The 112,741-nt window shown below is 57.8% G+C and carries 107 protein-coding genes, 3 tRNA genes and 1 rRNA gene (1 of these 111 cut by a window edge); 73 read left to right on the top strand and 38 right to left on the bottom strand.

Annotated features, from left to right (window positions below; translation table 11 throughout):
* The first annotated feature begins 6 nt into the window (after positions 1-6).
* The 3 genes from rrf to F3J39_RS00015 all read left to right on the top strand — a co-directional run bounded on the left by rrf (position 7) and on the right by F3J39_RS00015 (position 1,282).
* Positions 7-122: ribosomal RNA gene (rrf, locus tag F3J39_RS00005) — 5S ribosomal RNA — on the top strand.
* 101 nt (positions 123-223) lie between these two features.
* Positions 224-300, top strand: a tRNA-Asp gene (locus tag F3J39_RS00010).
* A 181-nt stretch (positions 301-481) separates the two neighbouring features.
* Positions 482-1,282, top strand: a complete 801-nt coding sequence (locus F3J39_RS00015; RefSeq protein WP_071668473.1) for an endonuclease/exonuclease/phosphatase family protein — start codon at positions 482-484, stop codon at positions 1,280-1,282.
* A gap of 102 nt (positions 1,283-1,384) precedes the next feature.
* On the opposite strand, the gene mltD is transcribed toward F3J39_RS00015, so the two are convergent.
* A complete protein-coding gene (gene mltD / locus F3J39_RS00020) occupies positions 1,385-2,764 on the bottom strand; it encodes a murein transglycosylase D (RefSeq protein WP_039382798.1) in 1,380 nt (459 codons plus the stop codon).
* 71 nt (positions 2,765-2,835) lie between these two features.
* Complete coding sequence (gloB, locus tag F3J39_RS00025) at positions 2,836-3,591, bottom strand: hydroxyacylglutathione hydrolase (RefSeq protein WP_071668474.1); 756 nt, start codon at positions 3,589-3,591, stop codon at positions 2,836-2,838.
* Positions 3,592-3,630: 39 nt separating this feature from the next.
* Here gloB and F3J39_RS00030 point away from each other — a divergent pair, with 39 nt between their 5' ends.
* Positions 3,631-4,365: a class I SAM-dependent methyltransferase gene (locus F3J39_RS00030; protein ID WP_094112074.1), complete on the top strand. Its 735-nt coding sequence runs from the start codon at positions 3,631-3,633 to the stop codon at positions 4,363-4,365.
* Here F3J39_RS00030 and rnhA read toward each other — a convergent pair.
* Complete coding sequence (gene rnhA / locus F3J39_RS00035) at positions 4,350-4,817, bottom strand: ribonuclease HI (protein ID WP_094112073.1); 468 nt, start codon at positions 4,815-4,817, stop codon at positions 4,350-4,352. The genes F3J39_RS00030 and rnhA overlap by 16 nt on opposite strands.
* Positions 4,818-4,870: 53 nt before the next feature.
* Between rnhA and dnaQ the strand changes: the two genes are divergently transcribed.
* Both dnaQ and F3J39_RS00045 read left to right on the top strand, forming a co-directional pair.
* Entirely contained in the window at positions 4,871-5,602 is a 732-nt protein-coding gene (gene dnaQ / locus F3J39_RS00040) for a DNA polymerase III subunit epsilon (protein WP_065650060.1), read from the top strand.
* A 133-nt stretch (positions 5,603-5,735) separates the two neighbouring features.
* Positions 5,736-5,812 (top strand) — tRNA-Asp (locus tag F3J39_RS00045).
* Positions 5,813-5,875: 63 nt separating this feature from the next.
* On the opposite strand, the gene F3J39_RS00050 is transcribed toward F3J39_RS00045, so the two are convergent.
* Complete coding sequence (locus F3J39_RS00050) at positions 5,876-7,369, bottom strand: NCS1 family nucleobase:cation symporter-1 (protein WP_039382812.1); 1,494 nt, start codon at positions 7,367-7,369, stop codon at positions 5,876-5,878.
* 146 nt (positions 7,370-7,515) lie between these two features.
* On the opposite strand from F3J39_RS00050, the gene F3J39_RS00055 reads away from it, so the two are divergent.
* From F3J39_RS00055 to puuE, 3 genes are read left to right on the top strand one after another with little or no spacing between them, the layout of a single operon-like run.
* On the top strand, positions 7,516-8,238 hold the full coding sequence (locus F3J39_RS00055; protein ID WP_166713730.1) for a GntR family transcriptional regulator: 723 nt from the start codon (positions 7,516-7,518) through the stop codon (positions 8,236-8,238).
* The gene (gene hpxA, locus F3J39_RS00060; protein ID WP_039382816.1) at positions 8,235-8,966 is read left to right on the top strand and encodes an allantoin racemase; all 732 of its coding nucleotides are present in this window, start codon (positions 8,235-8,237) and stop codon (positions 8,964-8,966) included. Before F3J39_RS00055 ends, hpxA begins: the two co-directional genes overlap by 4 nt.
* 35 nt (positions 8,967-9,001) lie before the next feature.
* Positions 9,002-9,955, top strand: a complete 954-nt coding sequence (puuE, locus tag F3J39_RS00065; protein ID WP_071668478.1) for an allantoinase PuuE — start codon at positions 9,002-9,004, stop codon at positions 9,953-9,955.
* A gap of 35 nt (positions 9,956-9,990) precedes the next feature.
* Here the strand turns inward: puuE and hpxZ are convergent, their stop codons facing one another.
* Genes hpxZ through F3J39_RS00085 form a run of 4 tightly spaced genes read right to left on the bottom strand, consistent with a single transcriptional unit; the run spans position 9,991 to position 13,558 of the window.
* Positions 9,991-10,377 (bottom strand): oxalurate catabolism protein HpxZ, encoded by a 387-nt coding sequence (gene hpxZ, locus F3J39_RS00070; protein ID WP_039382822.1) that lies wholly within the window; start codon positions 10,375-10,377, stop codon positions 9,991-9,993.
* Positions 10,378-10,379: 2 nt separating this feature from the next.
* Positions 10,380-11,777 carry an AtzE family amidohydrolase gene (locus F3J39_RS00075; protein ID WP_039382825.1) on the bottom strand — a complete coding sequence of 466 codons (1,398 nt, stop codon included), beginning with the start codon at positions 11,775-11,777 and terminating at the stop codon, positions 10,380-10,382.
* The gene (gene hpxX / locus F3J39_RS00080) at positions 11,768-11,959 is read right to left on the bottom strand and encodes an oxalurate catabolism protein HpxX (protein WP_039382827.1); all 192 of its coding nucleotides are present in this window, start codon (positions 11,957-11,959) and stop codon (positions 11,768-11,770) included. Before hpxX ends, F3J39_RS00075 begins: the two co-directional genes overlap by 10 nt.
* A 12-nt stretch (positions 11,960-11,971) precedes the next feature.
* Positions 11,972-13,558: a gamma-glutamyltransferase family protein gene (locus tag F3J39_RS00085; RefSeq protein ID WP_039385720.1), complete on the bottom strand. Its 1,587-nt coding sequence runs from the start codon at positions 13,556-13,558 to the stop codon at positions 11,972-11,974.
* Between the two features lie 169 nt (positions 13,559-13,727).
* Between F3J39_RS00085 and hpxU the strand changes: the two genes are divergently transcribed.
* From hpxU to katG, 10 genes are all read left to right on the top strand, one after another.
* The gene (gene hpxU, locus F3J39_RS00090) at positions 13,728-14,567 is read left to right on the top strand and encodes a MurR/RpiR family transcriptional regulator HpxU (protein WP_039382830.1); all 840 of its coding nucleotides are present in this window, start codon (positions 13,728-13,730) and stop codon (positions 14,565-14,567) included.
* 193 nt (positions 14,568-14,760) lie between these two features.
* Positions 14,761-15,546: a transporter substrate-binding domain-containing protein gene (locus tag F3J39_RS00095; RefSeq protein WP_039382831.1), complete on the top strand. Its 786-nt coding sequence runs from the start codon at positions 14,761-14,763 to the stop codon at positions 15,544-15,546.
* 3 nt (positions 15,547-15,549) lie between these two features.
* Positions 15,550-16,215 carry an amino acid ABC transporter permease gene (locus F3J39_RS00100; protein WP_039382832.1) on the top strand — a complete coding sequence of 222 codons (666 nt, stop codon included), beginning with the start codon at positions 15,550-15,552 and terminating at the stop codon, positions 16,213-16,215.
* Complete coding sequence (locus F3J39_RS00105) at positions 16,212-16,868, top strand: amino acid ABC transporter permease (RefSeq protein ID WP_039382833.1); 657 nt, start codon at positions 16,212-16,214, stop codon at positions 16,866-16,868. Before F3J39_RS00100 ends, F3J39_RS00105 begins: the two co-directional genes overlap by 4 nt.
* Positions 16,849-17,580, top strand: coding sequence for an amino acid ABC transporter ATP-binding protein (locus tag F3J39_RS00110; RefSeq protein ID WP_039382834.1), 732 nt, complete (start codon positions 16,849-16,851; stop codon positions 17,578-17,580). The genes F3J39_RS00105 and F3J39_RS00110 overlap by 20 nt, the downstream gene beginning before the upstream one ends.
* Before the next feature lie 23 nt (positions 17,581-17,603).
* Positions 17,604-18,839: an alanine--glyoxylate aminotransferase family protein gene (locus tag F3J39_RS00115; RefSeq protein WP_145339302.1), complete on the top strand. Its 1,236-nt coding sequence runs from the start codon at positions 17,604-17,606 to the stop codon at positions 18,837-18,839.
* Positions 18,836-20,086, top strand: coding sequence for an allantoate amidohydrolase (gene hpxK, locus F3J39_RS00120; protein ID WP_166713731.1), 1,251 nt, complete (start codon positions 18,836-18,838; stop codon positions 20,084-20,086). The genes F3J39_RS00115 and hpxK overlap by 4 nt, the downstream gene beginning before the upstream one ends.
* A 10-nt stretch (positions 20,087-20,096) precedes the next feature.
* The gene (gene uraD / locus F3J39_RS00125) at positions 20,097-20,591 is read left to right on the top strand and encodes a 2-oxo-4-hydroxy-4-carboxy-5-ureidoimidazoline decarboxylase (protein WP_104084598.1); all 495 of its coding nucleotides are present in this window, start codon (positions 20,097-20,099) and stop codon (positions 20,589-20,591) included.
* Positions 20,588-20,923: a hydroxyisourate hydrolase gene (gene uraH / locus F3J39_RS00130; protein WP_071668481.1), complete on the top strand. Its 336-nt coding sequence runs from the start codon at positions 20,588-20,590 to the stop codon at positions 20,921-20,923. Before uraD ends, uraH begins: the two co-directional genes overlap by 4 nt.
* A 145-nt stretch (positions 20,924-21,068) precedes the next feature.
* The gene (katG, locus tag F3J39_RS00135) at positions 21,069-23,270 is read left to right on the top strand and encodes a catalase/peroxidase HPI (RefSeq protein WP_166713732.1); all 2,202 of its coding nucleotides are present in this window, start codon (positions 21,069-21,071) and stop codon (positions 23,268-23,270) included.
* Positions 23,271-23,372: 102 nt separating this feature from the next.
* Here the strand turns inward: katG and F3J39_RS00140 are convergent, their stop codons facing one another.
* Both F3J39_RS00140 and F3J39_RS00145 read right to left on the bottom strand, forming a co-directional pair.
* Entirely contained in the window at positions 23,373-24,443 is a 1,071-nt protein-coding gene (locus tag F3J39_RS00140) for an ATP-binding protein (protein WP_071668483.1), read from the bottom strand.
* Entirely contained in the window at positions 24,440-25,144 is a 705-nt protein-coding gene (locus tag F3J39_RS00145; RefSeq protein WP_039382845.1) for a response regulator, read from the bottom strand. Before F3J39_RS00145 ends, F3J39_RS00140 begins: the two co-directional genes overlap by 4 nt.
* Positions 25,145-25,436: 292 nt before the next feature.
* Between F3J39_RS00145 and F3J39_RS00150 the strand changes: the two genes are divergently transcribed.
* The 4 genes from F3J39_RS00150 to F3J39_RS00165 all read left to right on the top strand — a co-directional run bounded on the left by F3J39_RS00150 (position 25,437) and on the right by F3J39_RS00165 (position 31,026).
* Complete coding sequence (locus F3J39_RS00150; RefSeq protein WP_052246468.1) at positions 25,437-25,865, top strand: hypothetical protein; 429 nt, start codon at positions 25,437-25,439, stop codon at positions 25,863-25,865.
* Between the two features lie 162 nt (positions 25,866-26,027).
* Positions 26,028-29,120: a multidrug efflux RND transporter permease subunit gene (locus F3J39_RS00155; RefSeq protein WP_166713733.1), complete on the top strand. Its 3,093-nt coding sequence runs from the start codon at positions 26,028-26,030 to the stop codon at positions 29,118-29,120.
* A gap of 65 nt (positions 29,121-29,185) precedes the next feature.
* Positions 29,186-29,755, top strand: a complete 570-nt coding sequence (locus F3J39_RS00160) for a GNAT family protein (RefSeq protein WP_094111380.1) — start codon at positions 29,186-29,188, stop codon at positions 29,753-29,755.
* Between the two features lie 161 nt (positions 29,756-29,916).
* Positions 29,917-31,026 (top strand): SDR family oxidoreductase, encoded by a 1,110-nt coding sequence (locus tag F3J39_RS00165; protein WP_166713734.1) that lies wholly within the window; start codon positions 29,917-29,919, stop codon positions 31,024-31,026.
* Positions 31,027-31,111: 85 nt separating this feature from the next.
* Here the strand turns inward: F3J39_RS00165 and F3J39_RS00170 are convergent, their stop codons facing one another.
* From F3J39_RS00170 to F3J39_RS00180, 3 genes are all read right to left on the bottom strand, one after another.
* Positions 31,112-32,242: a polysaccharide export protein gene (locus tag F3J39_RS00170; RefSeq protein WP_052246469.1), complete on the bottom strand. Its 1,131-nt coding sequence runs from the start codon at positions 32,240-32,242 to the stop codon at positions 31,112-31,114.
* 276 nt (positions 32,243-32,518) lie between these two features.
* Positions 32,519-33,289 carry an amidohydrolase gene (locus F3J39_RS00175; RefSeq protein ID WP_139239664.1) on the bottom strand — a complete coding sequence of 257 codons (771 nt, stop codon included), beginning with the start codon at positions 33,287-33,289 and terminating at the stop codon, positions 32,519-32,521.
* Entirely contained in the window at positions 33,277-34,437 is a 1,161-nt protein-coding gene (locus F3J39_RS00180) for a pyridoxal phosphate-dependent aminotransferase (RefSeq protein WP_039382853.1), read from the bottom strand. The genes F3J39_RS00175 and F3J39_RS00180 overlap by 13 nt, the downstream gene beginning before the upstream one ends.
* 127 nt (positions 34,438-34,564) lie before the next feature.
* On the opposite strand from F3J39_RS00180, the gene F3J39_RS00185 reads away from it, so the two are divergent.
* Positions 34,565-35,260 (top strand): hypothetical protein, encoded by a 696-nt coding sequence (locus F3J39_RS00185; RefSeq protein ID WP_166713735.1) that lies wholly within the window; start codon positions 34,565-34,567, stop codon positions 35,258-35,260.
* A gap of 60 nt (positions 35,261-35,320) precedes the next feature.
* On the opposite strand, the gene fadE is transcribed toward F3J39_RS00185, so the two are convergent.
* Entirely contained in the window at positions 35,321-37,765 is a 2,445-nt protein-coding gene (fadE, locus tag F3J39_RS00190; protein WP_108570221.1) for an acyl-CoA dehydrogenase FadE, read from the bottom strand.
* Between the two features lie 242 nt (positions 37,766-38,007).
* On the opposite strand from fadE, the gene lpcA reads away from it, so the two are divergent.
* The gene (gene lpcA, locus F3J39_RS00195; RefSeq protein ID WP_065650032.1) at positions 38,008-38,586 is read left to right on the top strand and encodes a D-sedoheptulose 7-phosphate isomerase; all 579 of its coding nucleotides are present in this window, start codon (positions 38,008-38,010) and stop codon (positions 38,584-38,586) included.
* A gap of 48 nt (positions 38,587-38,634) precedes the next feature.
* Complete coding sequence (locus tag F3J39_RS00200; protein ID WP_039382863.1) at positions 38,635-39,402, top strand: class II glutamine amidotransferase; 768 nt, start codon at positions 38,635-38,637, stop codon at positions 39,400-39,402.
* On the opposite strand, the gene dpaA is transcribed toward F3J39_RS00200, so the two are convergent.
* The gene (gene dpaA / locus F3J39_RS00205) at positions 39,373-40,116 is read right to left on the bottom strand and encodes a peptidoglycan meso-diaminopimelic acid protein amidase (protein ID WP_039382866.1); all 744 of its coding nucleotides are present in this window, start codon (positions 40,114-40,116) and stop codon (positions 39,373-39,375) included. The genes F3J39_RS00200 and dpaA overlap by 30 nt on opposite strands.
* Before the next feature lie 244 nt (positions 40,117-40,360).
* On the opposite strand from dpaA, the gene dinB reads away from it, so the two are divergent.
* Positions 40,361-41,416, top strand: coding sequence for a DNA polymerase IV (gene dinB, locus F3J39_RS00210; RefSeq protein ID WP_071668489.1), 1,056 nt, complete (start codon positions 40,361-40,363; stop codon positions 41,414-41,416).
* A 41-nt stretch (positions 41,417-41,457) separates the two neighbouring features.
* Here the strand turns inward: dinB and pepD are convergent, their stop codons facing one another.
* Positions 41,458-42,918, bottom strand: coding sequence for a beta-Ala-His dipeptidase (pepD, locus tag F3J39_RS00215; RefSeq protein ID WP_039382873.1), 1,461 nt, complete (start codon positions 42,916-42,918; stop codon positions 41,458-41,460).
* A 253-nt stretch (positions 42,919-43,171) separates the two neighbouring features.
* Between pepD and gpt the strand changes: the two genes are divergently transcribed.
* The 3 genes from gpt to crl all read left to right on the top strand — a co-directional run bounded on the left by gpt (position 43,172) and on the right by crl (position 45,510).
* Entirely contained in the window at positions 43,172-43,630 is a 459-nt protein-coding gene (gene gpt, locus F3J39_RS00220) for a xanthine phosphoribosyltransferase (protein WP_007887137.1), read from the top strand.
* Positions 43,631-43,751: 121 nt separating this feature from the next.
* Positions 43,752-44,999, top strand: a complete 1,248-nt coding sequence (frsA, locus tag F3J39_RS00225; RefSeq protein WP_039382875.1) for an esterase FrsA — start codon at positions 43,752-43,754, stop codon at positions 44,997-44,999.
* Positions 45,000-45,108: 109 nt separating this feature from the next.
* Positions 45,109-45,510: a sigma factor-binding protein Crl gene (gene crl, locus F3J39_RS00230; RefSeq protein ID WP_166713736.1), complete on the top strand. Its 402-nt coding sequence runs from the start codon at positions 45,109-45,111 to the stop codon at positions 45,508-45,510.
* A 67-nt stretch (positions 45,511-45,577) separates the two neighbouring features.
* Here crl and ompC read toward each other — a convergent pair whose 3' ends face one another.
* Positions 45,578-46,672, bottom strand: a complete 1,095-nt coding sequence (gene ompC / locus F3J39_RS00235; protein ID WP_166713737.1) for a porin OmpC — start codon at positions 46,670-46,672, stop codon at positions 45,578-45,580.
* Positions 46,673-46,916: 244 nt separating this feature from the next.
* On the opposite strand from ompC, the gene proB reads away from it, so the two are divergent.
* From proB to F3J39_RS00290, 11 genes are all read left to right on the top strand, one after another.
* On the top strand, positions 46,917-48,020 hold the full coding sequence (gene proB, locus F3J39_RS00240) for a glutamate 5-kinase (RefSeq protein ID WP_039382881.1): 1,104 nt from the start codon (positions 46,917-46,919) through the stop codon (positions 48,018-48,020).
* 10 nt (positions 48,021-48,030) lie between these two features.
* On the top strand, positions 48,031-49,284 hold the full coding sequence (proA, locus tag F3J39_RS00245; RefSeq protein ID WP_233499594.1) for a glutamate-5-semialdehyde dehydrogenase: 1,254 nt from the start codon (positions 48,031-48,033) through the stop codon (positions 49,282-49,284).
* A 352-nt stretch (positions 49,285-49,636) separates the two neighbouring features.
* Entirely contained in the window at positions 49,637-50,368 is a 732-nt protein-coding gene (locus tag F3J39_RS00250; RefSeq protein ID WP_039382885.1) for an XRE family transcriptional regulator, read from the top strand.
* 413 nt (positions 50,369-50,781) lie between these two features.
* A complete protein-coding gene (locus F3J39_RS00255; RefSeq protein ID WP_071668492.1) occupies positions 50,782-51,060 on the top strand; it encodes a hypothetical protein in 279 nt (92 codons plus the stop codon).
* Between the two features lie 176 nt (positions 51,061-51,236).
* Positions 51,237-51,704 carry a glycoside hydrolase family protein gene (locus tag F3J39_RS00260; protein ID WP_039382888.1) on the top strand — a complete coding sequence of 156 codons (468 nt, stop codon included), beginning with the start codon at positions 51,237-51,239 and terminating at the stop codon, positions 51,702-51,704.
* A 2-nt stretch (positions 51,705-51,706) separates the two neighbouring features.
* Entirely contained in the window at positions 51,707-52,051 is a 345-nt protein-coding gene (locus tag F3J39_RS00265; protein WP_175540454.1) for a hypothetical protein, read from the top strand.
* On the top strand, positions 52,048-52,341 hold the full coding sequence (locus F3J39_RS00270; protein WP_039382893.1) for a hypothetical protein: 294 nt from the start codon (positions 52,048-52,050) through the stop codon (positions 52,339-52,341). The genes F3J39_RS00265 and F3J39_RS00270 overlap by 4 nt, the downstream gene beginning before the upstream one ends.
* Positions 52,304-52,492, top strand: coding sequence for a hypothetical protein (locus F3J39_RS00275; protein ID WP_128083791.1), 189 nt, complete (start codon positions 52,304-52,306; stop codon positions 52,490-52,492). The genes F3J39_RS00270 and F3J39_RS00275 overlap by 38 nt, the downstream gene beginning before the upstream one ends.
* Positions 52,493-52,546: 54 nt before the next feature.
* A complete protein-coding gene (locus F3J39_RS00280; RefSeq protein ID WP_145339285.1) occupies positions 52,547-54,292 on the top strand; it encodes an amylovoran biosynthesis protein AmsF in 1,746 nt (581 codons plus the stop codon).
* A 153-nt stretch (positions 54,293-54,445) separates the two neighbouring features.
* A tRNA-Thr gene (locus tag F3J39_RS00285) sits at positions 54,446-54,521 on the top strand.
* A 135-nt stretch (positions 54,522-54,656) separates the two neighbouring features.
* A complete protein-coding gene (locus F3J39_RS00290) occupies positions 54,657-54,866 on the top strand; it encodes a hypothetical protein (protein ID WP_039382899.1) in 210 nt (69 codons plus the stop codon).
* A gap of 16 nt (positions 54,867-54,882) precedes the next feature.
* Here the strand turns inward: F3J39_RS00290 and F3J39_RS00295 are convergent, their stop codons facing one another.
* Positions 54,883-56,781 carry a flagellin gene (locus tag F3J39_RS00295; RefSeq protein WP_166713738.1) on the bottom strand — a complete coding sequence of 633 codons (1,899 nt, stop codon included), beginning with the start codon at positions 56,779-56,781 and terminating at the stop codon, positions 54,883-54,885.
* A gap of 899 nt (positions 56,782-57,680) precedes the next feature.
* Between F3J39_RS00295 and F3J39_RS00300 the strand changes: the two genes are divergently transcribed.
* From F3J39_RS00300 to F3J39_RS00315, 4 genes are all read left to right on the top strand, one after another.
* Positions 57,681-58,661 carry a glycosyltransferase family 2 protein gene (locus F3J39_RS00300; RefSeq protein ID WP_039382903.1) on the top strand — a complete coding sequence of 327 codons (981 nt, stop codon included), beginning with the start codon at positions 57,681-57,683 and terminating at the stop codon, positions 58,659-58,661.
* Between the two features lie 11 nt (positions 58,662-58,672).
* Positions 58,673-59,980 carry a flippase gene (locus tag F3J39_RS00305; protein WP_071668493.1) on the top strand — a complete coding sequence of 436 codons (1,308 nt, stop codon included), beginning with the start codon at positions 58,673-58,675 and terminating at the stop codon, positions 59,978-59,980.
* Complete coding sequence (locus tag F3J39_RS00310) at positions 59,977-60,972, top strand: glycosyltransferase family A protein (protein WP_071668494.1); 996 nt, start codon at positions 59,977-59,979, stop codon at positions 60,970-60,972. Before F3J39_RS00305 ends, F3J39_RS00310 begins: the two co-directional genes overlap by 4 nt.
* A 351-nt stretch (positions 60,973-61,323) precedes the next feature.
* Positions 61,324-62,610, top strand: coding sequence for an HAAAP family serine/threonine permease (locus F3J39_RS00315; RefSeq protein WP_104084608.1), 1,287 nt, complete (start codon positions 61,324-61,326; stop codon positions 62,608-62,610).
* 41 nt (positions 62,611-62,651) lie between these two features.
* Here F3J39_RS00315 and F3J39_RS00320 read toward each other — a convergent pair whose 3' ends face one another.
* From F3J39_RS00320 to dbpA, 3 genes are all read right to left on the bottom strand, one after another.
* On the bottom strand, positions 62,652-64,208 hold the full coding sequence (locus tag F3J39_RS00320; RefSeq protein ID WP_104084609.1) for a methyl-accepting chemotaxis protein: 1,557 nt from the start codon (positions 64,206-64,208) through the stop codon (positions 62,652-62,654).
* 310 nt (positions 64,209-64,518) lie between these two features.
* Entirely contained in the window at positions 64,519-65,481 is a 963-nt protein-coding gene (locus F3J39_RS00325; protein ID WP_039382912.1) for a chemotaxis protein, read from the bottom strand.
* Between the two features lie 141 nt (positions 65,482-65,622).
* Complete coding sequence (gene dbpA, locus F3J39_RS00330; protein ID WP_039382913.1) at positions 65,623-67,002, bottom strand: ATP-dependent RNA helicase DbpA; 1,380 nt, start codon at positions 67,000-67,002, stop codon at positions 65,623-65,625.
* 370 nt (positions 67,003-67,372) lie between these two features.
* On the opposite strand from dbpA, the gene F3J39_RS00335 reads away from it, so the two are divergent.
* Positions 67,373-67,570 (top strand): hypothetical protein, encoded by a 198-nt coding sequence (locus F3J39_RS00335; RefSeq protein WP_039382914.1) that lies wholly within the window; start codon positions 67,373-67,375, stop codon positions 67,568-67,570.
* Positions 67,571-68,231: 661 nt separating this feature from the next.
* Here F3J39_RS00335 and F3J39_RS00340 read toward each other — a convergent pair.
* Both F3J39_RS00340 and F3J39_RS00345 read right to left on the bottom strand, forming a co-directional pair.
* Positions 68,232-69,602 carry an amidohydrolase gene (locus tag F3J39_RS00340; protein ID WP_166713739.1) on the bottom strand — a complete coding sequence of 457 codons (1,371 nt, stop codon included), beginning with the start codon at positions 69,600-69,602 and terminating at the stop codon, positions 68,232-68,234.
* 89 nt (positions 69,603-69,691) lie between these two features.
* A complete protein-coding gene (locus tag F3J39_RS00345) occupies positions 69,692-70,552 on the bottom strand; it encodes a LysR family transcriptional regulator (RefSeq protein ID WP_071668600.1) in 861 nt (286 codons plus the stop codon).
* Between the two features lie 87 nt (positions 70,553-70,639).
* On the opposite strand from F3J39_RS00345, the gene F3J39_RS00350 reads away from it, so the two are divergent.
* From F3J39_RS00350 to F3J39_RS00370, 5 genes are all read left to right on the top strand, one after another.
* Positions 70,640-71,812, top strand: a complete 1,173-nt coding sequence (locus tag F3J39_RS00350; RefSeq protein WP_166713740.1) for a cyanate transporter — start codon at positions 70,640-70,642, stop codon at positions 71,810-71,812.
* Positions 71,813-72,029: 217 nt separating this feature from the next.
* The gene (lldP, locus tag F3J39_RS00355; RefSeq protein ID WP_166713741.1) at positions 72,030-73,679 is read left to right on the top strand and encodes an L-lactate permease; all 1,650 of its coding nucleotides are present in this window, start codon (positions 72,030-72,032) and stop codon (positions 73,677-73,679) included.
* The gene (gene lldR, locus F3J39_RS00360; RefSeq protein ID WP_233207401.1) at positions 73,676-74,440 is read left to right on the top strand and encodes a transcriptional regulator LldR; all 765 of its coding nucleotides are present in this window, start codon (positions 73,676-73,678) and stop codon (positions 74,438-74,440) included. Before lldP ends, lldR begins: the two co-directional genes overlap by 4 nt.
* Complete coding sequence (lldD, locus tag F3J39_RS00365) at positions 74,440-75,630, top strand: FMN-dependent L-lactate dehydrogenase LldD (RefSeq protein ID WP_071668602.1); 1,191 nt, start codon at positions 74,440-74,442, stop codon at positions 75,628-75,630. The genes lldR and lldD overlap by 1 nt, the downstream gene beginning before the upstream one ends.
* A gap of 60 nt (positions 75,631-75,690) precedes the next feature.
* Complete coding sequence (locus F3J39_RS00370; protein ID WP_094112128.1) at positions 75,691-76,119, top strand: OsmC family protein; 429 nt, start codon at positions 75,691-75,693, stop codon at positions 76,117-76,119.
* Positions 76,120-76,183: 64 nt separating this feature from the next.
* Here F3J39_RS00370 and F3J39_RS00375 read toward each other — a convergent pair whose 3' ends face one another.
* Both F3J39_RS00375 and F3J39_RS00380 read right to left on the bottom strand, forming a co-directional pair.
* The gene (locus tag F3J39_RS00375; protein WP_039382924.1) at positions 76,184-76,423 is read right to left on the bottom strand and encodes a hypothetical protein; all 240 of its coding nucleotides are present in this window, start codon (positions 76,421-76,423) and stop codon (positions 76,184-76,186) included.
* 111 nt (positions 76,424-76,534) lie between these two features.
* Positions 76,535-76,705, bottom strand: a complete 171-nt coding sequence (locus F3J39_RS00380; RefSeq protein ID WP_166713742.1) for a hypothetical protein — start codon at positions 76,703-76,705, stop codon at positions 76,535-76,537.
* Between the two features lie 213 nt (positions 76,706-76,918).
* Here F3J39_RS00380 and F3J39_RS00385 point away from each other — a divergent pair, with 213 nt between their 5' ends.
* From F3J39_RS00385 to F3J39_RS00405, 5 genes are all read left to right on the top strand, one after another.
* Positions 76,919-77,101, top strand: coding sequence for a hypothetical protein (locus F3J39_RS00385; RefSeq protein ID WP_039382925.1), 183 nt, complete (start codon positions 76,919-76,921; stop codon positions 77,099-77,101).
* A gap of 246 nt (positions 77,102-77,347) precedes the next feature.
* Complete coding sequence (locus F3J39_RS00390; RefSeq protein WP_104084615.1) at positions 77,348-77,656, top strand: PTS sugar transporter subunit IIB; 309 nt, start codon at positions 77,348-77,350, stop codon at positions 77,654-77,656.
* 88 nt (positions 77,657-77,744) lie between these two features.
* Entirely contained in the window at positions 77,745-79,061 is a 1,317-nt protein-coding gene (locus F3J39_RS00395) for a PTS sugar transporter subunit IIC (protein WP_104084616.1), read from the top strand.
* Positions 79,061-79,378: a PTS lactose/cellobiose transporter subunit IIA gene (locus F3J39_RS00400; RefSeq protein WP_039382928.1), complete on the top strand. Its 318-nt coding sequence runs from the start codon at positions 79,061-79,063 to the stop codon at positions 79,376-79,378. The genes F3J39_RS00395 and F3J39_RS00400 overlap by 1 nt, the downstream gene beginning before the upstream one ends.
* A 9-nt stretch (positions 79,379-79,387) precedes the next feature.
* On the top strand, positions 79,388-80,827 hold the full coding sequence (locus F3J39_RS00405; RefSeq protein ID WP_145339279.1) for a glycoside hydrolase family 1 protein: 1,440 nt from the start codon (positions 79,388-79,390) through the stop codon (positions 80,825-80,827).
* On the opposite strand, the gene F3J39_RS00410 is transcribed toward F3J39_RS00405, so the two are convergent.
* Together F3J39_RS00410 and F3J39_RS00415 are read right to left on the bottom strand one after the other, a co-directional pair.
* On the bottom strand, positions 80,821-81,843 hold the full coding sequence (locus F3J39_RS00410) for a LacI family DNA-binding transcriptional regulator (RefSeq protein WP_039382930.1): 1,023 nt from the start codon (positions 81,841-81,843) through the stop codon (positions 80,821-80,823). The genes F3J39_RS00405 and F3J39_RS00410 overlap by 7 nt on opposite strands.
* Before the next feature lie 91 nt (positions 81,844-81,934).
* Positions 81,935-82,582, bottom strand: a complete 648-nt coding sequence (locus F3J39_RS00415) for a type II CAAX endopeptidase family protein (RefSeq protein ID WP_039382931.1) — start codon at positions 82,580-82,582, stop codon at positions 81,935-81,937.
* A 433-nt stretch (positions 82,583-83,015) separates the two neighbouring features.
* On the opposite strand from F3J39_RS00415, the gene F3J39_RS00420 reads away from it, so the two are divergent.
* Both F3J39_RS00420 and F3J39_RS00425 read left to right on the top strand, forming a co-directional pair.
* Complete coding sequence (locus tag F3J39_RS00420) at positions 83,016-83,315, top strand: I78 family peptidase inhibitor (RefSeq protein WP_104084619.1); 300 nt, start codon at positions 83,016-83,018, stop codon at positions 83,313-83,315.
* Between the two features lie 169 nt (positions 83,316-83,484).
* On the top strand, positions 83,485-83,799 hold the full coding sequence (locus F3J39_RS00425) for a hypothetical protein (RefSeq protein ID WP_039385730.1): 315 nt from the start codon (positions 83,485-83,487) through the stop codon (positions 83,797-83,799).
* A gap of 8 nt (positions 83,800-83,807) precedes the next feature.
* Here the strand turns inward: F3J39_RS00425 and F3J39_RS00430 are convergent, their stop codons facing one another.
* A complete protein-coding gene (locus F3J39_RS00430) occupies positions 83,808-84,059 on the bottom strand; it encodes a biofilm development regulator YmgB/AriR family protein (protein ID WP_039382934.1) in 252 nt (83 codons plus the stop codon).
* Between the two features lie 152 nt (positions 84,060-84,211).
* Positions 84,212-87,304, bottom strand: a complete 3,093-nt coding sequence (locus F3J39_RS00435; RefSeq protein WP_166713743.1) for a beta-galactosidase — start codon at positions 87,302-87,304, stop codon at positions 84,212-84,214.
* A gap of 254 nt (positions 87,305-87,558) precedes the next feature.
* Between F3J39_RS00435 and iraP the strand changes: the two genes are divergently transcribed.
* The 3 genes from iraP to F3J39_RS00450 all read left to right on the top strand — a co-directional run bounded on the left by iraP (position 87,559) and on the right by F3J39_RS00450 (position 89,862).
* On the top strand, positions 87,559-87,813 hold the full coding sequence (gene iraP, locus F3J39_RS00440; RefSeq protein WP_094112120.1) for an anti-adapter protein IraP: 255 nt from the start codon (positions 87,559-87,561) through the stop codon (positions 87,811-87,813).
* A 79-nt stretch (positions 87,814-87,892) separates the two neighbouring features.
* Positions 87,893-88,201 (top strand): PsiF family protein, encoded by a 309-nt coding sequence (locus F3J39_RS00445; RefSeq protein ID WP_039382937.1) that lies wholly within the window; start codon positions 87,893-87,895, stop codon positions 88,199-88,201.
* A gap of 134 nt (positions 88,202-88,335) precedes the next feature.
* Complete coding sequence (locus F3J39_RS00450; protein ID WP_166713744.1) at positions 88,336-89,862, top strand: FAD-dependent oxidoreductase; 1,527 nt, start codon at positions 88,336-88,338, stop codon at positions 89,860-89,862.
* A 68-nt stretch (positions 89,863-89,930) separates the two neighbouring features.
* Here the strand turns inward: F3J39_RS00450 and proC are convergent, their stop codons facing one another.
* Positions 89,931-90,743, bottom strand: coding sequence for a pyrroline-5-carboxylate reductase (gene proC, locus F3J39_RS00455; protein WP_166713745.1), 813 nt, complete (start codon positions 90,741-90,743; stop codon positions 89,931-89,933).
* Between the two features lie 142 nt (positions 90,744-90,885).
* Here proC and F3J39_RS00460 point away from each other — a divergent pair, with 142 nt between their 5' ends.
* Positions 90,886-91,329, top strand: a complete 444-nt coding sequence (locus tag F3J39_RS00460; RefSeq protein ID WP_166713746.1) for a YaiI/YqxD family protein — start codon at positions 90,886-90,888, stop codon at positions 91,327-91,329.
* On the opposite strand, the gene F3J39_RS00465 is transcribed toward F3J39_RS00460, so the two are convergent.
* Positions 91,330-91,992 carry a DUF2076 domain-containing protein gene (locus F3J39_RS00465; RefSeq protein ID WP_039382941.1) on the bottom strand — a complete coding sequence of 221 codons (663 nt, stop codon included), beginning with the start codon at positions 91,990-91,992 and terminating at the stop codon, positions 91,330-91,332. It lies immediately after the preceding gene.
* A gap of 283 nt (positions 91,993-92,275) precedes the next feature.
* Between F3J39_RS00465 and aroL the strand changes: the two genes are divergently transcribed.
* From aroL to ppnP, 3 genes are all read left to right on the top strand, one after another.
* The gene (gene aroL, locus F3J39_RS00470; RefSeq protein ID WP_039382942.1) at positions 92,276-92,800 is read left to right on the top strand and encodes a shikimate kinase AroL; all 525 of its coding nucleotides are present in this window, start codon (positions 92,276-92,278) and stop codon (positions 92,798-92,800) included.
* 111 nt (positions 92,801-92,911) lie between these two features.
* Positions 92,912-93,103, top strand: coding sequence for a YaiA family protein (locus F3J39_RS00475; protein ID WP_039382943.1), 192 nt, complete (start codon positions 92,912-92,914; stop codon positions 93,101-93,103).
* 143 nt (positions 93,104-93,246) lie between these two features.
* The gene (ppnP, locus tag F3J39_RS00480) at positions 93,247-93,531 is read left to right on the top strand and encodes a pyrimidine/purine nucleoside phosphorylase (RefSeq protein WP_039382944.1); all 285 of its coding nucleotides are present in this window, start codon (positions 93,247-93,249) and stop codon (positions 93,529-93,531) included.
* Positions 93,532-93,587: 56 nt separating this feature from the next.
* Here the strand turns inward: ppnP and rdgC are convergent, their stop codons facing one another.
* Positions 93,588-94,499 (bottom strand): recombination-associated protein RdgC, encoded by a 912-nt coding sequence (rdgC, locus tag F3J39_RS00485; RefSeq protein ID WP_150017707.1) that lies wholly within the window; start codon positions 94,497-94,499, stop codon positions 93,588-93,590.
* A gap of 147 nt (positions 94,500-94,646) precedes the next feature.
* Between rdgC and mak the strand changes: the two genes are divergently transcribed.
* A complete protein-coding gene (gene mak, locus F3J39_RS00490; RefSeq protein WP_166713747.1) occupies positions 94,647-95,570 on the top strand; it encodes a fructokinase in 924 nt (307 codons plus the stop codon).
* Here the strand turns inward: mak and F3J39_RS00495 are convergent.
* The 3 genes from F3J39_RS00495 to sbcD all read right to left on the bottom strand — a co-directional run bounded on the left by F3J39_RS00495 (position 95,565) and on the right by sbcD (position 100,949).
* Positions 95,565-95,954: a cell envelope integrity TolA C-terminal domain-containing protein gene (locus tag F3J39_RS00495; RefSeq protein WP_082032647.1), complete on the bottom strand. Its 390-nt coding sequence runs from the start codon at positions 95,952-95,954 to the stop codon at positions 95,565-95,567. The genes mak and F3J39_RS00495 overlap by 6 nt on opposite strands.
* Before the next feature lie 103 nt (positions 95,955-96,057).
* Positions 96,058-99,735 (bottom strand): AAA family ATPase, encoded by a 3,678-nt coding sequence (locus F3J39_RS00500; protein WP_166713748.1) that lies wholly within the window; start codon positions 99,733-99,735, stop codon positions 96,058-96,060.
* On the bottom strand, positions 99,732-100,949 hold the full coding sequence (gene sbcD, locus F3J39_RS00505) for an exonuclease subunit SbcD (protein ID WP_071668614.1): 1,218 nt from the start codon (positions 100,947-100,949) through the stop codon (positions 99,732-99,734). Before sbcD ends, F3J39_RS00500 begins: the two co-directional genes overlap by 4 nt.
* Before the next feature lie 192 nt (positions 100,950-101,141).
* On the opposite strand from sbcD, the gene phoB reads away from it, so the two are divergent.
* The 6 genes from phoB to proY all read left to right on the top strand — a co-directional run bounded on the left by phoB (position 101,142) and on the right by proY (position 108,568).
* Positions 101,142-101,831, top strand: a complete 690-nt coding sequence (phoB, locus tag F3J39_RS00510; RefSeq protein WP_039382949.1) for a phosphate response regulator transcription factor PhoB — start codon at positions 101,142-101,144, stop codon at positions 101,829-101,831.
* 15 nt (positions 101,832-101,846) lie between these two features.
* Positions 101,847-103,157, top strand: a complete 1,311-nt coding sequence (phoR, locus tag F3J39_RS00515) for a phosphate regulon sensor histidine kinase PhoR (protein ID WP_071668615.1) — start codon at positions 101,847-101,849, stop codon at positions 103,155-103,157.
* A 68-nt stretch (positions 103,158-103,225) separates the two neighbouring features.
* On the top strand, positions 103,226-104,146 hold the full coding sequence (locus tag F3J39_RS00520; protein ID WP_166713963.1) for a PstS family phosphate ABC transporter substrate-binding protein: 921 nt from the start codon (positions 103,226-103,228) through the stop codon (positions 104,144-104,146).
* Between the two features lie 169 nt (positions 104,147-104,315).
* Positions 104,316-105,422: a cobalamin-independent methionine synthase II family protein gene (locus F3J39_RS00525; protein ID WP_166713749.1), complete on the top strand. Its 1,107-nt coding sequence runs from the start codon at positions 104,316-104,318 to the stop codon at positions 105,420-105,422.
* A gap of 401 nt (positions 105,423-105,823) precedes the next feature.
* The gene (gene brnQ / locus F3J39_RS00530; protein ID WP_166713750.1) at positions 105,824-107,143 is read left to right on the top strand and encodes a branched-chain amino acid transport system II carrier protein; all 1,320 of its coding nucleotides are present in this window, start codon (positions 105,824-105,826) and stop codon (positions 107,141-107,143) included.
* 69 nt (positions 107,144-107,212) lie between these two features.
* Positions 107,213-108,568: a proline-specific permease ProY gene (gene proY, locus F3J39_RS00535; RefSeq protein ID WP_039382953.1), complete on the top strand. Its 1,356-nt coding sequence runs from the start codon at positions 107,213-107,215 to the stop codon at positions 108,566-108,568.
* 284 nt (positions 108,569-108,852) lie between these two features.
* On the opposite strand, the gene F3J39_RS00540 is transcribed toward proY, so the two are convergent.
* The 3 genes from F3J39_RS00540 to F3J39_RS00550 all read right to left on the bottom strand — a co-directional run bounded on the left by F3J39_RS00540 (position 108,853) and on the right by F3J39_RS00550 (position 111,635).
* Positions 108,853-110,079, bottom strand: coding sequence for a histidine-type phosphatase (locus F3J39_RS00540; RefSeq protein ID WP_211049238.1), 1,227 nt, complete (start codon positions 110,077-110,079; stop codon positions 108,853-108,855).
* A 5-nt stretch (positions 110,080-110,084) separates the two neighbouring features.
* A complete protein-coding gene (locus tag F3J39_RS00545) occupies positions 110,085-110,891 on the bottom strand; it encodes an inositol monophosphatase (protein WP_166713752.1) in 807 nt (268 codons plus the stop codon).
* 162 nt (positions 110,892-111,053) lie between these two features.
* Positions 111,054-111,635 (bottom strand): ACP phosphodiesterase, encoded by a 582-nt coding sequence (locus F3J39_RS00550; protein WP_039382956.1) that lies wholly within the window; start codon positions 111,633-111,635, stop codon positions 111,054-111,056.
* A gap of 102 nt (positions 111,636-111,737) precedes the next feature.
* On the opposite strand from F3J39_RS00550, the gene queA reads away from it, so the two are divergent.
* Positions 111,738-112,741, top strand: partial view of a tRNA preQ1(34) S-adenosylmethionine ribosyltransferase-isomerase QueA gene (gene queA / locus F3J39_RS00555; RefSeq protein WP_094111493.1) — the 5' portion only. The gene runs 76 nt beyond the window's last position; 1,004 of the gene's 1,080 nt are visible here — the first part of the coding sequence; it begins with the start codon at positions 111,738-111,740; its stop codon lies off the right edge, out of view.

Consider the following 112,741-nt stretch of genomic DNA (forward strand, 5'->3'; position numbering starts at 1 on the left):
AATTTGCCTGGCGGCCACAGCGCGGCGGTCCCACCTGACCCCATGCCGAACTCAGAAGTGAAACGCCGTAGCGCCGATGGTAGTGTGGGGCCTCCCCATGCGAGAGTAGGGAACTGCCAGGCATCCAATTAAGACCAGACTTTCTGGTCGTGACCTCCCGGTGACGCGGAGAGGGCGAAACACCTGGCTTCAGGCGCGGTCCTGAGGGCAGTAAAGAATCGGTGGAGCGGTAGTTCAGTTGGTTAGAATACCTGCCTGTCACGCAGGGGGTCGCGGGTTCGAGCCCCGTCCGTTCCGCCACTATATTGAGAAGCCCTGACTGTTAAAGTCAGGGCTTTTTCATATTCTCTTTTTCCCTCCGGCATTGTGAAGCTTTGTCGTGAGGTGAATTCCGACATTCGATACCACGAATTGAAACCCCGCGCTAAAATCCCTATAACAGTCAGTGTGAACTTTTTGTTGTTATCAGCCAGGCGGTAAAGTGCGAAAGAAAACCTATGCAATGCGCTATATAGCAGGCCAGCCAGCGGAGCGAATTTTTCCGCCGGGTGCGATGCTGCATCTGGGTCAGGGTCTGCCGCCAGGGGAGCCGCTGCCGGCCGATCCCACCCTGCGGGTGCTGGTATGGAACATCTTCAAGCAGCAGCGCGCTGACTGGATGTCGGTGTTGCAGGGATTCGGTCGTGATGCCCATCTGGTCCTCCTGCAGGAGGCGCAAACCACGCCTGAACTGATCCAGTTTGCTACCAGCAATTATCTCGCAGCCGATCAGGTGCCCGCTTTTGTGCTGCCTCAGCACCCGTCAGGGGTGATGACGCTCGCATCGGCGCATCCGGTCTACTGCTGCCCGTTGCGCGAGCGCGAGCCGCTGCTAAGGCTGGCAAAATCCGCGCTGGTCACTGCATACCCTCTGCCAACCGGCGATATGCTGATGGTAGTGAATATCCATGCGGTTAATTTCAGTCTGGGTGTGGACGTATACAGTAAGCAGCTGGGGCCTATAGGAGAGCAGATCCGGCATCACCGTGGCCCGGTGATAATGGCAGGGGACTTTAATGCATGGAGTCGTCAGCGGATGAACGCGCTCTATCGCTTTGCCCGCGCCATGTCTCTGCGGGAAGTGGCGTTTACAGACGATCACCGGCGTAAAGCGTTTGGCCGGCCGCTCGACTTTGTCTTTTACCGGGATATGAAAGTGAGTGAAGCAGCGGTGCTGGTCACCCGTGCCTCCGATCATAATCCGCTGCTGGTAGAGTTTAACCCCGTCACTGTTGCGCGCTAAACGCACCCGCCTGTAACGACGAGACGCTCTGGCCGGCACTGCTATAGATGATGCTATGCCGATAAAGAAAAAAGGCTGACAAATGTCAGCCTTTTCAGTGCATCAGGTATCTGGCGTTGCGCTATTCTTAACAAACAGAGTGAGCTTATCACCCGGCTGTATATCCTTCGCGTCGCTGTTCCAGCGCATTACGTCCTGCGTGTTAACGCCGTGACGTTTTGCAATACTGGCAAAAGAATCACCCTTACGAACGCGGTAGGTGATGCTGTTGCCGTTATCTGCCAACTGCGATGCTGCTGTCGTACCGCTAACCGTCAGGGTCTGGCCGATACGCACTGCCGCACTGCGCAGATTGTTCTGCTGTTTTAGCGAGCTCATGCTGACACCCAGCTTACTGGCGATACCGGATAGCGTGTCGCCTTTACGTACTTTGTAGCTGTTACCGGCTGCGCTGGCTTTAGCCAGTTCAACAGGCTGCACGGAGGCAATATCTCCGGAGGCCAGAGAGTTGCGCAGCTGTGCCACGTTGGACTTAGGCACCATAATATAGTGCGGACCGTTTGGCGCAGTCGTGCCGTTTTTGTACCCGGCGTTAAATGTCTTCAGTTTACTGAGCGACATACCCGCCATTTCTGCAGCCTGAGTTAACTGCATCTGCTGTCCCACTTCCACACGCGCCAGCGCGCGGCTTTCATTAGGGGCTGGCAGTTTAATGCCGTAACGCTTGTTGTTCTTGAGCAGTTCGCTTAAAGCCAGCATTTTCGGGACATAGATGGTTGTTTCGCGCGGCAGTGATAAATGCCAGAAGTCAGTCGGCTTACCCCGTGCCTTATTCTGCTTCATCGCTTTCAACACGCGTCCTTCGCCGCTGTTATAGGCTGCCACCGTCAGTAGCCAGTCGCCATCAAACATGCGATTCAAACGCTGCATCATATCCAGTGCTACTTTGGTTGAGGCCACCACATCACGGCGTCCGTCATACCAGCGGTTCTGTTTCAGACCATAATTTTTGCCCGTTTGCGCAACAATCTGCCAGATGCCTGCGGCATTGGCGGAAGAGGTTGCGTGAGGGTCAAAAGCGCTCTCCACTATGGGTAGCAGTACCAGTTCCATCGGCATTTTACGTTTCTGTATCTGCTCGACAATCCAGTACATGTACGGCTCTGCCCGTAATGTTACATCGTGGAGATAGCTCTTATTTTTTAAAAACTTTGTTTTCTGTTCGCGGATCCGGGCATTTTCCGGGATCCCCATCTTCAACTCGTCACTAATGAGATTCCAGAGATCGGTGTCTTCTGCGAGGCTGGTTCCATCATCTTGCCAGCGCGGCGACAACAAGCGATTTCCGTACTTTCCATTTTCACCTTGACCAGCTGAAGACAGGCTCTGTGCATGCTGAGCGGGGATATTGGCGTCATTCCGTGATGCCTGACATCCGACCAGCAAGACTGAGGCGAGTAATAATATCGCTTTAGCCTTCATGTGTGTGTCAGTAGTTCGCTTAAAAGACGAGCAACTATACGTGACGTACCGGCACAACACAACCCAAAAAATTAAAATTGGTCTTTCTTATTACGCAATTCAGCAAAAGTCTGCCATAACGGGGCGGATTCCACATTAATTGCTAAAGCTTTTTGTAAATCAGCATCTTGTGTGCGTAAAAATAAATTTATCTCACGTTCCAGCGCCAGTTTTGTCGGTAAAGTAGTGCGATTTTCTGCCCGTAAATCCTTAATTTCCTGATATCTGGCCAGAATTTTCGGATCATGGGGTAAAATTGCAGCAGCAAACTTCATGTTAGATAAAGTATATTCATGTGCGCAGCAGATAAGCGTATCGGCGGGAAGTTGATTAAGTTTTTGAAAGGAATGGAACATTTGTTCTGCTGAACCTTCAAAAAGTCGTCCGCAGCCGCCTGAGAACATCGTATCGCCGCAGAAAAGATAAGGTGCGCTGTAATATGAGATATGTCCTAAAGTGTGGCCCGGCGTGGCGATGACCTGAAAAGGCAGGCCGAGCAGCGTAACGGTTTCACCTTCATGAACAATATGCTGCGCGCCTTTAGCCGCCGTTTCCTGAGGGCCATATACCTCAAGCTGAGGATAACGCTGCAGCAGTTCAGCAACCCCGCCGGTATGGTCCTGATGATGATGTGTCAGCAGAACAGCCACCGGCGTCCAGCGATTGGCTTCAATTTTTTCAATCAGCGGCCGGGCTTCACCGGGGTCAACAATCAGGCAGCTGCCGGCGTCATCGGTCAGCGTCCAGATGTAGTTATCCGTTAATGCGGGAATACTGGTAAGATTCATAAACACCTCTCTGGTTGTCTTAAAGGAAGATGGTAGAGCATGAAGCCAGCGAAAACACGCCAGATCCTGACCGCGCCGCGCACCTGGAATGATATGCCCTGGGGAGAGTACTTTCGCGATGCGTTAACCCAGCAGCTACAGCCCTGGCTGGCGAGGCTTTATGGCTTCCATATGCTAAAAATTGGCAGCCTGAGCGCAGAAATCAATACCAGCCAGTGTGCCATATCTCATCAGGTCAATGTTGGCAGTGAGGGCGACGCACTGCAGGTGCTCGCCAGCGTTGCTCAGCTGCCGTTTGAGTCTAAATCAATCGATGCCTGCCTGCTGGCGCACACGCTGGCATGGGAGCAGGATCCGCACCGCGTGTTACGCGAAGTGGACAGGGTGCTGATTGATGATGGCTGGCTGATTATCAGCGGCTTCAATCCTTTCAGCCTGCTGGGGATTAGCAAAGCGATTCCGGGTCTGAGCCGGCGAGCGCCCTGGAACAGCAGAATGTTCAGCCAGGTGCGTCTGCTGGACTGGCTGAGCCTGCTGAATTATGAAGTGGTGTACCGCACGCGTTTTCAGGTGGTGCCGTGGCATCGACAGGGGGGCAGGATGATCAGTGCGCATCTGCCCGCTCTGGGGTGTCTGAACATCGTGGTGGCCCGCAAGCGCACGTTCCCGCTTACGCCAGCTAAAATGAAAACGGCGCGCAGCAGTGCGCAGCTGCGTCCGGTAGTAAACGCTACGCGTCAGTTTCGCGAAACGCAGGATCAGGATGCAACCTGATAGCCAATGTCTTCCAGTGCCGGATTACCGGCAGCGCTGCGCGCCAGTTCATCGCAGCGCTCATTCTCCGGATGGCCGGCATGCCCCTTCACCCACTCCCATTTAATGGTATGGGTGCTGAGCGCCGTATCCAGACGCTGCCACAGGTCAGTATTCTTAACCGCTTTTTTATCAGCGGTTTTCCAGCCACGCTTTTTCCAGTTGTGGATCCAGCTGGTAATGCCCTGGCGGACATACTGGCTGTCTGTGCTGATGACCACGTCGCACGGCTGCGTCAGCGCCTCTAAGGCGACAATGGCCGCCATCAGCTCCATACGGTTGTTGGTGGTCAGGCGATAGCCCGCGCTGAATAACTTTTCATGCTCGCGATAGCGTACAATAGCCCCATAGCCGCCCGGTCCCGGATTACCAAGGCAGGAACCGTCGGTGAAAATTTCTACCTGTTTGCGCATCTCTGGTAGACTTCCCTCTGAAAAAACGCCAAGTCTGACACAAAACGAGCCCTATGATCACTGCAAATAACCGCCAGATTGTCCTCGATACTGAAACCACCGGCATGAACATGATCGGGGTTCATTATGAGGGGCATCGCATCATTGAGATCGGTGCGGTTGAAGTCATCAACCGTCGCCTGACCGGCAACAACTTCCATATGTATCTCAGGCCCGACCGGCTGGTGGACCCGGAAGCGTTTGGTGTTCACGGCATCGCCGATGAGTTTCTGGCCGACAAGCCCACCTTTGCGCAGATAGCCGATGAGTTTCTCGACTATATTCGCGGAGCTGAGCTGGTGATCCATAACGCCTCGTTTGATATCGGCTTTATGGACTATGAGTTTGGCATGCTGCAGCGTGATATCGGCAAAACTGAAAGCTTTTGCAAAATCACCGACAGCCTGGCGATGGCGCGTAAAATGTTTCCGGGCAAGCGTAATAGCCTGGATGCGTTGTGCAACCGTTATGAAATCGACAACAGCAAACGTACGCTGCATGGCGCACTGCTGGATGCCGAAATTCTGGCGGAAGTCTTCCTGACCATGACCGGCGGTCAGACGTCGCTGGCATTTTCCATGGAGGGCGACCAGCGTAATCAGGCTGAAGGGGAGCATATTCAGCGTATCAGCCGCCCCGGTTCAGGCCTGCGCGTGATTAATGCCAGTGATGAAGAAGTCATGGCGCACGAAAGCCGCCTCGATCTGGTCACAAAAAAAGGTGGCAGCTGTCTGTGGCGCGTCTGATGCACTGATTTTGCTGCTAAAAACAGCGGCGAGCTGAAAAAAGCGGCAAACGTGTCATTTTGATATAAAAAGCGTTGACGGGGGAGGGGGCTGCCATTAATATGCGCCTCGTTCCCGACGGGGAACAAAGCGCGGAGCGGTAGTTCAGTTGGTTAGAATACCTGCCTGTCACGCAGGGGGTCGCGGGTTCGAGCCCCGTCCGTTCCGCCAATCTATTTAAAAAAGCCGATTCAGAAATGAATCGGCTTTTTGCTGTCTGCTATTCAGCCAGCACTATACACCCTCTTTTTGCAGCGTCGCTTCCGGACGATACGAGACCGGTACGACCCGTTCTGCCCGCGCCAGCCAGCGATAGCAGCCTGCCCCCAGCGCCACACCGATAAACCAGCTGAAGTTAGCTACCGCATGCAGCGCCGGAATAAAACTTATCGTCAGGCAGATCCCGACCGCCGGCAGCAGCGCCGCGATCGCTTTGGGATTAAAGCCGTTGCGGTACCAGTAACGTCCCTGCGGCGTGGCGTTAAACAGGTCATCAACGCTTACGCTGCCGCCTTTAATCAGATAAAAATCCGCAATCAGGATACCGAACAGCGGGCCCACAAACGAGCCCAGCACATCCAGCGTATAGTGGATCAGTTCAGGTGACTGAAACAGATTCCACGGCGTCAGCAGCACGGAACCCACCGCGGCGATCATGCCACCGGTGCGGAAACTGATCTTCTGCGGGGAGCAGTTAGAGAAATCGAAGGCGGGTGACACAAAATTCGCCACGATATTGATACCAATGGTGGCGGTGATCATGGTCAGCAGGCCGATAGCGACGGCCAGGTCGTTGCCTACCATACTTACCGTCTCAATCGGATCGGTGATCATTCTGCCAAACAGCGACTGGGTGCCGGAGACAATCACTACCGTAACCACGGAGAACAGCAGGAAGTTAAACGGTAATCCCCAGCGGTTGCCGCGGCGAACTTCACTCATGTTTTTGCCGTAACGCGAAAAGTCGCCGAAATTAAGCAGAGGACCGGAAAAGTAGGAGACGACCAGGGCGGTTGCAGTGATCATCTGCCAGGTCTGTTCGCCGGCACTCAGTGATTTGCTGGCCAGCGTAAAAGAGATACCCGCCAGACCAGTTTTGTATACAATCCAGCCCGCCAGCGCGACCATCACGACATAGACTGCCGGACCCGCCACGTCGATAAAGCGCTTAATGGCGTTCATGCCGTGCCAGAACACCATCGCCTGCAGCAGCCACATGATGCCAAAGCAGCACCAGCCGAGCAGCGACAGCCCCAGCCAGCTGCTTTGCGTCATGCTATTAAGCGCCGGGAAGAACTTCAGCAGAACCAGCATCAGGGCATTCGCCGCCAGATAGGTCTGAATACCGTACCAGGCAAACGCGATCAGTCCGCGGATCACGGCCGGAATATTGGCGCCGAATACGCCAAATGCCTGGCGGCAGATCACCGCATAGGGCACGCCCGCCATCTGGCTGGGTTTTGCCACCAGATTCGCACAGAGCTGCACAATACCGATCCCGGCCAGCAGACACAGCAATACCTGCCAGCTTGCCAGCCCCAGCGTAAAAAAGCTGGCGGCAACCACATACCCGCCCATGCTATGCACATCGGACATCCAGAAAGAAAAGATGTTGTACCACGTCCAGTTCTGCTGGCGCGTCGGAGCCAGATCCTCATTACACAGGCGTGGACTATAGGCCGCGCGGGCATCAGCCTGCGCTGGCGTCACTTCAGTATGAATTGGCATGAAACCTGCTCCTCTCACCATGATGGGGAAAATATTCACCGTTTAAAGAGCTATTGCAGGATCCAGGCCAGAAGTGATTTGTTGTATACAAAAAATGAAAGGAGTGTATACGATATCTGGCAGTCAGCTATTTTCCGGAGCAGGTAATGAATTATGAATCCGCAGTGAAGCCGCGCGCTGTGACGTTTGAAAAAGATGAAGCGATCTTTCAGGCATTGCTTAGTGCCATCGTTGAGCATCAGCTTCCGCCGGGCAGCAAGCTGCCTGAAGAGGCGCTGGCAGAGGTGTTTGGCGTCAGCCGTACCGGCATTCGTAAAGTGCTGCAGCGCCTCGCGGCGGTGCAGATGATCACGCTGTCGCCCGGACGTGGTGCACAGGTCAGCACGCCCGATGTGGCGGAATCACGCGATATCTTTGCCACGCGCAGCATGCTGGAGTGCGCCAACCTGCCCGCTGTACTGACGCATCTGCAGTCGCCACACCTCGCGGCGCTGGAGGCGATTATCACGCAGGAGCAGCAGGCGCATCAGCAGAATGACGGCGCGGCTGCCATTCGTCTTTCAGCCGCGTTTCATATCCAGCTGCAGGCGATATCCGGCAATCAGGTGCTGACCGATATCATCACGCGCCTGACCCAGCGCTCATCGCTGGTGATTGCCGCCTGGGGCACGCCCTGGCAGCACGGCTGCCGCTGCGATCATCACGACAGGCTGGTCGATCTGCTGCGCCAGCGGGCGCTGCCTGCGCTGACTGAGGCGCTGACGCACCACTTCGACCACATTCTCTCCAGCCTGCACTTTGAGCGCAGCGGTGAAACGCTGCCCGATTTCAGCCGGTTATTTGCCGGTCATAAAGGAGCCCTATCATGAGCCTGATACAGGTGATCAACCCCAATACCAGCCTGGCAATGACTGAAACTATTGGTGCGGCCGCGCGCGCCGTGGCGGCACCGGGCACGGACATTCTGGCGGTCTGTCCGCAGCAGGGCGTACCCTCCATAGAGGGACACTTTGATGAGGCGATAGCCGCGATCGGCGTACTGGAGCAGATTAAGCGTGGCGAAGCGCAGGGCGTCAGCGGCCATGTGATCGCCTGCTTTGGCGATCCCGGCTTGCTGGCGGCGCGCGAGCTGGCCAGCGGCCCGGTAATCGGTATTGCCGAAGCGGCAATGCATACCGCCACGCTGGTGGCGACGCGCTTTACCATCGTCACCACGCTGCCGCGTACGCTGGTGATCGCCCGCCATCTGCTGCAGCAGTATGGTTTTACGCACCACTGTGCGGCGTTGCACGCCATCGATCTGCCGGTACTGGCGCTGGAGGATGGCAGCGGCGTGGCGCAGGAGAAAGTCCGGGCGCGCTGCATTCAGGCAAAACGTGAAGATAACAGCGGCGCGATTGTGCTGGGCTGCGGCGGCATGGCGTCGCTGGCGCAGGATCTGACCCGCGAACTGGATATGCCGGTGATCGATGGCGTCAGCGCGGCGGTAAAAATGATAGAGGCGCTGGTGGCGCTTGGCCTGGGCACCAGCAAGCATGGCGATCTCGCTTATCCGCTGCAAAAACCCCTCAGCGGCGCCTTTCAGCACCTAAACTAAGGTCTGGCTGAGGTGTGACAACAGGAACTGACTGAATGAATGACGCATCTGAAAAGAAAGAGTACAGCTTCAACAAAAATTATCCGCGCGATCTGATCGGCTATGGTGGCCAGCCGCCGCATGCGCAGTGGCCCGATAACGCCCGGGTGGCGGTACAGTTCGTACTCAATTATGAAGAGGGCGCAGAAAACAACGTGCTGCATGGCGATGCCGGTTCGGAGCAGTTTCTGTCCGATATCATTGGCGCAGCCAGCTACGCCGATCGCCACATGTCGATGGATTCCCTGTATGAGTATGGGTCGCGTGCCGGTTTCTGGCGCATTCATCATGAGTTTCAGAAGCGTGGTCTGCCGCTGACGGTGTTTGGCGTGGCGATGGCGCTGGCGCGGCATCCGGAAATTGTCGCCGCGATTAAAGCGGCGGATTATGACGTGGTCAGCCACGGCTGGCGCTGGATCCACTACCAGGGAATGGATGCGAAAACCGAACGGCAGCATATGCAGCAGGCGGTCGACGTGCTGACCGAACTGTTTGGCAAAGCGCCGACGGGCTGGTATACCGGGCGGGACAGTCCGAACACTCGCCGGCTGGTCGCAGAGCAGGGCGGCTTCAGCTACGACAGCGACTATTACGGTGACGATCTGCCGTTCTGGACCCAGGTCACACGTCAGGATGGCACCGTCAAACCGCATCTGATCATCCCCTATACGCTGGAGTGCAACGACATGCGCTTCGCCACGGCGCAGGGCTTCAACACCGCCGAACACTTCTTCACCTACCTGCGTGATACCTTTGATGTGCTGTATGAAGAAGGAGAGCGCGCCCCGAAAATGATGTCGGTCGGCATGCACTGCCGCCTGCTGGGGCGGCCGGGAAAATTCCGCGCGCTGCAGCTTTTTCTTGATCACATTCAGCAGCATGAAAAGGTGTGGATCTGCACCCGCCAGCAGATTGCCGATCACTGGATGACGGTACATCCCGCGCCCTGATAATGCCCTCACCGCAGGGGTGAGGGCTGACGCGCTTACTCACTCATCAGGCTGACCTGCGCGGCCACAATGCGCCACCCCTGCGGCAGCCGCACCCACGTCTGCTGCTGCCGTCCGATACGCGCCGTTCCCTCGCGGGTGAATTCGGTGCTGCACACCGCATAGTCATCGCCAAACGTGGTGATCACCGTATTGCGCAGCGTGCGATCGAGCCCTTTTGACGGTCGTGCCGCGCGAAAGGCGCGAATCTCCTCAATCCCGTACAGATTCTCTCCGGCACCCAGCCGGACGGTACGCGCGTCGTGCCAGAACAGTTCGTCCAGCACCGCGACATCATTGCTCACCAGCGCCTGCTCGTAGCGATAAAATGCAGCGCTTACGGCGGCAACGGTATCCGGATCGTTTATCCTGTCCGTCGTCATTATCAGATATCCATTAAAGTAGGTTGATCGTAAGTCAGGCCCTGCTGCTGCAGCGCCCAGGCGGCGCGCAGCGCCAGCTGTTCGTTAAACGGCGCGGCAATCAGCTGTACGCCAATCGGTAAGCCGCTGGCGGTGAGCAGCGGTACGCTACATACCGGCAGGCCAGCGAACGAAATCGGCTGCGTCAGCATGCCCATGCTGGCGCGTGTCGGCAAATCCTGACCGTTGATGTGAATGGTTTCCTGGCCGATGGTGGTGGCGGTACAGGGCGTGGCGGGGGCGATCAGCACGTCATAATGGTCGAACAGCGGCAGCACCTGTTGCTGGAAGTGACGCCGGAAACGCTGGGCCTGCACATACCACGCGGCGGGCAGCATCGCGCCGGCCAGCAGGCGTTCGCGTGAATTCGGCTCAAAGCGTTCTGGCTGGGTGCGCAGAGCGGGCAGATAGTGATTGCCGCCTTCCGCCGCGGTCATGATAAACGCGGCCGCGCGCGCCAGTTCGGCCTGGGGCAGCGTCACTTCTTCTGCCGCGCCGAGCGCGCTGGCGGCTACCGCTACCGCCGCGCGCGCCTCATCATTGCACCAGGTGGTAAAAAAACCGCCCAGCGTCGCGCAGCGCAGCCCGTCGCTGCCCGCCTGCAGGCGGTCGCTGACCAACTCCGGCGGCCGCGTCAGCTGAAACGCATCCTCTGCGTCGCGGCCCTGCAGCGCATCATAAACCAGGCTGAGATCCTCAACCGAGCGGGCAAACGGGCCGATATGATCGAGGCTGGCGACAAACGGCTGCGTACCGCTGCGCGACAGGCGGCCAAAGGTGGGCTTAAGGCCGAAGATGCCGCACAGCGACGCCGGTACGCGAATCGAGCCGTTGGTATCGCTGCCGAGCGAAAAGTGCACCAGTCCGGCCGCTACCGCGGCGGCTGAGCCGCCGGATGATCCACCGGCGATGCGCGTGATATCGCGCGGGTTGCAGGTGGCGCCATAGTGACTGTTTTCGGTAGTAAAGCCATAGGCGTAGGCATCCATGTTCAGCATACCGGAGAGTAGCGCGCCCGATTCACGCATCCGGCTGACCGCCCAGGCGTCTGCACGCGCCGCCGCCCGCGTGCTAAACAGGCTGGCACCCGCCAGCGTGGTATGGCCGGCTACATCAAACAGATTTTTTACCGCATACGGAATACCCGCCAGCGGTGGCAGCGTTTCACCGCGCAGGCGCTGCCGGTCAAGCTCTTCAGCCTCGCGCAGCATGCGCTGCCCGGTGATCGCCGTCCAGGCGTTGAGCGCCGGGTTATGCTGCTCAATCGCCGCCAGCGTATGGCGGGCAATCTCAGCGGCCCCGATTTCACCCTGCTGCAGCGCACGCTGCAGCGCTGCGATCGATAATGATGTCAGGCGCATGGCTGGAATACCCCGGCCACTTCCAGGCGATCGTCCAGCGGCAGCGCCATCAGCGGCGCGGCTATAGCCGCAATCCGGCTGAGCTGCAGCTGCAGCTCAGCACGACGTGCGTCATCCAGATCCAGTGCGAGGATCTGCTCCATCTGAGCGACATAGTTCGCCCACTCTGCGGATTCGGTCATGAGTCTCTCCTGTTAAAAACCGGCTGCGCTGCCGTTGCTGCGCGGATCGAAAGCGCCTTCCAGCATGCCGCTGGTGTGGCGCACTACGGCGCCCGCATGGCCTACCACTTCACTGAAGTCAGAGAGCAGCTCAACCTGATGACCCAGCAGACGCAGCCGACCCACCGTTTCCGGCGCCACGCGCGCTTCCAGTTTGAGTGAGTCAGAGGCCTCGCCCCAGGTGCGCCCCAGCAGCCAGCGTGGCGCACTGACCGCCTGCTGCAGCGGCATACCCTGAATGACGTGACGGGTAAAAATGGCCGCCTGCGTCTGCGGCTGACCATCTCCGCCCATCGATCCATACACCATGACCCGGCCATCTTTCAGGCGGGCGGCAGCAGGGTTAAGCGTGTGAAACGGCTGCTTGCCCGGCAGCAGCGCCAGCAGATGATCGGGCTGCAGGCTGAACGCCGCGCCGCGATTCTGCCAGGTGATGCCGCTGCCTGGCAGCACCACGCCGCTGCCAAATTCGTGGTAGATGCTCTGAATAAAAGAGACCGCCAGCCCGCTGCTGTCGATGGCGCCCATCCAGACGGTATCGCCCGGACCGCGTCCGGTTCCCCACGGCGCGGCGCGATGGTCATCAATATTGGTCGCAAGGCTGGCAAGATGATCGGCACTGAGCAGCGCCTGCACGTCGGTATCGCTATGGCGCGGATCGGTGATATGCCGATCGCGCAGGCTGAACGCCTGCTTGGTCGCCTCCACAATCCGGTGCAGCGTCTGAGCTTCATCAGCCTGCGCCATATCCAGACGATCGGTAATACCCAGAATCGCCAGCGACACCAGCCCCTGCGTCGGCGGCGTCATGTTCCAGATATCGCCTTCGCTGTGTGCAAGGTGGAGCGGGGTGCAGCGCCGGGCGCGATGCTGCTGCAGATCGTTCAGCGTGACCGGCATCCCCAGCGCGTGCATGTCATCTGCCAGCGACCGCGCCAGCCGGCCGCGGTAAAAGCTCTCCAGCCCCTCTTCACTCAGCTGGCTGAGCGTGGCCGCCAGCGCAGGCTGGGTAAAGCGGCTGCCCGGCTGTGGCGGTCCGCCGTCCGGCATAAACGTGGCGGCAAAGCCGGGCTGATGCTGCAGCTCAGGCGCTTTTGCGGCGGTAGCGGCCGCCTGCGAGGCGGTAACCGGTATGCCGTCGGCAGCGTAACGGATAGCATCGCGCAGCAGACGGTGTGGCGGCAGCGGCGCATGGCCCAGCTCCTGTGACAGGGTCAGCGCCTCCTGCCAGCCGCTGACGGTGCCGGCGACGGTCAGCGCCGCTTCCGGCCCGCGATGCGGGATCGTCTGCCGACCCTGATAAAAACTCATTGTCGCCAGCGAGCCGGCGGCGCCACTGGCATCAATCGCAACGGGTTCCCCTTCAGGCGGCACCACCAGCCAGAAGCCGTCGCCGCCCAGCCCGTTCATATGCGGATAGACCACCGCAATGGTTGCGGCGGCGGCGACCATCGCTTCGAGTGCGCTGCCGCCGTCGCGCAGTACGGCAAGGGCGCTTTCACTCGCCAGATGATGGGGGGTGACGACCATGCCCTGCGGGGCCATGTTGCTCTGAATCATAATTGTTCCCGGCTGATTTCTGCTCATCTCCATCCGACACAGCTGCCAAACCCGCTGCGGCGGCATTCCCTGACGTAAACATAAGCAAGAGCTGTTCCACTTTTTCTGTCGGTGGGTGCTGGATCGATTTATGCTAGAGCAGGGTGAAACGAAAGTTACAGGACAACGCATGAAACAACTCGATGAACGTCTGCGCAGCCAGTACGCGCAGCTGTCGCCTCAGGAGCAGCGCATTGCTGACTTTGTGTTTGACCATTTTGATGACCTGATCAGCTACAACAGTGCTGAACTGGCACGGCTAAGCGGCGTCTCCAAAGCAACGGTGAGCCGGCTGTTCCGGCGCCTTGGCTATGAAAAATATAAAGATATGCGCGATGAGCTGCGCACCCTGCGGCAGAGCGGAATGCCGCTCACCGACAACCGCGATGCGGTGCAGGGCAACACGCTGCTGGCGCGCCACTATAAGCAGGAGATGGCAAACCTCACGCAGTGGATCAACCGTATCGACAGCCAGCAGTTAAGCGACGTCATCGCCGCACTGGGCAGCGCAAAACGCGTCTTTATCATCGGTATGCGCAACGCGTATCCGGTCGCGCTGCATCTGCGGCAGCAGCTGCTGCAGGCGCGTGCCCACGTGGTACTGCTGCCGCAGCCGGGCCAGACGCTGGGCGAAGAGCTGGTGGATATTACCCCGGACGATATGGTGGTGGTGATGGCGTTCCGGCGACGTCCGCGCCTGCTGCGTCCGCTGATGCAGCAGCTGCAGCAGCGTGATATCCCGCTGCTGGCGCTCTCGGAGCCGCAGGCGCAGGGGATTCAGGGCGTGGCACGCTGGCAGCTTTGTGCACCGCTTGACAGCGTGTCTGCCTTTGACAGTTACGCTTCAGCCATGAGCCTGGTCAATTTACTGGCGAACGCGCTGCTGCATGAAACCCTGTCGCAGGGGCGGCAGCGTATTCATCAGATAGCCGATCTCTATCAGCATCTGGATGAGCTGGAACACCGATAGCGGGCACTGAAATGGTGCGTTGCACCGTTTTGAATCTCTGAAGCAGGGTACGCCAGTACCCGATTTTTCCTGCTGCTGACCCCTTTTATGCCGGTTTGTTACCGGTTTTTTTCTGTCGCTTTGATTGGCACATTAGTTGCAGTCACTGCCTGTAAGAATCTTTTGTTTCACGTTCAACACACCGGGGTGCATAATGAAAAAGGTTTTACTGGCGGTAGCGGGTGCGGCGCTTTTACTGGCTCAGGCAGGCAGCGCGCAGGCGGATCAGCTACAGGATATTCAAAAGCGCGGCGTGATCCGCATCGCAGTGCCGCAGGATTTCCCGCCGTTTGGATCAGTGGGCACCGATCTGCAGCCGCAGGGATATGACATCGACATGGCGCGCTATCTGGCAAAGCAGATGAAACTGAAGTTGCAGCTGGTGCCGGTCTCCAGTGCCAACCGCGTACCTTATCTGCAGACGGACAAAGTCGATCTGGTGATCTCCAGCATGGGTAAAAATGCGGAGCGGGAAAAGGTCATCGCCTTCAGCCGCGCCTATGCACCCTTTTTCCTCGGCGTGTTCGGGCCGAAAGGTGAGACGCTGAAGGATGCCGCCGCACTGAGCGGCAAAACGATCGGCGTTACGCGTGGCGCGGTTGAAGATATGGTGCTGAGCGCGGCCGCGCCGAAAGATGCGCAGGTCAAGCGTTACGAAGATAACAACACCACGCTTTCGGCTTATCTCTCCGGTCAGGTGCAGTATGTGGCAACCGGTAATCTGGTGGTGGCGGCCATTACCCGGCAGAACGCGGCAAAAGCGCCGGTGGCGCAGTTTATGCTGAAAGATTCTCCCTGCTTTATCGGTCTGAAGAAGAATGAGCCGGCGCTGAAAGCAGAGGTCGATACGCTGATCGAACAGGGTATAAAGGACGGTACGCTGAATAAGCTCTCGGAAGAGTGGCTGAAAGCGCCGCTGCCCGCTTCGCTCGGTGCCTGAGTCATGGCGCAGCTAAATTTCGCTGAACTCTGGCCTTACTGGCCGGAACTGCTGGCCGGGCTATGGGTCACTGTGCAGCTTACGGTGGTGGCTACGCTCGGTGGCGTCAGCCTCGGCATCCTCGGCGCAGCGCTGCGCAGCGGCAGGCCAGGCTGGGCCAGCCGCCTCTGGGGCGTCTATGTGGAGCTGATCCGCAATACGCCGTTTGTCGTACAGCTGTTTTTTATCGTGTTTGGCCTGCCCAACCTGGGGGTAAAACTTACCGCCGGAGAAGCTGCGCTGCTGGCAATGCTGATCAATCTCGGCGCTTACAGCACAGAGATTATCCGCGCCGGCATTCAGGTCACGCCGAAAGGACAGTGGGAAGCGGGGCGCGTGCTGGGTTTAAGCCGCGCGCAGACCTTTCTGCGCGTGGTGCTGCCACCTTCGCTGCAGCGCATCTATCCGGCCCTGGTCAGTCAGTGCATCATCGTTATGCTCGGCTCATCGGTGGTGTCGCAGGTCTCTTATGAGGAGCTGACCTTTGCGGCCAATCTGATTCAGTCCCGCACATTTTTGAGTTTTGAAGTCTACCTGGTGACCACGCTGCTCTATCTGGCGTTGTCAGTTGCGATGCGTCAGCTGCTGCTGGCGCTGGGGCGTAAATGGTTTGGAGTAGAGCCGGCATGACAACCTTTACCGACTGGGACATTCTGCGCAATCTGCTGCTGGCCGCACGCTGGACGCTGCTGCTGTCGCTGGTGGCCTTCGCCGGCGGCACGCTGGTGACGCTGCCGCTGCTGCTGCTGCGCCTGCTGAAAAAGACGTGGCTGACGCGGCTGATTCAGGGCTATACCGCGCTGTTTCAGGGCACGCCGCTGCTGATGCAGCTGTTTCTCGCGTTTTTTGGCGTCGGGCTGTTTGGCGTGGACGTGGCGCCGTGGACCGCCGCCTCGCTGGCGCTGACCTTTTATACCAGCGCCTTTCTGCTCGATATCTGGTACGGCAGCATACGCGCGCTGCCAAAAGGTCAGTGGGAGGCGTCACGCTGCCTCGGCCTGAACTTCGGCCAGACGCTCTGCCGCGTCGTGGCACCGCAGGCGATCCGCATCGGCATTGCGCCGACGGTGGGCTTTGCGGTGCAGGTGATCAAAGGCACCGCGCTGGCCTCAATTATCGGTTTTATCGAGCTGACGAAAGCCGGCACTATTTTAAACAACGTCACGTATCAGCCGTTTAAGGTGTTTGGCCTCGTGGCGCTTGGCTACTTCCTGATGTGTTATCCGCTGTCGCGCTACAGCCAGTACCTGGAGAAAAAATTCCATGCCGCTCATCACCATTAATCAGGTTCAGAAATACTACGGCGAAAATCATGTCCTGAAAGGGGTTGATCTGGATATCGATAATGGCGAAGTGATCTCGATTATCGGCCGCAGCGGCTCCGGTAAAAGCACGCTGCTGCGCTGTATGAACGGGCTGGAGGGCTACCAGGAGGGCAGCATTAAGCTGGGCGGCATGACCATTACGCATCGTGAATCTCAGGCGCGTGAAATCAGCCGCTCGGTCGGTATGGTGTTCCAGAATTTCAATCTTTTTCCGCACATGACCGCGCTGGAGAATGTGATGCTGGCACCGCGCCGCGTGCTGAAAAAAAGCGCGGCGGAGTGCCGGCAGCTGGCAACAAAAATGCTGGAAAAAGTGGGGCTGGGTGAGCGACTGGACTACTACCCGGCCAGCCTCTCCGGCGGCCAGCAGCAGCGTGTGGCGATTGCCCGGGCGCTGGCGATGCAGCCAAAAGTGCTGCTCTGCGATGAGATCACCTCCGCGCTCGATCCGGAGCTGGTGGGCGAGGTGCTGAAGGTGCTGGAGCAGCTGGCGGCGGAGGGGATGACGCTGATCCTCGTGACGCATGAAATGAATTTTGCCCGCGACGTGGGCGACCGGGTGGTATTTATGCATCAGGGGCGGGTGTGGGAGCAGGGCAGCAGTAAAACGCTGTTTGCGCAGCCGCAGACCGCCGAACTGAAACAGTTTATCTCGACCGTACGCCTCTGAGCGGGGCCATTAAGGAATTCACTATGGACATTCATCAGTTCTCTCAGATCAATCCGCCGCAGCGTCTGCTGATGGGGCCAGGGCCGATTAACGCCGACCCGCGCGTGCTGCGCGCCATGTCGAGCCAGCTGCTCGGGCAGTACGATCCGGCGATGACGCACTACATGAATGAAGTCATGGCGCTCTATCGTGGCATTTTTCGCACCGAAAATCGCTGGACGCTGCTGATTGACGGCACCTCTCGCGCCGGCATCGAGGCGATTCTGCTTTCTGCTATCCGTCCCGGCGATCGGGTACTGGTACCGGTGTTTGGCCGTTTTGGCCATCTGCTGTGCGAGATTGCGCGGCGCTGCCGGGCGGAAGTGCATACGATTGAAGTGCCCTGGGGCGAAGTGTTCTCGCCGGATCAGATTGAGGATGCGATCAAACGGGTTAAGCCGCGCCTGCTGCTGACGGTGCAGGGTGACACGTCAACCACTATGCTGCAGCCGCTGGCGGAGCTGGGCGCTATCTGTCGCCGGTATGGCGTACTGTTCTATACCGATGCCACCGCCTCTCTGGCGGGTAACGCGCTGGAAACTGATGCCTGGGGGCTGGATGCGGTCTCTGCCGGCATGCAGAAATGCCTGGGCGGTCCCTCCGGCACCTCTCCCGTTACCCTGAGCCCGCAGATGGAGGAGATCATCCGCAAGCGTAAATGCGTGGAGGAGGGGATCCGCACGGCGGCGCATCAGGATGGTGATGACGAGATGATCTACTCCAACTATTTCGATCTCGGCATGATCATGGATTACTGGGGGCCGGAGCGGCTTAATCACCATACGGAAGCGACCAGCGCGCTGTTTGGTGCCCGGGAATGCGCGCGCATCATTTTGCAGGAGGGGCTGGATAACAGCATCGCCCGGCACAAGCTGCATGGTGACGCGCTGCTGAAAGGCATCCAGGGCATGGGACTGGAGACCTTTGGCGATCTGCAGCACAAGATGAACAACGTGCTGGGCGTTGTCATTCCGCAGGGCGTGAACGGTGACCAGGTGCGCAAACTGATGCTGGACGATTTTGGCATTGAGATCGGCACCTCATTTGGTCCGCTGCACGGCAAAGTGTGGCGCATCGGCACCATGGGCTACAACGCGCGTAAAGATTGCGTGATGCAGACCCTGAGCGCGCTTGAAGCGGTACTGCAGCACTGCGGTTTTGGTACGCCGCAGGGTGCGGCGCTGCAGGCCGCCTGGGATCGCTACGGGAGCGAAGCATGAGTGCACGCCAGATGAGCGCTGAAGAGGCGCAGTCGGCCGCCGCGCGCATTATGGCGCGTTGTGATGCGCTGGCGGAGATCAGCGAGGAGGAGGATAGCCTGACGCGCGTTTATCTCTCTCCGGAGCACCTGCGCGCTAACGCCTGCGTGGCGGAGTGGATGCAGGCGGCGGGCATGCGGACCTGGCAGGATGCCGTGGGCAATATCTGCGGCCGCTATGAGGCGGCCGAGCCGGGCGCAGCGGCGCTGCTGCTCGGTTCCCATCTTGATACCGTGCGCAACGCCGGACGCTATGACGGCATGCTGGGCGTGCTGAGCGCAATTGAAACCGTGCAGTGGCTGCACGATCGCCGGCAGCGCCTGCCGCTGGCGGTCGAGATAGTGGGTTTTGCGGATGAGGAGGGGACCCGCTTCGGCATTACGCTGCTGGGCAGCCGCGGCCTGACCGGCAGCTGGCCGGAGAGCTGGATCACTCATCCCGACGGCAACGGCATTACGGTCGCCGCCGCGATGCAGGATGCCGGGCTGGATGCCGCACAGGTAAGTCTCGCAGCACGTCATGTCAGCGAGATCGCCGCCTATCTGGAGCTGCATATCGAGCAGGGGCCCTGCCTGGAGGAGGCGGATTTAGCTCTGGGCGTGGTCACCGCCATCAACGGCGCGCGCCGCCTTAACTGCCATTTTAGCGGCGAGGCGGGACACGCCGGCACGGTGCCGATGCTGCTGCGTAAAGATGCGCTGGCCGCCGCCGCCGAGTGGATGCTGTTTATCGAACAGGCGACGCAGGCGCCGCTGGTGGCGACAACCGGCACGCTCAGCTGTCAGCCTGGCGCAGTGAATGTCATTCCGGGAGAGGTGCAGCTGTCGCTGGATATTCGCGGCCCGCAGGATGAGCCGCTGGAGCGGCACCTGTCGCAGCTGTTAACGCAGGCGCAGGCGATTGCGCTGCGGCGCGGGGTGAGCTTCAGCGCCAGCGAATATTACCGCATTGCCGCGACGCCGTGCGATAAACGGCTGCAGCAGGCGCTGGGCGCGGCGGTTGAAACCGTTCAGGGCTGCACGCTGGCACTGCCGAGCGGGGCGGGCCATGATGCAATTGCCATGGCGGAGCGCTGGCCGGTCGGCATGCTGTTTGTGCGTAACCATCACGGTATCAGCCACCATCCGGCGGAATCGGTAAAAATGGACGACGTGGCGCTGGGCGTGCAGGCGTATCTGCAGGCGGTAACAGCGCTGGCGCAGGCATAAGGGAGCGGGCATGAAGCTGAATGAGTTTAATCAGGCGGATGAGGCTGACGCCCGTCAGGCGATCGCGCACTGCGTCGCCATTCCTGCCTGGCAGCAGGCGCTGGTGGCCGCACGGCCCTATGCCTCCCTGAGTGCGCTGGCCGGGCGGGCGCAGCAGCTGGCGCAGCGCTGGCAACAGGCGGAGCTGGAGCAGGCGCTCAGCGCCCATCCGCGTATTGGTGAAGCAGCCCAGGGTACGGCGCATGAGGCCAGGCTGTCGCGTCAGGAGCAGGCTGCGATGCAGCAGGCGGACCGCGACCTGCAGCTCGCGATGCGCGCAGGGAATCAGGCCTATGAAGCACGCTTTGGCCGGGTATTTCTGATCCGGGCCAGCGGACGCAGCGCGGAGCAGATGCTGGCAGAGTTGCAGCGCAGGCTTAACAATAATAAGGCGTGCGAACAGCAGGAGACGCTGGCGCAGCTGCGGGAAATTACCCTGTTACGGCTTAAGGAGAGCATCATATGAGCACCATCACCACGCACATTCTTGATACCGCGCTCGGCACACCGGCCGCAGGCGTTGCCGTCTCGCTGGAGCAGAACAGCCCGGAAGGGTGGTTTCCGGTCAGTGAAGGAGAAACCGATCGCGACGGGCGTATCAGCGATTTAACACCGGAACCCTTAGCGCCGGGGCACTACCGGCTGACGGCAGAGATTGGCGACTATTTTGCCGCTGACGGGCGCGATGCGCTCTATGTCAGCGCGCAGATAGACTTTGTGATCGGACGGGCGGGCAGCCATTATCATCTGCCGTTTCTGATCTCCCCCTGGTCCTGGTCCACCTATCGCGGCAGCTGAACGGCCGCGCTTCATTTTGTGCAGCCTGTCACAAAACTTCTTTTTGAAAGACAAAAGCTATCAAAGCTTTCGGTCCATCCAAATATATTCTGCTCCTGAGTGCCGCTATCTTAACCGCAAAACGTGAAGCCAATGGAGCCGAATAATGAGCACGCCAGACCATAACGATAATGCTGCAGCGTCCGGAAAATGTCCTTTTCATCATGGAGCGTCAGAAGAGAAGAGCGTGCTTGCACGCGGCGCCGGCAGCGGCACCTCTAACCGCGACTGGTGGCCTAATATGCTGCGGGTCGACCTGCTGAATCAGCACTCCAGCCGCTCTAATCCGCTGGATGAAAATTTCAGCTACCGCGAAGCGTTCAGCCAGCTTGACTACGCGGCACTAAAAGCGGATATCCGCGCGCTGCTGACCGATTCACAATCCTGGTGGCCCGCCGACTGGGGCAGTTACATTGGCCTGTTTATTCGTATGGCGTGGCACAGCGCCGGTACCTACCGCACCATTGATGGCCGCGGCGGCTCCGGACGCGGACAGCAGCGCTTTGCGCCGCTCAACGCCTGGCCCGATAACGTCAGCCTTGATAAAGCACGACGCCTGCTCTGGCCGGTAAAACAGAAGTATGGCCAGAAAATTTCCTGGGCCGATCTCTATATTCTGGCGGGTAACGTCTCCCTGGAGAACGCCGGGTTCCGTACCTTTGGTTTTGGTGCCGGTCGTGAGGATGTCTGGGAGCCGGATATGGATGTGGACTGGGGCCATGAAAAAGAGTGGCTGGCGCACCGTCATCCCGAGAGCCTCGCAAATGCCCCGCTGGGCGCAACCGAAATGGGCCTGATCTATGTGAACCCTGAGGGTCCGGAAGCGAGCGGCGATCCGCGTTCTGCAGCACCGGCGATCCGCGCCACCTTTGGCAACATGGGCATGAACGATGAAGAGATCGTCGCGCTTATCGCAGGCGGGCATACGCTGGGCAAAACGCACGGGGCGGCGGCCGCCAGCCACCTTGATGTCGATCCTGAAGCCTCGCCGATTGAAGCGCAGGGCTTTGGCTGGCACAACAGCTACGGCAGCGGCGCCGGCGCAGATGCCATCACCTCCGGTCTGGAAGTGGTCTGGACGCAGACGCCAACCCAGTGGAGCAACTACTTCTTTGAGAACCTGTTCAAATATGAGTGGGTGCAGACGCACAGCCCGGCGGGCGCGATTCAGTTTGAAGCGGTAGACGCAGAAGCGATCATCCCCGATCCGTTTGATCCGGAGAAAAAGCGCAAGCCCACCATGCTGGTGACCGATCTGACGCTGCGTTTCGATCCGGAGTTTGAGAAGATCTCGCGCCGCTTCCTGAACGATCCGCAGGCGTTTAATGAAGCGTTCGCCCGCGCCTGGTTCAAGCTGACTCACCGCGATATGGGACCCAAAGCGCGCTACCTCGGTCCGGAAGTGCCGAAGGAAGATCTGCTGTGGCAGGATCCGTTACCGCAGCCGGTGCATCAGCCTGGCGCTGATGATATTGCGCAGGCTAAAGCGCAGATTGCCGCATCGGGCCTGAACGTCAGCCAGCTGGTCTCCGTGGCCTGGGCATCCGCTTCAACGTTCCGTGGCGGCGATAAGCGCGGAGGGGCCAACGGTGCGCGTCTGGCGCTGGCACCGCAGAACGGCTGGGCGGTCAATGCCGGCGTGGTAAGCGATGTGCTGCCGGTCTTGCAGCAGATCCAGCAGGCGTCCGGCAAGCTCTCACTGGCGGATATCCTTGTGCTGGCGGGCAGCGTCGGTATTGAGCAGGCGGCAGCCGCCGCTGGCGTGGCGGTACAGGTGCCGTTTATGCCAGGCCGCGTGGATGCGCGTCAGGATCAGACCGATATTGAGTCGTTTAACGTGCTTCAGCCGCTGGCCGATGGCTTCCGTAACTATCGTCGCGTGCAGAGCGGTTCCTCAACGGAGACCCTGCTGCTGGATAAAGCGCAGCAGCTGACGCTGAGTGCGCCGGAGCTGACGGCGCTGCTGGGCGGCCTGCGCGTGCTCGGCACCAACTATGACGGCAGTCAGCACGGCGTGTTTACCGATCGCCCGGGCGTGCTGAGCAACGACTTTTTTGTCAATCTGCTCGATATGCGCACCGCATGGCGCGCCACTGATGAACGCGCGGAGCTGTTTGAAGGACGCGATCGTGAAAGCGGTGCAGTGAAATATCACGCCACGCGCGCCGATCTGGTGTTCGGCTCTAACGCCATCCTGCGCGCGCTGGCGGAAGTGTACGCCAGCAGCGATGCGAAGCAGAAATTTGTCCATGACTTTGTGGCCGCCTGGACGAAAGTGATGAACCTGGACCGTTTCGATCTGGCGTAATTATCCTGCGCTGCATCGCGCCTGATACGCCCGTGTAAAAACAGAACCGGAAGCCACGCGCTTCCGGTTTTTTATGTGCCGAAAAACAGCCTGTAGCGCAGATCAGGTATGCCCAACTGGCCAGGCAAGCCGGAAAATGGAATGCTGCTGTGACGTTACCACGCAGGTGGCATTGCCGCCGTGTGCCTGCATAATAGCCCGGACGACAGAGAGCCCCAGACCACATCCTTTTGGATTCGCCTCTCTGGCACTTATCCCGCGCTGAAAAGGCTGAAACAGCAGTGGCTGAAATTCAGGTGGAATACCAGGGCCTTCATCCTGAACAAGAATGTAATTCTCTCTCTCTGTCATACCATTTTTTATCACCAGGGTGCGTGATGTGGAGTAGTGCAGCGCATTATCAAACAGCACGGTCAGGCACTGTGTCATGCGCAAAGCATCACAGACGCAGAGCTGTGGAGTGAGTTCAGTGATAACCGTAAAGCCTTTGTTTTCAAATTCCGGCGTAAATACGTCAATGGCATGTGTAATCAGCTGCTGCAAATCGGTTTCATGCGGATCCAGCAGGTAGCCAGCTCCGCCTGCAGAGCTGACCACGCGTAAATCTTCAATCAGTCTGTTTAAGCCTTCGGTTTGTCTGAGCAGCTTTTCAAACAGAAGCGGGTCGGGGCCAAAAACGCCCTCCACCAGCCCCTGTAAACGGCCGCGTAATATAGTAACCGGTGTCCTGAGTTCGTGTGCGATGGCCGCATTCCACAGATTTCTCTGCTCATCGAGCGTCTGCAGCTTCTCCGCCATTTCATTAAAATCTTTTACCAGGCTGTTGATCTCGCCCAGCATTGAGGTTGTGCAGAGCGCCCGGGCGCCTAAATCACCGGCAGATATCTTTTTCAGGCTGGAAGCAATCGTGTTCAGCGGAGTCAGTATGCGCGCAGAGAGCTTCACCGTAAAAAACAGAGAGATAACCAGACTGGAGAGCGTCATAACCAGAACCCATATCCAGTCCCACAGGTTCATAGACTCTTCTGCACCTGCTGTATTTTCGCCAGGAATATAGTCAGTGATAAAGGTATAAAACAGCCATGAGCCTGCAACTGATATAGTAACAATAATGAAAGTCAGCGACAGCATATAGGTGAGTATCTGGCGACTGAGCACAGGCTCCCGGCTCATTGACTTTCTCCCAAACGATAACCCATCCCTCTGATACTTTCCGGCACACCCATCAGACCGGCATGCTCAAGTTTTTTACGCAGTTTACTCATATGGCTATCTACCGTTCTGTCGAGTGTGTCTCCCTCAGGCAGACAGGCGTTGAGTAGCTCTTCACGGGAACAGACTTTACGTGGACTTTTTGCCAGATAGGTCAAAAGTTTAAACTCGGTTGTGGTGAGTACCGGCGTTATGACGCTCTCTCCGGCTTTAATTTCCAGATAAAAGTCGTCAGGATAAATAGTGATATGAGCTGTTCGTATTGGCCTGGCTGCCTCAGCTGGCACATTACGCGCGGCTCGTCTGAGGACAGCCTCAACCCGGGCAATGACTTCGGAAGGGTTGAAAGGTTTGATGACATAATCATCAGCCCCCAGCCTTAACCCCATCAGTTTATCGATATCCTGATCGAGAGCGGTGACCATAATAACCGGCACGTTGCTCTCTTTACGCAGCGTGGTCATGACGTTCCAGCCATCAAGCAGGGGAAGGTTGATATCCAGCAAAATCAGGTCGGGCTTTTTCAACCGGCTCAGACTGATGGCCTGCTCGCCATTGGCTGCCCGCAGGCTGCTCATGCCTGCTCGCTGCAAATAGCTCATTAATATATCTGCTATTTCATCATCATCTTCAGCAACAAGAATTAAAAAGCCGCTATTCATTTATTCTCCGAAAGAGCCAGGTAATGCTGGCTGGCCGGTAGGCAGAAGCAGGCAGCATAATCTTTTGCTCAAAAAGGTAACTGATATCTCATCAGGACAGGCTGGTTTAAAAAAAGTTTCATAAGGCTGGCCCTATTTCTTTGCCGCTGCCTTATCTGCACGCGCCGGGGGATCTTAATGCTATCTCCACAAACCACAGATAAACACTCCATAGTGTAATGAGATAATGAAAAAAACAGGCATGCCTCTCTGGTTTTTCATTAATTGAGCGTAAAAGAGAACAGGATACCCGATGACAGGCGCTAACAGAGATACAGAAGAGATGAATGGCCTTCAGGATGTTTTTATCAAAAGATTACGTGTGCTGGCACCTTTTATCTCAGTTTCATGGGGACTACTTTATCTCTGGCTTATACTGGCGCACGCCGCTGACGACCGGGTATCGCATACGCTTATGGCGTCACCATTGATCTATCTCTCTATTGTGGCAGCCGCTTTACTGCTGGTGATGCAGAAGAGGTCCGGTGCATTAAAAGAGATACTCATTATTGCATTCTGGCTGCTGATGATAATGCTGTGGCTGGTGTCATTTTTCTCCAGCATGCTGAATCTGCATCCGGGATTAAATGAATTACTATTTTATTATGAATGTTTTTTGATTTTATTTTTCTGCGGCTCTCCGCTCTATCTGATGATGAGAATAATTAATGCTATTTACTAGGCGTTATTTTAAGGTTTTTTGCTCCATAATCTATCCATAAACCTCACATACAGCCTAAACAATGGCGCTTTAAACTGCCTCCCTGTCTGGTTGTCACTGCGCAACAGGTTTGTTGCGGGCAGAAGCGTGCTGTAGTCAGTTGCTGAGTATGAGATAAATATAATGCCGCTATTTTTTATTCACCGCCCGGTTTTCGCCTGGGTTATTGCTCTGTTTATCGTTCTCAGTGGCGTTTTATCGATTCCGCATCTGCCGGTTGCTCAATATCCTGCTGTTGCGCCTCCCAGCCTGATCATTTCAGTGAGCTATCCGGGCGCAAACGCAGAGGTCATGAACACCTCGGTGGTGTCGCTAATAGAGCGCGAGATATCAGGCGTTGATCATCTGCTCTACTTTGAGTCATCCAGTGACACGACGGGCATGGCTTCCATTACGGTTACCTTTAAACCGGGTACTGATATCAAACTGGCGCAGATGGATCTGCAAAACCAGCTTAAAACGATTGAGCCACGGCTCCCGCAATCTGTCCGCCAGAATGGGATTAATGTTGAAGCGGCAAATGCCGGCTTTCTGATGATGGTGGGTCTGCAATCCCGAAACGGTGCGTTTCAGGAAGCGGATTTAAGTGATTACTTTGCCCGCAATATTGCGGACGAACTGCGGCGGGTACCGGGGGTCGGCAAAATTCAGCTGTTTGGCAGTGAAAAAGCGCTGCGCATCTGGCTGGATCCGGTACGGCTGCACGATTATAAACTTTCTGTCACGGAAGTGCTTACGGCAATCAGTCAGCAAAACGTCATTGTTTCGCCGGGTAGAACCGGCGACGAGCCAGCCATCGACGGGCAGGCGGTAACCTGGCCTATCACGGTAAGGGGCCAGCTTACGTCTGCGGAGGCGTTTGGTAATATTACCATCCGGTCCGATGCAACCGGCGCACGCCTCAGGCTTGCAGATGTGGCGCGCGTTGAATCCGGATTACAGAGCTATGCATTCGGCATACGCGATAATGGCTTGCCAGCCACGGCTGCCGCGATTCAGCTGGCACCCGGCGCTAACGCCATCAGCACTGCATCGGGCATTCATAACCGGCTTAAGGCGCTCACCGGCTCGCTGCCTGAGGGAATAAGCTTTACCGTGCCTTTTGACACCGCACCCTTTGTAAAACTCTCCATTATCAAAGTGGTGGAGACCTTTGCAGAAGCGATGGTGCTGGTATTTCTGGTTATGCTGCTCTTTCTGCATAAAATTCGCTGTACGCTTATTCCGGCTATTGTGGCACCGGTTGCGCTGCTGGGCACGTTAACCGTGATGCTGCTGTGCGGATATTCCATCAATATTCTGACAATGTTTGGCATGGTGCTGGCTATCGGCATTATTGTTGATGACGCCATTGTGGTAGTAGAAAACGTCGAGCGTCTGATGGCAGAAAAAAAGCTGTCACCCCGTGAAGCGACCCAGGAAGCGATGCGCGAGATCACGCCAGCGATCATTGGCATTACGCTGGTACTCACTGCCGTCTTCATTCCCATGGGCTTTGCCAGCGGATCAACCGGAATCATCTATCGTCAGTTCTGCATTTCGATGTCGGTGTCCATTCTGCTGTCAGCCTTTCTTGCGCTGACGCTGACGCCCGCATTGTGCGCTACTCTGCTCAGGCCGCACGATAGTCGCTTAAGCAGCGACCGGACATTTTCAGCCCGCTTTAACCGGCATTTCAATGCGCTTACGGTTCACTATGAATCGGGCATCCGCGCACTTCTCAAACGAACCGGCAGGATGATGTTGATCTATCTGGCGCTCTGTATGGCACTGCTGGCCGGTTTAGCTACGTTGCCATCCTCGTTTTTGCCTGAAGAAGATCAGGGCTATTTCATGTCGTCTCTTCAGCTGCCTTCCGACGCCACGATGCAAAGGACACTTAACGTGGTTGAAAAATTTGAGCATGAAATAGCGCAACGGCCAGCCATTAAAAATAACATCATGATCCTGGGTTTTGGCTTTTCAGGCTCTGGTCCTAACACGGCGATGGCGTTTACGACGCTGAAAGCGTCAAAGGAACGTGGCGGCAGCAGCGCGCAGGCTGAAGCGAGTTATATCCAGCAGCAGATGGAAAGCGTGGCAGATGGCGTTACGATGAGTTTGCTGCCACCTGCCATTGCCGATCTGGGAACCTCTTCAGGCTTTACCTACTATGTGCAGGATCGGGGAGGGCGGGGCTATAAAGCGCTGAAACAGGCTACCGACGAACTGATACGGCGTGCAGGCCATCATCCTGCGCTGGCAGAAGCGTATATCGACGGTTTACCGGACGGCACCAGCCTGTCGCTGAAGATCGACCGGGAAAAGGCAGAGGCGCTGGGCGTTTCATTCGACGAGATAAACCAGACTCTCTCCGTTATCGCCGGGTCCAGTTACGTCAATGATTATGTTAACCAGGGGCGGGTACAGCAGGTTATCGTCCAGGCGGATGCAGCATACCGCATGCAGCCTGAGCAGCTGCTGCAGAGCTGGGTCAAAAACCGCAGCGGCCAGATGGTGGCACTATCCAGCTTTGCGTCGATCGGCTGGGGCGTTGCGCCGCAACAGCTGAATCGCTATCAGGGCTATCCCGCTATCCGTATTACCGGCAGCGCTGCGCCCGGCGTCTCCAGCGGCACCGCCATGCAGGTCATTGACCAGCTGGCGCAACATTTACCGGAGGGGTTTGCTGGCGAGTGGGCCGGCAGTTCGCTGCAGGAAAAGGCGTCTGCAAAACAGCTTCCGTTACTGATTGTGCTTTCCGTGTTGGTGGTATTTATGGTGCTGGCAGCGCTCTATGAAAGCTGGTCTGTGCCAGTGGCCGTTATGTTGGTTGTACCGCTCGGGCTGATAGGGGCTGTAATTGCGGTTGCCATGGCACAGATGACGAATGACGTATTCTTTAAAGTCGGACTGATTACCCTGATTGGGCTTTCGGCCAAAAATGCCATCCTGATTATAGAATTTGCCCGCCATTTACGGCAACAGGGTGAGACCCTGACGGTGGCGATTCTGACTGCGTCAAAACAGCGCCTGCGTCCGATTATAATGACCTCCCTGGCCTTTACGCTTGGCGTTGTTCCACTCATGCTTGCCAGTGGCGCAAGCGATAGTACACAGCATGCCATCGGCACAGGCGTATTTGGCGGTATGATCAGCGGTACGCTACTGACAATATTTTTTGTACCCGTATTTTTTACCATAGTGATGCGTTTTGTTAAGAAAAGGGCGGAGTAGCACAGTGGTATCTGCAGACAAGCTTCAGTAATCAATCGTTTTATCACATGGTAGCGCGAGGCATAATGAATATTATTACCACTTCAAGACTGATTATTCGTCGCTTTTGTCGGGACGATGGCACAGCATTATTCAGTTATCTTCATGAGCCGGCCACTCCCTGCTTTTATGATGAAAGAGTAGCGTCGCTGGCGGCTGCTTATCTGGAAGCGGAAAAACGATCGACAGATAAAAGTCAGTTTGCCGTATGCCTGCAAGAGAACAATCAGTTAATAGGCCATCTTTTTGCTGAGAACGGGAATGATGAACCTGACAGGCACACCTGGTCAGCGGGCTGGCATTTCTCTCCGGCATTTCACGGTCAGGGATATGCCCGTGAATCGGTGGCGGCACTGTTTGATTATCTTTTTAAGCAGCAATATGCCCGGCGGATTTATGCCTGGGTAGAAGATTATAATGTTCCTTCGCGCAATCTCTGCGTTCGCTTACATATGCGGCAGGAAGCGTGCTTTAAAGAGTTCGTCAGTTTCATCACTGAACATGGTGAGGCGCGTTATGACGATACGCTGGTGTATGCCATTCTGAAAAAAGAATGGGATGCGAAGCGAAATAAAAATAATGGCGATAATGCTTAGTGAAAGAGTGAACTTTTTTTATAGAGTAAAGACTAATATCTGTCATCAGAAATGATGCAATATATTCAAATAATAGATTCCATTCAAAGGGTGAATGCGCTATTTAGCGCTATTCGCCAAGGCAGCTTATGTCTGCTGTGTCATAATTAAAGAGAAAAGAGATGAAAAAAATACTGGTTACAGGGGGTACCGGCTTTTTGGGTGGTGCTATTGCTGCTGAGTTAATGATAAATGAGAACCCAGAGAGATTGCTTCTTCTTGCGCGAGGCGATGCAGAGAGTAGTGCCCTGGAACGGGTTAAGGAGAATTTAGCTAAGTTTGGCATCAGCCCCGCTCAGCTAAATACCATTTCAGCGCAACAAATCATAGAAGGCGATTTATCAAAGCCGGAAACTTTTATTGCAGATCTCAGGCTGAACGATGTGGAAAAGGTGATTAACTGTGCCGCTATCGCTTCCTTTGGTAATAATCCGTTAATCTGGAAAGTAAACGTTGAGGGCACGTTTCAGCTTGCCAGCCGCATGAGTAAAGTAAAGGGATTAAAACGCTTTATTCATGTGGGTACAGCAATGTCATGTACGCCTGAACCTGACAGCCATGTGACAGAAGCGATCGCGCCCACGCAAAGAAAAGATCATATTGTAGAGTATACCTGGAGCAAATCGACGGTAGAGCAGATGATAAAAGAGCACCTGCCGGGATTCCCGTTAATTATTGCACGCCCCTCTATTGTTGTAGGGCATACTGAGCATGGGTGTATTCCCTCCGCCAGCATTTTTTGGGTGTTTCGCATGGCGCTCAGACTGGGCAAGTTCATGTGCAACCTTGATGACAAAATCGATGTTATACCGGTAGATTACTGCGCCAAAACCATAGTCAGGCTGCTTCAGGCAGCTGAACTCGATCATCCGGTTTATCATATCTCCTCCGGTAGAGAGAGCAGCGTAACGTTTGCAGAGATTGATCGTGCTATGGCGCTGGCTTCAGGCTCCCGACCCGTCTCGGCCGATTATAAAAAAGTCGGCTATAAAGAGTTATCCCGGGAAAAGCATAATTTCAAAACGCTTTTTGGCGACTGTAATGAAAGGATCGTACTGAAATCTATGAGTCTGTATGGCGAGTTTTCAAAGTTAAACGTGACTTTTGATAATGAAAAAATCCTGAAGCTCGGCATGCCAGCCTCACCAAGATTTACCGATTATATTGCGGTCTGCCATAACTCAGTAAAAGAAAAATCACTTTCTGAATTGATGGCTGTCGATTTCAAATAACATGAATGCTTAATAGGGTAGTGCTATATTTAAGCACTACCCTGAATGCCGCTCGGGAACATTTACGCCTGAAGTTAACCCTTTTTCAGGGTATCTTTTTAACGGCAGTGCTGAGCTTATTAACCGCGGTTATGGTAGGTATAAGCTGCCTGACAACCCGGTTCCAGCGCGTCAGTGGCGTTGCGGTAACATAGACAATATCATAGGGCTGTAGTTTGAAATCACTGGCCAGTGCCATCGCTGCCGCATTTTTCAGGTTGATTTGATAAATATCAGCCAGTCTTTTTTCTGCTGGCGCCTTTAATTGCCTGATGACAAAAACGCCTGTGGCGTCAGCCGTAGTCTGATCTATTCCCCGCGCACTGCTGATAGCCTCTGTCAGCGTCATGCCGCTTCTGTCCATCAGTAATGTTTTTTGCGCGCCGGTTTCACCCATGACAAAAATTTTGCGGGAATCATTACGCGGGATGTAAAGAATATCGCCATGATGCAACAGCGCATTTTGTGTCAGGTCGCCCTTCTCTAACAGCAATTTAAGAGATATCGGATACTGCACGGCATCATGCGTCAGTGTGACATTTTCCCAGTCCGCCTCTTTCGTCAGGCCGCCTGCGGCATTGATGGCGTCAAGCACGGTCAGAGGAATATGAGTAATGGGCTGCTGGCCGGAGCGAACGACTTCACCACTCACATACGCTTTCCGGGAGCGAAAAGCGGCTATTTTCACATCAACCTGCGGGGATTCAATGTAGTGGTGAAGTCGTGCAGTTATCTCCGTCCTGACCTGTTCTGTGGTTTTATTAAGAACGTAGATGCTGCCCGTATAGGGAAAATAGAGGGTGCCGTTAGGTCGGACAGTGCTGCCGGTTTCCGTTGAGTCACGATACTGACCCGCCGGAGACGTAATTTCCGGATGATCCCAGACGGTAATACTCAGTACATCACCTACGCCGATGCGATAAGAATAATCGTCTTCCGGCAGCCGGAAAATATGTTTTGAACGGTTTTGCTGACCGGCTTCATTAAGCTGTTGCAGCATTACCGGACTTAACAGAGTGACCCTGACCAGCGCGTTAATGTCAGAGCGCTCGCGGTTATCGTTAACCAGCGTTTTATTGGCCAGCGGCAGGTCCTGACCTGGCTGCACGGTACAGCCACAAAGTATTAACGCAACACTGAGCGCTGAATGGCGAAATAGTCGCAATTTACTCTTCATTAATCCGGTCCATAAAAAAGTGCACAACAGCAAGGGTTTTCAGAAATTATCAGTAGCGGCCAGCTATCACGCTGCAAAGCGCTCTGCAGCGGACTGGCGATACAGATGGTGATAACTAGCTGGTATACCGAAGTAGTGCGGATTACTGATGCAGGATTTATGGAGGGAAAATGCAGGCCTGAAAAAGCAGCGTTGTTAACGCTGCTTTTTCGCCGGATAAACTAAATCCGATAAATAAAAATCAGCGGCTGATTGCCTGTTGTCAGCCGCAGTCGCTCAGCCCAGCGTCCACGTATCAGCATCGCGCCACGCCGGAAAGCGCTCGCGGTACGCCTGCAGCGCCTCCAGCGACAGCTCCGCATCCAGACGTGCCGGGGTGAACGGTTCAGCGGCTGCGAGGATCTCCCCCTGCGGTGAGATAATCTGGCTGTCGCCGCGGTAGCGATGATGATTGCCGTCGCTGCCCACCCGGTTACAGCCGGCGATATACGCCTGATTTTCGATGGCGCGCGCCATCAGCAGCGCCTGCCAGTGATGCGCGCGTGGAGCCGGCCAGTTGGCCACATAGAGCGCCAGATCGTAATCGTTGCGGTTGCGGGAAAACACCGGAAAGCGCAGGTCGTAGCAAATCTGCGGGAGAATGCGCCAGCCGCGCCAGTAAACCAACTCCCGGCGTTCGCCCGGCAGATAGTGCTGATGCTCCTCCGCCATACGAAACAGATGGCGTTTGTCATACTGATGCAGCGTGCCGTCTGGCTCCACCAGCAGAAACCGGTTTACCGCACCCGCTTCTGTCTGAATGGCCGCGCTGCCGCCGATCAGCGCCTGGGTGGCCCGCGCGTGATGCTGCAGCCAGGCCACCACCTCCTGCTGCGGCAGCGAAGCCTGTGCCGCCTCCATGGCAAAGCCGGTCGTAAACATCTCCGGCAGCACAATCACATCGCGTCCGCTCAGATTTTCCAGCAGCCGATCAAAGTGACGCAGGTTAGCGGCGCCGTTCATCCAGCTCAGCGGCTGCTGCAGCAGGGTCATCTTCAAAGTTTGCACAGGCGCTCCGCGGCGGCGTCAAGCGTCGCCTCTTGTTTGGCAAAGCACAGGCGGATCAGCCGGTGCGGGAAAGGATCAGCGCAGAACACCGACAGCGGGATAGCAGCGACGCCCGCCTCTCTGGTCAGCCACTCGCAGAAGCTGACGTCATCGAGATCGGAGATCGCGCTGTAGTCCAGCAGTAAAAAATAGGTGCCTTCACAGGGTAATACCTGAAAGCGACTGGCTGCCAGCGCCTGCGTCAGACGATCGCGCCGCGCGCGGTAAAACTCAGGCAGCGTCCGGTAGTGTTCCGGCTGCTGACGCAGCATATCCGCCAGCGCCAGCTGGGCCGGAGTATTGACGGAAAAGGTCAGGTACTGATGTACCTTACGCAGCTCGGCGCTGATAGCGGGTGGCGCTATGGCGTAGCCCACTTTCCAGCCGGTCATATGATACGTCTTGCCAAATGAGGAGACGGTGACCGCGCGCTGGTGCAGTCCGGCATGCGCCAGCACGCTGGCGTGGCCTGCCGTGCTGAAACAGATATGCTCATACACTTCATCGCTCAGCACATAAATCTCCCGATCCGCAATCGCCTGCCACAGCGCCTCCAGATCGCTCTGCTGCCACACGGTAGCGGAGGGATTGTGCGGCGTATTCAGGATCACCAGCCGCGTACGTGCGCTGAGCCGATCGCGAAACGCAGGCCAGGGGACGCGAAACTCAGGCGGCTGCAGGGCGATGCGCTGCATCACGCCGCCCGCCAGCGTTACCGCGGGCGCATAGCTGTCGTAGCTGGGGTCAAAGCAGATCACTTCGTCGCCGGGGCGCACCAGCGCGGTAATGGCAGCGTAGAGCGCTTCCGTCGCCCCGCTGGTCACGGTAATGTCGCTGCCAGCGTCGGGCCGGTAGCCATAAAGCCCGGCGGTTTTATCCGCTATGGCGTCGCGCAGTTCCGGCGTGCCGATCATCGGCGCATACTGATTGGCTCCCTGACTGACGTGATGCGCCAGCCGCGCCTGCAGCAGTGCGGGGCCGCTGAAATCGGGAAATCCCTGAGAAAGGTTAATGGCGCTGTGCCTGGCGGCAAGCGCGCTCATCTGCGTAAAGATCGTGGTGCCGGTCGCGGGAAGCTTGCTGTCGGGAATAAGATCAAATGGCGTCATAGTAAGCTGGCCTTGCGCGTAAGCAGCGTGATAAGAAACCCTGTATTGCTGACACTATAATCAGGATGCTACTCTTTGGCAATCGAGACGCTTAGATGGCTAAATGCAGCTTTTACAGGAGCAGGTAATGGCACAACCTCATGACAACAGCGCCGCCGGCGAGGCGCTGGCGCAAACTTTGCTGGCGGCATCAACCGGGATAAATGACGGAGCGGCACGCCGGCTGGCGGAACAGCTGTTCAACTGGCAGCCCGCGACGGTGCCGGTTACGCTGCAGGGGCTGGCGGCGGAGCTGCAGCAGGATGAGGCGCTGCAGCAAATCCTCGGTGTACTGCGCTGGCGTTTTCTTACCCGTCCGGAAACGCTGCTGCCTGAGCACGGCTGCGCTGCGCCTGTCGGTTTTGCCGTCAGCGGGGCGTTAAGCGAACTGCTGATCCACTACTGCGCTGCCCCCGGCCAGCTGCCGCTGCGCGAAGCCGCCGATGCGCGCGAGCAGCATCTGCAGGCGGTTCAGCAGCTGTGGCGCGGATTTTCCGCTGGCTTTCGTCGCCGGGTGGGCAGCGAAGCGCTCTTCAGCTGGCCCGGATGTGACCAGCTGCTGCTGCAGTCGGTCTGGCATGACGCTCTCGGCTACAGCGGTGCAGCGCTGATCCGGCGCAGCCTCAGCGCTATCACGCTGAGTGATTTTTCCGGTATTGATGATGAGGAGATGCGCAACGCCTGTCTGCACAGCGCGCTGGCGCTGGGGCGCACCCTGATGCTGGCCGCTGACCATATTGCGGATGAAGAGGCGCTGGTTGCCCGCATTCGCCAGGCCGCGTAGGCGCTGGCGCAGGCAAAAAAAACGCCTCCGTAAGGAGGCGTCTGGCACCTGGTGTCGGGATTATGCCGCTTCGCTGGGCTGCGCCCGCGGCCGGGGTTGTGGCTTCGGTGCGGCCAGGGCTTCCGGCACGAACTCATCCACATTAATGGCTTTCAGCCGGCTTGCTTCTGCGCGGATCAGCACCTGCGCTTCGCTCTCGTCGATCAGCCCCTCTTTCAGCGCCCGCTGCGCCAGCGCATCAAGGCGGGTAAAGGAGAGATGCTTTTTCTGTTGCTGACAGAGGCGATCGTGGATCACTTCTGCCGCCATCACATCCTGCAGCGCCTGCTCCAGCTGGCCCGCCGGATTATGCTCAGCTGGCGTCAGATACTGACCGCGGCCAAGGCGGGAGCGGGTGGCAGAAGGCAGCTGCAGCAGCTTCGCCAGTTTATGATCAAGTTTGTCTGACGGCGGCAGGCAGCGTTTGCCGCCGGCGAAGATAGCCAGGCGCAGCGCACCGGCGGCCAGACGGTTCGGGAAGTTACGCAGCAGATCGTCCATCGCCACTTCTGCCTGATGCAGCGCATCCTGCACGCCCCAGTGCACCAGCGGCAGATCGGCCTCATGGCGGCCTTCTTCGTCATAGCGTTTCAGCGTGGCGGAGGCCAGATACATCTGGCTCAGCACATCGCCAAGGCGGGCAGAGATGCGCTCGCGCCGCTTCAGGCTGCCGCCGAGCACCGCCATGGAGATATCGGAGAGCAGCGCCAGGTTCGCGCTCAGACGATTAAGCTGCTGATAGTAGTGGCGCGTGGCGTCACGCGTCGGCGCGGCGCTGGTGCGGCCGTTGGTCAGGCCGAGCCACAGGCTGCGTACCGCGCTGCTGCCGACGTGACCGATATGGCTGAACAGCGCGTGGTCAAAGCGGGAGAGATCGTTCTTCGCCGCCGCGTCCATCTCTTTAAGCACCCAGGGATGGCAGCGAATGGCACCCTGGCCGAAGATAATCATGCTGCGCGTCAGGATATTAGCGCCCTCAACCGTAATGGCGATTGGCGCACCCTGATAGGCGCGGGCGAGGAAGTTGTTATCTCCGAGCATAATGCCTTTGCCGCCCGCGATATCCATCGCGTCAATAATGGCGCGCTGGCCGCGGTGGGTGCAGTGATACTTCACAATCGCAGAGAGCACGGCGGGCTTTTCACCCTGCATAATGCCGGTGGTGATCAGCGTGGCGGCCGCGTCCATAACGTAAGCATTACCGGCAATACGCGCCAGCGGCTCTTCAATACCTTCCATTTTACCAATCGCCACTTTGAACTGACGGCGGATGTGCGCATAAGCGCCGGTGGCCAGCGCCACGCTTTTCAGACTGCCGGTGGAGTTAGAGGGCAGGGTGATGCCGCGCCCGACCGAGAGGCACTCGACCAGCATGCGCCAGCCCTGACCGGCCATCGCCGGGCCGCCGATGATATAGTCAATCGGCACGAAAATGTTGTTGCCGCGCGTCGGGCCGTTCTGGAACGGCACGTTGAGCGGGAAGTGGCGATTACCAATCTCCACGCCCGGCGTATGGGTCGGGATCAGTGCACAGGTAATTCCCGGCTCCGGGTTATCGCCCAGCAGACCATCGGGATCGGAGAGTTTAAACGCCAGGCCCAGCACGGTGGCAACCGGTGCCAGCGTAATATAGCGTTTGTTCCAGGTCAGGCGCATGCCCAGCACCTGCTGACCCTGCCACTCGCCCATGCAGACCACCCCGGTATCAGGAATGGCGCCCGCATCAGAACCCGCTTCCGGGCTGGTCAGGGCAAAGCAGGGGATCTCATCGCCGCGTGCCAGACGGGGCAGATAGTGATCTTTCTGCTCCTCAGTACCGTAATGCTGCAGCAGTTCGCCCGGTCCCAGAGAGTTCGGTACGCCGACGGTGATTGCCAGAATACCGGAGACGCCAGCCAGCTTCTGCAACACGCGCGCCTGCGCATAAGCGGAAAACTCCAGTCCGCCATACTCTTTTTTGATGATCATGGCGAAAAAGCGGTGCTGCTTCAGATAGGCCCACAGCTCCGGCGGCAAATCGGCCAGCTCATGAGTAATCGCGAAGTCGTTTGCCATACGGCACGCTTCCTCAACCGGACCATCCAGAAACGCCTGCTCCTCAGCGGTGAGGTGCGGGCGCGGATAGTTGTGCAGCTTCTGCCAGTCCGGCTTGCCCTGAAACAGGTCGCCTTCCCACCAGGTCGTGCCGGCATCGATCGCTTCCTGCTCTGTGCGTGACATCGGCGGCATGACGTTACGAAAGCCCCGCAGGGCTGGTTTTGAAAACAGGCGCTGGCGCAGCGACGTCAGGTTAAGCGGCAGCAGGACCAGCGCCAGCGGCAGCAGCAGCCAGGCGCTCCAGAGGCCGGTTAAGGCCATGGCAGCGGTCCAGAGCAGCAGGATGGCGCTGCTCAGACGCAGAGATATCTGATGATAAAAGAGGGCGCTAACCAGCAGTAGCGTCGCCACAATGGAAACCAGCAGCATAGTGAATCGCTCCGTAAGTAGTAAGAGGTCTGACCTGTTAGTCACAGGTTTAGAGCAGCCGCTCTTAATAAGCAATTCCTTTACATCACAATTACAACCAGGCTCACAAAATCATCGCGGCTGGCGCATTTATCGCCTGGCTACGCTGTGGCAGACGCGTTTTCACTGCTGCCAGCGCTTTGCGCCCCTGTGGCATTCCGTTAAACTTGCCGGGTTAACCTCTCCGCTAAAGGACATCTCTTATGTATCAGGACATCATTCGCTCGGAACTCAACGAAGCCGCCGACACCCTGACCCGATTTTTGAGTGACGACGCGAACATCCACGCTATTCAGCGCGCTGCGGTGCTGCTGGCAGATAGTTTCAAAGCGGGCGGAAAAGTGCTCTCCTGCGGTAACGGGGGATCGCACTGTGACGCGATGCATTTTGCCGAGGAGCTGACCGGCCGCTATCGCGAAAATCGTCCTGGCTACCCGGCGATTGCGATTTCTGATGTCAGCCATCTCTCCTGCGTCAGCAACGACTTCGGCTATGACCATGTGTTTTCGCGCTACGTGGAAGCGGTCGGGCGCGAAGGCGATGTGCTGCTGGGGCTCTCCACTTCCGGCAACTCCGCTAACATCATCAAAGCGATTGAGGCCGCGCGCGCGCAGGGAATGAAAGTGATCACCCTGACCGGCAAAGATGGCGGCAAAATGGCGGGCAGTGCGGATATTGAGATCCGGGTTCCGCATTTCGGCTATGCCGATCGCATCCAGGAGATCCACATTAAAGTGATCCATATCCTGATGCTGCTGATTGAAAAAGAGATGGTTAAGTAATTTACGCTGCCTTCCCGCATGCCGGGAGGGGTGAGAAGGGGGGAAGCTATGTGCGAATTGCTTGGGATGAGCGCCAATGTCCCTACGGATATCTGTTTCAGTTTTACCGGACTGGTGCAGCGCGGCGGCGGTACCGGACCGCATAAAGATGGCTGGGGTATCGCCTTTTATGAAGGTAAAGGGTGCCGCACATTTAAAGATCCGCTGCCGAGCGTAAATTCACCGGTTGCCCGCCTGGTGCAGGAGTATCCGATCAAATCGCACTCGGTGGTCGCGCATATCCGTCAGGCAAACCGGGGCGAAGTCTCGCTGGAGAATACCCATCCGTTTACCCGCGAGCTGTGGGGCCGCAACTGGACTTACGCGCACAACGGACAGCTTAAAGGCTATCGCCAGCTCGACAGCGGCCACTTCCGCCCGGTGGGGGAGACCGACAGTGAAAAGGCGTTTTGCTGGATCCTCTCACAGCTGCAGGCGCGCTATCCGCGCACGCCAGGTAACTGGCCCGCCGTGTTCCGCTATATCGCTGAAATCGCCGGCGAGCTGCGTGAAAAGGGCGTTTTCAATATGCTGCTATCGGATGGTCGCTATCTGATGGCGTTCTGCTCCACCAATCTCTACTGGATCACGCGGCGCGCGCCGTTTGGTAAAGCGCGCCTGCTGGATCAGGATGTGGAGATCGATTTCCAGCAGCAGACCACGCCGCATGATGTGGTGACGGTTATCGCCACGCAGCCGCTGACCGGAAATGAAACCTGGCACCGGATAGCGCCAGGCGAGTGGGCACTATTTTGCCTGGGTGAGCGCCAGGAATGATTTGGACGCCGCGTCCGGTGCAGAAAGTACCGGCGTGTTGTTCACCGCATACTGACCCGTTGCGGTGACGTTAACGCTGGGCGGTACGTGATATTTAGCAAAATAGGCGTAGCCCGGCTGCAGTTCGCGCCAGAAATCGATGTAGGTCGAATAGCGATGACGCTGAAGATTGCTTTCCGTCATGCGGAACGGATAAATATTCAGCTGCATCTCCTGCTGGCCGTTACGCAGGGCCGCATTAACGTAGTTGAAAATCTCATCCATTGAGCCGTTGGTCATGGCGTAGCAGCCCACGGAAACGCAGTCGCCGTGAATCATCAGATAGTTGCCGTTATAGCCCTTGCTGCGATCGTACTGGTTAGGAAAACCGGTATTGATGGCGCGGTAAAAGCGGCTGTCAGGTTTCAGCTGATTGAGTTTGACGTTGTAGAAACCTTCCGGACTTTTGAAGTCGCCCTGGCGGCGCTTGGGACCGAGTCCGCCGGAAAAATTACAGATGCGATAGCTGTCCAGCAGGCGATATTCATTACCGATTTTGCCATAGAGCTCCAGCGTACGCTCTTCTTTGAAAATCTGAATAAACACCGGTGTACCCAGCAGTTGTTTTTTTAACTCTTTGCTTACCGGAGCCAGCGGCTGTGCGGGTTCAGGTGTGATTGCCCAGCTAAGGACTGGCATAAGAATCATCGCGAACAGCAGTGCGATTCTGCCCATTCTGTGTGTACCTTGAAGTGAAGAAAAACTCAGACGCGCAGCGTCACTCAGTTGCATTATCGGAAATATCCGCTATCGCTGCGCAACATTAACATTGTCTGGCTTTTAATCAAGATAGCGGGCAACAAAATGGCGCAAAGTTGTGATGCATCGGGGAGTAAAAGCGCTCAGGCGCGGCATCGGTGCCGATGACGATTGCTCAACGCCTTCGCTACTGTATACTTAGCCAGTGTCCGGAGGGGGTATGCGCAAAATCATTCATGTCGATATGGACTGCTTTTACGCAGCGGTTGAGATGCGTGACGATCCGTCGTTGCGGGATATCCCTATCGCGATTGGCGGCAACCGCGTTCAGCGCGGAGTGATCAGTACCGCTAACTATCCGGCGCGCAAATATGGCGTGCGCAGCGCCATGCCGACCTCGACCGCGCTGCGTCTCTGTCCGCACCTGCGCCTGCTGCCGGGACGCTTTGACGCCTATAAAGAAGCCTCGCGACAGATCCGCGACATCTTTCTCCGCTACACGCCGCTGATTGAACCGCTCTCGCTGGATGAAGCCTATCTGGATGTCACCAGCAGTCTGCACTGCCAGGGGTCGGCGACGCTGATGGCGCAGGCGATCCGCGCGGATATTCTGCGCGAAACCGGACTGACCGCGTCAGCCGGCATCGCACCGATCAAATTTCTGGCGAAAATCGCCTCCGACCTTAATAAGCCTGACGGCCAGTATGTGATCACCCCGCAGGCGGTGCCGGCGTTTCTGCATGAGCTGCCGCTCAGCAAGATCCCGGGCGTGGGCAAAGTGGCGACCAAAAAGCTGGAAGAGATGGGGCTGCGTACCTGTGCTGACGTGCAGCGCGCCGATCTGGCGCTGCTGCTGAAGCGGTTCGGAAAGTTTGGCCGCTCGCTCTGGGAACGCAGCAACGGCATCGATGACCGCGAAGTGATCGTCGAACGTGAACGTAAGTCGCTGGGGGTAGAGCGTACGCTGCCGGAAGATATCCACCACTGGGAGCAGTGCCTGCCGATTATCGACTACCTCTATGCGGAGCTGGATCGCCGTCTGGGGGCTATCCGGCCAGATAAGCAGATCGCCCGGCAGGGGGTGAAATTTAAGTTCAGCGATTTTCAGCAGACCACGCAGGAGCACGTCTGGGCGGTGCTGAATAAAGAGGATATGGTGGCGGTGGCGCGTCAGGTCTGGGAGGCGCGTCGGGCAGATCGCGGAGTAAGGCTGGTGGGACTGCACGTTACGCTGGTGGACCCGCAGCTGGAGCGTCAGCTGCTGCTGGGACTCTGAAATCTCCCCCGCCCGGCAAGCGGACAGGGGAGCGGCATCGATTACGCTTTTGCCGGAATCGCGTTCAGTAGCGCAGTGAGCAGCTTCCAGTAGAGGCCAACGCTCTCAATATGCACCTGCTCATCCGGCGAGTGCGGGCCGGTAATGGTCGGTCCGATAGAGACCATATCCATATGCGGATACGGTTTCTTGAACAGGCCACACTCCAGACCGGCATGGATCACCTGAATGTTTGGCGTTTTGCCAAACAGCGCTTCGTAGGTGGTGCGCGTCAGCGCCATGACCGGTGAGTCAGCGTCAGGCTGCCAGCCCGGATAACCGCCTTTTGGCGCAGTCTGCGCGCCCGCCAGCGCGCCCAGCGAGGTCAGCGTCTCTACCACCCACTCTCTGCCGGTATCGATCAGCGAACGGATCAGGCAGATGATTTCAGCGTTAGCCTGATCCATGCTGACCACCCCCACGTTCAGTGAGGTTTCAACCACGCCCTTCGCCACGTCTGAATTACGGATCACGCCGTTAGGGGTGCTGTTGAGCAGGTTGATAAAGCGATCGCGGCTCTCTGCGCTCAGCGCCTCTGCCTGCTGCGCCAGCGGCTCGGTCTGCAGCACAATATGCTTCTCTTTGCTGCCGAGCTCGTTGAGCAGTATGGCCTGGAAGTGCATCGCCGCAGATTTCAGCGCGTCTACTTTGTGGCTCTCTACGGCCAGCGTGGCAAAGGCTTCACGCGGGATCGCGTTACGCAGCGTGCCGCCGGTAAAGTCGATCAGACGCAGATCCAGCTCGCGGGCATGGGCGGCCAGGAAACGCGCCAGCAGTTTGTTCGCGTTGCCGAGACCAAGATGGATATCCGCACCGGAATGACCACCTTTCAGACCTTTAAGCGTCAGCTTCAGCGTTTCATAGCCGGCTGGCACCGCTTCGCGACTCAGCGGCAGCGTGGTAATAAAGTCGATGCCGCCCGCGCAACCCATGTAGATCTCACCCTCTTCTTCAGAGTCGGTGTTGATCAGGATCTCTGCCTGCAGCCAGTCCGGCTGCAGGCCAAACGCGCCATCCATGCCCGACTCTTCGGTCATGGTCAGCAGCACTTCCAGCGGGCCGTGCGTCAGGCTGTTGTCAGCCAGTACCGCCAGCGCTGACGCCATGCCGATACCGTTATCTGCACCCAGCGTGGTGCCGCGCGCTTTCACCCATTCGCCGTCCACCCACGGCTGAATCGGATCTTTCGTGAAATCGTGGGCGGTATCGTTGTTCTTTTGCGGCACCATATCCAGGTGCGCCTGCAGGGCAACCGGCGTGCGGTTTTCCATGCCGGGCGTGGCAGGTTTGCGGATCAGAATATTACCGACCCGATCGCGTTCGACCCAGAAATTTTGCTCTTTGGCCCAGCTGACCACATATTCAGCCAGCGCCTCTTCATGATAAGAAGGGTGGGGAATGGAGCAGATTTTGGCGAAGATATCCCACAGCGGCTGCGGGGAGAGTTGAGACAATTCAGACACAACGCGTCTCCTGTATCAGCGTGGCGGACAGGCCGCTCGCACGCAGTTTCCGGTTTAAGATCGCCGTCAGCTCATCTGACGTGATGAGCCAGAGAATATCACCCTTTATTCGCAGGCGCGTCATCAGGCGCGCTAAAAACCTGCAACCAGTGTGACGGATGCTGGTTTTTAACGCGTCAGATCCTTATAATCTCGCGCAACCTTTTCCCCCTTGCATATTTTTAAGCCACTTTTGGTGGTTGGGATTCCTTTTATGAGCGAAAAATACGTCGTAACCTGGGACATGCTGCAGATTCATGCCCGTAAACTGGCCCAGCGCCTGCTTCCTGTGGAACAGTGGAAAGGCATCATCGCGGTAAGCCGCGGCGGTCTGGTTCCGGCATCGCTGCTGGCGCGTGAGCTGGGTATTCGCTACGTCGATACCGTTTGCATCTCCAGTTACGATCACGATCACCAGCGCGAAATGAAAGTGCTGAAGCGCGCCGAAGGCGACGGTGAAGGCTTTATCGTTATCGACGATCTGGTCGACACCGGCGGCACTGCGCAGGCGATCCGTGATATGTATCCGAAAGCGCGTTTCTGCACCATCTTCGCCAAGCCTGCTGGCCGCGCGCTGGTGGATGATTACATTGTGGATATCCCGCAGAACACCTGGATCGAACAGCCGTGGGACATGGGCGTGGTCTATATTCCGCCAATCGTCAAAAGCTGATTGATGCAACGCAAACAACGCCCGGTTAAGCCGGGCGTTGTGCTATTCGCGCCTCGCGCAGCCGGGGCGGGTGCAGTAAACTCATAGCCATCTATGCGACCGCCGCAGGAGAAACCATCAGATGGCCGAAAAAAATCTTAGCGAAGAGTTATTCAAGCCGCGTTTTAAACATCCCGAAACCTCTTCCCTGGTGCGCCGCCAGCATCACGCTACCGCACAGGTGCATAACGCGCTGGAGGGGGATACTCAGCGCGGCTGGTATCGCATGCTTAACAAGCTGCTCTGGACATGGCGCGGCCTGTCACCGCAGGAGATCAGCGAAGTCCTGGCGCGCATCGCCGTCAGCCGCTTTGAACACACCGATGAGGCGCTGCTGGATACGGTAATCGGCTATCGCGGCGGCAACTGGAATTTTGAGTGGTCAAAGCAGGCGGCGCTCTGGCAGCAGCGGGCGATGCAGAGCGAGCAGCATGATGAAGCGGGCCAGCAGTGGCTGCATGCGGCGAATCTCTACAGCCTCGCGGCCTATCCCTACATTAAAGGCGATGAGCTGGCCGATCAGGCGCAGGTGCTGGCTAATCGCGCCTATGAAGAGGCGACCCGGCGGCTGCCGGGCGAGCTGAAATCGCTGACGTTTCCCGTCAGTGGCGGCAGCCCGGTTACCGGGTTTCTGCATATGCCGGCGCAGGCCAGCGCACCTTATCCCACCGTGATGCTGTGCGGGGGGCTTGATTCGCTGCAGAGCGATCACTATCGGCTGTTTCATGACTACCTGGCCCCGCGCGGTATCGCTATGCTGACGCTGGATATGCCATCGGTTGGCTATAGCAGTAAATGGACGCTAAACCAGGACACCAGCCATCTGCATCAGCAGGTTCTGCGCGAGCTCAGCAACGTGCCGTGGATCGATCACACCCGCGTGGCGCTGTTTGGCTACCGCTTTGGTGCCAATATTGCGACCCGACTCGCCTGGCTTGAAGTACCGCGTATCCGTGCCGTGGCCACGCTGGGCGCGATGGTACACGGCGTGTTTGTTGACGCGGCGCGTCAGCAGCAGCTGCCGGACATGTATATGGATATGCTGGCGAGCCGGCTGGGTATGGCGTCAACGTCCGACAGCAACCTGCGCATTGAGCTGAATCGCTATTCGCTGAAGGTACAGGGGCTGCTGGGACGCCGCACCCCGGTGCCGATGCTGGCCGCTTACTGGCCGGACGATCTTTTCAGCCCGGAGGAGGACTCACGCCTGATTGCCGGTTCGTCGGCGCAGGGCAAAACGCTGGCTATCCCGGCTTCACCGGTATTTCACAGTTTTGAGAAAGCGCTGAATCAGATCTGTGACTGGCTCAGCAAACAGTTGCAGCGGTAACTGGCAAAACACAAAACCTCTGCTAAAACTTAATGTCGGCATATTACGCGCTGCGCCTTTTGCTCAGCGCGCTGCTTTTTTTACGGTTTATTTGAGGGAGAGAATTAGCATGACGTTACCGAGTGGTCACCCCCGTAGTCGCCTGCTTAAGCGCTTCACCGAATTGGGGCCGTACATCCGTGAAGGAAAATGCGAAGATACGCGTTTCTTTTTTGACTGCCTGGCCGCCTGCGTTAACGTAAAGCCTGCACCGGAGAGCCGCGAGTTCTGGGGCTGGTGGATGACGCTGGATGCGCACAGCGATCACTTTACCTACGAATATCACTTCGGCCTGTTTGATAAAGAGGGCGACTGGAGTATGACAACCATTAAAGGTAAAGAGAACAACGAGCGTGTAGAGAGCACCCTGCGTAACTTTCATGAGCGGCTGAAAGCGATGCTGCACGAGCAGAAGCTCGATCTGCGTCCCGCAGCTGGTTTTAAAGAAGAGCCGGTTAAGCTGAGCGCATAACGTAAAAAAAAGAGCCGGTCATGCGCCGGCTCTTGCGTTGTCAGGGTGTCGATACCGCAGCGGGTAATCAGAACTGATAGGTCAGCGCAACGGCCACCACATCGTCATTGTTCAGCCCCAGCTTGTTGTTGTCACCCAGCTGATTGATTTTGTAATCCACCATGGTCGACATGTTTTTATTGAAGTAGTACGTCAGGCCCAGATCAACATATTTCACCAGGTCTTCATCACCCACGCCTTCAATATCCTTGCCTTTGGTCTGTACATAGCCGAGTGACGGACGCAGACCGGAATCGAACTGATACTGCGCCACCATTTCAATGTTCTGCGCTTTGTTGGCAAAGCCGCGCGTGCCGATTGGCGTCATGTTGCGCGTCTCGGTGTAGATGGACGCCAGGTAGAGGGCGTTGGCATCATATTTGATACCGGCTCCCCAGGACTCCGCTTTGTCGCCGCGTCCGAGCAGGCCGGCCTGCTGCTGCTGACTGGTGCGATCGGATGAGGTAATGGCTGACATCAGGCTGACGCCGCTATCGCCAATGGTGTAGCCCAGGGATGCGCCGTAGCCGTCGCCGTTCTGGGTGCTGGTATCCGCTGCGCTGCCGCGGCTGTTCGCGCTGTCGGCGTCGTTTTTACCCTGATACTGCAGGGCGAAGCGCAGGCCATCCACCAGACCAAAGAAATTACTGTTGCGGTAAGTTGCCACGCCTGACGTGCGCGCCGCCATAAAGTTATCGGTGCGCGCGGTGCCGTCACCCCCGAACTCAGGGAAGACGTCGGTCCAGGCTTCCACGTCATACAGCACGCCGTAGTTACGGCCATAATCGATTGAGCCGTAGTCGCCAAATTTCAGGCCGGCAAAGCCGAGACGGGTTTTGTTGCCGTTGTTCGCGTCACTGCCTTCAGAGCGGTTGCCCTGAAACTGATATTCCCACTGGCCGTAACCCGTCATCAGATCGTTGATCTGCGTCTGACCTTTAAACCCGAGACGCACGTAAGTTTTATCACCGTCCGCGCCTGCATTGTCACTGAAATAATGCATCCCTTTTACGCGACCGTAGAGATCCAGTTTGTTGCCGTCTTTATTATAAATTTCTGCGGCTTGTGCCGTTGTGGCCAAAGCCAGTGCGGAAACAACCAGTGCCAGTGTGCTTTTCTTCATTTGCTATCAATCCCGATGAGTAAAAAAAGTATGTACCCGTGAAAAGGTTTGTAAAACACGGGACGTTTTACCGATCGCTGATGAAGGTTTTATGACAGATTTGCGCAATCGGGGTGAACGAGGCGGTTAAGTTGTGCTGACTGGCCTGCGGAAATTCGCGCTTTTCCCGGCGTGGCTGTTGGCTTCCTTGCTGACTCCTGATAAAACGTCCGTTCGCGGATTTTTTCTCAGATGGCAGGAAAATATGAGTGGCAGTCAGACCCTGGTGGTCAAATTGGGTACCAGCGTTCTCACCGGCGGTTCGCGCCGGCTGAATCGGGCGCACATGGTGGAGCTGGTTCGCCAGTGTGCACAAATGCACGCGGCGGGACATCGCATTGTTATTGTCACCTCCGGCGCGATTGCGGCCGGACGTGAACACCTTGGCTATCCCGAACTGCCACCGACCATCGCCTCAAAGCAGCTGCTGGCTGCGGTGGGGCAGAGCCGTCTGATCCAGCTGTGGGAGCAGCTGTTCTCTATTTATGGCATCCATATCGGGCAGATGCTGCTGACGCGCGCGGATATGGAAGATCGCGAACGCTTTCTTTATGCGCGCGATATGCTGCGCGCGCTGCTGGATAACCACATCGTTCCGGTGATTAACGAAAACGATGCGGTCGCTACGGCGGAAATTAAAGTTGGCGATAACGACAACCTCTCGGCGCTGGCGGCAATGCTGGGCGGAGCGGACAAACTGCTGCTGCTGACCGATCAGCAGGGGCTGTTTACCGCCGATCCGCGCACGAATCCGGAGGCGCAGCTGATTAGCGACGTGCACCAGATTGATGATGCGCTGCGGACGCTGGCGGGCGGCAGCGTGTCAGGATTAGGCACCGGTGGTATGGCAACCAAACTGCAGGCTGCGGATGTCGCCTGTCGCGCCGGCATCGATGTGATTATCGCTGCCGGCAGCCGTCCCGATGTGATTAGCGATGTGCTGAACGGCAAACCGGTTGGCACGCGCTTTCACGCGCAGCAGTCGCCGCTGGAGAACCGCAAGCGCTGGATCTTCGGCGCGCCGCCGGCCGGCGAAATCACCATTGATGATGGTGCCCTGGCGGCGGTGCTGGAGCGCGGCAGTTCGCTGCTGCCTAAAGGCATCCGCGAGGTGCAGGGAAATTTCTCACGCGGTGAGGTGATCCGGATCCGCAACCTGCAGGGACGCGATATCGCCCACGGCGTGACGCGTTACAACAGCGATGCGATGCGCATGATCGCCGGACATCACAGCCAGGAGATCGGTGATATTCTCGGTTATGAATATGGCCCGGTTGCCGTGCATCGCGACGACATGGTTGTCAGCTAAGGAGCAGAAAATGTTAGAGGAAATGGGTAAGGCGGCGCGGGCGGCATCGTACGCGCTGGCGGCGCTCTCCACCGCAGAGAAAAATCAGGTGTTGCTCACCCTGGCTGAAGGGCTGGAGGCGGATCACGCAGAGATTCTGGCGGCGAATGAACAGGATCTGGCCGACGCGCGGCAGAGCGGCATGAGCGCGGCACTGCTCGATCGCCTGACGCTGACGCCGCAGCGGCTGAAGAGTATCGCCGATGATGTGCGGCAGGTCTGCCAGCTGGCCGATCCGGTCGGACAGCTTATTGACGGGGGCCAGCTCGACAGCGGCCTGCGTATTGAACGGCGTCGTGTGCCGCTCGGCGTAGTGGGCGTTATTTACGAAGCGCGTCCGAACGTCACCGTTGATGTGGCGGCTCTCTGCCTGAAAACCGGCAACGCAGCCATCCTGCGCGGCGGTAAAGAGACATGGCGCACCAATGCGGCCACGGTCAGAGTCATTCAGCGTGCGCTGGTAAAGCACAACCTGCCAGCCGGGGCCATACAGGCGATTGAAAATCCGGATCGCGAGCTGGTCAGTCAGCTGCTGAAGCTGGATCGCTATGTCGATATGCTGATCCCGCGCGGCGGGGCAGGGCTGCATAAGCTGTGCCGTGAACACTCCACTATCCCGGTGATCACCGGTGGTATCGGCGTCTGCCATCTCTATCTTGATGAGACGATGGAGATCGCGCCGGCGCTTGAGATCATCGTTAACGCCAAAAAACAGCGGCCGAGCGCCTGCAACTCGCTGGAGACGCTGCTGATCCATCAGGATCAACTCGATCGTTTCCTGCCAGCTTTCCTGCAGCGTATGGCGCAGGAAAAGATTACGCTGCACGGCGATGCCAATATTCTGGCGCAGCTGCAGACAGGGCCGGCCAGCGTCGTCGCAGTGAGCGAGGCGCACTATCGCGATGAGTGGCTGTCAAACGATCTCAACGTGAAGCGGGTAGCGGACATGGATGAGGCGATTGCGCACATTCGTGAATATGGCACCCAGCACTCCGACGGCATTCTGACGCGCAGCATCCGGCACGCGAATGCGTTTGTTCAGCAGGTGGACTCTTCTGCGGTCTACGTCAACGCCAGTACCCGTTTCACCGACGGCGGCCAGTTTGGTCTGGGCGCTGAGGTGGCAGTCAGTACGCAAAAACTGCACGCGCGCGGTCCGATGGGGCTGGAAGCGCTGACCACCTACAAATGGATTGGCTGGGGCGACGATACGCTGCGCCGCTAGCCGTCCTGCCCGCCTCAGATGGGTACCTGTACAGGTACCCATTTTTTTTGCTTTAGATCCACTCAATATCACAGCTTTCTGAAATTTATCTGTCATCTGTGGCGCGTCAGCCGCTTTTCACCCATTTTTTTGTGTAAGCGCTGGTCCGGGTTTAACAGAAGATTCCTGAAAACCTCAGTCAGAACAAGCTGTCACACATTCATTGCTGGTTTAGCGCAGACGGGCGAGGATAATGATCCTCCAGCTTCATTGATAATATCGCGTGGGTAGTAAACTAGCGGTAATATAAAATGAACTGGTAGCAAAAACCAAAATAACATTCAGTCTTTTACTGATGGCAGACAATTAACTGATGGTTAAAAAAGAGAGTACAAAACACGCTTTTACTGCCAGGCTGATTGCCGCATGCGAAAGTGCGGGAATTGTCGGACATGGACGAAACAAACAGGTTGCACAGGCGTTGCAGCAAAGAGGATGCAAAATTTCAACGCCGGGGGTATGGAAATGGTTCAACGGTCAGTCGATTCCGGATGACGGGAATCTGTTAGCGCTAAGCGATCTGCTGGGCGTGCGCGTGGAGTGGCTGCAGTTTGGTATGGAGAAACCGGATGCCGGGCTTTCGCAGCAGCGTCTGCTCTCCGCCGGGCATATGTTCCGCGTGGAGAGCCTGGATATCGGCCAGCGCAGCGCGCAGGGCATTGCCGCGCGCGATGAGCTGGTAGAGACCATTCAGGCGATAGAATATGGTCTGGATGAGGCGCGCGTGCTGTTTAATGGCCGCCCGGCAGAAAGCATCCGGCTTATTGCGCTGAACAGCGATTCAATGGCCGGCACCTTCGCACCGCGCGATCAGCTGTTTGTCGATATCAGCGTACATCACTTTGATGGCGATGGAATTTATCTGTTTACGCTTGACGATCAGCTCTATCTCAAACGCCTGCAATTGCAGCATAAAAAAGTGGCCGTTATCTCAGATAACAAGCGCTATGAGACCTGGTATCTGACGCTGGATGAAGCCGATTCTCTGCAGGTGATCGCCCGCGTCATCATGAGCCAGGCACGTGATTATCAGATCCTGGGCTGAGCCGTTGCCGGCATCGGCAGAAAAAAATAACCCGGCTGAAATCATAAATTTAACTGCTGGTAAATAAAAAATTAACTGTTGGTGTTTGCCAAAGTATTAGAACATGTTAATAATTTGACCATAGATGGACGAAATCGTTGCCCCCGGATGGGCCCGCTCTTAAACAATTGAGGCGCTGCACAAGCGCGAAACTACCCACTCAAAATCAGTGTATTTTGGGATGGGGTGGATACGCACTCAGCAGCGTTGTCAGTTGTCTCCTGCCTTCACTTCTCTCTGCTTTTTCCTGGCCGTTTTTTAACGACCGGGAAAGCGGATTGTGGGTGATTCCAGTGGCACACCGGACGCACCGGCCTCTGCCGGAAGGCCGCGTTTGCCACCCCATCGCCAAAAACTCATTCACAGGAGGAGTTATGGCGATTATCCAATATGGCAAATCAGCGTTTACCGGTAATGCACGAACCCGGCGTCATCGACGACGCCAGCCACTCGCACGTCTGAACCGTACTATCGACAACGCACTCGGGCTCGAATGCGATGACGTCACGCTGCGCACTGCTGAACGTATCTGTCAGCGGGAGATTCGATCCAGAGTAGAGCGTGCCGTACTGGCGCCGGGACGCTCGCACAGTGAAAGCGCCAGTTTCGATAACTGCTGTTTACCCCACGTTCATCTCTACGCTACCCGTTAAGTTTCTCCTGCTTTTCCAGTTCTGAACGGAACGTTTTTACATTGCTCACTGTTTAACCACGCTTGAGCGTTGCGCTTGAATCTGGCGTGCGCGAATGGCTGACCGATCAGTGACGTTTAAGTGTGCTGACCCTGTGCGCAGCGTACTCCGTGTTGCGCCTCAAAGAAGGAACGGATATGAGCCAGATTATTGCCATTTTAAATTTTGAAGAGGGTTATCGCGAAGCGCCCTATCTGGATACGCAGGGCTTTCCCACCGTGGCGGGCGGCATCCGCATCGGACCAAAGGGCGCCTCGCTGAGCAACTACATCTTTCAGGTGCCGCGCCGCGTCGGGGACGTCTGGAAGCAGTGCATTGTGGAGAAAAAAGTGCAGGAGATGCAACAGCGCGAACTGATCCGCCAGGCGCTGCTGAAGTGCAACGACGCCCGCAGTGACGTGCTGATTAGCATGGCGTATCAGATGGGCGTGGAGGGGCTTGCGCTGTTTCGCGGCATGCTCACCTCGGTCACGCAGGGCGACTTTGACGCCGCAGCGAATGCCATGCTGGATAGCCTTTGGGCGCGGCAGACCGCCGGACGCGCCCGGCGGCATGCGGAAGCGATGCGCAGCGGCACCTATGACATCTACCGGGGGCTGCTATGAACATGAAGTGGATGATCTTCATCATTGCGGTACTGGCGGCAATCATACTGCTGCTCCTGCTGCAGCGCTTCACCACGCTGGAGTTTGTTAAACACGCGCGCCTGCTGTTTAAAACCTGGTCAGTGTGGCTCGCTTCACTCGGCTCCATGCTCAGCGCGTGGGCGCAATCTTTTCCCGCTTCCGCGCTCGATGCCTGGAACGCGCTGCCGCCGGACGTCAAAGAGGTTCTGCCGCACAACTACCTGGGGTTAATTGGTGCCTTTATGGTGGCAATGGGCGTTATGGCGCAGTTTGTGCGACAGAAAAATCTGGCGGAAAAACGCAGCGCGCTGGAGGAAAAATCATGAGTTTTCTTCTTTCCCTGCTGGCGGGCAGCTGGCACTGGCTGGCGGCGCTGTTCGGCATCATCGCCGCGCTGGTAGCCAGCTACGCTGGCGGTAAAAAGATCGGCAAAGTGCAGCAGCAGGCTAAAGCAGACACCGAACGCGCAGAAAAAACAGCGGCGCAGGCGGTAGCGGTTAACCAGCAGCAGCAGCAGCTGCGTGAGGAGGCCCGACGTGTGGAAATCAGCAACAGTAATCTTGATGATGCTGCCGCTCGTGACAAGCTGCAGCAATCGAAGTACCACCAGCCCTGAGGCGCCGGTCGTTATCGACTCCGCCTGCTCTCTGTTTTCACCCATTTATACCCACGGCAGTGACGCCGATCGCATGGATATTCGCACCGTGCGTGCCATTAACAATCACAACGATCTCTGGGATCGGCACTGCCGCACGCCGGCACGCTAACGCCGCTCCTTCTGACGCTATTCCAATACCCCTGTATAAGCCGAGGAGGCTGACATGATCGAAGTTAATTCATTTGCTGAACTGCGTACCACTGCACCTGCTAAAAACGGCGATTCTGCGTTTTTGCGCCGCTACAATGCGGACTCAAACTTTCGCGGTGGCGGTGACTTTACCGGTTTTATCGGGACGACCACGGCGGCTGACGATGGCGGTACGCTGGCGGTCGGTAATGGCTTCTACTGGAAGCGCGTGATCAACGACCCGGCAGACCTCAACGTCTACCACTTTGGTGCGAAGGGAGATGGCTACGCCAATGACACCGAACCCTTCAAACGCATGCTGGCGTGGACCCAGGGCTACAGCGGCAATATCCGCGATCTGCCGGTGCGCTTTCCGGGCGGTAAATTCCTGATTAACCCGATAGATATCAGTGATACTGAGGTCGCCTTCTTTGGCCTGCAGGGGGATGATGTGGAGCTGGGTTCGCTGCCGCGTACCACGATCATTTCCGACAAGAGCGCCAATACGGTGTTCAAAGTGAAGGCGCGCCGCACCGCGATCAAAGGGATCACCTGGCATGGTCAGGCGTCCGCAGATACCAATACCAACAAAGGCACTATCACAGCCGAGCTGTGTACCAACGTGCAGCCCTTCTTCGAAAACACCTGCATCGAAGGCTCTACGGTAAATATCTACTGTTTCCGCGCGCAGAATAGCGGCGGGACCGTCATTAAAGTGCTGGATACCCTCGACAGTAAGTTTGACCAGATCTACACCCTGTGGACCTACGGGCGCGTATTCGACATCGGCTGGTCAAACTCGCCAAAAGGTAAGTGGGACCACTCCACCGCGATTGAGATCTGCAACTGTAACTTCCAGACCGGTTACGGTGACGCCACGCTCTATATGCCGCGCGTGACGCAGGGCATTATGCGTAACGTCTGGATTGAGCATACGCGTAACCCTGGCGATCTCTCCGACGGCGGCTGGACCATCGATACGCTGAACATTGAGGATTGCGGCTCGCCGTTTAACCTCAATAACGCCCGCGTGATCATGCGCCAGATTGGCCTGCAGTCGGGTGCCACTATCTCCAACGACCTGGCGGGCACGCGCTGGCTCTCGACGTTTGAGTATGGCTACCGGCGTGAGGAGAACCACGGCACTATTATCACCGGCTCCCTGCGCACGGGTTACTACAGCGGCCATAAAGTCACCAATAACACCGATACCGATAACTGGTATCGCCTGGGACAGCTCTTTTTCCCGGTGGCGAACCAGCAGTGGGTGATGGAGCTGATTGGTAAAGCGGATGCGACCCAGCCCACCGGCACGGCGGCGTCGCCGGTCAATATGGCCGGCACCGGTAAAACCTGGATCAACCTGCAGCGGCTGGATACCGTCTGGGCTGACGCCTGGCATATGGGCCAGCCTGCGGTGATGGATATCCGCTACAACCGGGTCGGCACCACCTATGCGGTGGTGTGGGTTAAGCTGCGCGCCAAAAGCGGTGATACGCTGATTAACCTGAAAACCACCGGGCCAACGCGTTTTGAGTCAGGCTCCTGCTCGCTGTTCCAGACTGACTTTTCGGTGGTGACCGATACCACCAAAATGGGCACGCTGAAGCCAGCGGCACGCTTTGGTTTTCATAACGGCGTAGCAGGCATTGGTGCCAATGAGAAAGGGGTGCTCACTGTCGCGACGGCAGCGGGTAATCCCACCAATAAAACGGCCCCTTCGGGCTTTGTGCTGGTCAATATCAACGGTGTTGATCGTAAGCTGCCTTATTACGATTAAGGCCAGCACCTTTTTGGCGAGGCTCCGGCCTTGCCTTTTTTTTTGTGGTGGAAAACGCGCCGGCGCTGCTGAAAAAGCGGGCGGTTGAATCACCGCATCTTGACGCCGCGCGTCACATTTCCTATTTTTACTCCCCGTAGTTCCCGCCCCATTGCCGGTGTAGCTCAGTTGGTAGAGCAGCGCATTCGTAATGCGAAGGTCGCAGGTTCGACTCCTGTTTCCGGCACCAGTTAATTCCATCTCTTATAGATTATTTTTCTTCCCCTTTCAGCATCTGCATAACACAGCCTCCGGCAGACCCCAGCTGGACGTATTCTCATCCGTTGACCAGACTTAGCGTTCCCCCCGAAAAGGAGAATGCGCAATGAGTACCCGATACAAAGTGACCTATGAACATCAGGATGGCGACGTTAAAAAGCGCGAAGAGGTGATACTGGAGAGCGAAAATGAGCCTTCAGATGAAGAGGCGCATGAAGCGGTGCTGCAGGATCTTGCGATGATGAAAACTCCCGGCACCGGCGTAGATGGCGTGGCGAAGTTCGATATTATCAGTATCGCCCCGGCTGACGAGTAAAAGGGGCGGTTGCCCCTTACCCCTGCAGCAGCTTAAGCACCTGCTGCGGTTCCTGCTGCGCCTTTGCCAGCACGGAGTTACCGGCCTGCTGCAGAATTTGCTGACGCGCCATCGCTGACACTTCCTGCGCATAGTCAGCGTCTTCAATACGCGAGCGGGCTGTTGCGTAATCGGTTGTGCTCTGGCTCTGCAGCCGCTGCGCCGACTCCAGCCGGTTGGCAATCGCACCCAGCTGGCTGCGCCGGCTGTCAATCAGCGCCAGGGCGCGATCCAGCGTTGCCAGCGGATCGTCCGGGTGCTTCAGGCGGATCTCATCGCCCATCTCTGAAACACGCATCGTCGTCAGATTGGTTGAGGCATCAGTGGTTGAAGAGATGCCCGCCTGAAAATAGATCTGAATATCACCGGTGCCCTGCAGCGTTTTCAGCATGATACTGCCGCTGCTGTCGTGGGTCACAAAGGTCGCTGTTTTATCAATGCCGGTATCCGGCGCGTCCATATAGTAGTTGCCGTCAGCGTCCAGTCGCAGCACGTCGCTGGCGCTCTGGCCTGAGACGTCGGTATAGCGCAACTCAACGTTTGCCGGGTCCAGCGTGACGTAAGCCGTACCGGTTACGCTATTTACGCTGCTAAAACTGTTGATAGCGCTGCTGCTGACCGCGCTGATAGCCAGCGAGCTGCTGCCGTTCTCGTCAGTATGTGCGGCCACCGCTGCGTTAAAATATTGATAATTACCGCCGCCGTTATCAACTTCCATCACGTACTGTGAACCGCTCTGCAGCAGCCGCGCATTACTCACGCTATTTCCGCTGGCATCCGTAAAGCTGAGCGTGGCGCTGCTGGTATCGATAGCGGGCGTTTGCGTTACAGCAGCCGGTGGCGTAGCAAAATCGGCGCTGCTTTTTGCCGGGGCGCTGGTGACCTGCGCAATAACATTTCCGCTGCTGCCAAAGTCCAGCGTGGCAGCGTGATAGAGACCGCCTTGCTCAACATAATAGCTGCCGTTATCAACGGTCAGATGCGCGGCGGGCGTAGCGGCAAGCGCAGTGCCATCCGATTGCTGAAAATTAACGGCCGGAATAGCACGCGCCGCTATGGTGTTTACGCTGCTGTAGAGCGGGGCGGATGTGGCGCGGCTGATGGCCACCGTTCCGGCGGCGTTAGCGGTGTCCCAGCGGGCGCTTACCGCCGCCAGATAGTATACCGGCTTGCCGTCAGCGCCGGTGCTCTGCACATACTGCCGGTTATCCGCGCTGCTGCGCATCAGCTGCGGCGCACCTGACGAAGGCGTATAGGTCACAGTAATAGCCGGATTGGTGAAATTCATATTGGTGGCAAGGCCGGTCACGCGGTTAACCGGCGTCACTTTGCCGCTGATGCCACCAATCACCAGATCTTTCAATCCCAGCGCGCCGACGCTAAAGCCCGGCGCGGAAAGGTCCAGCATAATCTTTTCACGATCGTTGGCACCAACCTGGAAACCGATTTGTCCGGCGCTGCCGTCGAGCGTTTTGATGCCATTAAACGCAGCCGTGCTGTTCAGACGGTCGATCTCTTTCAGGTTAAGGTTGATCTCTCCCTGAATGGAGTCGGCGTCACTCTGCGAAAGGGTACCGTTCAGTCCCTGTACCGCCAGCTGCCGGATCCGCTGAACGCGGTTATTGATCTCATCCAGAGCGCCGGCAGTGGTATTTACCAGCGACAGCCCATCGCCTGCGTTGCGCTGCGCCTGCTGCAAACCGCGCTGCTGACTCTGCATCCGGTTGGCTATCGCCTGGCCTGCCGCATCATCACTTGCGCTATTGATACGCATCCCGGAAGAGAGATTACGTATCGCTGTTCCCAGCGCTGACTGGCTTTTGTTTGTGTTCTGCACCGCGTTGAGGGCAGAAAGGTTGGTTTGCAGGGAAATCATTTACTGGCTCACCGGTTGTTCTGTTGATAGCGTTATCGGCAGAAAGTGATTTTATTTTAACCATTATTTGACCTAAGTCGCTGTAGCGCTGCGGTGCTGTGATTTACAGCGGAATCGCGATCTTTTTTTACTGATATTAATCCTGGTGACCTTTACGCGTTTATCTTATCAGTCAGCGTAATATTCCTTTATTAAAGCTAATCAATCTGCATTTTAATTAACGGCAGGGTCGCTGCGTAAATTCTGTTTTCCTGACCTCCCCATTGACCCTGGCTTGTTCAGCGGAGAGAATGCCGTTTAAAGTTTTGAAACAGATCGCATTTTAAGGGCCTGAAGCCCATTGCAGTATGGCTGCGATAGCCATACTGGATTAACGCCTCCTGCTTCTCACGCGGCGCAACAGACGCAGCGGAATAATAAAAGAGCAGGGCGCACAGCACATATCATTAATGTTGCCACACGTTACGTTAAGGCCGCTGAAAAGTCGGTAAAACGATTTGCGCGACGTCGCGCCGCAGAGTGCGGCAGGTCAGTCGCTGGTAACTTATTGATAAAGAATGATATCCAGCTGAAGCTAACGCTAAAGCCGCCACTCTTTGCCCGCCATCCAGCCGGATTGCAGGGTGAAGCGCAGGCAGCTGCGCGTCGTCAGCGGTATGCATTTACAAACGAATAATAAATAGTTCTGGCGTGCAGCGCTGGCGAAATTCTTATTATTACATTGAGTATTCATTTATTTAATTAGCGGAATTCCTTACTGAGGAAACTCCGAAAAAATCCGGAATACAGTTAAGCCGGACGCAGGAATATGCCATCAGGCACGCGCGTTATCTGAACGGCAATGTTTAACGCCGCTGCGTTCGCCTTATTAATACTGACAAAACGAGTTCTGAGGTCTCATGCAAAATCCCGTAAACGACGTGTTACTGAGCGTCATTGTGCCGGTGTATAACGCGGCTGCTTATCTGGAAAGAAGCATTAATAGTCTGCTGCAGCAGACGGAAATGCGCTTTGAAGCGATTTTTATCAATGATGGCTCAACGGATACGTCGCAGGCCATTCTTGAGCGGTTTGCGCACCATCCGCAGTTTCACATCATTGAACAGTCCAATATGGGCGTCTCTGCGGCACGTAATCAGGGGCTGCGCAGCGCACGCGGTAAATTTATCTGTTTTTTAGACGCTGATGATTTTTTGCCGCACGACGCCTTTGCCACCTGGGCTGGGCTGATGCAGGAAAATATCGGCATGTGTATCGGCGAGTCGCAGCATTTTACGCCTGCCGGTGAGCCGCTGGATCAGCCTGCCAACCGTGACGCATCGCGGCAGATGAGCGCGGCGGCAGCGGTCAACGACGTGCTCTATTTCCATCCCCGTCACGGCATCTGCGACAAGGTATTTCGCGCGGACGTTATCCGGCAGCATCAGCTGCGCTTTAACGAGGAGATCTTCAACTTCGAAGATCTGCTGTTTGTGATGAACTACCTCTATCTGCTGCAGAACCAGCAGGTAATCGTCACCGAACGCGTGGTCTACCACTACGTAAAGTCGGACAACTCCGCCACCCGTTCGGCGCTGCGGGAAAAACACTTCTCCTTTGCGCGTTCGTTTGGCCGGATGAAGGCGTTTATGACCCGGCAGCACCATCGCTACTACTACCATCTCGTGCTCAAGGTCACCTCTTCCTATATCAGCAAAGGGCTCAACAGCCGTGAATTCAGCGGTGCCTTTATTGAAGATTATATCGCGCTGTATCGCCGCAGTTTCCGCGCTTATCTCTCGTCCGGCCCGATGCTGAATCCCTGGAGCCTCTATTTCACCCTCTTTTTTGTCAGCCCGCGCGGCGTTTCACAGCTGCGCCGCCTGGCGCGTAAAGCGTAAGGGGAACCGGAATGAAAGAGAAACTCAGAAACTCAATGTGGATGATCGCTGAAAAGCTGATCGCCGTGTTTGGCCTGATTTTTGTGACCTCTTACGTCGCCAAATATGTCGGCCCGACCACCTTCGGCATTATCTCACTCTCAATGCTGATTTTTCAGTTTTTGCAGAGCATCGCGGTAATGGGCAGCGATGTCATATTGCTGAAGCGCATTGCGCAGAATCACCGTTCGGGTATTCGTCTGATGATGGCTGCCGGCCTGCTGGTGCTGGGCGTCTACAGCGTCCTGGCAATCAGCGGCATGCTGATCATGAAAGCGGAGTGGAGCCCGGATGCGGTGGTCTTTATCTGTGCCGCTGCGCTGGCCTGCCTTTTCTCGGCGCTCGATCTGGTTAACATCTACAACGAGGCGATGCTCAATGCCCGTCTCAATGTGATCGCTAACGTTATCGGGCTGGCGATCAGCCTCTCGGTGCGATTCCTTATCTCCTGGCTGGAGCTGGATCCGCACTATCTGGCGATCCCGATTGTACTCGCCACCCTTATTCCCTTTGTCATTAAGCTCGCGCTCTTTACGCGCCAGCACCGCCATGAACCGCTGCCGGCGCTGCGTCAGCTGAAGCAATATTCGCGCTATATGGTGGCATCAGGCATGTCGCTGGTTATTTCGGCCATTGCAGTCGGCATCTATACGCGCGTCAACCAGGTAAGCGTCTCTTACTTCCTCGGCGTAAAAGAGGCGGGCATTTTCTCTGTGGCGCTGACGCTCTCCACGGCGTGGGTATTTTTACCGGCCGCGCTGCTGGCGTCGTTTTATCCCGCTTTCTTTGCCGAGCGCAACCGCGAGCGGGCGATCGTTAAAGCGCAGCAGCTGCATCTGCTGGTGATTGGCGTCTCCGCGCTGGTGATTGTGGCGATCTGGCTGCTGTCAGGCTGGTTTATTGGCCATTTTTATGGCGCTGCCTATCTGGATGCGGTAGCCCCGACGCTGTTGCTGAGCGTGGGCGCGATGTGCGGTGTGCTGAGCAGCGTGATGGACCGCTTCATTGTGAAATATAACGGCTACCGCTTCCTGATCAAAAAGACCTTCGCGGTGCTGGTTATCTGCCTGATCTCTTCACTGCTGCTGGTGCCGCATTACGGCCTGACCGGCGCTGCACTGAGCGTGGTGATTACCGAATTCGTCTCCTTTTCCCTGCTTAATTATTTTTTCACCGCGCAACCCGTGGCGCGGATCCACCAGGTTTTTTTCAACCCCAGGAAGCTATGGCAGTTATTTAGCAATTACAAAACCTCAGACAGCAAAGAGAGTTTATCATGAATGACAATCCGCTCTTCAGTATCATCATTCCCGTTTATAACTCACAAAATACCATCCGGCGCACGCTGCTGAGCGTTTTGAACCAGACGTTCAGCAGTTATGAAGTGGTGGTGGTTAACGACGGCAGCCGCGATAACAGCGCGCAGATTCTGTCTGAGTTTGCCTGTTATCCGCAGATAACCGTGCTGGAGCAGATCAACGCCGGCGTCAGCGCTGCGCGCAATACCGGGCTGTTAAAGGCGCGCGGCGACTACGTGCTCTTCCTGGACGCCGACGACTGGGTTGATGACAATTTCCTGATGAGTTTTAAGCAGAATCTCAACGCCTGGCCGGCTGAAACCGTAGACCTGATGGTTGGCCACCTGAATGACGATCGCATTGGCAAGGTTTCGCAGGCGGGCTTTTTCAGCCAGCACGATATCCCTTATGTGCTGGGCGAACTGGAGATCAGCGACAACATCGGCTATCTGCATAATAAATGCTACCGCCGGGAGATTATTGAATCCCTGAATCTGCGTTTTCTTGAGGGGATCTCAATGAGTGAAGATCTGCTGTTTAACCTGAAATATTTCAGCTGCATCAGCAACTTCCTGATTACGCCTAACGCGGCCTATCACTATGAGGATACCAGCGGCTCGCTCTCCAAGCAGAAGGTACAGTACAGTGAATTAAAGGTGCGTAAGCAGTCGCTGACCGCGCTGTATGACACCATCGTCGATAAATATCAGGCCAGCGAACTGGACCACTTTCTGAAAGGGATCTCAAAGCGCGTGCTGGCGCTGGATATGCAGATTGTCACTGCCATGTACCACGCTTCCTTTTCACCGGCAGATATCGCAACAGAAATAGAACAGATAAAGCGCGGAAAATACTCAAAAGGTATCTTCACGCTGCTGAATAAAAATGAAAAACTGAAGTACATGATTATGAATCTGAACTCACTCACAGCGTACTATTTCCTCTATGCGTTATACAGAATGCGCGCATTCTGATCCCTGACCCTCCCGGCGTTGCCTTCCGATCTCTGTCTCTGGCAGAAGAGGGCAGCAGCCGGGAGAGACCGCTGCTTTTACTCACCGGTTACTACCTTCACTTGCACAATTTTTGTGACTCAGGTCAAATAACGTCAGGCAATCGATTGCGCGCCGGTTTTGTGCATTTTTAAAGCATAAATTTACCAGCCTGCGCATTTTTGCTGCTTTTGTGACGCGTATCTTGCGTTGTGACCCCCGCACGGTGACAAAAACGTATAGCATGAGCGCGGTTAAACGGCAGCCCGCAGCGGCTGACCGTGAACAGAGAGCCGGAGACCGGCTGCAATAATGATGAATCTGGAGAGAGTGATGAACAACTCACAAACCAGCACGCTGGCAACCGCCAGAGCGGCCAGGGGCTGGAGCAAGAGTGACACGGTGTGGATGCTGGGTCTGTATGGTACGGCGATTGGTGCCGGAGTGCTGTTTCTGCCGATTAACGCCGGCGCGGGCGGGCTGCTGCCGCTGCTGATCATGGCCGTACTGGCGTTCCCGATGACCTTCTATGCGCACCGCGCGCTGACGCGTTTCGTCCTCTCGGGTAAAAATCCGGGCGAAGATATCACTGACGTGGTGGAAGAGCACTTTGGCAGCGGGGCGGGTAAAATCATCACGCTGCTCTACTTTTTTGCTATCTATCCCATTCTGCTGATGTACAGCGTGGCCATCACCAATACCGTAGACAGTTTTATTGTGCATCAGCTTGGCCTGGTGTCGCCGCCGCGCGCGCTGCTGTCGCTGCTGCTGATCAGCGGGATGATGGTTATCGTGCGCTTTGGCGAGCAGATGATCGTGAAGGCGATGAGTATTCTGGTCTTTCCGTTTGTTGCCGTCCTGATGCTGCTGGCCGCCTGGCTGGTTCCGCACTGGCACGGTGCCGCGCTGCAGACGCTGTCGTTTAGCGAGGCAACGGGCAGCGGCAATCTGTGGATGACGCTGTGGCTGGCCATTCCGGTGATGGTTTTTTCATTTAACCATTCGCCGATTATCTCGTCTTTTGCCGTCGCAAAACGCGACGAATATGGCGCCGGTGCGGAAAAACGCTGCTCGCGCATACTGGCCAGCGCGCATCTGATGATGGTGGTCACGGTGATGTTTTTTGTGTTCAGCTGCGTGCTGAGCCTGTCGCCAGCCGATCTGCAGGCGGCCAAAGCGCAGAACATTACCATTCTTTCTTATCTGGCTAACCATTTTCAGGTGCCGATGATCGCCTGGCTGGGTCCGATTGTCGCGATGGTGGCGATCACGAAATCGTTCCTGGGTCACTACCTGGGGGCGCGCGAAGGCTTTAACGGCATCGTCACCAAATCGCTGCGCAGCCGGGGTAAAGCGATCGCGCCGCAGAAGCTGAACCGGCTGACCACGCTGTTTATGCTGCTGACCACCTGGCTGGTGGCCACGCTGAACCCCAGTATTCTTGGCATGATTGAAACGCTGGGCGGGCCGGTTATCGCGGCAATCCTGTTTTTGATGCCGATGTATGCGATTCAGAAAGTGCCGGCAATGCGCCAGTACAGCGGGAAAATCAGCAACCTCTTTGTGGTGATTATCGGAGTGCTGGCGATCTCTTCTGTCGCCTGGTCGCTGTTCAACTGACCGCAGCCGGGTCGCCGTCACCGGCGGCCCGGCCGTGGGCATTACGCCAGCGCGGTTTTAAACACGCTCATCGACTGCGCCAGCCGATCGGCCTGCTCCTGCAGCGCCTGCGAGGCGGCAGATGCTTCCTGCACCAGCGAGGCATTCTGCTGCGTCACCGCTTCCATCTGCGTAATAGCCTGATTAATCTCACCAATGCCGCTGCTCTGTTCGCTGCTGGCAATGGTAATTTCGCTCATAATCTCAGCCACGCTCTGCACGCTGCTGACGACTTCACTTATGGTAGATCCGGCGTGCGTCACCAGGCGGCTGCCTTCATCAACTTTGGTCACGGAATCTTCAATCAGGACTTTAATCTCTTTAGCGGCAGAGGCGGAGCGCTGGGCCAGGTTACGCACTTCCGATGCCACCACGGCAAAGCCGCGTCCCTGTTCGCCGGCACGCGCTGCCTCAACGGCGGCGTTAAGCGACAGAATATTGGTCTGGAAAGCGATAGAGTCGATGACGCTGATAATATCGACAATCTTCTTCGAGGAGTAAGTAATCGCCTCCATTTTATCGATAACCTGCTCCATCACCACGCCACCCTCTTTAGCCACCTCAGAGGTTTTTGAGACCAGCGAGTTTGCTTCGCGCGCGTTATCGGCGTTGTGCTTCACGGTCGCGGTCATCTGCTCCATCGCGGAAGCGGTCTCTTCCAGCGAGCTCGCCTGCTGCTCGGTGCGCGAAGAGAGATCGATATTGCCGCTGGAGATCTGATTAGAGGCGACGGCGATGGTATCGGAGCCGGCGCGCACGTTAGAGACGATGGTCATCAGATTGTCGTTCATGGTCTGCAGCGCCTGCATCAGCACGCCGGTTTCATCTTTACTGCGGACCGTTATGCGCGAGCTGAGATCGCCGGCGGCAACTTTGCTGGCGACGGCGACAGCTTCATTAAGCGGACGCACGATGGAACGGGTCAGCAGCAGGCCCAGCAGCACGGCAGCCGCGATGGCGATAGCCGTAAAAATAACGGAAACCTGAATCGCCGTGGTGCCATCTTTGATGATGCCTACTCCCTCCTGATGCAGCTGGCTGGCCTGAGAGTCGGCAAAAGCGGCCGCACTGAGCAAAAAGGTGTTTTGCGTCTGGGTAATCTTCTTCAGCACGTAGTTGCTGGCTTCATCTGTCTTGCCGTCCCGCACCAGCGCCAGCACATCATTTTTTTGCTGTTCAAACAGTTTGCTGGCGGCAAGTAATCCGGCAATTTTCTTTTTACCTACCGGCGTAACCTGAATGGCCTCAATTTTTTTCATCGCGCTGTTAGTCTGCGCCGTCGCATCCGCAAGCTGAGCAAAGCGTTTAACGTTATTTTCCGGTCGGGTGGTATCAATCACGATACCGCGCAGATATTTTATCTGGTCATTCACGCCATCGCGCACGTCGAAGCCGAGGCGAACCTTAACAAAACGATCTTCTACAATGGAGGTAATGCCGGTTTTAATATTGCTGATTTTCAGCCACGACGTAACGCCCACCACCATTAACAGGGCCACTACCAGGCCAAAGGCGATGCCCAGGCGTACCCCGACTTTCATATTCTTGATGCTCAACATTGGTTCTCCCTGTTTGCCAGAAATCAGACAGTAATAGGATGCGTCAGCAAATGATTAATTTGCTGCGAAAGACTGTTTTTAAAAGAAAAATGGAAATCTGTCTGCGCAGGTTATCCCTGAAAACGCCAGCGCAGGCGCAACAGTTATCGGTAACTAATATATTTACTTTAATTTTTGCGCGCGGTAGCGAAGATCGGTTAGCAGTACTAAATGATGGTAAATAAGCGGTACTGTTTCAGGGCGGAAGGAATAGCCGCAATAAAAAAGGCGCGATAGTCGCGCCTTAAAGGGAAGGGAGAACAGGGCGGATTTAGCGCTGTTTTTCCAGCACGCTGAAAATGGCACTGGAGAGCTCATTGATCTCGAATTTTGCCACATAACCATCGGCGCCCACTTTACGCACGTGATCTTCATTGGCGCTGCCGGAAAGCGAAGAGTGGATGACGACCGGTATATGGCGCAGTGTGTCATCACGCTTGATATTACGCGTCAGCGTGAAGCCATCCATCTCCGGCATCTCCAGATCGGTCAGAACCAGGGCGATTTTATCGTGAATCGATTCGCCGCTGGCCTGCGCTTCTTTCTTCATTTCGTTGATTTTTATCCACGCTTCCAGGCCGGTATTGTGCATCAGGGCCGGAATACCCATGCTTTTCAGTCCCTGTTCGAGCAGCTGGCGGGCCACTTTAGAATCTTCCGCCACGATAGCGACTGCGCCCGGCTTCAGGTTAAAGTTTTTCGCGGTCTTAGCGTCAGGCTCAACGCCGCGCACCGAAGGAATAATGTCATAGAGGATCTGCTCTACGTCGAGTACCAGCGCCAGATTGTTGCTTTCGCCATCGCTGTCAAGACAGGCGATACTGGTGATATTGCGGCTGCTGATCCCCGCTTCTGCGGTATGCACCTGACTCCAGTCGAGACGCACAATATTCTCTACCGACTCCACCGCGAACGCCTGAGTACTGCGCGCATATTCAGTAACCAGCAGCAGATTCAGACCGGTTTCCGGCTTGCAGCCGGTTACGGCCGGCAGATCGATAACCGGAATAAACTGCCCCCGGATACTGGCCATACCCAGCAGCGGCGAGTTCATACCGGCCGCGCGCGTAATCGCCGGCATCGGCACAATTTCGCGCAGCTTGAACACGTTGATGCCATACAGCTCAGATTTGCCTTTCAGCCGATCGGAACCCAGCCGAAACAGCAGCAGTTCAAATTTGTTGGACAGCGCCAGGTTTGCGCGTTCGTCGATCTCTTTCTGAAAATTATCCATCATGGCCTCGGGACAGAATCTGGGCGGAGCAGGGAGAGGGCGGAAGTGCCATGATTAACTTATCGGCAGGGCGCGCGAAAAATGAAGGGAGAAGGGGAAGATTTAGCGCAAGGGCGCGATCGCCCTCACGCTATGGCCATACTATTTCAGGAGAATCGCGCGTACGCTTTTCCCTTTGATTTTGCCCTCTTTGAGCCTGATCAGCGCTTTTTTCGCCTGCGCTGCCGCAATAGCGACATAGGCGTGCGACGGTGTCAGGTCAATTTTACCGATCTGATCGGCGCTGAAGCCCGCTTCGCCTGTCAGCGCGCCCAGGATATCACCCGGACGGATTTTTGCTTTGCGTCCGCCATCAATACAGAGTGTCATCATGGCCGCAGGAAGCGCCTGTGCCGCTCTGCCTTTTAAGGTAGCGGCCGCCACCCAGTTAAGTTTCTGCTGCAGGTAATCCTCCAGCGCATGGGCGCGAGCCATGCCGTCAGGTGCCACAAAGCTCACCGCGAGCCCTTTTTCACCCGCTCGCCCGGTGCGACCAATGCGGTGCAGGTGCACTTCCGGATCCCACGCCAGCTCAAGGTTGACTACCAGCGCCAGCGATTTGATATCCAGACCGCGTGCGGCTACGTCGGTCGCAATCAGGACGCGGCTGCTGCCGTTAGCAAAGCGGATCAGCACGCGCTCACGATCGCGCTGTTCCAGATCGCCATGCAGCGCCAGCGCGCTGATATCGCGATCGTTCAGCGCAGCGGCAATATCATCGCACTCGCGTTTGGTGTTGCAGAACACCACGCAGGAGGCGGGCTGGTGCTGACTCAGCAGGGCGCACAGCAGGTTAACGCGCTCGCCTGCGCTCGCTTCGATAAACTGCTGCTCAATCGCAGGCAGCTCCGCTTCGGTTTCCGTTGCAACCGCCAGCGCGTCGCGCTGAAAGCGCTGGCTCAGGCTGGCAATGGTGTCAGGCCAGGTGGCGGAGAAAAGTAGCGTCTGCCGTGCCGCGGGCGTGAAGCCAATAATCGCTTCCATATCGTCGCGGAAACCCATCTCCAGCATGCGGTCGGCTTCGTCGAGCACCAGCGTCTGCAGCTGGCTGAGATCGAGATTGTCGCGCTTAAGGTGATCCAGCAGTCGGCCTGGCGTGCCGACGACGATGTGCGGGGCATGCACCAGCGAATCGCGCTGTGCGCTCATCGGCTGGCCGCCACACAGCGTGAGAATTTTAATATTGCGCGTAAAACGTGCCAGCTGACGCAGCACATTGCTGACCTGTTCAGCCAGTTCACGCGTCGGGCAGAGCACCAGCGCCTGGGTATGAAACTGGCTGTTGTCGATACGATTAAGCAGGCCGATACCGAACGCAGCGGTTTTGCCGCTGCCGGTCTTCGCCTGCGCACGCACATCGCGGCCGGCAAGTATGGCGGGAAGCGACGCTGCCTGAATAGGCGTCATCGCATCAAAGCCCATATCGCGCAGGTTGTCGAGCTGGCTGGCGGGCAGTTGCGTCAGGGTTGAAAAAGCAGTCACAAAGATGTCTCAGATAGGAGGGAAGATAACGCGGCCAGTCTGGCAGAAAGCCACGCGGGCAGCAACGGTAATTCGCCTGATGCATACGGCCGGAGAGAGAACAAAAGCCTGTCCCGCATCAGGGGGCTTATTGTTGCAAAGTTTTAATAAGTTATTATCCGTAACGATCCGTTGGCGTATAAAAATCACTCAGCAAATAAGGAGATTAACGCTTTTAGTGCGTTTTTCAGCGGCAATTTAAGATAAATTTCCCCCGGGTCAGGCTTATATATTACGCAGCATAAGGAAATTCTTATTAAAAACCCTTGTTGTTCTGATCTATATTGAGCGCGCCATTTGGCGAACGAATTTACTTCAGAGGTCAATTTCATTGAGTCATAGTCTCCAGGGACATAGCGAAGACATTCTGAAAATCGTCGGCCGCGCCGTATTAACGCTGCACCTTCATGGAGAAGCTTTATCCTCTGATAAAGTCAGCTCAATGATCGCCTGTTATGCGGAAGAAGAGCCAGTCAGTGACGATGATCATCAGCGCCTCTACGCGCTGGCCATTCAGATGTTGTCGTAAAACGCTATGCAGCGGCAGGTGTCGCCGGTTAGTAAGACAAAAGCCTCCAGCCGGAGGCTTTTTTGTTTTTGGGCTGGGTGTTTAGCAGCGCGGGGCACTGAGAGGGTTCCGCCCGTCAGGGCAGGGCTGAGCGCGGCACCGGAGGGGTTCCGCCCGTCAGGGCAGGGCTGTGCGCGGCACCGGAGGGGTTCCGCCCGCCAGGCTTCTGGCAGTTTCAGCGGCATCTCCGCATGCGGACGGGCTAAGGGGCGGGTGGGCGCGCCCCTTAGCAATCCGCGCCCCGCGCCGTCCTCGCGAATTCCCGGGCTTATCCCTCTGGCCTTAACGGACCGCGCGGATTCGCTCCTGCTCAGCCCGCGCTCTCGCCGGCGTCCTGCCGGCTCGCCCTGGCCGTCACGCTGCGCCCGGCGCTGCGGATGGCGCCCCTTTTCCCCGCCTGCAAATTCTTCATTTCTTTTTTTTAATTTGGTTTGGTGTGCGCTGAAGCTTCTCTACAAAACCTTCAGCCATAAGACACTTATTGAAGAGAAAAAAAGCAGCAGCGGCGGGCGGGGCTGGCGCAGGGCCGGGGAGTGCAGAGGGCGCGGCCAGGCGTCCTCTGCCCGGTCGCCGTGCCGGAGCAAAGGCAGCTGCCGCAGCTGACGGCGAACAGAACCGGCGCTTAACCGGCAAAAAACACCACTTTGCCCCGCTGAAAGGTGGCCTGCACCGGCGCAATCCGCGCCACGGCTTCAGCGGAGCAGCTGGCTGACACCAGCATCATGCTGGCTTCATCCTGCAGCGCAGGCCACTGCCGCACGCCCTGATTAGAGAGCGGCAGAATACCTCCGGTTGCGATATGCAGCGCGCGGCTTAGCCCATACTCATCAGAGCCGCGGTAAAGCTGAGCATAGAGATTGGCTTTTTCCAGCATGCTGCCGGTGCCAAAAGGGGACCAGTGATCGATCACGCTGTCAGTGCCGGTCATCACGTTGACGCCTGCCGCCTGCAGCTGCGGCAGCGGCATGGTCAGTCTGCCGATCGGAATGGTGGACGCCAGGCTAATCTGCTGCTCCGCCATGCCGGCAATCATCCGATCCAGCGCATCTCCTTCCAGCGTGGCCAGTGCAAAGCCGTGGCTCAGCGTTACGCGCCCTTTAAGCTGCGGATGACGGGCAACGGTATCAATCATGTACTGAATAGCCGCTACGCCCGCCGCGCTGATTTCGTGCAGATGGATATCCACGCCGCGCTGATAGTCGAGCGCTATCTGAAACATCGCATCAAGCGACGCTTCCATTGCGCCATCAACGCTGGTCGGATCGAGGCCGCCCACATGCGTGACGCCCGGCTGCATCGCCTCGCGCATCAGCCGATCAACCTTTGAGTGCAGCAGGCCGTGTTGCGGAAAGGCAACAATCCCGCAGCGGAAATCGGGATGCTGTGCCAGCGCCTGCTGCAGGTGCGCCAGGCTCTGCAGGCCGCTGACCGGATCGATGTTGCAGTGGCTGCGCGCTTCGGTGGTGCCTTTGCTCTGCAGCAGGGCAATCAGCGCTTCAGCACGCGCCTGTGAAGTGGGGAGCAGCTGCGGGATCAGCACCTCTTCCCGGGCGATCATATCCATAATGGTTTTGCCCTGACGCGGGCGCGGAGCCTGCCACGGGCCGCCGTAAAACGTCTTATCAAGGTGGATATGCATATCACGGGTGCGAGGCAGCAGCAGCGCGCCCTGTGCATCCCACTGCGGCAGCGCAGCGTTGCGTGGCGTGCTGGCTGGCTCAATCGCGACAAACAGCCCCTCTTTAATCGTGAGGTTGTAGCACGCGGTGCGGGTGGCGATCACCTCGCCGCCTTCGCGTTCAAACGCCTCTTCAAGACGCACGTTGCAGAGCTGATAGTGAGCAGCGTCAGGCGGGGGTAGGGCAGTCTGACAGGCTGGAAGAGCGGGTAACGGCGCGGCGCGACTCATACCGGCAGCCAGCAGGCTTCCGGCGGCGGTCAGGCGAACGCCCTGGCTGAGAAAAGAACGACGGCTGGCAGAGGTAACGGACATAAAAGGCTCCGGATCGCAGGGAAAACCCTAATCTGACAAATCTGCCGGGCCGCCGCTGCGATATTTGCCACTGCCCGGCAGTGGCAAAATCACTGCCACTGCAGATGGCAGAACTCAGCCAGCGCCTGCGCCAGCGTCTGCTGCAGCGCATCCTGCGGCAGACGGCAGAACAGCGCCAGCTCAAAATGTGTGACCGGCGGCAGACCCTCGGCGAGGCCCAGCACGCGATGGCCGGGGAGACGGCAGCTGGCGGGCAGCAGCGTCAGGCCCAGTCCGGCTTCGCTGGCGCTGGCGAGCGCCGCCAGGCTGGCACTGCTGTAGCTGATGCGCCAGCTGCGCGCCAGCTGGTCCAGCGCCTGGCACATCTCCTCCCGGTAGAGTCCCTGCTGCGGGAATACCACCAGCGGGACCGGCGAGCGGGTAAAGCAGGGATGAGCCTGGCTATCGAGCCAGAGCAGCGGCTCAGGGCGCGAGGCGAGGGGACGCTCGCCGCCGGGCTGCTTGATGAGCATGATATCCAGCTCTTCACGCAGCCATGCACGGTGCAGATCAACATACATGCCGCTCATAACATCAAGACGCAGCTGCGGGTGTGCCCGGCTGAAATCCGCCAGCAGCCCGGCGGTCGGCGCTGCAAAATCCTCCGGTACGCCAAGCCGCAGAACGCCGTCTCGCCAGGTATCGCCCATGACATCCCACGCTTCACCGTTAAGCGTAATGATGCGGCGCGCGTAGGCCAGCATCTTTTCACCCTCTTCGGTCAGCGTAACCTGATGTGACGTGCGTACCAGCAGCGCTTTGCCGAGCATCTCCTCCAGCCGGCGCACCTGCTGGCTGACGGTGGACTGAGAAAGATGAACCCGCCCGGCGGCTCGGGTAAAGCTGGCGGTTTCGCAGACGGCAACAAAGCTCAGCAGCTGCTGAGGCGTAAACATAGGCTGACGATTCATTTTTCCACTGTTCGCTATAGCATTATTTTATTTCCCAATAGTAACTACTGCTGCGATGCTGGCAACCTTTTAACACTGAGAGTGTTTATGAACAGAAATTCGCTGACGCTGGCCGCCCTGATCCTGGCCGGACTGAATATGCGTCCGCTGCTGACGTCGGTCAGCCCGCTGCTCGGTCAGCTGCGCCGGGCAATCGGCCTGTCACCGCTGGCGGCGTCGCTGCTGCCGGCAGTGCCGATGATCATGATGGGCGCGGTGGCGCTGCTGAGCGCATCGCTTTTACAGCGTATTGCGCTGCAGCGCCTGCTGCAGGCGGGATTACTGCTGCTGCTGCTGGCGCTGCTGGCGCGTGCAGCTACCGGCAGCGGCAGCGGCAGCGGACTGGTCGCCAGCGCGCTGGTTGCGGGCCTCGGTGCTGGCGTGGTGCAGATGGCGATGCCGGGTGTGATCCGCCAGCGTTTTGCACAGCGCAGCGCTGCCGTAACCGGGCTGTGGGCGGGGGCGCTGATGGGCGGCGGCGGGGTGGCGGCGACGCTGACGCCCTGGATCAGCGCCAGAATGGGCTGGACGCTGGCGTTAAGCAGCTGGGCTTTACCGGCGCTGCTGGCCCTGCTGCTCTGGCTGCGGATAAGGCTGCCGGCGACGGCGACGCAGCCGGCACCGGCGCTGCCCCCGCTGTGGCGCACGCCGCGCGCCTGGTCGCTGGCGCTGAGCTTTGGCCTGGTAAACGGCGGCTACGCCACCTGCGTGGCGTGGCTCCCGGACGCGTATCAGCAGGCCGGCTGGAGTGAACAGGCGGGCGGTTCACTGCTTGGCGTAATGATTTTGTGTCAGGTTATCGGTGCGCTGCTGATGCCGCTGCTGGCCCGCCACACCGACCGGCGTCCGCCGCTGATTTTCAGCCTGCTCTGTCAGCTGACCGGTATGGCTGGCCTGCTGGTTGCGCCGCAGTTCGCCCCCTGGTGCTGGGCCGCAGTGGCCGGGTTTGGCCTGGGTGCCGCGTTTCCGCTGACGATGGTGCTGGCACTTGATCACCTGCCACACCCGCAGGCGGGCGCACGCCTGGTGGCATTTATGCAGGGCGCCGGGTTTATCATTGCCGGCTGCATGCCGTTTGTCGCCGGCCAGCTGCAGGCGTTCAGCGGCAGCTTCTCCAGCGTCTGGCTGATGCAGGGTATGATTACGCTGGGCCTGATTGCGCTGAACCTGCGCTTTCATCCGCACAGCTATACCGGCGCATTTACTCACGTGTCGCGCTGATTGGTCCTACCAAAAGCGCTAAAACCTTTTTGCCTGGTCACACTGCTGCAAAATTCTCCCGCAATGCGTTGCTTTCAGTTAACAACGCATTAACTATCTGACGCCATAAGCCCGGTTTCCTGAATGCGGTCCGACCACTTTCAGCGCGTCACGGGCACTGTTGCACGGTGCATGTTTTGCTGCACCGTGCCGGTTTCACTCCTCCGGAGATAATGGCATGCAGGTATGGCAGCAAAATTATGATCCGCTTAATAATCTGTGGCTTTCCAGCCTGGTCGCAGTGATACCGATTGTTTTTTTCTTTTTTGCGCTGATTAAACTCAAGCTCAAAGGCTACCAGGCGGGCACGGCGACCGTTGTGCTGGCGCTGCTGGTGGCGCTGCTGCTGTATGGCATGCCAGTGAGGCAGGCGCTGGCGTCGGCGGTGTATGGTTTTTTCTATGGCCTGTGGCCGATCGCCTGGATCATCATTGCCGCCGTGTTTGTGTATAAGATCTCGGTTAAAACCGGGCAGTTCGACATTATTCGCGCGTCGATCCTGTCGATCACGCCGGATCAGCGCCTGCAGATGCTGATCGTCGGTTTTGCCTTTGGCGCCTTCCTGGAAGGGGCGGCAGGGTTTGGTGCGCCGGTGGCCATTACCGCTGCGCTGCTGGTCGGGCTGGGCTTCAAACCGCTCTATGCGGCGGGCCTCTGTCTGATTGTCAATACGGCGCCGGTAGCGTTCGGCGCGATGGGGATTCCGATTATTGTGGCCGGGCAGGTCACCGGGCTGGACAGCTTTCAGATTGGCCAGATGGCCGGGCGACAGCTGCCGTTTCTGACGCTGATTGTGCTGTTCTGGATCATGGCGATCATGGATGGCTGGCGCGGGGTGAAAGAGACCTGGCCGGCGGTAATCGTGGCGGGAGGATCGTTTGCCATTGCTCAGTTCCTGAGCTCCAACTTCCTCGGGCCGGAGCTGCCCGATATTATCTCCTCGCTCGCCTCATTGATCTGTCTGACGCTGTTTTTACGTCGCTGGCAGCCGGTACGCATTTTCCGTTTTGAAGAGCGCGATGCAGCTGACGCCATGCCCGGAGCGCAGCGCTATACGCTGGCGCAGATTGTGCGCGCATGGATGCCGTTTCTGTTCCTTACCGCGACGGTGACGCTGTGGAGTATTCCGCCGTTCAAGGCGCTGTTTGCCAAAGGCGGCGCACTCTATGACTGGGTCTTTACCGTGCCGGTACCGCTGCTGCATGAGCTGGTGGCGCGGATGCCGCCGGTGGTGAGTCAGGCCACGCCGTACGCTGCACTGTTTAAATTCGATGTGGTTTCAGCCACCGGCACGGCGATTCTGGTTGCGGCACTGCTGTCGATCCTCTGGCTGCGGATGAAACCGCGCGCGGCGCTGCAGACGTTCGCAGAGACGCTGAAAGAGCTGGCGCTGCCGATCTACTCTATCGGCATGGTGCTGGCGTTTGCCTTTATCTCTAACTACTCCGGGCTCTCTGCTACGCTGGCGCTGGCGCTGGCGCACACCGGGCAGGCGTTTACCTTTTTCTCACCGTTTCTCGGCTGGCTGGGCGTGTTTCTGACCGGATCGGACACCTCCTCCAACGCGCTGTTTGCCGCGCTGCAGGCGACCACGGCGCAGCAGATTGGCGTATCCGATATTCTGCTGGTGGCCGCTAATACCACCGGCGGCGTGACCGGTAAGATGATATCGCCGCAGTCGATTGCGATCGCCTGCGCGGCGGTCGGGCTGGTGGGGAAAGAGTCCGATCTGTTCCGCTTTACCGTGAAACACAGCCTGATTTTTACCTGCATGGTCGGGGTGATCACCACGCTGCAGGCCTACGTGCTGACGTGGATGATCCCGTGAGCGCGCCGCTGCGCGAACGTCTCAGCGCCTGGATCGGCGCGCAGCAGCTGACGCCCGGCATGCGGCTGCCGGGCGAACGCCAGCTGGCGGCGCTGCTGGGCGTCTCGCGCTCCTCCCTGCGCGAGGCGATTCAGCAGCTGATTAACAGCGGTGTACTGATCAGCAAACGCGGCGGCGGCACCTGGCTGTGTCAGCCGCCGGAACCCTGGTCAGAACAGCGTATCGTCGAGCCGATGCGTCAGCTGCTGGCGGCCGATCCCGACTACCGCTGGGATATTCTGGAGGCGCGCCACGCCATTGAGGCCAGCACCGCCTGGCACGCCGCGCTGCGCGCAACGGAAGCGGATAAAGAAAAACTGCGCTACGCCTTTGATGCGCTGCTGCGGCTGAACGACTGCGGCGATCCCGATCTCGCCGCGCAGGCCGATCTGCGTTTTCATCTCGCGATTGCAGAGGCTTCACACAATCTGGTCTTACTGCAGACCATGCGCGGCTTTTTCGATTTGCTGCAGTCATCGGTACTGCACAGCCGTCAGCGCATGTATACCCAGCCGGTGATTTTTAACCGCCTCAATGAGCAGCATCAGGCAATGTTTGATGCGGTGATGGCAGGCGATGCCGCCGCCGCGCGTCAGGCGGCGATGGATCACCTCGGCTTTGTCCATACCACGATGAAAACGCTGCATGAAGATGAAGCGCGTCAGGCGCGCATCACCCGCCTGCCGGGCGAAACGGCAGCGACCCGTAAGGAGAACACCTGATGATTATCTCTGCTGCCAGTGACTATCGCGCCGCAGCGCAGCGCATTTTGCCTCCGTTCCTGTTCCACTATCTTGATGGCGGTGCCTATGCTGAGCATACGCTGCGGCGCAACGTGGCTGACCTCTCAGACGTCGCGCTGCGTCAGCGGGTGCTGAAAAATATGTCCGCGCTGAGTCTGGAAACCCGGCTGTTTAATGAGACGCTGGCGATGCCGGTGGCGCTGGCGCCAGTGGGGTTATGCGGCATGTATGCGCGCCGGGGGGAGGTGCAGGCGGCGCGGGCAGCGGCACAGAAGGGGATCCCCTTTACGCTCTCTACCGTCTCGCTCTGTCCTATCGAAGAGGTGGCGCCAGCCATCAACCGGCCGATGTGGTTTCAGCTCTATGTGCTGCGCGATCGCGGATTTATGCGTAACGCCCTGGAGCGCGCCAAAGCAGCCGGCTGCACAACGCTGGTGTTTACGGTCGATATGCCCACGCCGGGGGCGCGCTATCGCGATGCGCACTCCGGCATGAGCGGGCCGCACGCCGCGCTGCGCCGCTACTGGCAGGCAGCCACCCACCCGCAGTGGGCGTGGGACGTCGGGCTGCACGGCCGGCCTCACGATCTGGGCAACATTTCAGCTTATCTCGGCAAGCCCACCGGCCTGGAGGATTACATTGGCTGGCTGGCTAACAACTTCGATCCCTCTATCTCCTGGCAGGATCTGGAGTGGATCCGCGATTTCTGGGAGGGGCCGATGGTGATTAAAGGCATTCTGGATGCGGAGGATGCGCGCGATGCGGTGCGCTTTGGCGCTGACGGCATCGTGGTCTCCAACCACGGCGGACGGCAGCTCGATGGCGTGCTCTCGTCAGCGCGTGCGCTGCCGGCCATCGCCGATGCGGTTAAAGGCGATATCACCATTCTGGCAGACAGCGGCATTCGCAGCGGTCTGGATGTGGTGCGCATGCTGGCGCTCGGTGCCGACAGCGTGCTGCTGGGACGCGCCTTTATCTATGCGCTCGCCACACACGGCCAGCGCGGCGTAGAGAATCTGCTGACGCTGATTGAAAAAGAGATGCGGGTCGCGATGACGCTGACCGGCGCAAAATCGATCGCGGATATCACACAGGATTCGCTGGTACAGGCTAACGCCCTGCTGAGCGAGGCGGGTTTACAGCCCGCGCGCCCGCGCGCGGTGCGCTGAGCCAGGCAAAACAGAGCGGGTTGTCTATACTCAGTGCTGTCCACTAACAGGAGGAATGACATGACCATTCACAAGAAAGGATCGGCCCATTGGGAAGGTGACATCAAAGGTAAAGGTACCGTCAGCACAGAGAGTGGCGTACTGAGTCAGCAGCCGTATGGTTTTAATACGCGCTTTGAAGGCGGGAAAGGGACTAACCCGGAAGAGCTGATTGGTGCCGCACACGCTGCCTGTTTCTCCATGGCGCTGTCGCTGATGCTGGGCAATGCCGGCCATAAGCCAGAGAGCATCGACACCACCGCCGATGTCTCGCTGGACAAAAAAGGCGAAGGCTTTGCCATCACTAAAGTGGCACTGACCAGCACCGTGTCGCTGCCAGGCGTGGATAAAGATGCCTTTGACGAGATTATTCAGAAAGCGAAAGCGGGCTGCCCGGTATCGCAGCTGCTGAATGCGGAAATCACGCTGGATTACACGCTGAATAACTGATTGCGTCACGCGCAACAGTCAATGTTTTAACGATGCGCCTGCGGGCGCATCGTTGTTTCTGCACTCAGGCATACTCTGCATCATGCAGCGCTTCGCGTACGTTACGCAGGCTGCTGCGCGCAATACGATACGCCTTGCGCGGATCGCCCGCCACAAACTCAAACGTGGGTGAATAGTAGAAGGGAAGCCAGCCATCGAAGCCATTTTCCCACTCCCAGCGCACCGGGCAGGGCCAGAGGATACCGTCATACAAAATGTAATAAACCCAGCGTCCGGCAGGACGGCGGGGGCGCGATTTCTTCATGGGATTCACAACGATGATAGTGTAAAACAGCTTATATTTTGAACCTTATTGCCAGCGCTTGCAATGGCGACTGGCTAAAATGTGAGCAAAGCAGTAAATCCTGGCCTCAATTCAGCGATGAACCTCGCCGCACAGCAAGACCACGTTAGGACGGACTTTGTAGATGCGATTGGCCATGGTTTCACAGGCCGTTTTTGTCGGATAAATACGCTCTGATACCGGCAACGCGTCACAGGCATCGTGCCCGCAGGCACTCACTAATAAAACAAAACCAATCAGCATAACCGGGCTCCTTTAACACCTTCGCGCTGGTACGAAATGTGTGGCTGTGTGTTCCCTTTTTTGATCCAGTATAGACAATTGCCTCACAGGTCAATGAACACCCCGAGCGGCTTTTTTATCCGAACGGTCTGCCAGCAGCGCGCTGCGCATCCAAACCCGGCACAATCCAGGCTAAACTGTGCAGCTGACCCCTATTAAACGAGTGAGAAAAGCATGTCTGATATTGCCCATCCTGCCAGCAGTCCAAAACAGGCTGCACTGCAGCTGGTTATCGAGCTGGTCCGTGCCGGAAAATTAAGCCCTCTGCATGGCGATGCGTCAAATATGATCTCCATTTATGAGCAGTTCAAGAGTCACTTTGAAGCGGATAAACATAAAGATTCTGCTATCTCCTGACAGCCTCAGCCGTCCGGCACGTTCTGCTGCAGCTAACCGATGCTGCGGCGACGGCCAGACGGCTGTTTCATGCAATTATGCCCCTGCCCCTGTATAATCACTCTCCTGCACTATTTTTCTGCCAGTTAATTTATCCGGATTGAGTTTTGATATTTCTCACACTTTCTGTATCCAGATCTGAAACCGGTTGCAGAAAATCTTCTGGCTGTGTATTCGTTAATTAAACATCATTCAAAGGAAACGATCATGCCAAAGATTTTACTGTGCTGTGCCGCCGGAATGTCCACCAGCATGGTGGTGCAGAAAATGGAAAAAGCGGCAAAAGAGCAGGGTGTTGATGTTGAGATAAAAGCAGTGGGCATAGAGGAGTTTAATGAAGAAATTCAGGGTTTTGACTGCTGCCTGCTTGGTCCGCAAATTAAATATAAACTGGCTGATTTCGCTCCGATAGCTCAGCAGCTTAATAAGCCTATCGCCGTCATAAATAGCATGGATTACGGCATGATGAACGGCGAAAAAATATTAGCAGATTCATTAAAACTGATTCACCCCTGAAAATAACGCCCGCACTCAAATAATTCTTCCGCCTGCGCAGCTGCTGCGCAGGTTAATTCTCTTGTTGCCTGTTGCAAGGAGCTTGCCCATGAGCAGCATCAGTGAATCTTTATTTGGCGTCATTGAAAACCGCATCAGCCCATTCGCCGGACGCCTCTCCAGCCAGCGTCACGTCATCGCAATTCGCGATGGTTTCATCGCTTCTATGCCGTTTCTGATTGTCGGCTCGTTTATGCTGCTGTTTGCCCATCCGCCATTCTCTGCCGACAGTTCATGGGCCTTCGCACAGTGGTGGCTGGGTATGGTGCAGGCGCATGAAGCGCAGATCATGATGCCCTACAACATGACGATGGGTATTATGGCGCTCTACATCGCCAGCGCTATCGCCTATAACCTTGCAACCAGCTACAAAATGAACGGTTTTATGGCGGCCAGCCTGTCGCTGATGGCTTTTCTGGTGGTGGCAGCTCCCCAGAGTGACAAGACACTGCCGGTAGGCTCGCTGGGTGGTGAAGGGATCTTCACGGCGATTCTGGTGGCGCTGTTTGCCACAGAAATGATGCATTTCCTGCAGAAACACCATATCGGCTTTAAGCTGCCCGAGCAGGTTCCGCCAAAAATCCGCCAGTCGTTTGATCTGCTGATCCCGATTGTCGCCATTTTTCTCACGCTATTTCCGCTCAGCCTGTGGGTGCAGGCGCAGTTTGGCATGCTGCTGCCTCAGGCGATTATGGCCATCTTCGCGCCGGTTATCTCCGCATCTGATTCACTGCCCGCGGTACTGGTTGCGGTGCTTTTGTGCCATATGCTGTGGTTTGCCGGCATTCATGGTGCGGTGATCGTCGGGGGCATTCTGCAGGCGTTCTGGCTGACCAATCTCGGGCTGAATCAGCAGGCGCTGAACGCCGGAGAGCCGGTCATGCACGTGTTTATTGAACCCTTCTGGCAGTTTTTTATTGTGATAGGCGGCTCCGGTTCCACCATGGGACTGGTGCTGCTTTATCTGCGCAGCCGTTCAGCGCACCTGCGTTCAATTGGCAAACTGAGTATTGTGCCCAGCATGTTTAACATCAACGAGCCGGTGATATTTGGCTCACCGGTGGTGATGAATCCCATCCTGTTTATTCCGTTTCTGCTTGCGCCGCTGGTTAACGCCGTGATCGCCTGGACCGCCACCAAAACTAACCTGATTAATCACGTTGTCTCACTGGCGCCGTGGACCACGCCCGCTCCGATTGGTGCCGCCTGGTCAACCGGCTGGGACTGGCGCGTGATCGTGCTGATCGCCGTGCTGGTGGCGATTGCCACGCTTATTTACTACCCGTTTTTCAAGATGTATGAGCGCCAGCTGCTGCAACAGGAGCAGGAGCAGGCCGCAGCGGCACAACTGGCTAAGGAGTCATGATGGAAATTGATGAAACCACGGTAATGGAGCTGATCATTCAGGCGGGAGAGGCGCGCTCCTGCGCCATGCAGGCGCTGCGTGCGGCGCGTAATCAGGCGTGGAGTGAAGCGGACGCACAGCTCACGGCCGCCACGCAGGCGGCAAAAGCGGCGCATCGTATCCAGACCGAACTGATTGGTGCTGATGAGGGCTGCGGCAAAATTCCGGTCAATTTAATTATGGTACATGCCCAGGATCATCTGATGAACGCCATGCTCTGTCGCGAACTGGCGGAAGAGATCATTCAGCTGCGTCGTGAACTGGCGGCGCAACAGTAAGGAGCAGCTATGCAGCATCATAATCCCGGTGCGTTCCCGGATGGATTTCTCTGGGGCGCATCAACGTCGGCGTATCAGGTTGAGGGCGCATGGAATACGGATGGCAAAGGACCGTCAGTCATCGACCACGCGCGCTTCAGCGATAACGTCACTGACTTTACCGTCTGCAGCGATCACTATCACCGCTTTAAAGAGGATATTGCGCTGCTGGCCGAAATGGGATTGAAAACCTACCGGTTTTCGATTGCCTGGAGCCGCCTTTATCCCGACGGCGACGGCGAGCTTAATCCGGCTGGCGTGGCGTTTTACCAGCAGCTGATTGATGAAATCTGCCGGCACGGCATTGAACCGCTGGTCACGCTCTACCATTTTGATCTGCCGTGGGCGCTGCAGCAGGCGGGCGGCTGGTCAAACCGGCGCACCGTCGCAGCGTTTGAGCGCTTTGCCGTCACCTGTTTTGAACACTATGGCAAGCAGGTAAAATACTGGCTGACCATCAATGAGCAGAACATGATGATCCTCAAGGGCGAGGTCATCGGCACGCTGGCAGAGGGCACAGAAGATGTGCAGCGCACCCTTTATCAGCAGAATCACCATATGATGCTGGCGCAGGCACAGGCGATGATCGCCTGTCATCAGCGTCTGCCGGGTGCAAAAATCGGCCCGGCACCGAATATCTCCTGCGTTTACGCCGCCAGCTCACGGCCGGAAGATGTGCTGGCCGCCGATAATTTTTCAGCCATTCGTAACTGGCTCTATCTCGATCTTGCGGTACACGGACGTTACAACGCGGTGGTGTGGGCCTTTTTACAGCAGCGTGGCTGGCTGCCGGAGATTGCGGCGGATGATATGGCGATCATTGCAGCGGGCAAACCCGATTTTATCGCGTTTAACTACTACGCCTCCGCTACCGTCAGCGCTGACCTGCCGGATGCGGCACGCGGTGAACTCAACAGTAAGCAGAAAGCGGATCAGCAGATGGCGGGCATCGACAGCACGGTGTATGTCGGCTGCAATAATCCGCATCTGTCGCAGAATCAGTTTGGCTGGTATATCGATCCGGTCGGCTTTCGCATCACCGCCCGTGAGATCTACGCGCGCTATGCGCTGCCGCTGATTGTCACGGAAAATGGCCTGGGCGCCTTTGATACGCTGGAAGCGGGCAACAAAGTACATGACGATTATCGTATCGCCTATCTGCGCGATCATCTGCGGCAGCTGCGGCTGGCGATTGCGGATGGCGTGGTGCTGTTTGGCTACTGTCCCTGGTCAGCGATCGATCTGGTCAGTACCCATCAGGGGATCGGTAAACGCTATGGGTTTATCTATGTAAACCGCGATGAACATGACCTGAAAGATCTGGCGCGCTATCGTAAAAAGAGCTTTTTCTGGTATCAGCAGCTTATTGCCAGCAACGGCGCTACGCTCGACGACGCGGTCAGCTACTGATCGCGCCGCGCGGGTCCGTCAGCAACCGACGCGCGTTCAATCAGCCGCCCGCTAAAGGGCGGTAACACGCTAACCGGCTTGCCTTCCAGCATGGCGACCAGCTGCGCCAGCGTGTGCTGGATCATTTCAGCAACCGGCACATGTACCGTGGTCAGCGGCGGCAGAAAAAAGGCGGCCATATTAATGTCATCGAAACCCACCAGAGAGACATCCTGCGGCAGCCGTTTTCCAGCCTCGTGCAGCGCCAGTGCCGCGCCCATCGCCATATCGTCATTACTCGCCATCAGCGCGCTGAACGCGATCTGCGACGCCAGCAGCTGCTGTGTGGCCAGCTGACCGCTGAGCGAGGTCCATGCGCCCTGGATGACCCGGCCAGGCTCAAAGGGTAGCTGATGGGCAGCCAGCGCCTGCTGATAGCCCGCCAGCCGTGCGGCAGCGGTGGGCGAGCCCGGCAGGCCAGTAATAAAGGCGATATCCTGATGCCCGCGCTGGATCAGATACCGTACGGCATCAAAGGTATTCTGCTGATGGGTGGCCCAGACGCAGTGTTCTGCATGCTGCGTCAGCTGCCGGTTTACCACCATAATCGGAATGGCGTGCTGCTCAATCAGCGCTTCCAGCGCGGCCGTATCCAGAAAGCGCGGATAGATAATGATCGCGTCACAGCGCAGATCGAGCAGAAATTCAATGGCCGCCCGTTCATCGTCGGCGCTGGTTTTACCGTCCGCCAGAATCAGCTGGCGCCCGTAGTTATTGGTCAGGGTGGCGGTCTGATAAAGCAGCTCGCTGAAATAGGGGCCATTGAACAGGGAATGGGTGACAATCAGACCAATGTTCTGTGACTTCTGCGTTGCCAGACTGCGTGCCAGCAGGTTAGGACGATAGCCGGTCTCTTCGATCGCCTGAAATACTTTCTGCTGTGTCGCTTTACTGACGTAGCGCGTACCCGCCAGTACGCGCGATACGGTGGCTTTAGAGACGCCAGCCTTCCGGGCCACATCCAGCATTGTAATCATTTTTCCGTCCCATCATCCCTTCACATGTAAGTGTGATAGTAACTGAAAATGCGCGGCGGCAGAGGAGTGCCCAGGTAAACAGTGAAGCCGATCAGGCAAAGAACCAGGCGGGCAGGATCGCAATCAGATTATTCAGCGTATGCAGGAAAATGGGCAGGGCGAGGTTATTACTGCGCAGGCGCGCATAGCAGAGCAGCAGCGAAAAGAGCGTCAGCGCTACCAGCGTTTCCCAGTGCACATATTGCGTATGCAGCGCCGCAAACAGCAGCGACGTCAGCAGCATGCAGGCGAAGCGGCTGCGGGGCGCCCAGAGCAGAAACGCCTGCAGCAGGAAGCCGCGAAACAGCACTTCTTCAAATACCGGCGCCAGCAGTACTGCCGTCAGCAGCAAAATCAGCATTGAGTTGCGCCCCTGCTGGCTCTGCTCAATCAGCCAGCCCTCCGGCTGTAAAAACTGCGTCTGAGCCACCATCAGCAGAAACAGGGCACCAATAAACAGCAGCGTCTGCAGAGGCCGCAGGGCACCCAGCGGAATATCGCTGCGCCGCTGACAATAAAAGCGGTAGAGCGGATAGATCACGGCGAACTCAAACAGGCAGAGTACCGGCACCAGCAGGCCATCATTCCGCAACGCACTATAGTTGGGAAAGAGCGTGATCAGCATCGTTACGAGGTAATAGACAACAAAGCAGCCCGCATAAAACAGGGTTAAGGTGACTTTGTCGGATTGAGTATCCATAGGCGACTCAGCGGGCAGGGGGAATGGCATAGTAGCAATGGCGCTGAGTGCTGTCGAGGTGCGCGATCTCAGATTTCAGTACCACCTGAGCTTTACAATAAAAACCAGGCACGGCGGGCAGATACCCGACGGGCGTGCCTGGCGGTCACCGGCCAGCGCGTTAACGAACGCGAACAGCCACGAACGTCATCAGAATAGCGCAGCCGATAAAAATCATGAGTTCCATAGTAAGCCTCCTCAGATGATTCTTAGAAATGATAGTTTTTTTCTGGGCAAAAGTGAGTCATTTAGTGCGATTAATCCTAAACTGGTCGCAGAAAATAGCCGTTTCCGGCGTGTAAACGGGCATTTTTTCAGCCGTTAGCGTTCGTTTAGGCGCCGCGCTTTGCTACTCTCAGAGGCGACGTAGTTATCTGTTCAGAAGGAGAGAGTTGTGACGCATTGTGGAAAAGTCCTGTTGCTAACCGCTGCCATGGCCTTGAGCGCCTGTCAGTCTGCCGGAAAAAACAGTACCCAGGCTGAGGCCAGCGTGGATCCGGAAACCGATCAGTGCCGCGCATCGCAGTATCAGCATTTTGTCGGCCAGCCGCTGACTGCAATCGGTAGCCAGAAATTTGCGGGTCCGGTACGCGCGATCCCCTGGAACGGTGCCGTCACCATGGACTTTAATCTGCACCGGCTCAATTTCATGGGCGATAAAGAGGGCAATATCACCCGCGTCTACTGCGGCTGACACCAGACGGACACGCGACTGTCATCGGGCTGTCATGCCCGGCGGCGAGGATACTCTGACAAACAGAGATCGCCTCGTCATCTCAGACATGCACTGTTCGTCTTGTTTCTTCCCGCTGCGGCGGGAATTTTTTTAACCGGCGAACGCGCTACTGCAACAAGAGGTAATGATGAAAAGATTTTCAGGCTTTCTGCTGTTAACGCTGCTGGCCCCGCTGGCGCATGCATCCGGCGAAGCTGCCTGGCAGGAAAATGAGCAGCAGAGCCGTCAGGCGTGCCTGCTGGCCAGTACGCTGGCGCAGGCGAAAATTGTGGGTAAGCCGGTGCAGTTTGACGACCGCACCGGTTATGACGCGCTGCTGCTGCAGGGACGCTATCCGCAAAAGCACATGAAAAACCGCACCGGACGTGAACTCTGCCTCTACCATCGTCAGAGCGGTAAAGCCGTCGTCAGCGAAGCCGATCAGCTGCGGGTCGCAAAATAAATCATCCCTCAGGCTCCCGGCTCGCTGCCCAGTAATTGTGCCAGCAGCGTCCGGTAGCTCTGCAGACGTTGCTCATCGCCCTCAAACTCCAGCTTTTCAATGACCCGCGCAATAACCGCTTTACTGGTCGCAGGCTGCCCCTCGGCCATCAGTTCCCGCATAATAGCCGCCAGCAGATCGCTCTCATGCGGCACGTGCCAGGCAGGCGTGTTGAAGTAGTCGGTAATCGCCCGACTGGCGCTGTCAGGATAGGTTCTCATGGCTGACCTCCGCAGAGACAACACGGCGTGCCGCCAGCAGGCGGCAGCAACAGAACCCGAACGGCGTGCCCGCAAAAGTGGCCGCGCGTCTGGTTATTTTTTAAACATAGTTGCGCGCCGTAAGCTTGTCAGCAACGTTTCGTCATATTTTTTCACATTTGCCGATCGTCCTGATGCAGCGTCAGCGTCATCTGCCAGCGCTGCTGCGTCAGCAGGAATTCCGGGCTGACGCTCGGGCTCCAGGAGTCATCGCCGCCAACTCCCATATGAAAACCATCAAGATGCAGCCAGCAGCCTGTTTCCGGTTGCAGCAGATGACGATGTGACGTATCGCGCAGCTGCTCAAGACTGTAGCGACTGAGTGAAAAGGCGAAATCACCGCTGATTTGCCAGCTGCCGCTGTCGAGCTGCCGGGTACCGCAGCGCAAGCCGTTTTCACCGGGGAAAACATAGTCGGTGGTGAGATCGGCAAGCGGCAGCTGCCAGCGGGAGAACTGCGCTGCCAGCTGGCGATCCGGATAGTTTTCGTGAGGACCCAGACCCAGCCAGCTGACCTGCTCCGGCGAGCGCGCCAGCTGGCAGCGCCAGCCGATACGCGCCGGCGGCGGTAATCCGGCGGCCTGCTCCACCGTCAGGGAAAGCGTAACCTCACCGCGGGCGCTGATAAAGTAGCGCTGGTGCGTGGTAAAGCAGACCTGCTCCTGCACGCGCCACTGATGCCAGCTTTCAATCTGTACCCCGTGCGCCAGGCTGTCGGCCTGCATCGCCAGCAGCACCGGTTCAAGCTCTTCGTAGCCGGCGCGCCGCCAGCGCTCGACCCAGGCGTTGGGATCCACGCTGGCTGCTTCACTGGTGCCGATATCGTTGTCAATCGGCGCGCGGACAAAGCAGGGCTGCAGCGGCGTCAGCAGGGTCTGCTGCTCACCCACCAGCCACGCGGTCAGCTCACCGCTGAGGCGCGAGAAGCGCCAGCGCTGCTGCGCGATCGCCACTTCAATCTCCTCCGGCTGCATAAGCAGCTGCGGCGCACTGTCGCCAATCGCCGGCAGGCGCAGCGGCAGCGCGGCAGGCAGCTGCCACTGATCCCACGCCACGCGGGCGTCAGCGTCGGACCAGGCGGTAGCGTCCGGCTGATGTACCGCAACATTCAGCCACGCGGCACCCTGCAGGCCTGACGGCAGCGCAATCTCAATCTGCTGACTGCCCTGCGGCGCAATATCGAGCGGCACCGTGCCGGTCGCAACCGGCACGCCGTCCTGCTCAATGCACCAGCGCAGCTGCTCGTTATCGCTGTGCCGGAACAGATATTCACTGGTAACGGTGATGCGGCCCGGCTGCGTGGCGTCGTGGTCAAAGCGGAAAAACTGCTGCGCGCGCTGCGCCTCAAACAGGGCGGGGTGCGGCGATCGATCAGCATAGACCAGGCCATTCATGCAGAACTGACGATCGTTGGGGGTGTCGCCAAAATCGCCGCCGTACGCCTGCCAGGCATTACCGCTGCTGTCGTAGCGCGTCAGGCTCTGATCGGCCCAGTCCCAGACAAAGCCGCCCTGCAGACGCGGAAACTCACGGAACGCCTGCCAGTATCTGGCAAAGCCGCCAAAGCTGTTCCCCATTGCGTGCGCATATTCACACAGGATCAGCGGGCGCTGTTCACCCGGCAGGCCAATCCACTTTTTCAGCGACCACTTGGGCACGGCCGGGAAGGGCTGATCCTGATCGACCCGCGCATACATCGGGCAGATAATATCGGTTGCATTGCTGTCTGCGCCGCCTCCCTCATACTGCACCGGACGCGTTGTGTCGCTGCTTTTAACCCAGCGGTAGAGGGCGTCATGCGTGCTGCCATGTCCGGATTCATTGCCCAGCGACCAGATAATAATGCAGGCGTGGTTGCGGTCGCGCTGTACCATACGCGTAACCCGCTCGCTGAAGGCGGCAAACCAGCGCGGATCGTCAGAGAGCCGGTTCATCGGCTGCATACCGTGCGTTTCAATATTTGCCTCATCCACCACATAGAGACCGTAGCGATCGCACAGGCGATACCAGAGCGGATGGTTAGGATAGTGGGCGCAGCGCACCGCATTGAAGTTATGCCGCTTCATCAGCACGATATCGCGGCGCATGCTGGCCTCATCCACTACCTGACCGCGTTCCGGATGGTGTTCATGGCGGTTAACGCCGCGGATCAGCAGCGGCTGGCCATTCAGGCAGAGCTGGCCCTGCTCAATGCTGACGCGCCGGAACCCGACATCATACGCTTCCGCTTCCAGTACCTGCTGCTGCGCATCCAGCAGTGTGACCACCGCGCGGTAAAGGTGGGGCGTCTCCGCGCTCCAGAGCCGTGGCTGACTCACCGGCAGCCGCAGCGTGGCCCGCTCCGGATAGCGTCCGCGCTCATCAATAATGGCGCTGCCGGGCGCCTGCTCCTGCGTGCCGATGCAGGTATCGCCCAGCCACAAAGAGACGCGAATATGGCAGCCTGCCAGCGCGGTCTGGCTGGCATCGAGCTTGACGCTGACGCGCAAGTCACCCTGCGAATACTCCGGGCTGAGCACGGTTTCAAGCTGGATATCCGCGAAGCGGACGTCCGGTTTATGCAGCAGCGTCACATCGCGGAAAATGCCGCTCATGCGCCACATATCCTGATCTTCCAGATAGCTGCCGTCACACCAGCGCAGCACCATCACGGCCAGGCGATTTTCGCCTGCCTGCAGCGCGGCGCTAAGGTCAAACTCCGCCGGCAAACGGCTGTCCTGAGAGTAGCCAAGCCAGTGTCCGTTACACCATACAAAGCAGGCCGAATTAACACCGTCAAAAATAATGCGCGTCTGGCCCCGCTGTAGCCACCGATCATCAACGGTAAATGTGAGCGAATAGCATCCGGTAGGGTTGGCCTGCGGCACAAACGGCGGATTAACCGGAATAGGGTACTGCACATTGGTATAAACTGGCGCATCATAACCGTACAGCTGCCAGTTAGCCGGTACCGGAAGCGCCGTAGCATCCGGCAGATCCTGCTGCAGCCAGCTCTCTGGCACCGCTTCAGGCTGGGTAAAATAGCTGAACTGCCACTCACCGTTCAGCGACTGCAGGGAAGGCGACGGGCGATCCTCGCGGGCGGCCTGTTCATCGCGCCAGCTGGCAAAGGGCGGATGGGTATCGAGACGGTGCAGGCTGGTGATAACCGGATTTTCCCAGTCGCGACGCGCCAGAATAGTCGCTAAGGAGAGCGCAGAAGTCATGATGATATCTCTGAAATTGTAATGCGCTCACATTGATGGAAATAACATCAGCTGTAAAGCGGTCTTTGCTGAAACCGTGACAAAAAAGCAGGATCTGCAGCAGGCTGCCTGCAGCAGCAAAACGTTTCGCCATTAGATGTTGAATTGTTACGCTTTTTTAAGGCTTATTTATTCACAAAAGTGAGGAAAAGCGCTTGTTGTTTTCTTCTGCTCAGTGCTAACGTCAGCACTCCTTTCCTTATCGAGTTCATTGCATGAAAAATCTGATTGCAGAACTCCTGCTCAGGCTGGCGGAGAAAGAAGAGGCGTCCAAAGATCTGGTGGTACAGATCGAGGCGCTGGAGATAGTACTGACTGCCATGCTGCGCCAGCTGGATGCGGAACAGCACCATCAAATCGCCAGCGCGATTAAAAACGCGATGCCGCCCGCCGCGCCGGTTGCTGAGAGCGCTGATGCGGTGCTGCTGCGAAATTACATCGAAAAATTACTCAAATATCCTCGCCAGTAAGCGCGCGTAAGCGATTTGCCGCTGTGTTACTGATTTTCGTGCCAGACTGATAAAGCCCCCCTACACGGAGATCCCGGCAATGAAAAATTCGTTACTGATTCTGACTGGCGCTGCGCTGCTGTTTACCGTCGGCAGCGCCGGCGCTGCAGAAAAAACGCCGCAGCAGGAGAAGATGGCGCGCTGTAATCAGCTCGCCGCCACGCAAAATCTGAAAGGCGATGAGCGCAAAACGTTTATGAGCGACTGCCTGAAAAAAGAGAGCAAGCTCGGCAATATGACGCCGCAGCAGCTGAAAATGAAAAGCTGCAACAGTGCAGCCGGGGAAAAAGATCTCTCGGGCGATGCGCGCAAAACCTTTATGAGCACCTGCCTGAAAAAAAGCGCCTGATGATAAAAGCGGCATCTGATTAATGACTTAGCTGCCGCTTGCTTTATTTTTCCTGCCAGTTTCCCACGCTTTGCCACACTTACTCTTTGCAGGGGTTTGTCATCCCGCATCCGAAAATAATAAAGGAGCAAGGTGTGAGCTATCAATCTATCACAGAGCTTAACGCGCTGGCGCAGCAGCAGCCCGCGCCGTTCAGCGTGGGCGAGACCGACATTATTTTGATCCGCGATGGCGATCAGGTGCAGGCGTTTCAGGCCAAATGCCCGCACGCCGGCGCGCCGCTGGAGGAAGGGGCCGTCTGTGACGGCAAACTGATCTGCCCGTGGCACAAAGCGGTATTTCAGCTGCAGGATGGAAAAATGTGTGAACCGCTGGCGCTGGCCAACCTGACGCGTTATCCGGTGCGGATCGAGCAGGGCAAGGTGCTGGTCAGTGAACAGCCGCTTTCTGAGGCATCCGCACCCGCTGCGGCAGATAGCGCGCCAGTCTATGTCATTCTCGGCAGCGGAGCGGCGGGCGCCGCGGCAATCTGGACGCTGCGCGATGAGGGATTCAGCGGACAGATTATTCGTATCGAGCGGGAGGCCGCGGCCCCGTATGACCGTACCGCGCTCAGCAAGTTTGTGCCGTCGGGCAAAATGGCTATTGAGGATGTCCCTGCGCTGCTGGAGCAGGATGTGCTGGGGCCGGTCGAACTGCTGCAGGATGAGGTGGTGCAGTTGCAGGCGCGTGCAAAGACGCTAACGCTGAAAAGCGGAGAGCAGGTGAGGTTTGACCGGCTGCTGGTGGCGACCGGCGGCGTACCGCAGGCGCCGGATATTCCCGGCCGGGATCTGGCCGGCGTTCACCTGCTGCGTTCGCGCGATCAGGCTGAGGCGCTGCTGAACGATGTCGATGAAACGCAGGAGCTGGTGATTGTCGGCAACAGTTTTATCGGTATGGAAGTTGCCGGAGCGCTGCGCAGTCGTGACGTCAAGGTCACCGTGGTTGCCCGCCAGCGTCTGCCGTTTGTAAAACAGTTTGGCGAAGAGATAGCGGAGCATTTTTATGCGCTGCACCGCAGCAACGGCGTTATCTTTGAGCAGGGAGAGCCGGAGGCGCTGGAGGGAGAGCGTGAAGTCACCGCGCTACGCCTGAAAGGAGGCAAAACGCTGCCCGCGCGACGGGTGCTGCTCGGCACCGGCGTCAGACCCGCAACCGGGTTTGTGCATGACTTAACGCTGCAGGAGGATGGCAGCCTGCTGACCGATCGCCAGCTGCGGGTTACGGATAGCGTCTGGGTCGCCGGCGATATCGCCACCTATCCCACCGCCGATGGCGAACAGCGCATCGAGCACTATCGCGTGGCTCACCAGCAGGGGCGGATTGCCGCGCTGAATATGCTGGATAAGCAGATTGAGTACGACCGCGTACCTTTTTTCTGGACGGCGCACTACGGCACCCGTTACGAATATCTCGGGCATGCCGAAGAGTGGGATGAATATCGTCTGCTGGGTTCGCTGGATGACCAGAGGTTTATTGCGTTCTACTGCCAGCAGGGGAGAATTGCAGCGGTCTGCTCGGCCGGATTGTACACGCTTACCGCCGCGCTAATCGAACAGATGCAGCAGCCGCTGACGCTGGCGCAGGGCGTGGCGCTCTATGAGCAGTACACCGCGTAACTGCCCGGCTTAATTCAGGTCCTCAGTTCAGGAAAGAGGACCGGATCGCCGGCAGAAAAGGGCTGCGATTACGCTTTGCTCAGCGCCTCTGACTTCGCCATGCAGCGCTGCATGGCGTTCATCACCGCCGCGCGAAAACCATTCTCTTCCAGCGCTTTTACCGCCTCAATCGTGGTGCCACCGGGCGAGCAGACCTGATCTTTTAGCTCAGCAGGATGTGTGCCCGTCTCGATCACCATCTGCGCAGCACCTTTCACCGCCTGCGCGGCAAACTCATACGCCTGCGCGCGCGGCATGCCGCCCAGCACGGCCGCGTCGGCCATCGCTTCAATAAACATAAATACATATGCCGGAGCAGAGCCGCTGACGCCCACAACCGCGTGGATCAGATACTCTTTGACCACGGCGGCTTTCCCGAAACTTTCAAAAATAGCGACGATATCGTCCACTTCCTGCGGCTCCACCAGCACGTTAGGTGTCACCGAGGTCATGCCCTCATTGACCAGCGCCGGCGTATTGGGCATCACCCGCACAATTTTGCGATCGTGACCCAGCACGCCGGCCAGCGAATCCAGCGTCACGCCTGCGGCAATCGAGACCACCAGCGCATCCTTTTTCATCACGCCCGCCAGATCGCTGAGCACTTTCAGAATCACATTAGGTTTGACCGCGCCAAACAGGATATCCGCCTCGCGCGCCAGTGCTTCTGCGCTCTCCGCCGCGCTGATCCCGTACTGCTGCGCCATCTGCTGGTTAGTTTCCGCTTTGCGGTCCCATACCAGAATATTGGCCGGGGCGATAAGCCCGCTGTTGACCAGGCCGCTGATAATCGCCCGGGCCATATTGCCGCAGCCGATAAAGCCGATTTTTTTCTCCAGCATCGCTCTCTCCTTAATCGTATTGATTTCGCTGCGGGTTAGCTTACGTCAGCGCTCGTGAATAACAAGTGCCGGCAAAATATCGATTGCCTTTCCTGACCAGCGCGGCAAGATCGCGCCTGTGATTCATTACAGGGAAACCATTATGTCAATCTGGGTCGATGCTGACGCCTGTCCGGTGGTCATTAAAGAGGTACTTTACCGCGCTGCCGAACGGACAAAAGTGACGGTGACCTTTGTCGCTAACCAGCCGCTGCGCGTGCCGTCTTCACCCTTTCTGAAGACGCTGCAGGTCGCGGCCGGTTTTGACGTGGCGGACAATGAAATTGTGAAGCGCGTGCAGCCTGGCGAGCTGGTGATCACCGGCGACATTCCGCTGGCGGCGGAAGTGCTGGAAAAAGGGGCTGCCGCGCTGAATCCGCGTGGCGAGCGTTACTCGCCTGATACCATCCGGCAGCGCCTGACCATGCGCGATTTTATGGAAACGATGCGCGCCAGCGGCATTCAGAGCGGCGGCCCGGCGGCGCTGAGCCCGCGTGACCGCCAGCTGTTTGCCAACGAACTCGACAAGTGGCTGCGTCAGCGCTGATCAGACAAAGCTGTCATCATCATCAAAGCCGCCGTTGTCAAAATCATTCAGATCGCTGTTGTCGGCAAAGCTGTTGTCATTCCAGCTGCTGTTGTCACTGAGAAACGCATTGCTGCTGTCGTTGCCGTTGAACGTATCCAGGTTCTCATCCACCTGCGGCAGCGCCGGTTCGTTGATAATATTCACGATCTCTTCCGGCTGCGAGTGATGAAACAGGCTGGTGAGCATATCCGCCATCACCACGCCACCTGCCACGCCCACAGCCGTCTGCAGCGCGCCGCCGAGAAAGCCCGTGCCGCGGGCCGGTGCGGCTGGCTGCTGCGCATACTGCGGGGGCGGGCTGTTCCAGCCAGGCTGCTGCTGCTGCGGTTGCTGCTGACGCGAACCGCCGCCAAATAAACCGGAAAGAAAGCCGCCGCTCTGCTGCGGAGCCTGCTGCTGTGCCTGGTTATTTTCCAGCTCGGTGATGCGGGCATTCAGCTTTTTCAGCGCAGCTTCCTGAATCAGAATCGCCTGGGCCATATAGTAGGGCGCGTCGGGCTGGTTCTGCAGATGCTGACGGATAAGCTGTTCCGCGCCCGCATCGCGCGGGCCACTCTGCTCACCGGCCTGTTTTAACCGGCTAAAGAGATTTTCAATGAGTTGCTGTTCCTGATTTTGCATGGTGAACCTCCGTTGGCGTTAAGGCTATCTATATGCGGGCAGGGGGCGCGAAAGTAAATCACTGACGTGGTAAGCAAATGTTGCCCGCTTACACCGCCCGGGTAATGCACAAAATGCGCATGGTTTTTCGCTGTAAATTCAGTGAGCTAATTATAGCAGCCGCCAGAGTGCGCGTATTTTGTGCTTCGAAACTGGCTGCTGAAATAAAATCCGGATATTATGCGACGCATTATTGACCTGATCGCCTGCCGGCGCGGCAGAGCACGGCGGAGAATAAGCCCGGATGTCATTACCCATCTATCTTATCGGCGCACGCGGATGCGGCAAAACCACTATCGGCCAGGTGCTGGCGCGCATGCTGAATTACACCTTCTGCGATACCGACCACTACCTGCAGCAGGCAGCGCAGCGCAGCGTGGCTGAAATTGTTGCCAGCGAAGGCTGGGAGAGCTTCCGCGCGCGCGAAACCGAGGCGCTGCGCGCCGTCACCACGCCAGCAGCGGTGATAGCTACCGGCGGCGGGATGGTGCTGGCTGAAGTGAACCGCCGCTTTATGCGCGAGCGGGGGCATGTGATCTGGCTCAGCGCGCCGGCGGAAGCGCTGGCGAACCGGCTGCAGCAGCAGCCTGAAACCGCGCAGCGGCCCACGCTTACCGGCCAGCCAATTGCCGAGGAGATGGATGAGATCCTGCGCCTGCGCGCGCCGCTCTATCAGCAGGCGGCCCACTATCAGGTTGATGCCATGCAGCCGCCGGAGCAGGTGGCAGAACAGATAATACGTTCGCTCGCGCTGGCCCGCGCCAGCTGATTTTTATCAGAAAACTCCCGCTTTACTGGCATCAATGCATGCTGGTCTATACTCAGTAACAGGCAGCGGATCGCCACTGCCGTGTGGAACACTGATAAGAGAGGGAAAACGATGCCATCCAGACCACCCTATCCGCGTGAAGCCCGTGTTGTGGCCGTCGAAAAAGGGCCCGAAGGTAAAAAAGTTACCTGGTATGAACTGCGTGCCGATCATCCTAAAGAGAACTCCCTGATCAGCGAGCATGAATCTGAGCAGGAAGCGCAGGATGCGAAAGATCGCTACGAAGATGTGGAAAAAGAATAAGCCGCACTGGCAGGGACGCCAGTGAATTCTCCGCACTCTCCTGAATTTTCCTGCCGCTGCGCCAGCAGCGATTTATTTGCGTGACACCCTGAGGGCTTCCCTTGTAATCTGCTGATAACCTTCATGTGCTGCGAGGAAAAAGCATGCTCAATGTCAGTGATTATTTCGACGGAAAAGTGAAATCGATCGGGTTCGACAGCGTGACCATCGGCCGCGCCAGCGTAGGCGTTATGGCTGAAGGCGAGTACACCTTTGGCACCGGCCAGCCGGAAGAGATGACGGTGGTGAGCGGCGCACTGAAAGTGCTGCTGCCAGGTGAGGCGGAGTGGAAGTGGTATGAGGCGGGCAGCACATTTAATGTCCCTGGCCACAGTGAGTTTCATCTGCAGGTAGCTGAGCCTACCTCCTATCTCTGCCGCTACCTGTAAACGGCGCAAGAGAGACAGAGCTGCAACCTTCAGGCTGCAGCTTTTTTTATGCCTGATTAGCGTGGTGCTTCGCCGCCGAGCGCGTCGGTCAGGCTGGCGATCAGCGCAGCGAGTTCGCCGGTCATCAGCGTAAAGTCAGCGTCAAAGCGCAGAGCGAAATCCTCGCGATCGATATCATCATTCTGTTCACGCAGCGTATCGCTGAATTTCAGGCGCTTTACTGAACCATCATCAGCAATCACAAACTGAATTCGCTCCTGCCAGTCGAGCGCCAGTCTGGTCACCACTTTGCCCGCTTCAATGTGGTTGGCGATCTCATCGGAGATCAGATCCTGCTTCTTGCAGCGGATCACGCCGCCATCTTCCAGCAGCGCTTTCAGCTCCGCCTCATCCATCAGGGCGTAGCCTGCGGGCAGGTCGCCGCCGCGCACCCACTCCGTCAGCGTCAGCTCAATCGGCTTCTCCATGGTCAGCGGCACGACCGGCAGCGAGCCGAGACTTTTGCGCAGCAGCGCCAGCGTATCTTCCGCTTTTTTGGCGCTGGCGCAGTCAACAGCGATCAGGTTATTGACCGTATCGATCCACATAAAGGTCTGGCTGAAACGGCTGAAAGCGCGTGGCAGCAGGCTGTGCAGCACTTCATCTTTCAGCGAATCTTTTTCGGTTTTCTTCAGCTTGCGGCTCTGCTCCGCCTCCAGCTTCTCAATTTTGGCATCCAGCGCCTGCTTCACGACCGGTGAAGGCAGAATTTTCTGCTCGGTACGGGCGCAGATCACTATCTGTCCGTTGACCTCGTGGGCCAGCGCTTCCCCGCGGTTACCCATCGGCGATACCCAGCCGGTCTGGGCCATATCCTGACTTCCGCACGGTGAGAACGTAAATGCATCAAGCTGTTTTTCCAGATCGTCTGCGGACAGCGGAAGGTCACGATTCAGACGATAAACCATCATATTTTTAAACCACAACATCGGGATTCCTTACCGTGGGTGCGATCGGGCGCACAAGTCTCAAACAGGGAGCGCGCATGATAGCGAAACCTGCGCCGGGTTTCATTGCCTTTCCCGAATCGCCCCTCTACTGTATCTCCACCCCATGTGAATAATGAGGAATAACCCGTGCGTATCGGTATCGATTTAGGCGGCACCAAGACAGAGGTTATTGCTTTATCGGATGACGGCACGCAGCTGTTCCGTCATCGCGTGAATACCCCGCGCAACGACTACGCTGCTACGGTCGGCGTGATGGCGGATCTGGTTCGTCTGGCCGAAGCGCAGACCGGAGAGCGGGGCAGCGTCGGGGTCGGTATTCCCGGCTCGATTTCGCCCTATGCGCAGCGGGTTAAAAATGCCAACTCCACCTGGCTGAACGGACAGCCGCTGGATAAAGATCTGGCGCAGGCGCTGAGCCGGGAGGTGCGTATTGCCAATGATGCAAACTGTCTGGCGGTCTCTGAAGCCACCGACGGCGCCGGCGCCGGTCAGCCGCTGGTGTTTGCGGTGATCATCGGCACCGGATCCGGCGCGGGGATCGCCATGAACGGCGTGTCACGCATCGGGCTCAATGGCAACGCCGGCGAGTGGGGGCACAATCCGCTGCCGTGGATGGATGCCGACGAGCAGCGCTTTCAGCAGGAGGTACCGTGCTACTGCGGCTTACGGGGATGTATTGAAACCTTTGTCTCCGGAACCGGTTTTGCCACCGATTACCAGCGGTTAAGCGGGCAGGCGCTCAGCGGTGCGGAGATTATGCAGCTGATTGCGCAGCAGGATCCGCTGGCGGAGCAGGCGATGAGCCGCTACGAACAGCGGCTGGCGAAAGCGCTGGCGCAGGTGGTAAATCTGCTCGATCCCGACGTGATTGTGCTGGGCGGCGGAATGAGCAATGTGGATCGTCTTTACCAGACGCTGCCCGGCCTGATGCAACCCTGGGTGTTTGGCCGCGAGTGTGAAACGCCGGTGCGTAAAGCGCTGCACGGCGACTCCAGCGGCGTTCGCGGCGCAGCGTGGCTCTGGCCGCTGGAGGGACAGGCGACGTTATGACTTACGCGGTGCAAAGCCAAACCACGCTGGCTGGGTGCGATCGGGCGGCGGCGGTAGCGCGGCGGACTGGCCAACCAGCTGCCAGGCGCGCAGGCACAGCGCCTCATCTCCCTGCGTCTGGGTAACGGCAAAGCGCCCGCTGGCCTGCCACTCCAGCCGCAGCCAGCACTGCTGTCCGGCGTAGTGCGCCGCATCGCGAAACTGCTGGTTAAGCTGATGCTGAACGCTGCGCGTCCAGTGGCAGGAGGCGCTTTCCGGTGCCACGTCCGGCTCGCACAGGTTGCTTAATGCGGCTGGCGGCGTGGCAGGCGGACGGGCGCAGCCAGTCAGCGTCAGCGCTGCCAGCAGCAGACCGGCTGCGGCGGCGATCAAATTTATTCTCATAACAGAACCTGAAAAACGGGAGCCAGCCGCTGAGTCTACCGCGCGCCGGGCGGAAAGCTATGGCATTCCTCTGACTCTCTGCAGAACCAGAATCAGTCGCAGGTTACTCCCCCGGCAGCTGCAGCTTGCTGTATCCCAGACCATTCATTTTCCGCACCCGGATCTGAACCGGGATACGCTCTTTCATCGCCTCAACGTGGCTGATCACGCCGATGGTTTTCCCGCTGGCGTTAAGCGCATCCAGCGCGTCGAGTGCGGTATCGAGCGTCTCAGCATCCAGCGTGCCAAACCCTTCATCAAGGAACAGAGATTCGATGCGGGTTTTGTGGCTGACCAGATCGGAGAGCGCCAGCGCCAGCGCCAGACTCACCAGAAAACTCTCACCGCCCGAAAGCGTCCGGGTATCGCGGGTTGCGTCCGCCTGCCAGGTATCCACCACCTCAAGCTCCAGCTCATCGCTGAGGCGTCGCTGCAGCAGATAGCGACCATGCAGGCGATCGAGCTGACGATTCGCCAGCCAGACCAGATGATCCAGCGTTAACCCCTGCGCAAACCGGCGGAACTTGTCACCTTTGGCTGAACCGATCAGATCGTTGAGGCGGCTCAGCTGCACCAGCTCAGCTTCATCGGCGGCGATCTCTGCCAGCAGCGCCTGCTGCTGCTGACGCAGGTGTGCATCACTCTGCAGCTGCTGCTGCGCTTCTCCCTGCTGGCGCGCGTTATCACGCAGCGCCAGGCGTAATGTCTCCAGCTGCTGGCTGAGAGCGGCAGCCTGTTCATCATTGAAGCCAGCGGGACGCTGCTGCTGATGCTGCGCCAGCCGCTGCTCCAGCTGTTCATAAAGAGCAATCTGCTGCAAACGCTGCTGCTCCAGCTGCTGCAGACGGGCGCGCAGCGGCAGCAGCACCTCTTCCGGCAGCAGCGCCGCGTGCAGTGCTGCTTCATCAGCAAATTCGCTCTGCCGCAGCGCCTGGCTGAACTGCTGTTGCGCCTGCTGCAGGCGCTCCGTCAGGGCGGCCTGCTGGCTGTACGTCTGCGCCAGCTGACCCTGCAGGCTGTGCAGTCCGCTTTGCGCCTGCTGCCACTGCTGCAGCGCCCCTGCCAGCGCCTGTTCCAGCTGCTGCAGTAGCGTGTGCTGCTGCCGGCGCGCCTCCGTTACGCTGCGCGTGCCAAACAGCTGGCTGCGCTGCTGCTGCAGATCCTGCTGCTGCTGCTGCATCAGCGTCAGAGCGTGCTGCAGGCTCTCCTGCTGCTGCTGTTCACGCTGCAGCGTCTGCTGCAGGCTATGCTGCTCGCTCCCCGCTCTGGCGATCTGCGGCTGCAGAGAAGTCAGTAATTGCTCACTCTCTTGCCAGCGCAGCCAGCGCTGCTGCTGTGCGGCAAACCAGCTGGCGCGTCCGGCGGGTTCCGGCAGGCGAAGCTGATGGGCCGCGAGCTGCTCCGTCAGCCGCGCCGCAGCGTGCTGCAGCGCCTGCTGTTCATCTCTGAAACGCTGCTCCAGATCGGCCAGCTGCTGCTGTGCGCTCTCCCGCTGCTGCTGTGCAAGCTGCTGCTCCTGCAGATGCTGCTGCCACCGCTGCTGCTGCTGCAGATGGGCATCTTTAGCCTGCTGCAGCACTGCTGCCGCCTCTTCACGCGCCTGCAGCTGCTGTTGCTCCGTCAGCTCCTGCGCCTCCAGCTGCTGCTGCCAGGCAGTGAACTCTGCATGCTGCGCCGGCGTAAAGTGCAGCCCCAGCGGGGTGCACAGCGCCTGCCACCTGGTATCGATGGTGGCCAGCTGGCGATCCAGTTCAGCCAGCTCCTCTTCCAGCGCCTGCTGCTGCTGCAGAGAGAGTTTCTGCTGTTCGCCCTGTGCCGTGCCCGCCTCTTTCAGCTGCGCCACTGCCGTCTCCAGCGCGGTAAGCCGCTGCTGATTCTCATCCGGCCGGAGCTGCTGATAGTCCGCTACCGCCGGGTGCTGACAGGAACCACACAGCGGGCAGGGGGCGTCAGGCTGTAGTCTGGCGCGCTCATCAGAGAGCCGGGCAATGGTCCGTTCCAGTTCGCACAGGCGATGCAGATCGAGCAGCGCCTGATGCTCGCGCTTCCAGCTGTCGCGCAGTTTCTGCAGTGTCTCTTCACCCTGCAGGTAACTCTGCTGCAGCTGCGTCAGCCGGGCAGCCCGCTGTACGCGCTGCGGTTGCAGCGATTGCCACTGCGCGGCCAGCAGCGTCAGCTGCTGACGCGGGGCGCGCTGCTGCTGATAGCGCGCAAGAGCATTGCGCAGATCGGCGCTGCGCTGCTGATTTTCCAGAGAGGTCAGCGCCTGCTCAGCCTGTTCGCGCTGCTGGCGGCTCTCCGTCTCCGCCTGCGCTAATGGCTTAGCCGCCTGTTCACGCGCTGCCAGCGTCTGCTGTAGCTGCGCCAGCTGCTGCTGCTGCCGCTGCTGCTGTCCGGCAAGCTGCGTCGCCGCCTGTTCACGCTCCTCAAGGTGTCCGATATCAGCCTGCCAGCGCGCCAGCTCCGGCCCCCAGCCGGCGGTAGCCGCTTCGCGCGTGCGCCACGCCTGCTGTTCAGCCAGCTGTAGCTGTAAGCGTTCACTCACCTGTTGCTGCTGCTGCAGCGCCTGTTCGCTGCGGGCGACCGCCTGCTGCTGCTGCGTCAGCTGCTGCTGCTGTTCACTCAGCTGCTGCGCGGTGCGCGCTATCTGCTGATCGAGCGGCAGCACCTGCTCAGTCAGCAGCGTTTCGAGCTGCTGTCCGGCTTCCACCGCCTCATCGCGCTTCTGCAGCGCCTGCTGATAATCGCGTTCCGCCTGCTGCAGCGTGGTTTCAGCCTGCTGCTGCTGCGCCTGTAGCTGCCGGACCAGCTGCTGCTGTGCATCACTGTCCTGCTGCAGCTGTTCACGCAGCTGCAGTCCGGCGCGCAGCTTCTCTGCAGGCTCGGCGCGCGCCAGCTGCTGGCGCTCTGCGGACGCCTGCTGCCACGCCTGCTCCGCTGCCTGGCGCGCCGCGTCAGCGTCCTGCTGCTCCTGCGTCAGCTGCTGTGCCTGCGCCAGCCACTGCTGCTGCGTCTGCGCCTGCGTAAGCTGTGCATTCAGCGCGCGCTCCTCCGCGCTTAAGGTCTCCAGCTGCTGTGTGAGCGACGCCCGCTGCGCCTCATCCAGCAGCGCGATGCCGCCGGCACGGGCGCGCAGCGTCTCAAGCGCGCCGCGCGCCGCGCGCCAGCGTTCAAAGATATGGATGGAGATATCGCCATAAATTTCGGTACCGGTCAGCTCCTCCAGCAGTTCGGCACGCTCGCCGGGCCGGGCGTTGAGAAACGCGGCAAACTGACCCTGTGACAGCATCATTGAGCGGGTGAAGCGGGCAAAATCGAGCCCGGAGAGCGACTCTATGGCTTTCAGCTTATCGCCGACTTTATCCGCCACGATCTGATTATCAGCGACCCGCGCCAGCTCCACGCGCGGCGCCTGCAGCTTGCCGTCAGCCTGACCGCGCGCCCGGTTCTGGCTCCAGAAGGCGCGCCAGGCTTCACCTTTGATTTCAAACTCGACTTCAGCCAGACACTCGGCGGTGTCGCGCGTCATCAGCTGATTCTCACTCTGCGACAGCCCGCCAAGGCGCGGCGTCTGGTGATAGAGCGCCAGGCAGATCGCATCCAGCAGCGTGGTTTTGCCGGCGCCGGTAGCGCCCGTGATGGCAAACAGACCGTTGCTGGCGAACGGCTCCTGGCGGAAGTCGATCAGCCATTCACCGCGCAGCGCGTTGAGATTTTTAAAACGTAGCGTCAGAATTTTCATGCGGATGGATCCTCGAGGGCGGCCAGCGCGCTGCGAAACAGGCGGGTCAGTCCGTCACTCTGCTGCGCGTCCAGCTCTGACTCCTGTGCCAGGCGACGGGCAAAAACCTCTTCGACTTTCAGTTCGCTCAGCGTCTCATTTGTCAGCCGTTCCAGGCTGCGCTGACGCAGCGCGCGGCTGCGGCGCACCAGCAGCACCTCTACCGGCAGCGTGGCCGTGAGCTGTTCAATACGCCGCTGCAGATCGGTGAGGTACTCCTGCGTGGTGATCTCGATATCCAGCCATACCGGCAGCGATCCCTCATAGCGGGCAAACTGGGCCAGCTGCGCCTCAATCTCTGCCATCGAACCTTTTAGCATCTGCATCGGCTGAAAGGCGGGTATGGTCAGCGCGGTTACGCTCTCCAGCGTGCGGCCAAAATCGAGTAGCCAGACGCTTTTATCACGTCCGCTCTCATCAAAACTGAGCGGGATCGGTGAGCCGCTGTAGCGAATATGTTCCGTGCCGGCAATCCGCTGCGCGCGGTGAATATGGCCGAGTGCAATGTAGTCTGCGGGCGGAAACGCCTGCGCCGGAAACGCATCCAGCGTGCCGATATAGATATCGCGTACTGCGTCGCTTTTGGTCACGCCCACGGTAGTGAGGTGGCCGGTGGCGACGATTGGCAGCGGCTCATCCAGCCGTTCTCTTTCTGCCACGGCGGCGCTATAGCAGTGCTGGTAATGCTGCTCGATCGCCTGCAGCAGCGATAACTGCTTGTCGCGACCGGACTGACCGGCCCGACTGCGCAGAATATCGCGCGGGCGCAGATAGGGGATGGCGCACAGCAGCGCGCCCGGCGATCCGTCGCGCTGCGTCAGCGTCAGCACCTGCTGTTCACCGCCGGGGGTAGCGCTGGTGATCACCCGGGTGTTAAGGCAGGCCAGCAGTTCGCGTGACTCATTCAGCGTGGCGACTGAATCGTGATTGCCCGCCAGCACAACCAGCTGACAGCCGCTGGGCTGCAGCGCGACCACAAACCGGTTAAACATTTCACGGGCGTAACTGGGGGGCGAACCGGTATCAAACAGATCGCCTGCCACGATCAGTGCATCAACCTGATGCTCAGCAATTTGCCGGAGCAGCCAGTCAAGAAAAGCCTGGTGTTCGGCGGCGCGACTCTTGCTGTAAAAAAACTGACCGAGGTGCCAGTCTGCGGTATGAATAATGCGCATGGGGTGTCCTGCCTGAAAGCTGGCGGCCAGTATAACGGCTTCGGGCACAAAGGAAAAAAGACGTTTTTGCCGGTGCGAGGGTGGTTTTTATCTCTTGCTTACCGGCCGGGTTTTTCATAAAAGTGTCATAAAACTGACGCATAATGACGCCGCATATCCTAGTGACATCCCGTCACACTCGCAGGAGCAATAATGGCCAAGCGCATTTTGGTTGTGGAAGATGAAGCGCCCATCCGGGAAATGTTATGTTTTGTGCTGGAACAGAACGACTATCAGCCTATTGAAGCGGAAGATTATGACAGCGCGATTAGCCGGCTGATTGAACCCTGGCCCGATCTGATCCTGCTGGACTGGATGTTGCCCGGCGGCAGCGGCATCCAGTTTATTAAGCATCTGAAGCGCGAAGCCATGACGCGCGATATCCCGGTCATGATGCTGACCGCGCGCGGTGAGGAAGAGGATCGCGTGCGCGGACTGGAAGTGGGCGCAGATGATTACATCACCAAGCCGTTCTCACCGAAAGAGCTGATGGCGCGTATCAAAGCCGTCATGCGGCGCATCTCTCCGATGGCGGTCGAAGAGGTGATTGAGATGCAGGGGCTGAGTCTCGATCCCTCCTCACACCGCGTGATGTCGGAGACCACGCCGCTGGAGATGGGGCCAACCGAATATAAGCTGCTGCATTTCTTTATGACGCATCCGGAGCGGGTCTACAGCCGCGAACAGCTGCTGAACCACGTCTGGGGCACCAACGTCTATGTCGAAGATCGCACCGTAGATGTGCATATTCGTCGCCTGCGTAAAGCACTGGAAATCTCCGGCCACGATCGTATGGTGCAAACCGTACGCGGAACAGGGTATCGTTTCTCTGCCCGCTACTAAACGGAGCCTGCTACCGTGCTGGAACGCCTCTCCTGGAAGCGATTACTGACCGAGCTGGCGCTGGCCTGTCTGCCTGCGCTGCTGTTCGGCCTGCTGTTTGGTTATCTGCCGTGGTGGCTGCTGGCAGCCGTCTCAGGCGTTCTGGCCTGGCACTTTACTAATCTGATGCGGCTCTCCCACTGGCTGTGGGTCGACCGCTCAATGACGCCGCCCACCGGGCGCGGCAGCTGGGAACCGCTGTTTTATGGCCTCTACCAGATGCAGTTGCGTAACCGCCGTCGCCGCCGCGAGCTGGGAAACCTGATCAGGCGCTTTCGCAGCGGCGCGGAGTCGCTGCCGGATGCCGTGGTGCTCACCACCGAAGAGGGAACCATTTTCTGGTGCAACGGCCTCGCTCAGCAGCATCTGGGGCTGCGCTGGCCGGAGGATAACGGCCAGAATATTCTCAACCTGCTGCGCTATCCCGAATTCTCCCGCTATATCCGCCAGCGCGACTTTGCCCGGCCGCTGACGGTAGTGCTGAATAATCAGCGGCACATGGAGTTCCGCGTGATGCCTTACAGCGAGGGGCAGTGGCTGATGGTGGCGCGCGATGTGACCCAGATGCATCAGCTGGAGGGCGCCCGCCGCAACTTTTTTGCCAACGTCAGTCATGAATTGCGTACGCCGCTCACGGTGCTGCAGGGCTATCTGGAGATGATGGACGATGAGGCGATGAATGCGCGCACGCGCAGCAAAGCGCTGGGCACGATGCAGGAGCAGACCCGGCGCATGGACAGCCTGGTCAGGCAGCTGCTGACGCTGTCGCGCATTGAGGCGGCCCCGGCGCTCGATCTCAAAGAGCGGGTTGATGTACCGGCCATGTTGCATCTGCTGCAGCGCGAAGCGGAAACGCTGAGCCAGGGGCGCCATGTTATTCACTTCCATACCGATCCTCATCTGCGCGTACTGGGTAACGACGAGCAGCTGCGCAGCGCTATCTCTAACCTGGTCTATAACGCGGTTAACCACACGCCGGAAGGCACGCATATTCATATCAGCTGGCTGCGCACGCGGCAGGGAGCGGAGTTTAAAGTCTGCGATAACGGTCCCGGCATCAGCGAGGAGCATCTGCCGCGCCTGACGGAGCGTTTTTACCGCGTTGATAAAGCGCGGTCGCGCGCTACCGGGGGCAGCGGACTGGGGCTGGCGATCGTCAAGCATGCGCTGAGCCATCACGGTGCGCGGCTGGAGATCAGCAGCTGGCCGCATCAGGAGACCTGCTTTCGCTTTCTGCTGCCGTCGCGTCTGATTGTGGAAGAGGCCGCGCAGGAGCGGGCGGGGTAATCTGCATTGCGCCGTTTTCGCAGGCTTGCCACAATAGCGCTCTTCTTCTCTCTGACGGCGGCTCCATGCTGAAATCTCTGCTGTTCACACTTCTGCTGCTCTTCTCTGTGCTGGCGCAGGCGCAAAAAGCGATGCTGGCCGGCAACCTCAGCAGCGCCGGGTCAGATACGCTGGGCTATCTGATGACGCTGTGGGGGGAAGATTTCAGCCTGCAGGCGCCCGGCGTCAACGTTCAGGTACAGGCGGCGGGCTCTTCGACCGCGCCAACGGCGCTGGCAGCGGGAGCCGCACAGCTGGGCGCGATGAGCCGGCCGATGCAGAACGATGAGCGACAGCTGTTTATTGCCCGCTACGGCTATCCGCCGCTCGCCGTACCGGTCGCCATGGATGCGCTGGTCGTGGTGGTGAACCAGGCTAATCCGCTGCAGCGTATCAGCCAGCCGCAGCTTGATGCGCTCTATTCTGTTACCCGGCTGTGCGGCGGCACGCAGGTTCCGCAGCGCTGGGGCGATACGGGCGTGACAGATGATAAGTGGGCGCAGCGGCGCATCCAGCGCTTTGGCCGCAACTCTGCCTCCGGCACCTGGGGGTTCTTCAAGCAGCAGGCGCTTTGCCGCGGCGATTTTCGCGCTGACGTAGCGGAGTTTCCCGGTTCGGCTGCCGTGGTGCAGGCGGTTGCGACCACGCCAGAGAGTATCGGCTACGCCAGCTTTGGCTTTCATCTCAGCGGTGTGAAGATCGTGCCGATTGTCACCCGGACCGGCGAAAGCATCATGCCCGATGCCGATACCATCCGCAGCGGCCGCTATCCCTGGTCCCGGCCGCTCTATATTTACGTGAACAAACCACCGGGCAAGCCGCTGCCGCCGCTGGTGGCGGCATTTCTGCATCAGGTACTGTCGTCGCAGGGACAGTGGCGGGTGGCGGAAGCGGGCTATTTACCTCTCTCCGATGCGCAAATCTCCGCTGCGCGGGCGGCCATTGAATAAGCAGCAAGCGCGTGCTCAGGAAAATGAATTTTCTTCATGTCTGCTGAAAATTCTTCCGTTGCCCCGCGCGCGGAAGCGTGGCACTCTTTGGACATATAGCCATCCAGATGGCTGAAATAACCAGAAGAAATTATACCTGACCGCAACTACCGGTCTGCAAGGAGAATCTATGCCCGCTCAGCACGCCCCGTTCCGCGCCGATACCGTCGGCAGTTTTCTGCGTCCCGCTGCGATCAAACAGGCGCGCGAACAGCACGCCCGTGGTGAGATTAGCGCTGAGCAGCTGCGCGAAGTGGAAGACCAGGCTATTCGCGATGTTGTCGCGCAGCAGCGTGCCAATGGCCTGCAGGTTGTCACTGACGGCGAGTTCCGTCGCGCGTGGTGGCACTTCGATTTCTTTGGCGATCTGAATGGCGTAGAGCTGTTCGAAGCGGAGCAGGGGATCCAGTTCAACGGCGTACAGACCAAAGCGCACGGTGTAAAAGTCACCGGTAAAGTCTCGTTTAATCCGGCGCATCCGATGCTGGAACACTTCCGCTTTCTGCAGAGTATCGCCGGCGACGCGGTCGCTAAAATGACGATTCCCAGCCCGAGCGTGCTGCATTTCCGCGGCGGCCGCAAGGTTATCGACGCCACGGTTTACCCCGATCTGGATGCCTACTTTGCCGATCTGGCGCAGACCTATAAAGACGCCATTGCCGCGTTTTATGCTGCCGGCTGCCGCTATCTGCAGCTGGACGATACCGTCTGGGCCTATCTCTGCTCCGGGGAGCAGCAGGAGCAGATCCGCGCACGCGGCGACGATCCGCAGGCGCTGGCCCGCACTTATGCCCAGGTGCTGAACGCGGCGCTGGCAGATAAACCGGCCGATCTCACCGTCGGGCTGCACGTGTGCCGCGGTAACTTTCGCTCGACCTGGATATCAGAAGGCGGCTATGAGCCGGTAGCGGAGATCCTGTTTGGCGGCGTGAATATCGACGCCTTTTTCCTGGAGTATGACAACGAACGCTCCGGCGGATTTGAGCCGCTGCGCTTTATTAAGCCAGGTCATCAGAAAGCGGTACTCGGCCTTATCACGACCAAAACCGGCGCGCTGGAAGATCCTGAACAGGTTAAAGCGCGGCTGCTGGAAGCGGCGCAGTACGTCAGCCTCGATCAGATCTGCCTCAGCCCGCAGTGCGGCTTTGCTTCCACCGAAGAGGGTAATAGCCTGAGCGAAGCGGAGCAGTGGCAGAAGATCCGTCTGGTGGTGGATATCGCTAAACAGGTGTGGTGAGAGTGTAAAGTTGTGCAGACAGGCGCGTAAATCGCGCCTTTTGTGCATCCTGAACCGCACTTATGCAAGAACAACTTTCGCTTTGTCTGAATTTTAAACAAATCATCTGGGGTGTTTAGCGGCTATTTCGCCCATATTCACTGCCTGCATACGCTTATGCGCGATATCCTTCTGGTTTTCCGATCCCGTATTGTCTTTCTCCGCTATAAACGTTTTAATTTGCGCCGTTGTCGATTCATCCCTCTGTGAACAGAAGAAAAGCAGATTAAATCACCTGCGCTGTCTCGATTCGGCCCGCATTTCGCACTGGGTAATCCAGCTAAGCCATTGTTATCGCGCAATCAGGGGACAACACAAACTCAACTTCCACCGCAACATCAGCTACAGGCACGACAGAAGTTATGACATACCGTTTAACCTCGAGGGACATCCTTGCGCTGGGCTTTATGACCTTTGCCCTGTTCGTTGGCGCAGGCAACATTATCTTTCCACCGATGGTGGGAATTCAGTCTGGTGAACACGTCTGGGTCGCCGCACTCGGCTTCCTCGCGACCGCGGTCGGCCTGCCGGTCATGACCGTGATCGCGCTGGCGCGCGTTGGCGGCGGCATCGATGCGCTCAGTTCGCCAATCGGTAAAGCAGCGGGTCTGCTGCTGGCGACGGTCTGCTATCTGGCCGTGGGACCGCTGTTTGCGACGCCGCGTACCGCGACCGTTTCGTTTGAAGTCGGTATCGCTCCGCTGACCGGTGACGGCCCGCTGCCGCTGTTTATCTATAGCCTTATTTACTTTGCGCTGGTTATCGGGATCTCCCTCTATCCGGGCAAGCTGCTGGATACCGTCGGGCACGTGCTGGCGCCGCTGAAAATTGTCGCGCTGACCATACTCGGCGTTGCCGCGCTGGTCTGGCCGGCGGGCGGTATTGCGCCTGCGACGGCAGACTATCAGCGCGCGGCGTTCTCTACCGGTTTTGTAAATGGCTATCTCACCATGGATACGCTGGGCGCCCTGGTGTTTGGTATCGTGATTGTGAATGCGGCGCGTTCGCGCGGCGTTGAAGATGCGAAACTGCTGACGCGCTACACCATGCTGGCTGGCCTGATCGCCGGTGTCGGACTGACGCTGGTCTACCTGAGCCTGTTCAAGCTTGGCTCCGGCAGCGCCGGCCTGGTTGACCAGAATGCCAACGGCGCCGCTATTCTGCACGCTTATGTACAGCAGACGTTTGGCAGCATGGGCAGCTTCTTCCTCGCGGCGCTGATCTTTATCGCCTGCATGGTAACGGCCGTTGGCCTGACCTGCGCCTGCGCTGAGTTCTTTGCACAGTATCTGCCGCTCTCGTACAAAGCGCTGGTGTTTATTCTGGGCCTGTTCTCGATGGTGGTGTCAAATCTGGGGCTGAGCCATCTGATTCAGATCTCCATCCCGGTGCTGACAGCAATTTATCCGCCCTGTATCGTGCTGATAGTGCTAAGCTTCACCCTCAACTGGTGGAACCGCAGCGCGCGTATTATTGCGCCAACCATGCTGGTCAGCCTGCTGTTTGGCATTGTGGATGCAATCAAAACCACCAGCTTTAAAGAGATACTGCCGCTGTTCAGCCAGCATCTGCCGCTGGCCGACCAGGGACTCGCCTGGCTGCCGCCTTCGCTGGCAATGATGGTGATTGCTGCCGTCGTGGATCGCATTAAAGGACCACAGCAGGTAGTCGTCCGGCAGTAAACGACACGGCTGTTCATTCCGACCACGGGCTTGCCCGTGGTTTTTTCATTTTCACAGGACCTGTTTGTTATGCAAGAAACCAACACGCTCAAACGCGGACTGAGCACGCGCCATATTCGCTTTATGGCGCTGGGATCGGCAATCGGTACCGGGCTGTTTTACGGCTCGGCGGATGCTATCAGGATGGCGGGGCCCAGCGTTTTACTGGCCTATATTATTGGTGGCGCGGTGGCCTATATCATCATGCGTGCGCTGGGGGAGATGTCGGTTAACAATCCGCAATCAAGCTCCTTTTCGCGCTATGCGCAGGATTATCTCGGTCCGCTGGCGGGCTATATCACCGGCTGGACCTACTGCTTTGAGATCCTGATTGTGGCGATCGCGGATGTCACCGCATTTGGCATCTATATGGGCGTCTGGTTTCCGGATGTACCGCACTGGATCTGGGTGCTGTCGGTAGTGCTGATTATCGGCGCCATCAACCTGATGAGCGTGAAGGTGTTTGGCGAAGTAGAGTTCTGGTTCTCTTTCTTTAAGGTCGCCACCATTATCATCATGATTGTGGCGGGCTTTGGCATGATTTTCTGGGGCATCGGCAACGGCGGAACGCCGACCGGGATCCATAATCTCTGGAGCAACGGCGGCTTCTTCGCCCACGGTATTGTGGGTATGCTGCTCTCGCTGCAGATGGTGATGTTTGCCTATGGCGGGATCGAAATCATCGGTATTACCGCCGGTGAAGCGGATGAGCCCGCCAAATCGATTCCGCGCGCGATCAATTCGGTGCCGCTGCGTATCCTGGTGTTTTATGTGGGTACGCTGTTTGTCATCATGTCGATCTACCCGTGGAATCAGGTCGGTACCGAGGGCAGCCCCTTTGTGCTGACGTTCCAGCATCTGGGTATCGCTGCGGCGGCGTCAATTCTTAACTTTGTGGTGCTGACCGCTTCGCTATCTGCCATCAACAGCGATGTGTTTGGCGTGGGGCGTATGCTGCACGGTATGGCGCAGCAGGGCCATGCGCCTAAAGTGTTCCAGAAAGTCTCTTCGCGCGGCATCCCGTGGGTGACGGTGGTGGTGATGATGTTTGCGATGCTTATCGCCGTTTATCTGAACTACCTGATGCCGGAAAAAGTCTTCCTGGTGATCGCCTCGCTGGCGACCTTTGCCACGGTCTGGGTATGGATTATGATCCTGCTGTCGCAGATCGCATTCCGGCGCAAAATTGGCAAGGCGCAGGCGGCGCAGCTGCAGTTTGCCGTACCGGGCGGCAGTGCCACCACCTGGGCAGGCGTGCTGTTTCTCGCCTTTATCATTGCGCTGATTGGCTATTTCCCTGATACGCGAATTTCACTCTACGTGGGCTTTGCCTGGATTGTGCTGCTGCTGCTGGCGTGGCCGCTGGTGAAAAAGCAGAAACGCTGAGCGTCAGGCTAAAAAGAAAAGAGTCGCCCTGTGTGGCGACTTTTTTTATGGGAAAAAAAGTATTCGGCGCATCCTGTCGCCGAAAAATAGAACCAAAACGGAAAAATAGGTCAAAACTAAGGGATGATTGACGCACTCAGAATACGCTAAATTTCATAGCGTTATGTCACAGCGGACAAATATAGAATTATCGCAATTCAGCCATAAAAACGCTTCAGCAGAACGAAGAGGCGGCCGGGAAACTGATAAGCCCGCATGGCGGGCTGAACAAAGGTGCAACTGACTCAGGGAGCCCATGTGACGGGGGCGAGGGCGCTGCTGTCGACTCCCTGCCTGAGCTGAGCCAGCGTCGATTGATAAGGACAGAGCGTGCCGATGGCGCTGTCGTGACAGTCTGGCTGATGCCACTCTGCCTGCAGTAAAGGGTGCTGCCGATCCACCGGCGCGAGCTGGCGCAGCGCATCCAGACTCTGCGCCTGAAAGTAAATGCGCAGCCGGCGGCTGTTGTCACGCGTATCGCGCCAGCGCTCAAACACCAGGCTGCTGCCCGGCGGGATATTACCGCGCGCGTAGCCCGGCAGCTGCCAGCTGAAATTCATCAGGGTGCGCACCATTGCGATATTGGTATCGTGGGCTACCAGCAGCAGCCAGCGGGTATCGGGCGAGCCGGGACGATCTTCGAGCGCCGCGATCGCCGCATCGAGCAATATTGAGCCGCGCTTTTGTGCCAGATAAGGGACATCGTTACTCAGATCGTAATTTGCGGTGAGCAGTGGCAGCAGCGCCGTAATCTGCTGCGCGCTGTTCAGGCGCCCCTGCGCCAGCGCCTCTGGTGGCAGATTTTCACTCCAGCCGAGACGCAGCGTTTCCACCATGCTCGCCATGACGCTTAATCCCTGGATATAGCTGTGGCCGCTCCGGGTCTGCTTCAGCTGCCACGGGCGCGAAAAAAAGCGGCAATCGCCGTCACAGACCGCCGCATTTAGCTGCCGGATCGCCGGCTGCAGCCGCTGCTGCAGCGCAGCAAGGTCGCCAGCCCGTGCGGCAATCGCTGCCTGCTCGCGGGCAGGATCGGTCCGGGCAAATGGAAATTTATCGCTCTGAAACAGGGGGTCCGGCCCATCGGCGACAACGTGCACCGGCACACCGCAGCCGGGAAACGCGCCGTCAGTCAGCGCCTGGGCCGTGGCCCGCGTGCGCTGCAGCGGGCTGGCGCGCACATAAATTTGCCGGCTGTCAGGGCAGCCCGCGTGGAGCAGGCCCGCCTGACGGTAGTAGTTACCCTGCCAGCGTCCTTTATTTACTACCGCGCTGTAGCCGTGACCGGTAAGCTCGCCATCCGCCGTGCTCCAGCGCGGCCAGGGGCGCTGCGTGGCCGCTTCAATCTCTGCCCGGTTAGCCGCCGTCGGAGGACGTACGCCGTGCCGGCCGATCTCCACTACCTTTTCCAGCTGCCAGCGATCGGCTGCGGTGGCGAGCAGCGGCAGCGGCAGCAGCAGCAATATCAGCAGCGATTTCACGTCAGCGGCTCGGCCAGCAGCGCATTGATCTGCGGCCAGAGCGTGGCGTTAGCCAGCAGCACCGGATTGCCCTGCGTCAGGCCATTATTCTGCTCATAACGGTTGGTCTCTCCACCCGCTTCCCGCATCAGTACGATGCCAGGCAGGCCGTCCCACGGCTGCATACGCGCTTCGTAATAGCCGGTCAGCCGCCCGGCCGCCGCCCACGCGCTCATCAGCGCCCCGGAACCGTTGCGGATAAACATGCCGCCCTGCTGCAGCAGCGCGCTGATAAAGTCGAGCAGCGGAGCCGCAGGCTGACTGGTGGAACAGCCCAGACCAAACAGCCCCTGGCTCAGCTGGCCGGCGCTGTGTGCCCGGATACGCTGCTCGTTCATCCATGCGCCTTTGCCCCGGCAGGCGTGAAAGATCTCCTGATGATTGGGATCGCATACCACGCCAATAACCGGTTCGCCTTCACACACAATCGCCAGCGCCACGCACCAGTTGTGCAGCCCGCTGAGAAAGTTGCTGGTGCCATCAATCGGGTCAACTACCCAGATAAAGCGTGCCTGTCCGGCGTCTCCGCCGCTCTCCTCACCGATAACCGCGTCTTCAGGAAAGCGTTCAAGGATAAGGTGCCGGATTAACTCCTCAATGTTGCGGTCAGCCTCACTGACCAGATCCTGTAAATCCTTCTTATATTCTGCAACCAGCTGGTTACGCTGCTGATACCACGACATGGCGCGACTGCCAGCGGCTCTGGCGACCTCGCAGGCAAACTGATAGCGCGCCTCTAATTCAGTTAACGTAGCTGATGACATGTTTCCCTCTTATCATTTTCTGGCTGGTGTAGTAACCAGACGTGCCTGAACAGGCGGAATGGTGGTGTGGCCGGGTCTGGTAAAGTTAAGAAAGGCTTCATTAAGCCGCAGATATATGCGGCTGGCAAGAGGGGAGAGGAGGTATTGGCGCGGATTACGGATTCAGAGGCGCTGTGCGCGAGCATCCGCCATCAGACGCGGATAGAAAGCAAAAAACAGCGCTTCCAGCGCGTCATAGTGATCAACAAAATCCTGATAGGAGTCGCGCAGCGCCGCAAGACGGGGACGGCGATACGCCATGCCGCGCAGCACCCGCTCCAGCCGCGCCGGTTCAGCGTAGTGTTCAAACCAGCGTTCGCGCCACATCACCGCGTTGAGCTCAATAAAGCTTTCTGGCGTTCCCGCCAGCTGCGGCACAATATGCTGCTGTGCAGCCTCACTAAAGGCGGCGAGTGAGATATCGGGCTGGAACTGCTGCCAGTGGCGCGCAAGAAAATGATCCCAGATCACATCAAGCGTAATCGGGGCTACGCGCCGCGTTTCCGGACGAAACCACTGCCGGGCGGTACGCACTTCAGGCAGGTTGTCCGTCAGCACATCGATACGGCGGTGCAGGGCGATCCCCGCTGCAACCGGTGCCGGCCACTGCGCCTGAACGTTGCCGCGCACAAAGTCGGCCAGCAGGTTGCCCAGCAGCGAGCTTTCTGCCAGCGTGGCAAGATGAAGGTGAGCAAGAAAATTCATGCGCTATTATAGGCAGAATCGCGTCTCTGCAGCCAGTTGTTCAGAATTTCCCACTTTTCCGCTAAACTATGCCGCCTGTTTTTGAGTCCGGAAAAGTTATACATGCGTGTCGCCGATTTTAGCTTTGAGTTGCCCGAATCCCTGATTGCCCACTATCCCCAGGCGCAGCGCAGCGGATGCCGTCTGCTGTCCCTTGATGGCCCGAGCGGCGCCCTGACGCACGGTGTCTTTACCGATGTGCTGGAGAAGCTTAATCCCGGCGATCTGCTGGTGTTCAATAATACGCGGGTGATCCCGGCGCGCGTCTATGGACGTAAAGCCAGCGGCGGCCGGATTGAAATGCTGGTAGAGCGTATGCTGGATGATAAGCGGGTGCTGGCGCACGTGCGTGCCTCAAAGGCGCCAAAGCCGGGCACTGAGCTGCTGCTGGGCGACGATGAGAGCGTAAAAGCGACCATGGTGGCGCGGCACGATGCGCTGTTTGAGATCGCCTTTACCGATGAACGCGCGGTGCTCGATATTCTCAATAGCGTAGGCCATATGCCGCTGCCGCCCTATATCGATCGCCCGGATGAAGAGGCCGATCGCGAGCTTTACCAGACGGTATACAGCGCCCGTCCTGGCGCGGTGGCAGCACCAACCGCCGGGCTGCACTTTGATGAACCGCTGCTGGAGGCGCTGAAAGCTAAAGGGGTGGAGATGGCGTTTGTGACGCTGCACGTCGGGGCCGGTACCTTCCAGCCGGTGCGCGTTGAAAATATCAATGACCATATCATGCACTCGGAATATGCAGAGGTGCCGCAGGATGTGGTTGACGCGGTGCTGGCCTGTAAAGCACGCGGCAATAAAGTTGTCGCGGTAGGGACCACGTCGGTGCGCTCGCTGGAGAGCGCCGCTCAGGCGAGTCAGGATGCGCCGCTGGCGCCTTTCTTTGATGACACGCAGATCTTTATCTATCCTGGCTATCGCTACCAGATTATCGATGCGCTCATTACCAACTTCCATCTGCCGGAATCGACGCTGATTATGCTGGTTTCTGCGTTTGCCGGCTATAAAAACACCATGGCGGCGTACCAGAGCGCGGTGGCCGAACAGTACCGTTTCTT

It is taken from the genome of Pantoea sp. Acro-807 (genome assembly GCF_011752675.1).
GTDB lineage: Bacteria > Pseudomonadota > Gammaproteobacteria > Enterobacterales > Enterobacteriaceae > Pantoea > Pantoea eucrina.

What these genes read in the sequence shown, in the direction of transcription:
- F3J39_RS00435 (WP_166713743.1), bottom strand. Translation starts at nt 87,304, where the DNA reads ATGACTTCTGCGCTCTCCTTAGCGACTATTCTGGCGCGTCGCGACTGG.
- hpxK (WP_166713731.1), top strand. Translation starts at nt 18,836, where the DNA reads ATGAGTGCACGCCAGATGAGCGCTGAAGAGGCGCAGTCGGCCGCCGCG.
- F3J39_RS00475 (WP_039382943.1), top strand. Translation starts at nt 92,912, where the DNA reads ATGCCATCCAGACCACCCTATCCGCGTGAAGCCCGTGTTGTGGCCGTC.
- hpxZ (WP_039382822.1), bottom strand. Translation starts at nt 10,377, where the DNA reads ATGACGACGGACAGGATAAACGATCCGGATACCGTTGCCGCCGTAAGC.
- F3J39_RS00170 (WP_052246469.1), bottom strand. Translation starts at nt 32,242, where the DNA reads ATGAAGAGTAAATTGCGACTATTTCGCCATTCAGCGCTCAGTGTTGCG.
- hpxA (WP_039382816.1), top strand. Translation starts at nt 8,235, where the DNA reads ATGAGCCTGATACAGGTGATCAACCCCAATACCAGCCTGGCAATGACT.
- F3J39_RS00280 (WP_145339285.1), top strand. Translation starts at nt 52,547, where the DNA reads ATGATCGAAGTTAATTCATTTGCTGAACTGCGTACCACTGCACCTGCT.
- fadE (WP_108570221.1), bottom strand. Translation starts at nt 37,765, where the DNA reads ATGCTGCTGGTTTCCATTGTGGCGACGCTACTGCTGGTTAGCGCCCTC.
- F3J39_RS00055 (WP_166713730.1), top strand. Translation starts at nt 7,516, where the DNA reads ATGAATTATGAATCCGCAGTGAAGCCGCGCGCTGTGACGTTTGAAAAA.
- F3J39_RS00165 (WP_166713734.1), top strand. Translation starts at nt 29,917, where the DNA reads ATGAAAAAAATACTGGTTACAGGGGGTACCGGCTTTTTGGGTGGTGCT.
- proY (WP_039382953.1), top strand. Translation starts at nt 107,213, where the DNA reads ATGCAAGAAACCAACACGCTCAAACGCGGACTGAGCACGCGCCATATT.
- uraH (WP_071668481.1), top strand. Translation starts at nt 20,588, where the DNA reads ATGAGCACCATCACCACGCACATTCTTGATACCGCGCTCGGCACACCG.
- F3J39_RS00050 (WP_039382812.1), bottom strand. Translation starts at nt 7,369, where the DNA reads ATGCCAATTCATACTGAAGTGACGCCAGCGCAGGCTGATGCCCGCGCG.
- gpt (WP_007887137.1), top strand. Translation starts at nt 43,172, where the DNA reads ATGAGCGAAAAATACGTCGTAACCTGGGACATGCTGCAGATTCATGCC.
- F3J39_RS00380 (WP_166713742.1), bottom strand. Translation starts at nt 76,705, where the DNA reads ATGCTGATTGGTTTTGTTTTATTAGTGAGTGCCTGCGGGCACGATGCC.
- F3J39_RS00370 (WP_094112128.1), top strand. Translation starts at nt 75,691, where the DNA reads ATGACCATTCACAAGAAAGGATCGGCCCATTGGGAAGGTGACATCAAA.
- F3J39_RS00405 (WP_145339279.1), top strand. Translation starts at nt 79,388, where the DNA reads ATGCAGCATCATAATCCCGGTGCGTTCCCGGATGGATTTCTCTGGGGC.
- F3J39_RS00425 (WP_039385730.1), top strand. Translation starts at nt 83,485, where the DNA reads ATGAAAAGATTTTCAGGCTTTCTGCTGTTAACGCTGCTGGCCCCGCTG.
- dinB (WP_071668489.1), top strand. Translation starts at nt 40,361, where the DNA reads ATGCGCAAAATCATTCATGTCGATATGGACTGCTTTTACGCAGCGGTT.
- lldP (WP_166713741.1), top strand. Translation starts at nt 72,030, where the DNA reads ATGCAGGTATGGCAGCAAAATTATGATCCGCTTAATAATCTGTGGCTT.
- katG (WP_166713732.1), top strand. Translation starts at nt 21,069, where the DNA reads ATGAGCACGCCAGACCATAACGATAATGCTGCAGCGTCCGGAAAATGT.
- F3J39_RS00145 (WP_039382845.1), bottom strand. Translation starts at nt 25,144, where the DNA reads ATGAATAGCGGCTTTTTAATTCTTGTTGCTGAAGATGATGATGAAATA.
- F3J39_RS00350 (WP_166713740.1), top strand. Translation starts at nt 70,640, where the DNA reads ATGAACAGAAATTCGCTGACGCTGGCCGCCCTGATCCTGGCCGGACTG.
- F3J39_RS00155 (WP_166713733.1), top strand. Translation starts at nt 26,028, where the DNA reads ATGCCGCTATTTTTTATTCACCGCCCGGTTTTCGCCTGGGTTATTGCT.
- gloB (WP_071668474.1), bottom strand. Translation starts at nt 3,591, where the DNA reads ATGAATCTTACCAGTATTCCCGCATTAACGGATAACTACATCTGGACG.
- F3J39_RS00075 (WP_039382825.1), bottom strand. Translation starts at nt 11,777, where the DNA reads ATGCGCCTGACATCATTATCGATCGCAGCGCTGCAGCGTGCGCTGCAG.
- F3J39_RS00320 (WP_104084609.1), bottom strand. Translation starts at nt 64,208, where the DNA reads ATGTTGAGCATCAAGAATATGAAAGTCGGGGTACGCCTGGGCATCGCC.
- F3J39_RS00310 (WP_071668494.1), top strand. Translation starts at nt 59,977, where the DNA reads ATGAATGACAATCCGCTCTTCAGTATCATCATTCCCGTTTATAACTCA.
- dnaQ (WP_065650060.1), top strand. Translation starts at nt 4,871, where the DNA reads ATGATCACTGCAAATAACCGCCAGATTGTCCTCGATACTGAAACCACC.
- crl (WP_166713736.1), top strand. Translation starts at nt 45,109, where the DNA reads ATGACGTTACCGAGTGGTCACCCCCGTAGTCGCCTGCTTAAGCGCTTC.
- F3J39_RS00255 (WP_071668492.1), top strand. Translation starts at nt 50,782, where the DNA reads ATGGCGATTATCCAATATGGCAAATCAGCGTTTACCGGTAATGCACGA.
- F3J39_RS00550 (WP_039382956.1), bottom strand. Translation starts at nt 111,635, where the DNA reads ATGAATTTTCTTGCTCACCTTCATCTTGCCACGCTGGCAGAAAGCTCG.
- F3J39_RS00415 (WP_039382931.1), bottom strand. Translation starts at nt 82,582, where the DNA reads ATGGATACTCAATCCGACAAAGTCACCTTAACCCTGTTTTATGCGGGC.
- F3J39_RS00160 (WP_094111380.1), top strand. Translation starts at nt 29,186, where the DNA reads ATGAATATTATTACCACTTCAAGACTGATTATTCGTCGCTTTTGTCGG.
- F3J39_RS00305 (WP_071668493.1), top strand. Translation starts at nt 58,673, where the DNA reads ATGAAAGAGAAACTCAGAAACTCAATGTGGATGATCGCTGAAAAGCTG.
- F3J39_RS00460 (WP_166713746.1), top strand. Translation starts at nt 90,886, where the DNA reads ATGTCAATCTGGGTCGATGCTGACGCCTGTCCGGTGGTCATTAAAGAG.
- mltD (WP_039382798.1), bottom strand. Translation starts at nt 2,764, where the DNA reads ATGAAGGCTAAAGCGATATTATTACTCGCCTCAGTCTTGCTGGTCGGA.
- proC (WP_166713745.1), bottom strand. Translation starts at nt 90,743, where the DNA reads ATGCTGGAGAAAAAAATCGGCTTTATCGGCTGCGGCAATATGGCCCGG.
- uraD (WP_104084598.1), top strand. Translation starts at nt 20,097, where the DNA reads ATGAAGCTGAATGAGTTTAATCAGGCGGATGAGGCTGACGCCCGTCAG.
- brnQ (WP_166713750.1), top strand. Translation starts at nt 105,824, where the DNA reads ATGACATACCGTTTAACCTCGAGGGACATCCTTGCGCTGGGCTTTATG.
- F3J39_RS00140 (WP_071668483.1), bottom strand. Translation starts at nt 24,443, where the DNA reads ATGAGCCGGGAGCCTGTGCTCAGTCGCCAGATACTCACCTATATGCTG.
- phoB (WP_039382949.1), top strand. Translation starts at nt 101,142, where the DNA reads ATGGCCAAGCGCATTTTGGTTGTGGAAGATGAAGCGCCCATCCGGGAA.
- F3J39_RS00030 (WP_094112074.1), top strand. Translation starts at nt 3,631, where the DNA reads ATGAAGCCAGCGAAAACACGCCAGATCCTGACCGCGCCGCGCACCTGG.
- frsA (WP_039382875.1), top strand. Translation starts at nt 43,752, where the DNA reads ATGGCCGAAAAAAATCTTAGCGAAGAGTTATTCAAGCCGCGTTTTAAA.
- rnhA (WP_094112073.1), bottom strand. Translation starts at nt 4,817, where the DNA reads ATGCGCAAACAGGTAGAAATTTTCACCGACGGTTCCTGCCTTGGTAAT.
- F3J39_RS00115 (WP_145339302.1), top strand. Translation starts at nt 17,604, where the DNA reads ATGGACATTCATCAGTTCTCTCAGATCAATCCGCCGCAGCGTCTGCTG.
- aroL (WP_039382942.1), top strand. Translation starts at nt 92,276, where the DNA reads ATGTCATTACCCATCTATCTTATCGGCGCACGCGGATGCGGCAAAACC.
- F3J39_RS00085 (WP_039385720.1), bottom strand. Translation starts at nt 13,558, where the DNA reads ATGATTCAGAGCAACATGGCCCCGCAGGGCATGGTCGTCACCCCCCAT.
- F3J39_RS00375 (WP_039382924.1), bottom strand. Translation starts at nt 76,423, where the DNA reads ATGAAGAAATCGCGCCCCCGCCGTCCTGCCGGACGCTGGGTTTATTAC.
- F3J39_RS00270 (WP_039382893.1), top strand. Translation starts at nt 52,048, where the DNA reads ATGAGTTTTCTTCTTTCCCTGCTGGCGGGCAGCTGGCACTGGCTGGCG.
- F3J39_RS00545 (WP_166713752.1), bottom strand. Translation starts at nt 110,891, where the DNA reads ATGTCATCAGCTACGTTAACTGAATTAGAGGCGCGCTATCAGTTTGCC.
- F3J39_RS00495 (WP_082032647.1), bottom strand. Translation starts at nt 95,954, where the DNA reads ATGAGAATAAATTTGATCGCCGCCGCAGCCGGTCTGCTGCTGGCAGCG.
- F3J39_RS00105 (WP_039382833.1), top strand. Translation starts at nt 16,212, where the DNA reads ATGACAACCTTTACCGACTGGGACATTCTGCGCAATCTGCTGCTGGCC.
- F3J39_RS00300 (WP_039382903.1), top strand. Translation starts at nt 57,681, where the DNA reads ATGCAAAATCCCGTAAACGACGTGTTACTGAGCGTCATTGTGCCGGTG.
- proB (WP_039382881.1), top strand. Translation starts at nt 46,917, where the DNA reads ATGAGTGGCAGTCAGACCCTGGTGGTCAAATTGGGTACCAGCGTTCTC.
- puuE (WP_071668478.1), top strand. Translation starts at nt 9,002, where the DNA reads ATGAATGACGCATCTGAAAAGAAAGAGTACAGCTTCAACAAAAATTAT.
- F3J39_RS00185 (WP_166713735.1), top strand. Translation starts at nt 34,565, where the DNA reads ATGGCACAACCTCATGACAACAGCGCCGCCGGCGAGGCGCTGGCGCAA.
- F3J39_RS00110 (WP_039382834.1), top strand. Translation starts at nt 16,849, where the DNA reads ATGCCGCTCATCACCATTAATCAGGTTCAGAAATACTACGGCGAAAAT.
- F3J39_RS00400 (WP_039382928.1), top strand. Translation starts at nt 79,061, where the DNA reads ATGGAAATTGATGAAACCACGGTAATGGAGCTGATCATTCAGGCGGGA.
- iraP (WP_094112120.1), top strand. Translation starts at nt 87,559, where the DNA reads ATGAAAAATCTGATTGCAGAACTCCTGCTCAGGCTGGCGGAGAAAGAA.
- F3J39_RS00500 (WP_166713748.1), bottom strand. Translation starts at nt 99,735, where the DNA reads ATGAAAATTCTGACGCTACGTTTTAAAAATCTCAACGCGCTGCGCGGT.
- F3J39_RS00390 (WP_104084615.1), top strand. Translation starts at nt 77,348, where the DNA reads ATGCCAAAGATTTTACTGTGCTGTGCCGCCGGAATGTCCACCAGCATG.
- F3J39_RS00345 (WP_071668600.1), bottom strand. Translation starts at nt 70,552, where the DNA reads ATGAATCGTCAGCCTATGTTTACGCCTCAGCAGCTGCTGAGCTTTGTT.
- F3J39_RS00315 (WP_104084608.1), top strand. Translation starts at nt 61,324, where the DNA reads ATGAACAACTCACAAACCAGCACGCTGGCAACCGCCAGAGCGGCCAGG.
- F3J39_RS00100 (WP_039382832.1), top strand. Translation starts at nt 15,550, where the DNA reads ATGGCGCAGCTAAATTTCGCTGAACTCTGGCCTTACTGGCCGGAACTG.
- F3J39_RS00340 (WP_166713739.1), bottom strand. Translation starts at nt 69,602, where the DNA reads ATGTCCGTTACCTCTGCCAGCCGTCGTTCTTTTCTCAGCCAGGGCGTT.
- F3J39_RS00180 (WP_039382853.1), bottom strand. Translation starts at nt 34,437, where the DNA reads ATGACGCCATTTGATCTTATTCCCGACAGCAAGCTTCCCGCGACCGGC.
- F3J39_RS00525 (WP_166713749.1), top strand. Translation starts at nt 104,316, where the DNA reads ATGCCCGCTCAGCACGCCCCGTTCCGCGCCGATACCGTCGGCAGTTTT.
- F3J39_RS00095 (WP_039382831.1), top strand. Translation starts at nt 14,761, where the DNA reads ATGAAAAAGGTTTTACTGGCGGTAGCGGGTGCGGCGCTTTTACTGGCT.
- F3J39_RS00150 (WP_052246468.1), top strand. Translation starts at nt 25,437, where the DNA reads ATGACAGGCGCTAACAGAGATACAGAAGAGATGAATGGCCTTCAGGAT.
- F3J39_RS00465 (WP_039382941.1), bottom strand. Translation starts at nt 91,992, where the DNA reads ATGCAAAATCAGGAACAGCAACTCATTGAAAATCTCTTTAGCCGGTTA.
- F3J39_RS00430 (WP_039382934.1), bottom strand. Translation starts at nt 84,059, where the DNA reads ATGAGAACCTATCCTGACAGCGCCAGTCGGGCGATTACCGACTACTTC.
- F3J39_RS00200 (WP_039382863.1), top strand. Translation starts at nt 38,635, where the DNA reads ATGTGCGAATTGCTTGGGATGAGCGCCAATGTCCCTACGGATATCTGT.
- ppnP (WP_039382944.1), top strand. Translation starts at nt 93,247, where the DNA reads ATGCTCAATGTCAGTGATTATTTCGACGGAAAAGTGAAATCGATCGGG.
- lldD (WP_071668602.1), top strand. Translation starts at nt 74,440, where the DNA reads ATGATTATCTCTGCTGCCAGTGACTATCGCGCCGCAGCGCAGCGCATT.
- hpxX (WP_039382827.1), bottom strand. Translation starts at nt 11,959, where the DNA reads ATGACCGAATCCGCAGAGTGGGCGAACTATGTCGCTCAGATGGAGCAG.
- F3J39_RS00325 (WP_039382912.1), bottom strand. Translation starts at nt 65,481, where the DNA reads ATGGATAATTTTCAGAAAGAGATCGACGAACGCGCAAACCTGGCGCTG.
- proA (WP_233499594.1), top strand. Translation starts at nt 48,031, where the DNA reads ATGTTAGAGGAAATGGGTAAGGCGGCGCGGGCGGCATCGTACGCGCTG.
- rdgC (WP_150017707.1), bottom strand. Translation starts at nt 94,499, where the DNA reads ATGTTGTGGTTTAAAAATATGATGGTTTATCGTCTGAATCGTGACCTT.
- F3J39_RS00290 (WP_039382899.1), top strand. Translation starts at nt 54,657, where the DNA reads ATGAGTACCCGATACAAAGTGACCTATGAACATCAGGATGGCGACGTT.
- F3J39_RS00385 (WP_039382925.1), top strand. Translation starts at nt 76,919, where the DNA reads ATGTCTGATATTGCCCATCCTGCCAGCAGTCCAAAACAGGCTGCACTG.
- F3J39_RS00445 (WP_039382937.1), top strand. Translation starts at nt 87,893, where the DNA reads ATGAAAAATTCGTTACTGATTCTGACTGGCGCTGCGCTGCTGTTTACC.
- lpcA (WP_065650032.1), top strand. Translation starts at nt 38,008, where the DNA reads ATGTATCAGGACATCATTCGCTCGGAACTCAACGAAGCCGCCGACACC.
- F3J39_RS00295 (WP_166713738.1), bottom strand. Translation starts at nt 56,781, where the DNA reads ATGATTTCCCTGCAAACCAACCTTTCTGCCCTCAACGCGGTGCAGAAC.
- F3J39_RS00265 (WP_175540454.1), top strand. Translation starts at nt 51,707, where the DNA reads ATGAAGTGGATGATCTTCATCATTGCGGTACTGGCGGCAATCATACTG.
- F3J39_RS00250 (WP_039382885.1), top strand. Translation starts at nt 49,637, where the DNA reads ATGGTTAAAAAAGAGAGTACAAAACACGCTTTTACTGCCAGGCTGATT.
- hpxU (WP_039382830.1), top strand. Translation starts at nt 13,728, where the DNA reads ATGAAACAACTCGATGAACGTCTGCGCAGCCAGTACGCGCAGCTGTCG.
- sbcD (WP_071668614.1), bottom strand. Translation starts at nt 100,949, where the DNA reads ATGCGCATTATTCATACCGCAGACTGGCACCTCGGTCAGTTTTTTTAC.
- F3J39_RS00410 (WP_039382930.1), bottom strand. Translation starts at nt 81,843, where the DNA reads ATGATTACAATGCTGGATGTGGCCCGGAAGGCTGGCGTCTCTAAAGCC.
- F3J39_RS00260 (WP_039382888.1), top strand. Translation starts at nt 51,237, where the DNA reads ATGAGCCAGATTATTGCCATTTTAAATTTTGAAGAGGGTTATCGCGAA.
- ompC (WP_166713737.1), bottom strand. Translation starts at nt 46,672, where the DNA reads ATGAAGAAAAGCACACTGGCACTGGTTGTTTCCGCACTGGCTTTGGCC.
- dpaA (WP_039382866.1), bottom strand. Translation starts at nt 40,116, where the DNA reads ATGGGCAGAATCGCACTGCTGTTCGCGATGATTCTTATGCCAGTCCTT.
- F3J39_RS00395 (WP_104084616.1), top strand. Translation starts at nt 77,745, where the DNA reads ATGAGCAGCATCAGTGAATCTTTATTTGGCGTCATTGAAAACCGCATC.